General features: G+C 49.8%; 114 protein-coding genes and 1 pseudogene (1 of these 115 only partly in view). 55 read left to right on the top strand and 60 right to left on the bottom strand.

Annotation, left to right across the window (positions count from 1 at the left end):
- Positions 1–136 precede the first annotated feature (136 nt).
- Together SIB66_RS11190 and SIB66_RS11185 are read right to left on the bottom strand one after the other, a co-directional pair.
- A complete protein-coding gene (locus SIB66_RS11190) occupies positions 137–1,195 on the bottom strand; it encodes an ABC transporter ATP-binding protein (RefSeq protein ID WP_063406660.1) in 1,059 nt (352 codons plus the stop codon).
- Complete coding sequence (locus tag SIB66_RS11185; RefSeq protein ID WP_063421725.1) at positions 1,195–1,977, bottom strand: helix-turn-helix domain-containing protein; 783 nt, start codon at positions 1,975–1,977, stop codon at positions 1,195–1,197. The genes SIB66_RS11190 and SIB66_RS11185 overlap by 1 nt, the downstream gene beginning before the upstream one ends.
- A 979-nt stretch (positions 1,978–2,956) precedes the next feature.
- Between SIB66_RS11185 and SIB66_RS11180 the strand changes: the two genes are divergently transcribed.
- Both SIB66_RS11180 and nth read left to right on the top strand, forming a co-directional pair.
- On the top strand, positions 2,957–3,304 hold the full coding sequence (locus tag SIB66_RS11180) for a phenylpyruvate tautomerase MIF-related protein (RefSeq protein ID WP_063397751.1): 348 nt from the start codon (positions 2,957–2,959) through the stop codon (positions 3,302–3,304).
- 206 nt (positions 3,305–3,510) lie between these two features.
- Positions 3,511–4,164 carry an endonuclease III gene (gene nth / locus SIB66_RS11175; RefSeq protein ID WP_063403297.1) on the top strand — a complete coding sequence of 218 codons (654 nt, stop codon included), beginning with the start codon at positions 3,511–3,513 and terminating at the stop codon, positions 4,162–4,164.
- A gap of 96 nt (positions 4,165–4,260) precedes the next feature.
- Here nth and SIB66_RS11170 read toward each other — a convergent pair whose 3' ends face one another.
- Positions 4,261–4,818, bottom strand: a complete 558-nt coding sequence (locus SIB66_RS11170; protein WP_063406662.1) for a rhomboid family intramembrane serine protease — start codon at positions 4,816–4,818, stop codon at positions 4,261–4,263.
- Between the two features lie 330 nt (positions 4,819–5,148).
- Here SIB66_RS11170 and SIB66_RS11165 point away from each other — a divergent pair, with 330 nt between their 5' ends.
- Positions 5,149–5,832 (top strand): SDR family oxidoreductase, encoded by a 684-nt coding sequence (locus SIB66_RS11165; RefSeq protein ID WP_063406663.1) that lies wholly within the window; start codon positions 5,149–5,151, stop codon positions 5,830–5,832.
- A gap of 26 nt (positions 5,833–5,858) precedes the next feature.
- The gene (locus SIB66_RS11160; RefSeq protein WP_063406664.1) at positions 5,859–6,068 is read left to right on the top strand and encodes a hypothetical protein; all 210 of its coding nucleotides are present in this window, start codon (positions 5,859–5,861) and stop codon (positions 6,066–6,068) included.
- Positions 6,069–6,231: 163 nt separating this feature from the next.
- Here SIB66_RS11160 and pstS read toward each other — a convergent pair whose 3' ends face one another.
- The gene (gene pstS / locus SIB66_RS11155; protein WP_063421723.1) at positions 6,232–7,215 is read right to left on the bottom strand and encodes a phosphate ABC transporter substrate-binding protein PstS; all 984 of its coding nucleotides are present in this window, start codon (positions 7,213–7,215) and stop codon (positions 6,232–6,234) included.
- A 350-nt stretch (positions 7,216–7,565) separates the two neighbouring features.
- Between pstS and SIB66_RS11150 the strand changes: the two genes are divergently transcribed.
- Positions 7,566–7,904, top strand: coding sequence for a c-type cytochrome (locus SIB66_RS11150; protein WP_011129888.1), 339 nt, complete (start codon positions 7,566–7,568; stop codon positions 7,902–7,904).
- A 73-nt stretch (positions 7,905–7,977) separates the two neighbouring features.
- Here SIB66_RS11150 and SIB66_RS11145 read toward each other — a convergent pair whose 3' ends face one another.
- From SIB66_RS11145 to SIB66_RS11135, 3 genes are all read right to left on the bottom strand, one after another.
- Complete coding sequence (locus SIB66_RS11145; protein ID WP_063407020.1) at positions 7,978–8,862, bottom strand: GNAT family N-acetyltransferase; 885 nt, start codon at positions 8,860–8,862, stop codon at positions 7,978–7,980.
- A gap of 102 nt (positions 8,863–8,964) precedes the next feature.
- The gene (locus SIB66_RS11140; RefSeq protein ID WP_063415244.1) at positions 8,965–9,210 is read right to left on the bottom strand and encodes a DUF6737 family protein; all 246 of its coding nucleotides are present in this window, start codon (positions 9,208–9,210) and stop codon (positions 8,965–8,967) included.
- Positions 9,207–9,812, bottom strand: coding sequence for a PCC domain-containing protein (locus SIB66_RS11135; protein WP_063406667.1), 606 nt, complete (start codon positions 9,810–9,812; stop codon positions 9,207–9,209). The genes SIB66_RS11140 and SIB66_RS11135 overlap by 4 nt, the downstream gene beginning before the upstream one ends.
- Positions 9,813–9,988: 176 nt before the next feature.
- Here SIB66_RS11135 and SIB66_RS11130 point away from each other — a divergent pair, with 176 nt between their 5' ends.
- On the top strand, positions 9,989–10,207 hold the full coding sequence (locus SIB66_RS11130; protein ID WP_011129892.1) for a ribbon-helix-helix domain-containing protein: 219 nt from the start codon (positions 9,989–9,991) through the stop codon (positions 10,205–10,207).
- Positions 10,208–10,600: 393 nt separating this feature from the next.
- On the top strand, positions 10,601–11,134 hold the full coding sequence (locus SIB66_RS11125; RefSeq protein WP_063406669.1) for a hypothetical protein: 534 nt from the start codon (positions 10,601–10,603) through the stop codon (positions 11,132–11,134).
- A gap of 27 nt (positions 11,135–11,161) precedes the next feature.
- Here SIB66_RS11125 and SIB66_RS11120 read toward each other — a convergent pair whose 3' ends face one another.
- Positions 11,162–12,190, bottom strand: a complete 1,029-nt coding sequence (locus SIB66_RS11120; RefSeq protein ID WP_413410163.1) for a transporter substrate-binding domain-containing protein — start codon at positions 12,188–12,190, stop codon at positions 11,162–11,164.
- Positions 12,191–12,985: 795 nt separating this feature from the next.
- On the opposite strand from SIB66_RS11120, the gene SIB66_RS11115 reads away from it, so the two are divergent.
- Positions 12,986–14,515 (top strand): hypothetical protein, encoded by a 1,530-nt coding sequence (locus tag SIB66_RS11115; RefSeq protein WP_063406670.1) that lies wholly within the window; start codon positions 12,986–12,988, stop codon positions 14,513–14,515.
- 119 nt (positions 14,516–14,634) lie between these two features.
- On the opposite strand, the gene SIB66_RS11110 is transcribed toward SIB66_RS11115, so the two are convergent.
- Complete coding sequence (locus tag SIB66_RS11110) at positions 14,635–15,105, bottom strand: CBS domain-containing protein (protein WP_041384304.1); 471 nt, start codon at positions 15,103–15,105, stop codon at positions 14,635–14,637.
- A 32-nt stretch (positions 15,106–15,137) separates the two neighbouring features.
- On the opposite strand from SIB66_RS11110, the gene SIB66_RS11105 reads away from it, so the two are divergent.
- The gene (locus SIB66_RS11105; RefSeq protein WP_011129897.1) at positions 15,138–15,707 is read left to right on the top strand and encodes a CDP-alcohol phosphatidyltransferase family protein; all 570 of its coding nucleotides are present in this window, start codon (positions 15,138–15,140) and stop codon (positions 15,705–15,707) included.
- Here the strand turns inward: SIB66_RS11105 and SIB66_RS11100 are convergent.
- Positions 15,676–16,581 (bottom strand): NAD-dependent epimerase/dehydratase family protein, encoded by a 906-nt coding sequence (locus tag SIB66_RS11100; protein WP_236070299.1) that lies wholly within the window; start codon positions 16,579–16,581, stop codon positions 15,676–15,678. The genes SIB66_RS11105 and SIB66_RS11100 overlap by 32 nt on opposite strands.
- Positions 16,582–16,699: 118 nt before the next feature.
- On the opposite strand from SIB66_RS11100, the gene hisA reads away from it, so the two are divergent.
- The 19 genes from hisA to fba all read left to right on the top strand — a co-directional run bounded on the left by hisA (position 16,700) and on the right by fba (position 33,530).
- Positions 16,700–17,467 (top strand): 1-(5-phosphoribosyl)-5-[(5-phosphoribosylamino)methylideneamino]imidazole-4-carboxamide isomerase, encoded by a 768-nt coding sequence (gene hisA / locus SIB66_RS11095; RefSeq protein WP_063406672.1) that lies wholly within the window; start codon positions 16,700–16,702, stop codon positions 17,465–17,467.
- 65 nt (positions 17,468–17,532) lie between these two features.
- Positions 17,533–17,997 (top strand): Fur family transcriptional regulator, encoded by a 465-nt coding sequence (locus SIB66_RS11090; RefSeq protein WP_063406673.1) that lies wholly within the window; start codon positions 17,533–17,535, stop codon positions 17,995–17,997.
- Between the two features lie 71 nt (positions 17,998–18,068).
- On the top strand, positions 18,069–19,745 hold the full coding sequence (locus SIB66_RS11085; RefSeq protein ID WP_063406674.1) for a DUF3685 domain-containing protein: 1,677 nt from the start codon (positions 18,069–18,071) through the stop codon (positions 19,743–19,745).
- 32 nt (positions 19,746–19,777) lie between these two features.
- A complete protein-coding gene (locus tag SIB66_RS11080) occupies positions 19,778–20,347 on the top strand; it encodes a thylakoid membrane photosystem I accumulation factor (RefSeq protein WP_063406675.1) in 570 nt (189 codons plus the stop codon).
- Between the two features lie 81 nt (positions 20,348–20,428).
- Positions 20,429–21,595 (top strand): hypothetical protein, encoded by a 1,167-nt coding sequence (locus SIB66_RS11075; RefSeq protein WP_063406676.1) that lies wholly within the window; start codon positions 20,429–20,431, stop codon positions 21,593–21,595.
- 58 nt (positions 21,596–21,653) lie between these two features.
- Positions 21,654–22,688, top strand: a complete 1,035-nt coding sequence (locus SIB66_RS11070; RefSeq protein ID WP_236070300.1) for a hypothetical protein — start codon at positions 21,654–21,656, stop codon at positions 22,686–22,688.
- Positions 22,688–23,173, top strand: coding sequence for a Holliday junction resolvase RuvX (gene ruvX / locus SIB66_RS11065; RefSeq protein WP_063406677.1), 486 nt, complete (start codon positions 22,688–22,690; stop codon positions 23,171–23,173). Before SIB66_RS11070 ends, ruvX begins: the two co-directional genes overlap by 1 nt.
- Positions 23,174–23,193: 20 nt before the next feature.
- The gene (locus SIB66_RS11060) at positions 23,194–23,730 is read left to right on the top strand and encodes a DUF3727 domain-containing protein (RefSeq protein ID WP_063406678.1); all 537 of its coding nucleotides are present in this window, start codon (positions 23,194–23,196) and stop codon (positions 23,728–23,730) included.
- A gap of 5 nt (positions 23,731–23,735) precedes the next feature.
- On the top strand, positions 23,736–24,245 hold the full coding sequence (locus SIB66_RS11055) for a YqeG family HAD IIIA-type phosphatase (protein WP_063406679.1): 510 nt from the start codon (positions 23,736–23,738) through the stop codon (positions 24,243–24,245).
- Complete coding sequence (gene proB / locus SIB66_RS11050; RefSeq protein ID WP_063406680.1) at positions 24,242–25,327, top strand: glutamate 5-kinase; 1,086 nt, start codon at positions 24,242–24,244, stop codon at positions 25,325–25,327. The genes SIB66_RS11055 and proB overlap by 4 nt, the downstream gene beginning before the upstream one ends.
- Before the next feature lie 56 nt (positions 25,328–25,383).
- Positions 25,384–26,427, top strand: a complete 1,044-nt coding sequence (gene lpxD, locus SIB66_RS11045; protein ID WP_063406681.1) for a UDP-3-O-(3-hydroxymyristoyl)glucosamine N-acyltransferase — start codon at positions 25,384–25,386, stop codon at positions 26,425–26,427.
- A gap of 37 nt (positions 26,428–26,464) precedes the next feature.
- Entirely contained in the window at positions 26,465–27,538 is a 1,074-nt protein-coding gene (gene leuB, locus SIB66_RS11040) for a 3-isopropylmalate dehydrogenase (RefSeq protein WP_063421721.1), read from the top strand.
- A gap of 97 nt (positions 27,539–27,635) precedes the next feature.
- The gene (locus SIB66_RS11035; RefSeq protein ID WP_011129911.1) at positions 27,636–28,538 is read left to right on the top strand and encodes a phosphoribulokinase; all 903 of its coding nucleotides are present in this window, start codon (positions 27,636–27,638) and stop codon (positions 28,536–28,538) included.
- A 212-nt stretch (positions 28,539–28,750) separates the two neighbouring features.
- The gene (locus SIB66_RS11030) at positions 28,751–28,924 is read left to right on the top strand and encodes a hypothetical protein (RefSeq protein WP_236070301.1); all 174 of its coding nucleotides are present in this window, start codon (positions 28,751–28,753) and stop codon (positions 28,922–28,924) included.
- A 35-nt stretch (positions 28,925–28,959) separates the two neighbouring features.
- On the top strand, positions 28,960–29,736 hold the full coding sequence (locus tag SIB66_RS11025) for an A24 family peptidase (RefSeq protein WP_236073785.1): 777 nt from the start codon (positions 28,960–28,962) through the stop codon (positions 29,734–29,736).
- Positions 29,737–29,922: 186 nt separating this feature from the next.
- Positions 29,923–30,804, top strand: coding sequence for an acetyl-CoA carboxylase, carboxyltransferase subunit beta (gene accD / locus SIB66_RS11020; protein WP_063406685.1), 882 nt, complete (start codon positions 29,923–29,925; stop codon positions 30,802–30,804).
- Entirely contained in the window at positions 30,801–31,217 is a 417-nt protein-coding gene (locus SIB66_RS11015; protein ID WP_328585320.1) for a hypothetical protein, read from the top strand. Before accD ends, SIB66_RS11015 begins: the two co-directional genes overlap by 4 nt.
- A 9-nt stretch (positions 31,218–31,226) precedes the next feature.
- Positions 31,227–32,336 (top strand): Gfo/Idh/MocA family protein, encoded by a 1,110-nt coding sequence (locus tag SIB66_RS11010; RefSeq protein WP_063406686.1) that lies wholly within the window; start codon positions 31,227–31,229, stop codon positions 32,334–32,336.
- Between the two features lie 120 nt (positions 32,337–32,456).
- A complete protein-coding gene (gene fba / locus SIB66_RS11005; RefSeq protein ID WP_063403851.1) occupies positions 32,457–33,530 on the top strand; it encodes a class II fructose-bisphosphate aldolase in 1,074 nt (357 codons plus the stop codon).
- Between the two features lie 59 nt (positions 33,531–33,589).
- Here fba and SIB66_RS11000 read toward each other — a convergent pair whose 3' ends face one another.
- The 4 genes from SIB66_RS11000 to SIB66_RS10985 form a co-directional block, all read right to left on the bottom strand.
- Complete coding sequence (locus SIB66_RS11000; protein WP_063406687.1) at positions 33,590–34,567, bottom strand: S66 peptidase family protein; 978 nt, start codon at positions 34,565–34,567, stop codon at positions 33,590–33,592.
- A gap of 6 nt (positions 34,568–34,573) precedes the next feature.
- A complete protein-coding gene (gene purQ / locus SIB66_RS10995) occupies positions 34,574–35,227 on the bottom strand; it encodes a phosphoribosylformylglycinamidine synthase subunit PurQ (protein WP_063406688.1) in 654 nt (217 codons plus the stop codon).
- A 7-nt stretch (positions 35,228–35,234) separates the two neighbouring features.
- Positions 35,235–35,504, bottom strand: coding sequence for a phosphoribosylformylglycinamidine synthase subunit PurS (purS, locus tag SIB66_RS10990; RefSeq protein WP_011826356.1), 270 nt, complete (start codon positions 35,502–35,504; stop codon positions 35,235–35,237).
- 416 nt (positions 35,505–35,920) lie between these two features.
- The gene (locus tag SIB66_RS10985) at positions 35,921–40,657 is read right to left on the bottom strand and encodes a 2-oxoacid:acceptor oxidoreductase family protein (RefSeq protein ID WP_063406689.1); all 4,737 of its coding nucleotides are present in this window, start codon (positions 40,655–40,657) and stop codon (positions 35,921–35,923) included.
- Between the two features lie 596 nt (positions 40,658–41,253).
- Here SIB66_RS10985 and SIB66_RS10980 point away from each other — a divergent pair.
- Positions 41,254–42,555, top strand: a complete 1,302-nt coding sequence (locus SIB66_RS10980; protein ID WP_236070303.1) for a cation:proton antiporter — start codon at positions 41,254–41,256, stop codon at positions 42,553–42,555.
- 297 nt (positions 42,556–42,852) lie between these two features.
- On the opposite strand, the gene SIB66_RS10975 is transcribed toward SIB66_RS10980, so the two are convergent.
- Positions 42,853–44,076 (bottom strand): glycosyltransferase, encoded by a 1,224-nt coding sequence (locus tag SIB66_RS10975; RefSeq protein ID WP_063406690.1) that lies wholly within the window; start codon positions 44,074–44,076, stop codon positions 42,853–42,855.
- Positions 44,077–44,286: 210 nt separating this feature from the next.
- Between SIB66_RS10975 and SIB66_RS10970 the strand changes: the two genes are divergently transcribed.
- Both SIB66_RS10970 and SIB66_RS10965 read left to right on the top strand, forming a co-directional pair.
- The gene (locus SIB66_RS10970; protein ID WP_063406691.1) at positions 44,287–44,469 is read left to right on the top strand and encodes a hypothetical protein; all 183 of its coding nucleotides are present in this window, start codon (positions 44,287–44,289) and stop codon (positions 44,467–44,469) included.
- Between the two features lie 332 nt (positions 44,470–44,801).
- Positions 44,802–45,089, top strand: coding sequence for a hypothetical protein (locus tag SIB66_RS10965; protein ID WP_413681297.1), 288 nt, complete (start codon positions 44,802–44,804; stop codon positions 45,087–45,089).
- A 767-nt stretch (positions 45,090–45,856) separates the two neighbouring features.
- Here the strand turns inward: SIB66_RS10965 and SIB66_RS10960 are convergent.
- Positions 45,857–46,312 carry a hypothetical protein gene (locus SIB66_RS10960; protein ID WP_063407029.1) on the bottom strand — a complete coding sequence of 152 codons (456 nt, stop codon included), beginning with the start codon at positions 46,310–46,312 and terminating at the stop codon, positions 45,857–45,859.
- 211 nt (positions 46,313–46,523) lie between these two features.
- Positions 46,524–46,691 carry a DUF4278 domain-containing protein gene (locus SIB66_RS10955; protein ID WP_071818067.1) on the bottom strand — a complete coding sequence of 56 codons (168 nt, stop codon included), beginning with the start codon at positions 46,689–46,691 and terminating at the stop codon, positions 46,524–46,526.
- A 15-nt stretch (positions 46,692–46,706) separates the two neighbouring features.
- Between SIB66_RS10955 and SIB66_RS10950 the strand changes: the two genes are divergently transcribed.
- From SIB66_RS10950 to SIB66_RS10940, 3 genes and pseudogenes are all read left to right on the top strand, one after another.
- On the top strand, positions 46,707–46,853 hold the full coding sequence (locus SIB66_RS10950; protein WP_236070305.1) for a hypothetical protein: 147 nt from the start codon (positions 46,707–46,709) through the stop codon (positions 46,851–46,853).
- Between the two features lie 919 nt (positions 46,854–47,772).
- Positions 47,773–48,551, top strand: a pseudogene (locus SIB66_RS10945) (SIMPL domain-containing protein).
- A gap of 538 nt (positions 48,552–49,089) precedes the next feature.
- Positions 49,090–49,602, top strand: a complete 513-nt coding sequence (locus SIB66_RS10940; RefSeq protein ID WP_063407031.1) for a hypothetical protein — start codon at positions 49,090–49,092, stop codon at positions 49,600–49,602.
- Between the two features lie 408 nt (positions 49,603–50,010).
- On the opposite strand, the gene SIB66_RS10935 is transcribed toward SIB66_RS10940, so the two are convergent.
- The 6 genes from SIB66_RS10935 to SIB66_RS10910 form a co-directional block, all read right to left on the bottom strand.
- Complete coding sequence (locus SIB66_RS10935; protein ID WP_063406692.1) at positions 50,011–50,721, bottom strand: SDR family NAD(P)-dependent oxidoreductase; 711 nt, start codon at positions 50,719–50,721, stop codon at positions 50,011–50,013.
- Between the two features lie 52 nt (positions 50,722–50,773).
- Complete coding sequence (locus tag SIB66_RS10930) at positions 50,774–50,965, bottom strand: hypothetical protein (RefSeq protein WP_063406693.1); 192 nt, start codon at positions 50,963–50,965, stop codon at positions 50,774–50,776.
- Between the two features lie 355 nt (positions 50,966–51,320).
- Entirely contained in the window at positions 51,321–51,830 is a 510-nt protein-coding gene (locus tag SIB66_RS10925) for an MAPEG family protein (protein WP_413681295.1), read from the bottom strand.
- 537 nt (positions 51,831–52,367) lie between these two features.
- The gene (locus tag SIB66_RS10920; RefSeq protein WP_236070339.1) at positions 52,368–52,802 is read right to left on the bottom strand and encodes a hypothetical protein; all 435 of its coding nucleotides are present in this window, start codon (positions 52,800–52,802) and stop codon (positions 52,368–52,370) included.
- 423 nt (positions 52,803–53,225) lie between these two features.
- Complete coding sequence (locus SIB66_RS10915) at positions 53,226–54,053, bottom strand: methyltransferase domain-containing protein (RefSeq protein ID WP_063406696.1); 828 nt, start codon at positions 54,051–54,053, stop codon at positions 53,226–53,228.
- Between the two features lie 44 nt (positions 54,054–54,097).
- On the bottom strand, positions 54,098–54,940 hold the full coding sequence (locus SIB66_RS10910) for a class I SAM-dependent methyltransferase (protein ID WP_063406697.1): 843 nt from the start codon (positions 54,938–54,940) through the stop codon (positions 54,098–54,100).
- Positions 54,941–55,272: 332 nt separating this feature from the next.
- On the opposite strand from SIB66_RS10910, the gene SIB66_RS10905 reads away from it, so the two are divergent.
- From SIB66_RS10905 to SIB66_RS10895, 3 genes are read left to right on the top strand one after another with little or no spacing between them, the layout of a single operon-like run.
- Entirely contained in the window at positions 55,273–56,415 is a 1,143-nt protein-coding gene (locus SIB66_RS10905; protein WP_063421715.1) for a quaternary amine ABC transporter ATP-binding protein, read from the top strand.
- Entirely contained in the window at positions 56,412–57,326 is a 915-nt protein-coding gene (locus SIB66_RS10900; protein WP_063406699.1) for an ABC transporter permease, read from the top strand. Before SIB66_RS10905 ends, SIB66_RS10900 begins: the two co-directional genes overlap by 4 nt.
- Complete coding sequence (locus SIB66_RS10895) at positions 57,323–58,231, top strand: glycine betaine ABC transporter substrate-binding protein (RefSeq protein ID WP_063406700.1); 909 nt, start codon at positions 57,323–57,325, stop codon at positions 58,229–58,231. Before SIB66_RS10900 ends, SIB66_RS10895 begins: the two co-directional genes overlap by 4 nt.
- Positions 58,232–58,273: 42 nt before the next feature.
- On the opposite strand, the gene SIB66_RS10890 is transcribed toward SIB66_RS10895, so the two are convergent.
- A complete protein-coding gene (locus SIB66_RS10890) occupies positions 58,274–59,389 on the bottom strand; it encodes a GTP-binding protein (protein ID WP_063407033.1) in 1,116 nt (371 codons plus the stop codon).
- 26 nt (positions 59,390–59,415) lie between these two features.
- Positions 59,416–60,012: a pentapeptide repeat-containing protein gene (locus SIB66_RS10885; protein ID WP_011129936.1), complete on the bottom strand. Its 597-nt coding sequence runs from the start codon at positions 60,010–60,012 to the stop codon at positions 59,416–59,418.
- On the opposite strand from SIB66_RS10885, the gene SIB66_RS10880 reads away from it, so the two are divergent.
- The 3 genes from SIB66_RS10880 to ilvD are packed head-to-tail and all read left to right on the top strand — an operon-like array spanning position 60,011 to position 62,657.
- Positions 60,011–60,628 carry a uracil phosphoribosyltransferase gene (locus SIB66_RS10880; RefSeq protein ID WP_063406701.1) on the top strand — a complete coding sequence of 206 codons (618 nt, stop codon included), beginning with the start codon at positions 60,011–60,013 and terminating at the stop codon, positions 60,626–60,628. The genes SIB66_RS10885 and SIB66_RS10880 overlap by 2 nt on opposite strands.
- Before the next feature lie 24 nt (positions 60,629–60,652).
- Positions 60,653–60,946: a hypothetical protein gene (locus SIB66_RS10875; protein WP_063406702.1), complete on the top strand. Its 294-nt coding sequence runs from the start codon at positions 60,653–60,655 to the stop codon at positions 60,944–60,946.
- A gap of 40 nt (positions 60,947–60,986) precedes the next feature.
- A complete protein-coding gene (gene ilvD / locus SIB66_RS10870) occupies positions 60,987–62,657 on the top strand; it encodes a dihydroxy-acid dehydratase (protein ID WP_063406703.1) in 1,671 nt (556 codons plus the stop codon).
- A gap of 11 nt (positions 62,658–62,668) precedes the next feature.
- Here the strand turns inward: ilvD and SIB66_RS10865 are convergent, their stop codons facing one another.
- The 8 genes from SIB66_RS10865 to glpX all read right to left on the bottom strand — a co-directional run bounded on the left by SIB66_RS10865 (position 62,669) and on the right by glpX (position 70,881).
- On the bottom strand, positions 62,669–63,064 hold the full coding sequence (locus tag SIB66_RS10865; protein WP_413681293.1) for a hypothetical protein: 396 nt from the start codon (positions 63,062–63,064) through the stop codon (positions 62,669–62,671).
- A gap of 260 nt (positions 63,065–63,324) precedes the next feature.
- Positions 63,325–63,894, bottom strand: a complete 570-nt coding sequence (locus SIB66_RS10860; RefSeq protein ID WP_063406704.1) for a CIA30 family protein — start codon at positions 63,892–63,894, stop codon at positions 63,325–63,327.
- Between the two features lie 197 nt (positions 63,895–64,091).
- On the bottom strand, positions 64,092–64,328 hold the full coding sequence (locus SIB66_RS10855; RefSeq protein ID WP_236070309.1) for a hypothetical protein: 237 nt from the start codon (positions 64,326–64,328) through the stop codon (positions 64,092–64,094).
- Between the two features lie 454 nt (positions 64,329–64,782).
- Positions 64,783–65,493, bottom strand: coding sequence for a 6-phosphogluconolactonase (gene pgl, locus SIB66_RS10850; RefSeq protein WP_063406706.1), 711 nt, complete (start codon positions 65,491–65,493; stop codon positions 64,783–64,785).
- A 10-nt stretch (positions 65,494–65,503) separates the two neighbouring features.
- Positions 65,504–66,922 carry an NADP-dependent phosphogluconate dehydrogenase gene (gene gndA / locus SIB66_RS10845; RefSeq protein WP_063406707.1) on the bottom strand — a complete coding sequence of 473 codons (1,419 nt, stop codon included), beginning with the start codon at positions 66,920–66,922 and terminating at the stop codon, positions 65,504–65,506.
- Positions 66,923–67,099: 177 nt separating this feature from the next.
- Positions 67,100–68,395: a glucose-1-phosphate adenylyltransferase gene (locus SIB66_RS10840; RefSeq protein WP_011129945.1), complete on the bottom strand. Its 1,296-nt coding sequence runs from the start codon at positions 68,393–68,395 to the stop codon at positions 67,100–67,102.
- Between the two features lie 139 nt (positions 68,396–68,534).
- Positions 68,535–69,845, bottom strand: a complete 1,311-nt coding sequence (locus tag SIB66_RS10835) for a glutamyl-tRNA reductase (RefSeq protein WP_063406708.1) — start codon at positions 69,843–69,845, stop codon at positions 68,535–68,537.
- 31 nt (positions 69,846–69,876) lie between these two features.
- Complete coding sequence (glpX, locus tag SIB66_RS10830) at positions 69,877–70,881, bottom strand: class II fructose-bisphosphatase (RefSeq protein ID WP_063406709.1); 1,005 nt, start codon at positions 70,879–70,881, stop codon at positions 69,877–69,879.
- A gap of 212 nt (positions 70,882–71,093) precedes the next feature.
- Between glpX and rpe the strand changes: the two genes are divergently transcribed.
- Positions 71,094–71,777 (top strand): ribulose-phosphate 3-epimerase, encoded by a 684-nt coding sequence (rpe, locus tag SIB66_RS10825; RefSeq protein WP_063406710.1) that lies wholly within the window; start codon positions 71,094–71,096, stop codon positions 71,775–71,777.
- 85 nt (positions 71,778–71,862) lie between these two features.
- On the opposite strand, the gene ccsB is transcribed toward rpe, so the two are convergent.
- The 7 genes from ccsB to SIB66_RS10790 form a co-directional block, all read right to left on the bottom strand.
- Positions 71,863–72,819 (bottom strand): c-type cytochrome biogenesis protein CcsB, encoded by a 957-nt coding sequence (ccsB, locus tag SIB66_RS10820; RefSeq protein WP_063406711.1) that lies wholly within the window; start codon positions 72,817–72,819, stop codon positions 71,863–71,865.
- A 39-nt stretch (positions 72,820–72,858) separates the two neighbouring features.
- Positions 72,859–74,070 carry an LptF/LptG family permease gene (locus tag SIB66_RS10815; protein WP_063406712.1) on the bottom strand — a complete coding sequence of 404 codons (1,212 nt, stop codon included), beginning with the start codon at positions 74,068–74,070 and terminating at the stop codon, positions 72,859–72,861.
- Positions 74,067–74,795: an LPS export ABC transporter ATP-binding protein gene (gene lptB, locus SIB66_RS10810; protein WP_063406713.1), complete on the bottom strand. Its 729-nt coding sequence runs from the start codon at positions 74,793–74,795 to the stop codon at positions 74,067–74,069. The genes SIB66_RS10815 and lptB overlap by 4 nt, the downstream gene beginning before the upstream one ends.
- Positions 74,792–75,229 (bottom strand): LptA/OstA family protein, encoded by a 438-nt coding sequence (locus SIB66_RS10805; protein ID WP_063407037.1) that lies wholly within the window; start codon positions 75,227–75,229, stop codon positions 74,792–74,794. The genes lptB and SIB66_RS10805 overlap by 4 nt, the downstream gene beginning before the upstream one ends.
- A 51-nt stretch (positions 75,230–75,280) precedes the next feature.
- Positions 75,281–75,670, bottom strand: a complete 390-nt coding sequence (locus SIB66_RS10800) for a DUF309 domain-containing protein (protein ID WP_063406714.1) — start codon at positions 75,668–75,670, stop codon at positions 75,281–75,283.
- Between the two features lie 8 nt (positions 75,671–75,678).
- A complete protein-coding gene (gene typA, locus SIB66_RS10795) occupies positions 75,679–77,481 on the bottom strand; it encodes a translational GTPase TypA (protein ID WP_011129954.1) in 1,803 nt (600 codons plus the stop codon).
- A 145-nt stretch (positions 77,482–77,626) separates the two neighbouring features.
- The gene (locus SIB66_RS10790) at positions 77,627–78,358 is read right to left on the bottom strand and encodes a M15 family metallopeptidase (RefSeq protein WP_063406715.1); all 732 of its coding nucleotides are present in this window, start codon (positions 78,356–78,358) and stop codon (positions 77,627–77,629) included.
- 109 nt (positions 78,359–78,467) lie between these two features.
- On the opposite strand from SIB66_RS10790, the gene chlP reads away from it, so the two are divergent.
- Positions 78,468–79,874, top strand: a complete 1,407-nt coding sequence (gene chlP / locus SIB66_RS10785; RefSeq protein ID WP_063406716.1) for a geranylgeranyl reductase — start codon at positions 78,468–78,470, stop codon at positions 79,872–79,874.
- A 17-nt stretch (positions 79,875–79,891) separates the two neighbouring features.
- Here chlP and glyS read toward each other — a convergent pair whose 3' ends face one another.
- Positions 79,892–82,057 (bottom strand): glycine--tRNA ligase subunit beta, encoded by a 2,166-nt coding sequence (glyS, locus tag SIB66_RS10780; RefSeq protein WP_063407039.1) that lies wholly within the window; start codon positions 82,055–82,057, stop codon positions 79,892–79,894.
- Between the two features lie 96 nt (positions 82,058–82,153).
- On the opposite strand from glyS, the gene SIB66_RS10775 reads away from it, so the two are divergent.
- Positions 82,154–83,950: an NADPH-dependent assimilatory sulfite reductase hemoprotein subunit gene (locus SIB66_RS10775; RefSeq protein WP_063406717.1), complete on the top strand. Its 1,797-nt coding sequence runs from the start codon at positions 82,154–82,156 to the stop codon at positions 83,948–83,950.
- On the opposite strand, the gene SIB66_RS10770 is transcribed toward SIB66_RS10775, so the two are convergent.
- The 12 genes from SIB66_RS10770 to SIB66_RS10715 all read right to left on the bottom strand — a co-directional run bounded on the left by SIB66_RS10770 (position 83,905) and on the right by SIB66_RS10715 (position 95,136).
- Entirely contained in the window at positions 83,905–84,618 is a 714-nt protein-coding gene (locus SIB66_RS10770; RefSeq protein ID WP_413681290.1) for a M15 family metallopeptidase, read from the bottom strand. The genes SIB66_RS10775 and SIB66_RS10770 overlap by 46 nt on opposite strands.
- Positions 84,619–84,857: 239 nt before the next feature.
- Entirely contained in the window at positions 84,858–84,989 is a 132-nt protein-coding gene (locus tag SIB66_RS10765; protein WP_268873688.1) for a hypothetical protein, read from the bottom strand.
- Positions 84,986–87,526: an ATP-dependent DNA helicase RecG gene (recG, locus tag SIB66_RS10760; protein ID WP_063406718.1), complete on the bottom strand. Its 2,541-nt coding sequence runs from the start codon at positions 87,524–87,526 to the stop codon at positions 84,986–84,988. The genes SIB66_RS10765 and recG overlap by 4 nt, the downstream gene beginning before the upstream one ends.
- The gene (locus SIB66_RS10755) at positions 87,475–88,686 is read right to left on the bottom strand and encodes a hypothetical protein (RefSeq protein ID WP_063406719.1); all 1,212 of its coding nucleotides are present in this window, start codon (positions 88,684–88,686) and stop codon (positions 87,475–87,477) included. Before SIB66_RS10755 ends, recG begins: the two co-directional genes overlap by 52 nt.
- Before the next feature lie 23 nt (positions 88,687–88,709).
- Positions 88,710–89,366 carry a translation elongation factor Ts gene (gene tsf, locus SIB66_RS10750; protein WP_063406720.1) on the bottom strand — a complete coding sequence of 219 codons (657 nt, stop codon included), beginning with the start codon at positions 89,364–89,366 and terminating at the stop codon, positions 88,710–88,712.
- Between the two features lie 82 nt (positions 89,367–89,448).
- Positions 89,449–90,168, bottom strand: a complete 720-nt coding sequence (gene rpsB / locus SIB66_RS10745; protein ID WP_011129963.1) for a 30S ribosomal protein S2 — start codon at positions 90,166–90,168, stop codon at positions 89,449–89,451.
- A 140-nt stretch (positions 90,169–90,308) separates the two neighbouring features.
- Positions 90,309–91,241, bottom strand: a complete 933-nt coding sequence (locus SIB66_RS10740; RefSeq protein WP_236070311.1) for a glycosyltransferase family 2 protein — start codon at positions 91,239–91,241, stop codon at positions 90,309–90,311.
- Between the two features lie 101 nt (positions 91,242–91,342).
- Positions 91,343–91,498 carry a hypothetical protein gene (locus SIB66_RS10735; protein ID WP_011129965.1) on the bottom strand — a complete coding sequence of 52 codons (156 nt, stop codon included), beginning with the start codon at positions 91,496–91,498 and terminating at the stop codon, positions 91,343–91,345.
- 37 nt (positions 91,499–91,535) lie between these two features.
- Positions 91,536–92,225, bottom strand: a complete 690-nt coding sequence (locus tag SIB66_RS10730) for a DevA family ABC transporter ATP-binding protein (protein ID WP_011129966.1) — start codon at positions 92,223–92,225, stop codon at positions 91,536–91,538.
- 42 nt (positions 92,226–92,267) lie between these two features.
- Complete coding sequence (gene devC / locus SIB66_RS10725) at positions 92,268–93,437, bottom strand: ABC transporter permease DevC (protein WP_063406722.1); 1,170 nt, start codon at positions 93,435–93,437, stop codon at positions 92,268–92,270.
- Positions 93,437–94,321: an HlyD family efflux transporter periplasmic adaptor subunit gene (locus SIB66_RS10720; protein ID WP_063421713.1), complete on the bottom strand. Its 885-nt coding sequence runs from the start codon at positions 94,319–94,321 to the stop codon at positions 93,437–93,439. The genes devC and SIB66_RS10720 overlap by 1 nt, the downstream gene beginning before the upstream one ends.
- Positions 94,322–94,341: 20 nt before the next feature.
- Entirely contained in the window at positions 94,342–95,136 is a 795-nt protein-coding gene (locus SIB66_RS10715; protein ID WP_063406724.1) for a phycocyanobilin:ferredoxin oxidoreductase, read from the bottom strand.
- A 61-nt stretch (positions 95,137–95,197) separates the two neighbouring features.
- On the opposite strand from SIB66_RS10715, the gene SIB66_RS10710 reads away from it, so the two are divergent.
- Positions 95,198–96,394, top strand: coding sequence for a M16 family metallopeptidase (locus SIB66_RS10710; RefSeq protein WP_063407043.1), 1,197 nt, complete (start codon positions 95,198–95,200; stop codon positions 96,392–96,394).
- Positions 96,298–97,665, top strand: coding sequence for a M16 family metallopeptidase (locus tag SIB66_RS10705; RefSeq protein WP_063406725.1), 1,368 nt, complete (start codon positions 96,298–96,300; stop codon positions 97,663–97,665). The genes SIB66_RS10710 and SIB66_RS10705 overlap by 97 nt, the downstream gene beginning before the upstream one ends.
- On the opposite strand, the gene SIB66_RS10700 is transcribed toward SIB66_RS10705, so the two are convergent.
- Positions 97,662–97,901 (bottom strand): DUF3148 domain-containing protein, encoded by a 240-nt coding sequence (locus tag SIB66_RS10700; RefSeq protein WP_041384313.1) that lies wholly within the window; start codon positions 97,899–97,901, stop codon positions 97,662–97,664. The genes SIB66_RS10705 and SIB66_RS10700 overlap by 4 nt on opposite strands.
- A 56-nt stretch (positions 97,902–97,957) precedes the next feature.
- Between SIB66_RS10700 and SIB66_RS10695 the strand changes: the two genes are divergently transcribed.
- The 4 genes from SIB66_RS10695 (at position 97,958) to SIB66_RS10680 (ending at position 101,185) form a co-directional block, all read left to right on the top strand.
- Positions 97,958–98,530, top strand: a complete 573-nt coding sequence (locus SIB66_RS10695) for a biotin transporter BioY (RefSeq protein WP_063406726.1) — start codon at positions 97,958–97,960, stop codon at positions 98,528–98,530.
- Positions 98,527–99,024 carry a signal peptidase II gene (gene lspA / locus SIB66_RS10690; RefSeq protein WP_063406727.1) on the top strand — a complete coding sequence of 166 codons (498 nt, stop codon included), beginning with the start codon at positions 98,527–98,529 and terminating at the stop codon, positions 99,022–99,024. The genes SIB66_RS10695 and lspA overlap by 4 nt, the downstream gene beginning before the upstream one ends.
- Before the next feature lie 176 nt (positions 99,025–99,200).
- Positions 99,201–99,590 carry a carbamoyl-phosphate synthase subunit L gene (locus SIB66_RS10685; protein ID WP_236073783.1) on the top strand — a complete coding sequence of 130 codons (390 nt, stop codon included), beginning with the start codon at positions 99,201–99,203 and terminating at the stop codon, positions 99,588–99,590.
- Positions 99,587–101,185, top strand: a complete 1,599-nt coding sequence (locus tag SIB66_RS10680; protein ID WP_063406728.1) for a YcjF family protein — start codon at positions 99,587–99,589, stop codon at positions 101,183–101,185. The genes SIB66_RS10685 and SIB66_RS10680 overlap by 4 nt, the downstream gene beginning before the upstream one ends.
- Positions 101,186–101,278: 93 nt before the next feature.
- Here SIB66_RS10680 and SIB66_RS10675 read toward each other — a convergent pair whose 3' ends face one another.
- A complete protein-coding gene (locus SIB66_RS10675) occupies positions 101,279–102,685 on the bottom strand; it encodes a pyridoxal phosphate-dependent decarboxylase family protein (RefSeq protein ID WP_063406729.1) in 1,407 nt (468 codons plus the stop codon).
- Between the two features lie 120 nt (positions 102,686–102,805).
- Here SIB66_RS10675 and SIB66_RS10670 point away from each other — a divergent pair, with 120 nt between their 5' ends.
- A complete protein-coding gene (locus tag SIB66_RS10670) occupies positions 102,806–103,279 on the top strand; it encodes a nucleoside deaminase (RefSeq protein WP_063406730.1) in 474 nt (157 codons plus the stop codon).
- Here SIB66_RS10670 and SIB66_RS10665 read toward each other — a convergent pair.
- Positions 103,221–104,405 (bottom strand): pyridoxal-phosphate-dependent aminotransferase family protein, encoded by a 1,185-nt coding sequence (locus SIB66_RS10665; protein ID WP_063406731.1) that lies wholly within the window; start codon positions 104,403–104,405, stop codon positions 103,221–103,223. The two genes, SIB66_RS10670 and SIB66_RS10665, sit on opposite strands and share 59 nt — an antisense overlap.
- 546 nt (positions 104,406–104,951) lie before the next feature.
- Here SIB66_RS10665 and glnA point away from each other — a divergent pair.
- The 4 genes from glnA to SIB66_RS10645 all read left to right on the top strand — a co-directional run bounded on the left by glnA (position 104,952) and on the right by SIB66_RS10645 (position 108,405).
- The gene (gene glnA / locus SIB66_RS10660; protein WP_063406732.1) at positions 104,952–106,373 is read left to right on the top strand and encodes a type I glutamate--ammonia ligase; all 1,422 of its coding nucleotides are present in this window, start codon (positions 104,952–104,954) and stop codon (positions 106,371–106,373) included.
- A gap of 783 nt (positions 106,374–107,156) precedes the next feature.
- Positions 107,157–107,528 carry a hypothetical protein gene (locus SIB66_RS10655; protein ID WP_236073781.1) on the top strand — a complete coding sequence of 124 codons (372 nt, stop codon included), beginning with the start codon at positions 107,157–107,159 and terminating at the stop codon, positions 107,526–107,528.
- 134 nt (positions 107,529–107,662) lie between these two features.
- Positions 107,663–107,905, top strand: a complete 243-nt coding sequence (locus SIB66_RS10650) for a hypothetical protein (RefSeq protein ID WP_236070314.1) — start codon at positions 107,663–107,665, stop codon at positions 107,903–107,905.
- A 2-nt stretch (positions 107,906–107,907) separates the two neighbouring features.
- Positions 107,908–108,405: a hypothetical protein gene (locus SIB66_RS10645; protein WP_236070315.1), complete on the top strand. Its 498-nt coding sequence runs from the start codon at positions 107,908–107,910 to the stop codon at positions 108,403–108,405.
- A gap of 305 nt (positions 108,406–108,710) precedes the next feature.
- Here the strand turns inward: SIB66_RS10645 and SIB66_RS10640 are convergent, their stop codons facing one another.
- The 4 genes from SIB66_RS10640 to mnmH are packed head-to-tail and all read right to left on the bottom strand — an operon-like array spanning position 108,711 to position 112,289.
- Entirely contained in the window at positions 108,711–109,712 is a 1,002-nt protein-coding gene (locus tag SIB66_RS10640; RefSeq protein WP_063406736.1) for an AI-2E family transporter, read from the bottom strand.
- Positions 109,709–110,791, bottom strand: a complete 1,083-nt coding sequence (locus tag SIB66_RS10635; protein WP_063406737.1) for an AI-2E family transporter — start codon at positions 110,789–110,791, stop codon at positions 109,709–109,711. The genes SIB66_RS10640 and SIB66_RS10635 overlap by 4 nt, the downstream gene beginning before the upstream one ends.
- Before the next feature lie 33 nt (positions 110,792–110,824).
- Positions 110,825–111,178, bottom strand: coding sequence for a photosystem II reaction center protein Psb28 (gene psb28 / locus SIB66_RS10630; protein WP_063406738.1), 354 nt, complete (start codon positions 111,176–111,178; stop codon positions 110,825–110,827).
- 25 nt (positions 111,179–111,203) lie between these two features.
- Entirely contained in the window at positions 111,204–112,289 is a 1,086-nt protein-coding gene (gene mnmH / locus SIB66_RS10625; protein ID WP_063406739.1) for a tRNA 2-selenouridine(34) synthase MnmH, read from the bottom strand.
- A gap of 1,761 nt (positions 112,290–114,050) precedes the next feature.
- On the opposite strand from mnmH, the gene SIB66_RS10620 reads away from it, so the two are divergent.
- A protein-coding gene (locus SIB66_RS10620; RefSeq protein ID WP_236070340.1) for a tetratricopeptide repeat protein crosses the window boundary here: on the top strand, positions 114,051–115,343 show its 5' portion. Its footprint extends 777 nt past the window's final position; 1,293 of the gene's 2,070 nt are visible here — the first part of the coding sequence; its start codon is at positions 114,051–114,053; the stop codon falls past the right edge of the window.

Here is a 115,343-nt window from a genome sequence, read left to right as displayed (position 1 = left end):
GGCTGAATTACCCATACCTTTGCGAAAAGGGGTTATTGAGGGCTAATACAACTTGATCAGGATAAATTTGTAGCCTTAATAGTTGTTAAGTGATTGAGAGCACCACTGGTTAGGCCTTGGTGGTCAAGCATTGCCCTCAACAAAGTGGGCATGGAATCGCTCCGGGGAAAAGAAGGCCTTTTTGTCCCGCGCGGAAGGCGACGAAGCAGCGCTCGCCTGTCTTGACAGGACGTTCAAGTGGTTGACGTACACGCAACGTGTGATTTCCAAGCTCCACACGCAACAACCAGTGACTACCAAGAAACTCGCGACCTTGAATCAGAGCCTCGCCTCTTGGATCCTGCTGAATCTGAAGAGCCTGATCATCGACCATTAACTCAGTTGCCTTAGCAGCGTCCGGTTCCGTGGGTTTTGAGAGAGGACCAATCGGCGTCAGCCAATGTTCGCCACCCATGTTGAGAGGAAGCAGGTTCCCTTGGAGCACAAAACGACCAACAAAAGGTGTGGCTGGTTTTTGCACCAGATCAGAGGGTGATGCGCACTGATGAAGCTCACCATTGCGCAGGACCGCAACCCGATCGCAGATTGCCAGGGCTTCTTGAGGATCATGTGTCACAAGCAGACCACTGGCACCACATGTTTGAAGAACACCTGCAAGCTCGCTGCGCAAACGCAGACGTACCTCAACATCAAGGTTGGAAAAGGGTTCATCAAGAAGTACGAGTGATGGCCCTGGGGCCAATGCCCTTGCCAGTGCCAAGCGTTGGCGTTGGCCTCCAGAAAGCTGATGCGGATAACGGTTGCGAAGATCTGCTAGGCCAAGCATCTCAAGCAGCCATTCTGCTCGGCTGGTGTCTTGGCCGCGGCGTAAACCAAAACAGGTATTGCGCCAGGCATCGAGATGGGGGAAAAGAGCATAATCCTGAAACACCATGCCTATGCTGCGGCGCTCGGGTGGCAGCATTCCCCGTGAGCTTGCGACCTCGTGATCATCGATGCAGATCGTCCCTCGCACAGGCTGTTCAAATCCAGCAATCAATCGCAGCAAGGTTGTTTTGCCACAACCGGAAGGTCCCAACAAACCAACGAGCTCACCTCTCTGGAGGTTCATATTGATGGATTGCAGTGTCCAACCTTCTGCTGATCCATCACCGTAGTGATACCAGAGGCCCTTGATTTGCAAGTGGTTAGTCATCAAAATCGTATATCCATAGCTGGGGTGGATTCGATAAGTCGTGCCGAGAGCAGAAAAGTACCGCCAGGTTCAATCAGCTGAAGATCATTCTTGTTCCGAAACAAGGTGATCTGACGAGTAACAGTGGAGCGCGTGGCCCCAATCAGTTCGGCCATGCGTGCATGGCCAAGGGGAAAGGGCAATTCATAACCTTCACTTCTACGGATGCCAAAGCGACCAATCAGAAGCTTTAAAAGAGCAACTAACCTTGCTTCGGCTCCTACTGGATGCCTGACAAGATGAAAATCAAATAGCCAATCCCATAGGAGATCTTGATCTTTCGGGCAGTTGTCTGCGTAATGAAGGCCAATTGAACTATTCGTGAGTGCCTCAAGTAAAAAGTTACTGCCGTCGGGTAATCGAAGCCAACTAGATTCAGAATCACCACAAAAGGCCAAAGTGATATCAGGAAAATGATCTCCGAAAGAGCCTGAGATCCTGGCAATGCCCTGCTGAAAAAACAGCCGCACGTAGCGAGATTGATCCGTCTGAGAGGACAGCAGAATGTTCTGCCCTACTGTGAGTTGAAGTGATTCCAGCGATTCCAGTTGACTACTGACTGTTATCGGACAAGACGCATTGTGTAATGGTTTACGGAGGGAAGGGAACTCTTCCTCGCCATAACGACTGGTGGCAGAACCAAGGGTGATGTTTGTGGCAGTTTTCCAAGATCCATTGCTGTCAGATAGATCCCAGCATCTACTAGAGATTTTTGAGTCAACAGCGACCCCAATAGATGACAATTGTCACAAGCAGATGAATCATTCTCACCCATCAAGCACAGATCAATGCTTGCTTGGGATGTGACATTTATTACATCTAGAGGTAGCTATTGATTCGGGCGCTTGATTGGGGGGGAGTAGCAAAAAAGCAGAAAAATGAGCGTGTTGGTTTTTTGGTCAAGAGTCAGGCTTTGGATCAAACCAAAGGCCAGCCATGCTGTTCATGGGGCTGCTTGGATTCAAGTTAAGCCGTATGGTTTCAAATGTTATTCATGAAAAATAATTTACAGCGAGTAGAATTCATGACCTGCACAAGGATTTTGTCTTCATAGAAGCAATTAAAGATGGCTAGAATGGCAGGCGTCTATATCAATGAATTATCTGTATATAATGATCGACTTGGCTAAGCCTATTGTAAAGCTAGCTAGATAACTGTCGGTGCCAGAAGAAGTCAATAACTGCTATGAATATGCTATTCGCAGTCAGATTCCTGGAGGATGAATTGCCTGTTGTTAGCACTTTAAATATGGATTGAAGTATGCATTCATGCAGGCAGAGCATCGTGTCTTCTAGGTTTATGATGATGAATACAATGAATAACAGTATTCGCTTTCATATCTATCAAGTATACAGCGTTGGCTTGATAGAGTTGTGTTAAATAGATCTGCAAATTTAGTTTCTAAAAAATGATGAAATACTTGTTCCTGTAGGTATAATCAGCCCTAGGGGAATGCGTTAATGTAAGAGTTTTGCTATTCTAAATGTAATCATCGTTGACAATTGATGTAATGATTGTTGATGAGAAAATAGAAGATTTAGGCATCCCGTTTAACGACCCATTCTTTTTCTTATTTCTTAGTTGGCGTTAATCTTGAAGTTGAAATGTCTCGCTCGGTTTACTGTAGTCCAACAATTAGTGAATGCCGTAGCTGATTGAGCAGCTAAGCATCGAGATAAATGGCATAGTTTCCTAAAGACTTCTTAAAAGGCAATTGCGTCCATGCCCTTGATCAACATCCAAGCATCAGTTCCAGCTGTAGCTGATGCCAACTCATTGCTGCAAGAGCTCTCTAGCAAGCTTGCCGAGCTACTTGGGAAACCAGAGAAATATGTGATGACATCTCTTCAATGCGGTGTGCCAATGACATTTTCGGGAAATACTGAACCGACTTGCTATGTGGAGGTGAAAAGCATTGGAGCTCTCGATGGTAGCCGTACGCAAGAAGTGAGTGAACTCGTGTGTAGCCACATCGAGCAAAATCTTGGTATTCCAGCTGATCGAACCTATATCGGCTTTGAGGATGTCCCTGCTCGACTCTGGGGGTGGAATGGAAGTACCTTTGGTTGAAGTGATCGTGATATGCCGCCAAAGGATTGGCCAAATAACCTTAGGCTAAATGAAGTAATTGTTGGCGTCCATGTAACTTATAAAGTAGACTTAATATTGTGATTCATAGGCAGATAAGCAAAAGTAGATGTTCAAAAAGAAATTTTTTGACCAATGAATGATAAAAATGAAACAAACACCGCAATTCGCAATTCAATGAAAGACACTTGAGAAAACATCAACGAGCAGAAACGATCATGCGACGACTAAACGAGCACTATCCTGATCCTGCCATTCCGCTCAACCATCACGACGATTTCACCCTATTGATTGCAGTTGTTTTAAGTGCGCAGTGCACTGACAAGAAAGTCAATGAGGTGACTGTATCTCTGTTTGAACATGCACAGACCCCAGAGGAGATGTATCAGTTAGGTGAAGTGAGAATACTAAATATGATCAGACAGCTAGGGCTGTCAAAGCAAAAAGCCAAAAACATACATAGACTTTCGGAAATCATTGTTCAACGCTTCCATTCTTCCGTACCACAGAATTTCAATGATCTAGAATCACTCCCTGGAGTGGGGCATAAAACAGCAAGTGTTGTCATGGCTCAAGCATTTGGGGTGCCTACATTTCCAGTTGATACGCATATCCACCGTTTAGCTCAAAGATGGGGACTATCTAATGGCAGCAGTGTAGTTCAGACAGAAAAAGATCTCAAAAAGCTGTTCCCGAAATCAGCATGGAATAAGCTTCATCTCCAGATCATCTACTATGGTCGTGAAAACTGTACCGCAAGGGGATGTGATGGAACAACCTGTGATTTATGTAGAGAGCTATATCCAAAACGACGCAATCCAGTAAAGTGGATCAAAGCCTAGCCTGGTAAATAATAAGATATTGTCTGATAACTATGCATTCGCAAATGACGTCATGAGTTAAATGAACGTATATATACCTATAAAAATATTTTGTTATTAATCCTTAGCCTTATTCAATCGCTTTGGCTCCCGTGAAAGAGCAAGTGCAGCAAAAATCCCTCCAAGAAATCCACTAGCATGACCGATCCAGCTCACCCCAGCCGGAGACACGCCTGGGATCAAAGCCGGAAGTGCATTTCCAAAAAGAACCAAACCCACGACTGACAATAAAATGGTCATGAAACGGCGTTCAAGAAACCCAATTAACAAAAGGTAGCCGAGTAGTCCATACAAAACACCTGACATGCCATGGCTTCCTCTAGGCCAAAATAACCAAACCGGTATTTCCATCACAACAACAGCAACTAAAACACCAATGTAATCACGAATGCCCTTGCTAAGTACTAACCAGCTTAGCGGTAAAAACATAATCGTGTTAGAGCTCAGATGACCAAAGCCTGCATGGCTAAATGGAGCGGTAAGTAGACCCCACCAAGGCAGGCCAGGCCCTATAGGCAGATTCCAATTACCTGAAAAAAATATCTGATCAATACTCTCCTGCAGCCAAGCAATCCCGACAAAGAACACAGGGAGTAATAACCGAAAGCTCAGCATCTGCTTACGTTTGGATTGGTTCACTCAAGATGCTTTGAAATGAAAATCGCATGATTCACCATTCTATTGTGCGGCAACTCCCCTACAACTCCATTAAGACATCGCAGTAATCAGCAGCGGTGCAGATCAATAACCTGCGATCAAAGCTGATCTTCTTTGACATTTCGAACCTAAGGAAGGTTCTCCAGCAGGCTTGAAAGACGGCGCTCGCAGTGATGAATCGACATTGCCAAGGCGAAAACCCAAGCGTTTTGAAGCTTGAGCATTGATCAAACAACAGCGTTCTATATATATTTTCGCTAGACCTTGTGCAATCTTCAGCAAAACGACATGGGCATCAAGCTGGCCATCAGTGGAGCCTCTGGCAAAACCGGCTATCGAGTTGCCGAGGAAGCCCTAAAGGAAGGGAATCAGGTGCGCCTGTTGCTTCGTCCAAACTCCCTGTTGCCCGACAATTTGAGCCAATGTGATCTACGGCGCTTGTCATTGTCAGATGAAAAAGCCCTCGATGAAGCCCTTGAAGGCTGTGACGCGCTTGTTCTCGCAACAGGTGCCAGACCCTCTGCAGATCTAACCGGCCCTGCGCGGGTGGATGCCTTAGGGGTAAGACAGCAAATCGCCAGTTGCAAAAGGGTTGGCGTCAAAAGGGTTGTTCTGGTTAGTTCGCTTTGTGCCGGACGATGGTTGCATCCACTCAATCTTTTTGGCCTGATCTTGGTTTGGAAACGCCTAGGAGAACAGGCTCTAGAGCAAAGCGGTCTCGATTGGACTGTGATCAGACCGGGTGGCCTGAATGATCGAGAAGAGAACCTAGAGAAAGAAGGGATCCTTTTTACAGGGGCCGATTGTCAGGAAGACGCTAGAATCCCGCGTCGATTAGTAGCGCGATGCTGCATTGAAGCCCTCAAGACTCCATCGTCAATTGGCCGCATCATCGAGGTCACGAGCGACCCTGACCTGAAGAGAATCACAATGCAACAAGCACTCAAAACCATCAATGCTCTGGCGTCATAGTGTCGTCAGATGAGTAGTATCTGGTCATGAACACCAATGCCAGAATTGATGCCTTACAGCTGATGCTTACCGACCTGCGTACTCGTAATGAACCCATTCGTCACAAGGCTGCATTTAGAGGCTGTCAACCTGAGTTTCAAGCACTCGTTACTAAGCTGATTGAACAGCTCGAAAGCGAACTTTTTGAGGAGAAACAACATCAGCGAAACCATAGCAACCATTCGTCTGGTTATTGATACTTGCCAGGGTTAAGCTCAGTTGAAGAGCAATTGATCACAACGTTTTGCTTCCTAAAATACAATCTATATAGGGTACACAAGAGGGAGACATTTAAAGGAAGTTATTAGCTTCACTTTTAATGATTCTAATAAGTCGACTTAAACGGGTCTCGTGATTTGATCACTTGCCGACCAAGCCAACGGCACTACGAGCTTTGTCGAGAATTTTGCCTTGAAGGGGAACGAAGCCCAACCCATCAGCTTGCGCCTGAGCCTCATCACTCAACATGTAGTCAAAGGTTGTTTTGAGTGCGTCAAGGTTGCTGCCATTACCAGTTTTGTATGCCAACAACCAGGTGAGGGTGGCAATCGGATAAGCACCTTTGGCTGTGGGATTTGGATTGGTACCGGCAAGATTGGCGTCTAACTGGATGCCATTGAGGGCAGCAGCTCCTGTATTCACACTTGGCTTGAGGAACTCGCCAGAGAGATTTTCAAGTGCAGCAGCTTTGACATTTCCTTTGATGAATGACTGATTCACATAGCCGATCGCGCCAGGTGTATTTGTAATCACACCAGCAACACCTGAATTCCCTTTAGCGCCCACCCCTGTTGGCCATTCCACTGATTTCCCGGTTCCCAGGGTCCATTGTTTAGAAAAGGCCTGCATGGAATTTGTAAATGCCTTGGTGGTGCCAGAGCCATCAGAGCGATGCACCCAAGTGATCTTGCCTGCAGGGCAATTGAGTTGATTCCAATCATTGATGCTGCCAAGAGCAACTTGAACCGCTTGCTGTTGGGTCAACTTCAGATCGCAGTCTCGGTTGTAGCCAAAGGCGATTGTGCCTCCCACCATGGGGATTTGCACCAAGCCACGCTGAACCTTGTCAATATCTTCTTGCCTCATCGGATCATCCGATGCCGCGAAGCTCACAGTCTGATCAATGAAGGCTTTACGACCAGATCCAGAGCCAACAGCTTGATAGTTGACCTGTGGCCCCCCAGCCTTGGCGAGATCACTAAACCAACGGGTATAGATCTTTGCAGGGAAAGTGGCACCAGCTCCGCTGAGACGGCCGGATGACCCTGAGGTGCTGCAAGCCGTGATGCCAACACCGAGAACAACCACAGAAAGGAGCAAAAGGGCCTTCTTTGAGAACGACATGGGGCCCCTGAAGGATTTCATCAACCCATAACTAGATAAGAAATGCCCTTTGATGGGAAAAAGTCAGCAATTGACTAGGAGATCTTGATGAATCGGTTAGTGTTTAAGGGAGATAAGAACATTCTACCGAGTAGAACCCTTTTCTTTTCTCAAGGCAAAAACCCAGCAACTGAACTATCAAAGGGAGATTCCTGCCCCATTGCTTAGCCAAGCAAGGCTTCGCCTTGATCTACAAAGATCAACAAGGAGTTGGTCTTTCGGTGAATATTTGAATTAATAACAGCTTCTATCCAAAAGAGCTCAATGCCCATTTGATCACCAACAATGGTTGGCGTTGATACCTGCTTCTGATGCGTAGGCTACTTTCAGCTCTCCTTGCTATCACCGTATGCTTTGCAGCTCCTTCTTGGGTGATGGCTGCTGACTCGGCCCATGGCGGACAAGTCTTCTCGTCTACTTGTGCCGCATGCCACGCCGGCGGCGGCAACATCGTTGATCCTGCAAAGACCCTTCAAAAAGCGGCCCTAGAAGCAACCTTAAGCAACTACGGCTCAGGGCATGAAGAAGCAATTGTTGCCCAGGTCACCAACGGTAAAGGCGGCATGCCTTCTTTTGCAGACGTCCTCAGTGCAGCAGATATAGCTGATGTAGCAGCCTATGTTGAAGCCCAAGCCAGCAGTGGTTGGTAGTTAAAAGTCAATCAATCGTTTCAAATCCTTCAGTCAAGTCTGGTTTATTAAACAGCTTGATTGAAGGATTTTTTTAACCCAACTCCAAGCAGGCCAAACCATAAACCTCGTCTAAAGGAATAGATGGTTGTTCTCCGCGATACATGCGCAAAGTTTGAGAAACAGCACTGAAGCCAAGGCTTTTCAGCAGGGGCTCTGCCGAAGAGTTTCCTCCAGGTGCGTCCAAGATCACCACACCTGGATGGCGTTGGATCAAACGCTTCAACAACAGCTCCGCGAGTTGCGGATTATCAGCCAATAGCGGCCCAATCCGCCAGCCTTCGCCATCACGTAATAAACAAGGCCGGATCCTGCCAAATCCATGGCAACAATCGTTGCCATCTACCAGGGCCAGCACATTACCGGCAGGATGCTGAAGCCAATCGGAAAGGAAGTGAGGGCGGGGGCTGGGTTCACGTATGGCGTCATAAGACTGCACAGCCATCGCGGGAATCGAATCACCCTCAAGCAGTTGCAACCCTTCGCCATTGGAATAGTCATCGTCGTCAATCAGGTTGCCATCACAAATCCTCTGCCAGCGAGTTGTCGGCGATGAAATTGCAAAACCCCATCCGGCATAGTCGTCAATTCGATCGTACGCAGCCTCTAAACCAACGCAAGGAAGATCAACGAGATGCTCGAGAGCATGTTCCCATAGCTCAACTCCATACCCATGACCTCGATGCTCCGGAATGACAAGGAACAATCCGATGAAGCCATAGGCGGCGTTGTAGCGAACTCCAGCAATGCAACCGACAGGCTGATTGCCAAGCCAACCCACCCATAATCCCTGACGGTCGGTATGACGATAAATACTTACATCACCAACACCAGGAGCAAAACCCTCTGCCCTGGCCCATTGCGTAACCATGGCGATGTCATTGCGTTGCAGCGGCCGGATCTTTAGCAGCGAGGCCATAACGGAGCAATTAACGAGATGTTTTTCAGGACCAAGTTGGTTTGGAGATTGATCCAATGATGGGGCGTGATATTTAAAGATTGAGATCCATCAGGATGAGATTTAATCCTGTTCCGAAAGTTGCTGCTGAATCTGCTGGCGATAGATCGCTGGGGCTAGCACGAGAAACAAGCCCCACCATCCGATCACGCCTATGGCGATCAGAACAGTAAACCAAAGCAGACTGGGCCACCACCAGCTGACAGCGACACAAGCAACACCTGTGAGCAGAATGCTCCAGGGTTGACACCACCAGGGTTTTTCATCCCAAAAGCTTGCTGTAGTTGCTTTGCCTTGATCACTACTCATCGCAGTGTCTCTAGTTGGCCAGAAGCATGCATTTTCGATAGTTCATCGTAACCGCCAATCAACTCACCATCGATGAATACCTGAGGGAAAGTATTGAGCTCACTACGCTGATTGAACGCCTTGAAAGAGGCATCATTGTCGATGCTCTTAACGGTGTGCGGAATGGAAAGAGAACCAAGCATCCGCAGAGCTCTGGTCGACCAAGGGCAACCAGGCAGAACAGCAATTTCCACCCTTGGTGTCTGAGAAGGATCAGAAGTCTCTTGTGGGAGAGACTGATCCAATAAACCCACCAACAGATCAGCACCCTTGAGCACAAGGGTTCCTGCTTCAAGATGGCCACCCCATACCTGACAGGCACTATCAGAGAGGCTTAGATGCAGATGCACACTATTGGGAGAAACTGTGCCATTCAGAGTGATGATCTCCAGGTTTCCCTCGAGGACAGTAGGCCCTGACTGACCAGGACACTGAAATGCTGCACGCGAAAGATTGCCAACCACACCAAGAACAAAACCTGAGCTGTTCTGTTCCTTAGCTATTTTCTGAAGGCTTATCAGCAGGTCGCTGCCTGGAGCAAGCTTCAATGGCAGCGATCGCATGGAGTTCTCCTTCGAGAAAGCAGAGATTAAGAAGTCAACAGTAAATACCGGTCCTCAGAGCTGATCGATAGACGACTCGAAGATTGCCATAGAGAGCTTGTGGGCATGAATGGCAAGTTATTGCTGAACTATTGATGCCAAGCTAAGACGTCAAAGTGTCGTTACTGCAGAACCAAATGGCCGAGCTGCAAGAGCGCCAACGATTCTCTCAAGAGGCTCCAAGTGCAGCAATGGTGGCCGATTCTGCTCAATCGGAACGCCTCAATGTGACCCTGCCGGTGGGTTTGATGAATCGGCTCAAGCAGCATGCCCTTGCAGAAAGCCGCAGCTGTAGCAGCCTTGCCTCGTTCTTGATTGAAGATGGACTGCGTCGTCATCGTCAGTTAGACGGGTGACGATCAGTTCTACTAAATAGCGAGGATCTTCACTGTTTAGATGCTGACGTAAGTGCAGTATTAGAAGGCTGACTAAATAGTGTTATTGGTTCGTCTTTGCTGAATTGATAGTTGGAGGGGTGGTTTACTGGATGTTTATAGTCTCAATCTCTATGAAAATAATATTGAGACAAAAGTATCTTTGTAGCTTCTGTGGTAATGATTTGTTTCGAATCTTTTAAGTCGATCGTTGATCGTCTTAGTTGTCCAGTGTAGAATAGTTCTAATTAAATACAGTATCTATGGAGAGTCAATGTAGGCAGCGCTTATTAATTTTATAAGTTGATCTGAATACACCTGCTCTTAAACTCTGTCAACCTGGTGATCTGCCAAGTTGTTATTTTGTCCTCCGTAATGCATCTGACAAGTCAGAAAGGATGTCGTCTAGCCATCGGTGCTTATCCAGCCTTTAGCTATGACGCTAGAGGTGGAGGTGGAGACGGCCTTCTCGGGCCTATGAATCAAGATGGGCTGAGAAGTCTTCGCTTTGATCCAAAAAAACTGATCATTCCTGCTCTCAGCTGGCGCACAACACAGATACTTGGCTTGCCAATGCCTCCTGGTTTGAACATCAGCATTACAACCCAAAAGCTTGAAGGGTCTTTCGCACCCGATAGTGGTGAACTATCACTTCAGTTTGAAGCGCAATTCTGTTTCACAGTTGGCAGTTGGCTCACTGCTCCTGATCTGACTGTGAATACATGCCTCAGCAGTGGAAAGGTTGAGAGTCAGCGCCATGATGTACAAGGACAGGCACTTGATGCGGATGGCAATGCCGTACTTGTGGGCGTCGCCATCGTGCCACTCAGTGGAGCCGCATGGCTTGATCAATTTTTGGGACTACCCGATGAAGCGCTAGCAGTGCTGAGGTGTCAGCTGCAAAACTAAATGTTTGTGAGTATTAGATCAGAGGAATTATTTCAAAAGCCTGTCGCTTATCGCTTTAACTTGATGACTGCGTTCAAGACGAAGGAGTTCAATATTAATCAAACGTTCCAATGGACTATCACTAGGCACGACAAATCCATAGGTCTGAAGGGAAAGTCTAAAAGGTGCTAATGTTAGAGATTTGTCTGGATTATTTTTCATATAATAACTCAAGATAGGTGTGTCTGAGATCACTCCTGAGACTTTATTTCTCTTGATTAGATGAATGGCTTCCTTAAGGGTTGGTACTGGAAACGGCCGTGCACCATATGATCTGGCTAAAGATACACCTGTGGTGCCAGTAACTACACCAATTAATTCACCATCCAAATCCGATGGTTTCATGACCCCAGACAATTGCGTCTGAGATAGCGAGACGGTAAATGCCGAAGCCAATCCTGCAGTAATTGTCGACACTGATACTAGCGAAATTACCATCCAGACCCCTGCTATAGACCTTCCTGCTTTCGTTAAAGGTGCACGGTCTCCGTAACCTACGGTTGTGAGTGTAACCAAGGCAAACCAAATCCCATTCCCTAGACCCTTTATATATTGAGGCGGAAAATGTTCAGGGTTGCGTTTTCGCTCTGCAAGCCAAATCAGATTGCCTACACAGAAAAGTGTAAAGAGCAAGAAAGTGATAGAAGATAAAGCAGCGACACCAAAGAGAGGCTTGATCCTTACCCACAGTCCGGGTGGCTGTGATGGTACTAAAACACCCTCCTCTGCATAGAAATAAGGTTGCGTGAATTCAATCCCATTTCTTGCTACTCGATCTGGCGTAATGCTGATAGGTCCGATGGCTAAATCAATCTTTCCATCAGCCACCGCCTTGATGTTCGAATCTATGTTGGGATATGGAATGAGAAAGTATTCAAGCTTCTCTGCATGAGCAATTTGACGCCAAACTTCAACACTAATTCCCTCGTATACACCAGCTTTCTTGTCCACAAATGGTGGCGAACCACTTACTCCCACCCTCAAAGCCATTGCCTGAAGGGGAGACGGAGTCGCCATGACAATCAAGGCAGCAACGGAGAGCCGTCTCTTTAAATTCATGCCGCCCATCAATCGCCTATACACGAACTGAAAAGCCCATCTCACCTAAGGCTGCCATAGGACTGCGTACGATTCTTATCCACACCACCACGACAAGAAAGGTTGTAAGACCAGTCTGAGCAAGAACTTCAGAGGAGAGACAAGCAACAGCTTATTTCTGTTCAAGGCGACGAACGATCAAAATCATTGCCAGAACGGATCCAACCAGGGCACTAATCAGAAAAAGAGTCATCTAGAAGCTACGAATGCAAAGGTCATCTTAGATTGCGATCAACTGCCCTGAAGAGCATTTTGCTATTTCCTTTTGTAAGCCTTAAGTGCTTGCAAGTTTTGCAGATGGTTTCCTCACGCAAGCACAACCTTTGAATAAGACAGCATCAGATGGCGTAACTAGGTCAAACAGATTGATCGCGTTTCGATGGCATGACAAAGCCAGCCAAGCCAAATTCTTCCCTAAGCAATACTGATGTGGCTAGGAATAGAAAACGGATGCAGCATAAATACGGCTAACAAGCATTGACTATGAAAAGGCTTGAAAGGGATCAAAATTCAGTACAGAAAGCCCTTTTGGAATCATGAGAAGGTAATAAATTCTGGTTGAGAAGGTTTGAAGCTCGAACGTTTTTGCCTATTTCATTTTTGAGTAAGAAGCCATTCACTAACGACTTCTTTCATCTAGGGAGTTGACGGGAAGCCATTGATGCAGTGAGCTTTAGCTGAATTTGCTGATGGTGAAGGTAGCCATTTTTTTACTTGCCCCGAACGAAAACAGCTACAACCAAAGCAAAGGCAGCCCCACTTAGACGTGCTGGTCGCACAGCCTCCCCGCCAAGGCGGCGACGGCGGCCTCAGCGTAGGAGATCTCAGCTATCCAAACGCTTACTTTTGATTGGGTTGCCGCTCACTGTTTTTGCTGGTCTTGTGGCTCTGGCTCCGAAAGCACCCGAACGCTTCAACCCAAGTCAAGTCGTCGCAGAGAGCATTAAGAGACAAGTGAAAGCTCCCTTTCGCTATCGACCAAACGATGATGTGTACGCACTCGATTTTGATCCACGTAAAGTGAAGTTCGGCCTTCTTGAAGGCTGGGATAGAGAACAGGACGCTTTCCAGGACTCCTCTTCACTGGCATTTGTCTCTGGTCCGATGTATGAGCGGCATGTCGACATTGGTGGCCAAGAGATCACAGTTCCCCTTGGAGATCTCAAGTTGGGTCAACGCGTCTGGAGAAGTCGTAATCGCGCTGCCTCCATCCAACGCGCCTACATAGGCATTCGCTACAACGGCAGAGTTGACTTCGGTTACGGAGAACTAACAGCCAATCGTGCCTCCACCTACGACACCTTTATCGGTGGACTACACAGCATTTACAACGATTTGGAAGTGCCTCCTCCTAGCTACAAGGGCGCATACAGCATCAGCATGGGCCAGCGGATCCGCTACTACCTTCCTCGCATCAGGATGATCATGGGCCTGCGACAAGACGGGCGTATAGAGGTATTAATGAGCAGAGATGGGTTAACCCTTGAACAGAGCAAGGATTTAGCCCGCAGCCGTGGCCTTGTGGCGGCTTACATGCCAGACCATGCCTCCAAGAGTCGTTTGATCATTCCAGGCGTCAAGGGCTTCACGGAGGATGACGCCAATTGGATCAGCGGTGGTGTCACAAGCTTTGTGCATGTTCCCTATCTCCTGAGGCTCAGTGAACGGCGCTTCCAACTTCAGGGCACCTTGGCAGCCTCTCTCAGCCCCAGGATTGATGGGGCGCAAGACTGCAATGGAGTTAATTGCCAACAATGGCCGGGCGGAAGACTGTTCGACCGGGCCCTAGCTGGACTGAATCGATTGATCGAGCAAGGTGTGGAGCCCATCGCCAGGATGATCTGGGCGCCCAAGCCCGGCACTACCATTCCCAGCGATAGCCAAAGCACTTTTCTGGCTCGTAATAGTGATCGAGCTCCTTTACGGGAACCGCCGATTACGGCAGATCCACTGGTATTGCTCGAAACGCCCGAAAAGTTCGATTCACCCTCGAATCTTCAAGATAACGATCCCTTGAGAACGGATCTGGAATGGGGCAACCCCCTGCTTCCACCGGATCTGCCACCACCTTTGTTGCTTCGGGAAGGCGAGGCCCTGCCTCCAGCCCAGGAGATCCATCAACGAAGAGACCCGATCCATGACAATCCAGCCGAAATCGAGACACCCCCACTGATCGGAGTTCCACCACTACCGCTATTACCTCCACCACCGCTGTCTGCATCAGAGGTAGGACTGATCAATTAACAGTTCAATCAATCGTTTTCATAGCAGGCTCCTAACGATAAGGACTTGCCAATTTGAATCGTGTTCAATTCCCTATGCCTCAAGATTGGCTATTACATATTCGCGAACTTCGATAGGCACTAGTCACCCTGCATTGATAAAGCTCGAACAACATCACCCCGGGTAATCACCCCAACAAGTTTGCGCTGATCGTTGATGACAAATAAGCGCTGCGTACTGCGGTCATGAAGCATGGCGGCGGCCCTTGGTAATGGCAGTGCTTCATTGCAGGTATGGGTGTCGCTGCGCATCAAGTCGTTGACGCTAGTACCAAGCACTTGGTGAACTTGCTTATCCCAGTTAAGGGGGTTGCGCAAGTAGATAACACTGTCGAGCAGTAACACATACGGACCAGCATCAACGCCGCTCTCGCGCACCATCAGATCTTGCTCAGTGAGTTCCCCCACAAGCGTGCCATCGTCGTTGACAACTGGCAGGCCACTGATGTGGTGATCACTCAGTAGTTGAACAGCCTCCTGCAGAGATGTGGCTGGCACGACACTGAGAACCGGCGTTGACATGACATCCTTCACCGTCTGCTGGAGCACCATGAATCACATGCAAGTTCATTCATTCTGAGCCTGTGAGTGCACCATCCCGCCTCGGTTCACCATCAACACTGAGAAGGTCGGCAAATGCTCTAACCGTGGGGAGGTCTGTCGCAGGTCTCCCCCTGGTGTTGTTGCTTCAATTGGGTCAGCCTGCTCTGGCATGGGTGTTGTTGTTGCTGGCAGGGCTTAGCGACGCCGCCGATGGCTGGCTGGCCCGCAGAGCTGGTGGTGGTAGCAGCTGGGGCGCTCGCCTGGACCCGCTTGCTGACAAGCTTCTTCTAGCAGCACCAATGATTTGGCTGGCCAGCAACGAAGCCTTGCCTGTTTGGTCGATCTGGTTACTGCTGGCCAGGGAACTACTGATTTCCGGTTGGCGTGCTCAAGCCTCATCTGGTGCTCCTGCTTCTTGGGGAGGTAAAGCAAAGACGATCCTTCAATTCCTAAGCATGCTGCTGTTGTTGTGGCCGCCTAGTTGGGGAAGCCACAACTTTTGCCTAAATATGCAGCACCTGGGCTGGTGGTTGTTCTGGCCATCTCTGATCCTGGCGTTTAGCTCTGCGGTGGCATACATCAAACCCCGATCAAGGATTGATCGGCACTGAAATCTGGTTCAGCCGTTGGCTTCAAGGAGTAGTCGTTGCAGTAGCTATCTTCGAGGCCAGTCTCAAGGTCAAAGCGTGGCTGCCAGGCCAATTCCCGCTCCACCCTGGTGATATCGGTAAGGAAATGACTCAGCCTCAGCGGGAAGGCCTTACGAGCTTTGGGATTCAGGCCTGAAGGATCAAAAGAACGAAGCTCAACGGCATTTGGATCTTTGCCACAAGCCCTTGCTGCCGCTGCAATCAAGCCCCTGAAGGTGATACCACGCTTGCTGGAACAGTTGTAAATGCGATTCGTTGCTGTCTCCACCTCAAGGGAACGAACCATGGCATTAGCCAGATCAACAACATGCCCCAATTGGGTGATGGTGGTGCCATCTCGTGGCAAAGGAACCGGTCGATTATGGACGATACGATCGAAAAACCAACGTTCAATTGGGTTGTAATTACCAGGACCATAGATATAAGTAGGTCGGAAACTGGTAAAGGGAATTCCTTGCTGAAGCAGCCATGATTCGGTCTGAGCCTTGCCGGCATGACGACTGTTCGGGTCGGTTGCACTCTCCTCATTCAGTGGCCACTCTTCGGAATCTGCATAGACGCCAGCGGAACTGACATAGAGGAAACGATGCTTTGGCTCTCCTGTACAGGCCACCACCCTTTGACTGTCTTCAAGCTTGCGCCCTGAGCTGTCGACGATGACATCGAAGCTTCGGCCTTGAAGACGACTCAGCCCCTCAGGAGTGGTTCGATCACCACTGAGATGTTCCACACCATCTGGTAAAGAATGGCGGCCTCGTGTGAACAACGTGAGCGCATGGCCTTGGGCCTGAAGTCGAGTAACCAGAGGCTTGCCGACAAATCGGGTTCCCCCCATGATCAGAATCTTCAAAACAGCTGAATCATCAAACGCGCATATTGAAGCGCGTTCGATCAGCAACTGAAGGCCCTTCGCCCTGCAGGATGGAGGTCTAAGGCAACGTTCTTTGCCAATCATGGAGATCATCCCAGCCATCGACCTACTGGACAGCGTGTGCGTGCGACTTCACCAGGGGGACTACGAGAAGGTGACTCGCTTCAGCGAGGACCCCGTTGATCAAGCCCTTAGCTGGCAGAAGCAGGGGGCAACTCGCCTACACCTGGTGGATCTCGATGGCGCCAAATCTGGTGAGCCGGTCAACGATTCCTGTGTGCGAGCTATTACCTCTGCCCTCAATATTCCTGTCCAGCTCGGGGGTGGTGTGCGCACTCTCGAACGAGCCGAAGAACTCCTCGCCTACGGCCTTGAACAAGTCATCCTTGGCACCGTGGCAATAGAGCAACCCCAGCTAGTGAAACAGCTTGCCCAAAGGAATCCCGGTCGGATTATCGTCGGCATCGATGCCAAAAACGGCAAGGTGGCAACGCGAGGATGGATTAGCCAAAGCGAAGTGAATGCAACAGACTTAGCCGCCGATTTCAATGCTGCCGGTATCGCCGCAATCATCAGCACAGACATTGCAACTGATGGAACCCTTGAAGGGCCGAACCTAGAGTCACTACGTGCAATGGCAAAAGCCAGCAGCGTTCCAGTAATCGCCTCCGGAGGCGTGGGTTGCATGGCCGATCTACTTAGTCTGCTGGCTCTTGAACCCTATGGAGTGAGTGGGGTGATTGTGGGAAGAGCTCTCTACGACGGCAAGGTGGATCTAAAAGAAGCAATCCGAGCCATTGGCGATGGCCGACTGCAGGACCCACCAACTAGCAAACCACTGATGGCATGAGGACCTTGGACTATGAATTGACCTTGCTGGAGCCGTAAATTGAATTCATTATCACTTCAGTTGTGATGCACACCGCTCCCAAGATCAGCGGCTCAAGTGCTGAGCGGGATGAAGATGGAGTGCAGGGAGCCTTCGAACGCTGCCGGCGGCTTGGGATGCGACTAAGCCGTCAGCGGCGCATGGTGCTGGATCTCCTCTGGAGCGAAGCCACTCATCTCAGTGCTCGCGATATCTTTCAAAAGCTCAACACCTGTGGACGGTCCATTGGTCACACATCCGTCTATCAGAACCTGGAGGCACTTCAATCAGCAGGACTGATCGAATGTCTCGATCGAGCCAATGGTCGCCTATACAGCTACCGAAGCGATCCTCATAGCCACCTCACTTGCATAGAGACCGGCAACATCACAGACCTTGATATAGAACTCCCTGAGGATTTGCTCGATCAAATCGAGGCCAAAACTGGTTACTGCATTCACTCCTACACCCTTCAACTCAGCGGTCGGCCAGCATGTAATAACAACGACTAAAAACATCAAGATCTCAACGGACTGGAGGATTTGCCTAACGCTCGTTACCTTGATGGCATAAGCCTTGTGCCGTGGTGAATTTGGCGGACAGCACATCCACTCAGATCCTGTTGCTGGCTCCCGATCTGCTCGGTGAATCCTTAGCGTTGCAGCTCAGCAGTGCAAACCCAAGCCTGGATGTCATTCTGCGGACGGACCAGCTGAGCCGTCATCCAGTCCTAGTGATCTTGTCGGTTGAGAGTCTCGAAACTCTCAGCACATTGCAACTGGAACTCAAAAGACTTCAGGAGCATTGGCAACCTGCGCCAGTAATGCTGATCCTTCCGGCCCAGCTTCGTTTCAATGCAAACGAGTTGTTGAGCCTCGATTGTCCAGGCCTACTTCAAGACCCCGATCTGGCCACATTGCAGGCTGCCATCACCACTCTTTGTGGCGGTGGCAGAGTTGTGAGACTCAATGCTGCCCCCGTCTCCCAAGACAGCATTCCCCAAGCAACGATGGGGCTTGGTCAGTGGCTGTTGGTGAGTGGTCTCCAGCAGATCGACAACGATCTGAGGTTGATCGAAGCATTCCTCAACCCACCGCCCAAAAATGAACTGTTTCGTCTTTTGATGGAAGGGCGCCAGCGGGAACTCCGTAGTGCAAGAGATTTTTTGTTATGGATTTGGGGCCCGCTGCAAGTGGGTCTACGCAACCCTTTCCCCCCAAATCGGCCATCCCAAAAGGCACGCATCAATTTCGATTTCGATGCTTCAAGACAGATCTCAGCAGAAGCTGCCGGAACGGTTATCTGCCTCAGTGAACGGAACGCAGTGGCGGTATGGGGAGCGATCCGTCAGCGGCTTAGCGATTCCGTAGAAAAAGGACTCAGAAATTCAACAGGCAGCCTGCTAGCGATTGAAAGCCTCAATCCTGAGCGACGTCGTGACCTACTCCTTGCCCTTTTGAACCAATTGGATCATGTGCTGAAAAAGCTGCGTCAACCCAACAGTACCGAGACCCCACTCAATGACTCCTGGCTGACGCTCGAATCTGAACTACGTGAACAAGCCCTGCGATCTATGGCAGGTAATTACGTCAGACTTCCTCGAGCTGGCGAACTCAAACCAGTGGCAGATCAATTGCTTGCCACTGCCGATCTCAAGGGAATTGATCAAGAACTTCCAGACCCCCAGAGAATGCTGGCTCCATTGCTGCTCGACAGACCCGTGCTTGTTGAGGGGCAGCTGCTGCCGGCAGATTCCCCTCGTGCCTTACTGCAACTCGAAATGTTGGTGGGTAACTGGCTCGTACGAACCGCTGAAATAATCAGTGCCGAAGTTCTCGGAACCTGTGGTGAGTGGCCCGAACTACGCCGCTTCCTACTGAACCAGCACTTGATCTCCACACGAGAACTCGAGCGATTGCGTAATCAACTCAATAGTCAGGCCCGTTGGCAAAACTGGATTCAAAGACCAATTCAGCTCTACGAAAGTAAACGACTCCTCTACAGGTTGCGAGACGGCATTGTCGAGCCATTACTGCTCACCGAACCTCGTGATGAAGAACTCAGCCAGCTTGGTTGGTGGCAGCAGCAAGTTGCTCTATTGCTCGAAGCCCGCGATGCTCTGGCACCCTCAATGCAATCCCTGATCAAACGCATCGGTGATCTCATGGTGGTCGTGCTTACGCAGGTATTAGGCCGTGCTATTGGTCTGGTTGGACGAGGAATCGCGCAGGGAATGGGACGCAGCCTGAGAGGTGGCTAATTCCCACACTTTCGAGGCAATCAAGCGCCAAAATGAGCATTAAACATCTCCGTGTACTGCCCATGACCCATCTGCTCAAAGCACTCCTGAGCTTGGGTCTGGCCATTCTTCTGATGGTGCCCCCAGTCCAAGCCATCCGAGATGACGATGCCTACGACGGCAACATCTTTCCGATCTATGCGGGTGATGGTTCATTGGGTTACGGGCAAGGAACAAATCTTCCCGAAGCCCTTAGAGAGAAGCGCACAAGTGTGATCGTGTTTTATCTCGATGACAGCGCCGTCAGCAAGGCTTTCTCTCCTGTGGTTTCAACAATTAACTTGATATGGAGAGATTCCATTGATCTGATCCCGTTGACCACAGACGAGTTTCAAGGACGAACAAGTAACGATCCCCAAGAAGAGTCTTATTACTGGCATGGACGCATCCCTCAAGTGGTGGTGATCGATGGTCAAGGTGAGGTGCTACTCGATCAAGAAGGCCAAGTTTCACTCGATGAAATCAATGATGCAATCAGTACTGCTACAGGTCTAAGTAAACCAATTGATTCACTTAAAATCGACAGCTTCAATGAGTACAACAGCTTCATGGTGAAAGAATAAGGCGCTAAAGTACTGCTATCAGCATCAACCACCCTTTACGCTGCGCGCCAGGTCCCCCGGTCTAGTAAGCCGCCTGCTCCAATGACTTGCCTGCTTGAGCTGCTCCTACTGCTGGGTCTTGGTGTGTTTTGGCTCGAACTGAGGCATCGTCTGAGGCCCGCCTCCCCTCTGAGCCTCAAGGCGCTCGACTTCAACGTCAAGCAAAGCAACTCTGATCTTGATGTAGAAATCTGGCTGGAGATCAGCAACCCCCATCCGCGCATGGAAGTGATGGTGCCTGAGTTGCAAATTAACCCTGTTCTGCTTGGCAAAGCCGATCTAAGTGAAGTCAAGTTGAGCACAAAGATCACCCCACATCATCCAGATGAAAAGGCTCGCGATGATGGTTACTGGGCTGCCTACATTGTCAAAGGCCACAAAAGCACGAGGGTGCAGGTGAACCTGCGCCTGCAGAACAGCAAAAGCAGTGATTTGAAAACCAGTGCTGACAGCATTTGGGTAGATGTCAACTGGGTGAACTACGGCCCCTTTGGTCGGCTGAAGCGTCGTCAAGGTGTCCTGGTGCCACTCCATCAGCCAGAACCTCTCCAACCCTCTGAAGTCAGCTTCCAAGCTGGCGATTGCTGTGAGGTCTTGCCTCTGAAAACCCATTTGCTTGGCACCCTCGATAACACTGTTGAGATCTTGCGTGACTACGCCAAGCCACATCTACGCCCCGGAGATGTCCTCACGATCGGGGAAACCCCGGTGGCGATTATGCAAGGGCGCTATCACCACCCCAGCACAGTCAACCCTGGATGGCTCGCCCGGTTCCTTTGCCGAGCCTTTCATCCCACAAGCAGTCTTGCTACTGCTTGTGGACTACAGAGCTTAATTAATCTGGTAGGGCCAACCAGAGTGCTAATGGCATGGATCGTTGGCCTAATTCTGAAAACGCTAGGTATCAAAGGATGCTTCTATCGACTTGCTGGCGAACAGGCACGTCTAATTGATGACATCACAGGAACCACTCCTCCATACGATCAAACGATCGTGCTTGGGCCCCTCGCGCCAACAAAGCTTTGCAGACAAGCAGCCGCTGAGTTGGGAGTTGGCGTTGCCATCGTTGATGTCAATGATCTCGGCCGGGTCAAGGTTCTGGCCTCTAGTGATGGTTGCGATGAAACCCTTCTCAAGAAAGCTCTGCGTCCGAACCCAGCCGGTAATGCCAATGAACGCACGCCTCTGGTCTTGGTCCGACCCAATTGACCACAATGGAAGACATGGTCAAGCTGGATAAGATTCAAATGAAGGCATTGGTCGAGGCGTGATCGAGGCATCCAGCAGCCCCCTTCAGGTGATGTTCCTCAGAGCGAGCCACTTCCCCATGCTGAATGCCAGCGAACACGCTGGTCGGATGCACTGGCTAGAGACCATGCTTTGGCGCGGTTGGCTGGCAAGAGCTGAACAACAACTTCCAAGCTTGTTGCCAACTAGGCAGCCAAGTTGCCTAGTTGCTCTTGAGCAGAAAAATCTGGTCGGCTTTGTTGTGATTAGGCCCTACAACCGACGTGGTACGTGCTGGTCAGTGACCTCACCGGAGCTAATAACGTCGCCGCGGCACTGCAGCAACCAAAGCGTGAGCCGTGACCTTTTAAAAAATGCCATCCAGCAAGGCAGTAAGCGGGCACAGAGCTGGATCTTGCGCTGCCCCGCCAATGACACCGATCAGCTGGCACTAGCCAGAGTGCTCGGCTTTCAACCTCTCAAGCTCTTCCAGTGTTGGACACCACCCTCACTGATGGCCCAGTCGATACCAACTTGGCCTGCTGAGCTCAACTGGCAACAGCTGAGCCGTCGAACAGCCTCCTTGCTTTGGCCACTGGAAAAATCCGGAGGATCTGGCCATCTCCGCCAGATCGTTGATCGACAATGGATCGACCTGCTTGACCAAAACCAAACGGGCAGTGGCGTGCTGCTTACCCAGGGCGGCGCAACTATTACGGCCATTGCAGGTCTGGTCAGCCATCCTGGAACAAACTCAGAGACAGTGCTTGAACTGATGCGCGATGTCGGCTGGGACCCTCGACTGTCACAAGCTCTGCCAAAAGTTTTAGCTGAGCTTACGAGCATGTCCAAAACATTCCGACTGATCACCACCAGCGAAGACGAGCCGCTCAATACTCTTCTCGAACAACTGAGATGGAAGCGAGCGGGAGAAGAGTTGCTGCTTGGTCGCAGTCTTTGGCGTCGCCAGGTAAGTAACAAGTTGCTTCTTGGAGCTCGACCACTGCAATCGATGCTGGGGCGACTGCAACCCCAGCAACCACCCCTCCCTATTCCAATCCTGGGCCGACGTTAATGACGGCAACAAAACCCAGACCCAAATCCATTCTTAGTCTGGATTTGGGGAAAAGACGCATCGGTTTAGCAGGCTGCGATCCACTAGGCATCACGGTGAGTCCTCTACCTCCTCTGCAGAGAAAAAGCTTCGAACGAGACCTAAAAGCATTGCAGTGGCACTGCAATAGTCGCAAAGTGGAAGGTTTGGTCGTGGGTTTGCCGCTCGATGCCAAAGGTCTGCCCACAGATCAAGCACGACACTATGAGCGTTATGGACAACGCTTGGCGAGAGCTCTCAAGTTGCCTCTCGCTTTGGTAAATGAACACAGCAGTAGTTGGGCTGCTGCTGAACGCTACAACTTGCAAGGCGATCGAAGTGGCCAGCTTGATAGCGCTGCGGCAGCACTTTTGCTCGAGCAGTGGTTGCGAGAAGGTCCCGAACTGAAACCGGTCCACGTGGCGGTCCATCCAGTGAGTCAGGTGAACAGCGATAGTGGATCCTGAGCAAATCAACCTCAGCTCCAATGACTGCCCCGGGTCCAAATATCAATGGCGAGGTGCCAACGGTCTTAGTAAGAGATGATGAAGGGCGGGATCTGCTCTGTTTTCTCGAGCAACTCATTCCTCTTGATGACAAGGATTACGCCCTACTCACACCGGTCGACACCCCCGTCTCCCTCTTCCGCCTCATCGAAGGCAACGATCCTGAACTGATCGAAACGATTGCCAGCAGTGAACCAATCCTTTCAGTGGCCGATGTCGTGCTGCAAGAACACGACCTCACTCTTGTTCGCTCAGCCGTAACACTCACTGTGAACGGTGAACTAGATGAACCCGATCCAGAGGAATTGGAAGATGAGGAAACCGATGACGACTCCGAGACATATGAATTGCTCGTTAGTTTTATGGTTCAAGAGCAGGAGTATGGCCTTTATATCCCTCTGGATCCCTTCTTCGTTGTGGCTCGCATGACCGACGGTCAAGCAAAGCTTGTAGAAGGAGAGGAATTCGATCAAGTCCAGCCACGTATTGAAGTCGAGCTCGAAGATAGGGAGCTGTAGATCTGATGAGCCAACACTGGCTTCAGCCAAACTGGGAACCCGGCCTGACCCTCCCCCATCTGCCGATCCAGCACCTTCTGGATCAGGGCCTGCAGGCCCTGATCCTTGATGTTGATCGCACCTTGCTGCCCGGGCGTGAGATTGAGTTACCGCTATCCGTTACAAGCTGGGTTAAGGAAGCCCAACGCCATCTATTACTTCACCTCTTCAGCAATAATCCCTCTCGAAAACGTATCGGTTCGGTAGCTGAGCAATTAAATCTCACCTTCACCTGCAGTGCAGCGAAACCTCGCAGAGCCCGACTGCGAAAGGTACTCAATCAGATCCAGTGCAAACCTACAGAGATTGCCATTGTGGGAGATCGAATCTTCACTGACGTGCTAGCCGGAAACCGTCTTGATCTCTATACCGTTCTAGTTCGACCACTACGCGCCGATGGCTATCCCTGCAAAAACAACAGAGTTCAGCGTTTTGAACAAAAACTTGCCGCATGGCTAGGGGCCCCACAGACATGAGTCTGTGGGTGGTGAAGGTGGGAACCAGCTTGCTGAGAGGCAATGAGAAGCAATCCACCGCCGAAGTGATTGAGAGCTACAGCGCCTGCCTTTCAGCAAGCCTCAAGCGGGGGGATCATGTTGTTCTCGTAACAAGTGGCGCCGTAGGTCTGGGTTGCAATCGTCTAGGGCTAAGCCAACGGCCGGTCGATGTGGTGGCTCTCCAAGCGACGGCGGCTATCGGTCAAGGACAACTCATGGCTCTCTATGAGGCTGCCATGAGCCGAAGGGGTCACACCGTGGCTCAGGTATTGCTCACCCGCTCAGATCTTGGCTCGAGGCAGCGATACCGCAATGCTTCAAGCACCTTGAAGCAATTGCTCGACTGGGGCGTTCTGCCGGTGGTGAATGAGAACGACGCCCTCTCTCCGGAAGAATTGCGATACGGCGACAACGACACCCTTTCGGCTCTCGTTGCAACCGCAGTGGAGGCTGATCAGCTCATCATGCTCACTGACGTGGATCGCCTTTATTCCTCAGACCCCCGCATTAATGCCTCTGCCGAACCGATCTCAGATGTTTACCATCCCCATGAACTGACTGCCCTGGAAGTCGCGGCAGGGGAGGGAGGTCCCTGGGGCACTGGGGGCATGACTACAAAACTTGCGGCAGCTCGCATCGCTACCGCAAGTGGCATCACCGTTCTTCTTGCTGATGGCCGCGATCCTCAAGTGCTTGATGGGTTGCTTCAAGGAAGACGGAGTGGCACGTTGTTTCATCCTCACCCTCAACCTCTCGGCAATCGCAAGAGCTGGCTGGCTCATGCCCTGAAGCCCTTAGGGACCCTTCAGCTGGATGAAGGCGCCTGCGATGCCCTTCAACATCGTGGCGCCTCCCTACTCATGGTGGGGGTTAAAGAGGTGGAAGGAAACTTTGAAGCCAACCAGCCGGTAAGACTAATTAATCCCGAAGGTAACGAGCTCGCTCGAGGCTTGTGTTCCTTGAGTAGCAAAGAACTGCGAGAGGCCATTGAGACCCAAATGAGCACGAATCGTTCACCGGTCGTGGTGCATAGGGACGTGTTGGTTCTCCGCAACGCGTGACTTGAGTGAACATCACCAACACATCACGCCTACGATCCGCCGAAAAGTGATTTGACATGCGCTTCAGCCAGTTGATCGCCTCCCTCCAACAAGGAAGCGCTGGGCTGCAGGACCACCAGCTAGCTGAAGATCCTGAACTGCTTAGCGGCGCATCTCTCGATCAAGCAAAGGCCAATCAGCTCAGTTTTCTGGAACAGGGCAATGCACTAACCACTCAGCTAAGCCACAGCAAGGTTGGGGCCGTATTGATTCCACCTCAGGATGATCTACGTGTCATTGCTGAACAAAGAGGGCTGGCTTTTGCGGTGTTGCGAGACCCTCGCCTGGCATTCGCTGAAGCCTTGGAACAATTGCATCCACGCTCGCGGCCCAAGGCAGGTGTTCACCCCACAGCCGTGATCGGAGATCAAGTGCATCTTGGCCAAGGGATCTCAATCGGTGCGCACGTCGTCATCGGTGATGGCAGCCGTATCGGTGCCTATAGCGTGGTCCATCCAGGCGTAGTGATTTACGAAGATGTGGTGGTGGGGGAAGCTAATGAACTTCATGCCAATGCTGTTCTTCAGCCTGGTTCCAGGCTAGGTCTGAACTGCGTTGTGCACTCCAATGCCGTTGTGGGATCAGAGGGTTTCGGCTTCGTACCTACCGCCAATGGATGGAAAAAGATGCCTCAGACCGGTTTGGTGGTTCTTGAAGACGGTGTAGAAGTGGGCTGCGGGTCGACCATCGACCGTCCATCGGTGGGTGAGACTCGCATCGGCGCTGGTACCAAAATTGACAACCTCGTGCAAATCGGCCACGGGGTGGTTACAGGCCAAGGATGTGCCCTTGCCTCACAGGTGGGGATTGCCGGCGGTGCTCGGCTGGGTGACGGTGTAATCCTCGCCGGTCAGGTTGGAGTTGCTAATCGCGCTGTAATCGGCGATCGTGCCATCGCTAGCTCGAAGAGCGGTATTCATGGCGAAGTTGAAGCGGGGGAAGTTGTCAGCGGCTATCCCGCGATTTCAAATCGCCTCTGGTTGCGCTGTTCCGCCACCTTCAGCAAATTACCGGAGATGGCCAAAATGTTGAGGAAGCTGACAAGAGATACACCTCAGTAACCTCACAGGAGGCACAAGCCATTTTGGAGTTCTCCACATGCGCCAGCACCGCATCGTTCTGCTGCCTGGTGATGGAATCGGTCCTGAAATCACTGCTGTGGCAAAGCTGTTACTTGATGCAGTAGGCCAACAACACGGTTTCAAGCTGAATTTCGAGCAACACCCCATCGGTGGGGTTGCCATAGACGCAAGCGGATCGCCCTTGCCCGCCAGCACCCTTGAGGCATGTCAAGCCAGTGATGCGGTGCTGCTTGCAGCAATTGGTAGCCCTCGCTTTGATTCCCTGCCCAGGGAGCAACGGCCGGAAACAGGCCTGCTATCCCTTCGGGCAGGACTGAAACTATTTGCGAACCTCAGGCCGGTGACGATCCTGCCGGCCCTGATCGATGCCAGCAGCCTGAAAGCAAAGGTGATCAAAGGCGTTGATCTAATGGTGGTGCGGGAGCTCACAGGCGGGATTTATTTCGGCCAACCGAAAGGGCGGATTGAAGCCGATGGGGATGAGCGCGCTTTCAACACAATGACCTACTCCAGAACTGAGGTGGACCGAATCGCCAAGGTCGCTTTCGAGCTCGCCCGCGATCGCAGCGGAAAGCTTTGTTCAGTAGATAAGGCAAACGTGCTTGATGTCAGTCAACTGTGGCGTGATCGTGTCGATGCTTTGGCTGCCAACTATGGAGATGTAGAGCTCAGCCACATGTATGTGGACAATGCCGCGATGCAATTGGTGCGCAATCCCAGGCAATTTGACGTGCTGCTTACCGGCAACCTATTCGGAGACATCCTTAGTGACGAAGCAGCCATGCTTACCGGCTCGATTGGCATGCTGCCCTCAGCTTCGCTCGGCAGCGAAGGACCAGGACTGTTCGAACCGGTGCATGGCTCCGCACCCGATATAACAGGACAAGACCTGGCCAATCCAATGGCAATGGTGCTTTGCGCAGCAATGATGCTGAGAATTGGCTTAAAGGAAAACGATGCCGCCACGGCTCTTGAAGGATCAGTAGAGCGTGTTCTCGCGGCAGGTTTCCGTACAGGTGACCTCATGAGTGAGGGTTGTACCCAACTGGGCTGCGCAGAGATGGGTGAGCAATTGCTGCAAGCGCTTTAAAGGATCGAGAACTCTGATAAGCAAATGCTGATGTTGCCAAATTGAGCTGTTTGCTCCATGACCTGCCAAAATCTCTGGGCCTGTCCTGCCTGCGTCGATGTCGAAGCGTCACCCGGTTGTCGCCGTTACAGGGTCCTCTGGAGCCGGAACCAGCACCGTAAAGCGGGCCTTCGAGCACATTTTTTCCCGAGAGAAAATCACACCCGCCGTTGTGGAGGGCGATAGCTACCACCGCTTCGAGCGGATGGCCATGAAGGAAGCCATGGCTGATGCCTTGGCCAAGGGTGAAAACTTCTCCCACTTCGGCCCAGAAGCGAACTTATTCGACAAGCTCGAAGAGCTCTTCCGCACCTACGGTCAAACAGGGGGTGGCAAGAAGCGTTACTACTTGCATAGCACTGAAGAGGCAGCAGAACATAACAGCCGCCTAGGCACGAAACTTGACCCAGGTCAGTTCACCCCTTGGGAGGAAATTCCAACCAACACTGATGTTCTCTTCTATGAAGGACTGCATGGTGGTGTCGTTGGTGATGGCTACGACGTAGCAGCCTGCGCCGACCTACTGGTTGGGGTGGTACCAATCACCAACCTTGAGTGGATACAAAAAATCCACCGCGACAATGCCGAGCGAGGCTATTCCGCAGAAGCAATTGTGGATACGATTCTGCGCCGCATGCCTGATTACATCAACCACATCTGTCCACAATTCAGCCGCACAGACATCAATTTCCAGAGAGTGCCCACTGTGGACACCTCCAACCCATTCATTTGTAGGAACATCCCTACGCCGGATGAAAGCTTTGTGATCATTCACTTCCGCAAAGGTGCTCGCGAAAAATGGGGCATCGACTTTGGAGATCTGCTCAACATGATTAATGACTCGTTTATGTCGAGTCCGACAAGCATCGTGGTGAATGGAGGCAAGATGGGTTTTGCAATGGAATTAATTTTGACCCCGATCATTCATCGCCTGATTGAAGACAAACACAAACTCTCCTAAACAAAATAATTTAGTTACCTCAAGAAACAACTATGATGGGATTATCTGAGTAATCAGTTAATCCTATTTCTATTTCCAACCTCTCATTTGTAATTGCAACAGCCGCTTCCCTATCAACCGAGGCAGCACGCTGCGATCGGATCAATAGCGGCCAACTGATTGAGAAAGCACGACAAATTTATTTCAACTATCTCTCCAACACCATCACTGGCATGGAACCCATTGGTGTTTTTCTGAATGAAAACAATGGGAAAGGACGCGTTGTCTTTGATCTTCCGGTTCTGCTTCCAAAAGAAAAGTATCTCAAGCTAGAGCTCCTGCGCACCATCCCGATGCGCTCCCGTCAAACCCGTGAAAGAAACATCGCCATCTCTAGGCGCAGCTAATGCTCTGGATCTATCTAGCGATCATCGGAGCTTGTATGGGCAGCTTCATCAATGTAATGGCCTGGCGACTTCCCCGAAAGGAATCATTGATTTGGCCTGGTAGTCATTGCCCACGTTGCGGATGTGGTGTGCGTTGGCACGACAACATCCCAGTACTCGCATGGATTCAACTGGGCGGTCGCTGTCGTGATTGCAGAACCCCCATTCCAGTGCGTTATCCAGCGGTGGAGAGTCTCAGCGCCGGGCTTTGGGTATCGGCTGCCTTGGCAGCTCCAACCAGCATGGGCGAGTTGTCTTCCTTGTTCAATCTCTTTGCTGGAGTAGTGCTTGTCAGTGTGCTGTTGCCACTGATCCTCATCGACCTCGATCACATGTGGTTGCCAGAACCACTCTGTCGGGCTGGCCTTTTGTTAGGCCTAGCGTTCACCGCGACAGCTGCAGTTTCACTCGGCTGGGGTAAGGGATCAGCCCTGCTGCTCGACCATTTACTAGCAGCAGCAGCAGCCTTAATTGCGATGGAAGGGCTTAGCTTCCTTGCCAAAAAGCTGATTGGTCAGCCAGCCCTTGGGCTTGGTGATGCCAAATTGGCGGCCATGGCTGGAGCATGGTTAGGACTGAATGGGGTGGCTATTACCATGACCCTGGCCATCATCAGCGGCGCAGCGGTTGGTCTCATCGGTCGGCTTGCTGGTCAGCTACAACCTCGCCAGCCTTTTCCCTTCGGGCCTTTCATTGCCTTTGGGGTCTGGGGTGTATGGCTTTGTGGATCAGATTGGTGGTGGCAACATTGGATCAACCTAATGGGTCTTTAATAGACCAAAGGCTGCTGGAAAAAATGCCAACTGTCAGTGAGTGAAGCTCGCTTTAGATTTGGATGATTCACCACTTCTTAATTTGCGGTATTGGACATGAGCATGGACACTTGATCCATCCTTATGTCTGTCCGAGAAGCCTTGTGCCAGTTGAGAAGTTACCCGTACTCACACTGATTTAAAAGGATGAGTTTATTCGACTGGTTTGCTGATCGTCGCAAGGGTCAGTTCGTTGGCAAGGTGAGCCAGGAAACTGAAGAAAGCGATGGTCTTTGGGTCAAATGCCCCGAATGCGGTCAGGTTGTTTATCGCAAGGATCTTCATGCCAATGCAAGTGTTTGTTCCAACTGCGGCTATCACCACCGCATCGATAGCGACGAAAGGATCGTCCTGATCGCTGATCCAGGAAGTTTTAAATCACTGGATCGCAACCTCAGCCCTACAGATCCACTCGGATTTAAAGATCGCCGTGCCTATGCCGATCGCTTGAGAGAAAGCCAGGCCTCAACAGGCATGAAGGACGGGGTCGTCACAGGTCTTTGCCAAGTCGAAGGAATGCCGATGGCCATGGCAGTGATGGATTTCCGCTTCATGGGCGGTTCTATGGGATCAGTTGTTGGTGAAAAGATCACCCGACTGGTGGAGCGGGCCACAGCCCAAGGTCTACCCCTCTTGATTGTCTGCGCTTCAGGCGGAGCTCGAATGCAAGAAGGCATGCTCAGCCTGATGCAAATGGCCAAGATTTCCGGTGCTCTTGAGCGACATCGAGAGGCTGAACTGCTCTACATGCCACTGCTCACTCATCCAACTACCGGTGGTGTGACTGCCAGTTTTGCCATGCTCGGTGATCTAATTCTGGCGGAACCGAAGGCTCTGATTGGCTTTGCTGGACGCCGGGTCATTGAGCAGACCTTGCGGGAAAAACTACCCGACAATTTTCAGACTGCCGAATATCTGCAAGAGCACGGCTTCGTAGACACGATCGTGCCTCGCACGCAACTTCGTAAAACGCTGGCCTCACTCTTGCTGCTTCATGGCTGCAAAGCGAAAAAGGCTGCGGGTAAATGAGCAAATCTCTATTCCGATTCTGCCTCTGGTTAGGTCAGGGTCTCATGCTCCTGCTGCTAACCCTTTTTATTCCTTACGCCTTTCTCGAAGTAGAAATCGCAAGCGCTGGCCCAGTGGAATGGAAGGAAGTCCCCGCCACTGAAGCTGGACAGCAATGGTGGGATATTGGCAGCCTTCACTACGATAAGGATGGCAATCTCAGCGTGCTTAGTCGCTTTACTCCAGCGCTCAGAGAAGGCGAGAAGCAGCAAAATGGCAGCCTTTATTTGATGCATGTGGATTGCGATCAAAAGCTCTTCAGGGATACCTCGGTGAATGGTTTCCATCGTTTCCGCGCAGAATGGAAACCCTCTGATGGCGATGAGCTTATCGATGCAGTCATCGATGAGGTTTGCACTGCAGAGGTGACGTAAATATCAATCATGAACCCAATCCGCCCTCCAATTGGTGTTGCTATTGCCGGCCTTGGCTTCGGTGAAAGCGTTCATCTTCCGGCACTAAAAGCCAATCCAGACCTACAGCCTGTTGCCCTATGGCATCCACGCAGAGAGCGACTAGAAAAAGCTGCGAACCAGCATGAACTTATCGGCTATAGCGATTGGTCAGCCCTATTGACTGATCCAAAGATCGAGGCCGTGATTCTGGCAACACCACCAGGTCCGCGTTTTGAATTGGCGCTCGAAGCATTGAAAGCTGGAAAACATTTGCTTCTGGAGAAACCCGTGGCGTTGCATGCCGATCAAGTCGCTGAACTGCAACGACTGGCCATCAAGCAAAGATTGAGCGTGGCCGTGGACTTTGAATACCGTGCTGTGCCGTTGTTTATGCAAGCCAAGCGTTTGCTTGATCAAGGGATAGTGGGAACGCCATGGCTGGTGAAACTTGACTGGTTAATGAGTAGTCGCGCCAATGCTTCAAGACCATGGAACTGGTATTCCCAATCCGAGGCAGGTGGCGGCGTGATTGGGGCGCTAGGCACTCATGCCATGGACATGCTGCATTGGTTGTGTGGGCCAACTCGCCAGGTGAGTGCTCTGCTATCCACCTCGATTCAAACAAGGCCTGATCCAATTAGTGGCGAACTTCGTGATGTGAGCAGTGAAGACGTCACCCTGGCTCAGTTAAAGCTGGGTGGAAATGAGAGGCCTGAAATACCTGCACAGGTGAGCCTCACGGCAATTGCCCTCCAGGGAAGAGGGTGCTGGCTGGAGATCTACGGCAGCAACGGCAGCCTCTTGCTTGGCAGTGACAACCAGAAAGACTATGTGCATGGCTTTGGCCTCTGGGCAGCAGCTGCCGGTGAGCCACTTCGCAGCATTAGCGCTGATTTGGATCTAGCGTTCCCCACCACATGGACTGATGGTCGCATCGCCCCTGTAGCGAGGCTTCAAGGCTGGTGGGCCGAGAGCATGCGCAGTGGCCAGCCAATGCTGCCAGGCCTTGCGGAAGGATGGGCCAGCCAACAGGTATGCGACAAAATAAGGGATTCAGCTAGATCAGGACAGCGACTTGAAATCCAATCGACACTCTGAAAATAAATAAGCCTGATAGGGATAGGTGACAGTTCTGACCATCGTCTTATAAAGTCCGGGGCCGCAGGTCCAGGACTCTTTGCTTGAGAACTGGCCCCTACTGACACTACGGAGATCTCTATGGCCCTCGTTCCGCTAAGGCTTCTGCTTGACCATGCCGCAGAAAACGGCTATGGCATACCTGCTTTCAACGTGAACAACCTCGAGCAGGTGCAGTCCATCATGGAAGCGGCTTACGAGACTGATAGCCCCGTGATCCTGCAGGCCTCCCGCGGTGCTCGAAGCTACGCAGGTGAAATCTTTTTAAGACATCTGATCATCGCCGCCGTTGAGACTTATCCAGACATCCCGGTTGTGATGCATCAAGACCACGGGAATAGCCCCTCAACATGCTTTGGTGCTGCAGCCAACGGGTTCACCTCTGTGATGATGGATGGTTCTCTTGAGGCAGACGCCAAGACACCTGCCAGCTACGAGTACAACGTTGCTGTCACAAAAGAAGTCGTAGGCGTGGCCCATGCCATTGGCGTAAGCGTGGAGGGTGAACTGGGCTGCCTGGGCTCCTTGGAAACAGGTATGGGTGAAGCCGAAGACGGCCACGGATTTGAAGGCAAGCTCGACCACAGCCAACTGCTCACCGACCCAGCTGAGGCCTCCGACTTCGTAGCTAAAACCAAAGTTGACGCTTTAGCAATCGCGATTGGAACCAGCCACGGCGCCTACAAATTCACGCGCAAACCCACTGGTGAAGTATTAGCGATCAGTCGAATTGCAGAAATCCATAAGGCCATCCCTAACACTCATTTAGTGATGCACGGTTCCTCTTCCGTTCCCCAGGAATGGCTGCAAATGATCAATAAATACGGAGGTGCAATCCCTGAGACCTATGGCGTTCCTGTCGAAGAGATCCAAGAAGGGATTCGCAATGGCGTGCGTAAGGTCAATATCGACACCGACAATCGCCTGGCTTTCACCGCTGCTGTGCGTGAAGCCTCTGTCGCTGATCCTGCCAACTTCGATCCACGCCACTTCAACAAACCTGCGCGTAAATATATGAAGCAGGTCTGTCTTGATCGCTATCAGCAGTTTTGGTGTGCCGGCAATGCCAGTAAAATTAAGCAACGTGATATCAACTATTACTCAGCCCTTTATGAGAAAGGGCAGCTTGATCCAAAAACCGCTGTTGCTGCATGATTAAGGCCAAATGAATCGCTGAGGGGGGCTGTGAGGCCTCCCTTTTTAATGAATATGGCTTAGGACAACAACATTAGGGATCCATTGCGTCCGTCGAGGCGCGCTATTGCTCCAAGAGGCAAGGCAAGATTCGGTTGGCCATGACCAACAGGAAGATCACTGACAATTGGCACGCCAAGAGAAGAAAGACGCTCCTCAAGGATGCCGACCATTGAGAAGTCTCCCGGGACAATCTCCCCTTTCCAGCTGAAACGGCCTGTAGCTACGGCCGCAACATCTCGTAGCAGCCCTGCGCTGCGCCATTGTGTGAGCATGCGATCAACCCTATAGGGTGCTTCACCTACATCCTCGAGCACTAATACGGCACCACGCAAATCAGGGAACCAGGGTGTTCCGATTAGATGTGTGGCCACGGTGAGATTGGTTACCACTAAAGGGCCTACAGCAATGCCTGGAATGACCCCAATGCCTGATATCGGGGCTACAGATTGACAAGACAACAGACCAACCGTTCGTTGCCATTGTTCGTCAGACCCAGTCATCGACCCATGGATGGCGCCGCGAGATCCCACACCCCACTGGGCCAATAACAGAGAACTGGAGTCTGAGAAGCCGAGGCTCCAAAGGGAGCGTCGTGGGAAATGGAACCCGTCCTCCAAAACCCTTGCGCTACCCCAACCAGAGCCGATGTAGACAATTCCATCAACATGAGGATCCCTCCACGCGGCCTCTAGTTCAGCGCGGCGCTGGGCATCTGTGCCAGAAAACCAATGCCATTGGCGATGCAACGATGGAGGCAATTCAAGGAGCCACCCCTGCGCCTTGCAACGCTCAACTAAAAAAGAAAAGTCTGTTTGAGGATCGATCCACGTACCAGTATTGACCGCCCGAATTCGTGAACCATCACGAAGTGGTGTTGGCGCCGCCAAAGGTGTCGATGCATGAAAGGCTGGGGTCAATGTTCGCCCCAGCTTTGGCCAAGCCAAGGTTGCTGCTATGGCAGCCGGAAGCCCCATCAGCAGCGAGCGCCGTCGCATGGTGAATCAGCCAAGCAGTGATTGCAATAATCCTCTGCCATCCACACCACCAATCACAGGATCACAAGCCCTTTCAGGATGGGGCATTAAGCCAAGCACATTGCCAGTCTTGTTTGTAATTCCAGCGATATCAGCCACTGAACCATTGGGATTATTGACATAGCGCAAGGCGATAGCGTCATCGTCTTGTAGCTGGCAAAGGGTTTCGTCACTGCACTGATATCGACCCTCACCATGGGCAATGGGCAGGGTGAGAGAATCTTTTCGTTTATGACCCATTAGCCAAGGCGTGCGGTTGCTTTCCACAGTGAGCAAAGCATCCTCACAGATGAAATGAAGGCTTCGATTGCGGGTTAGAGCTCCAGGGAGCAGACCTAGTTCAGTCAGAACCTGAAAGCCATTGCAGATGCCGAGCACCCTGCCGCCACGTGCAACAAATTCCACCAGCGACTCAAGCACCGGCGCAAAACGGGCAATTGCACCACAACGGAGGTAGTCGCCATAACTAAACCCGCCTGGAAGCACAACAGCATCAAGACCATTTAAATCACGGGTCTCATGCCAGAGAAAGCGCGTTGGGATGTTCAAGCATCCTTGCGCTGCCCAGCGCACATCGCGATCACAATTTGAGCCAGGGAAGACAACAACACCAATACTCATGGCTGCATTAAGCGGTGGTTGTAGGAACCGGCTGAAGCTCAAGACTCCAATCTTCAATCACGGGATTGGCAAACAGGCGATCACTGAGCAGTTCCAGCTGCTTGCGTGCTTCCGCTTCATTATCAGCCTCGAGCTCAAGATCAACAACCTTTCCGATCCGCAGTTTGCTGATGCCTTCCACCCCAAGGCGATTGGCAGCAGATCGAGCAGCCTCCCCAGCCGGGTCAAGCACTGAAGGACGCAGACTGACAAGAACGCGGGCATGAAATCGCGGCACGGTCTGTAGGAAGTGGATTGTTAAATCTTCGCAGCTCAAGGCACCCTCTTTAAAGGATGAAAGCGCGTTTAAAACCTAGGCCACTAGGCCCGCACTGCTTGCGTGGTGAATGGTGATGATTGATTCAACGATCAAAACAATGCTGGTGTAGCAGAAATACAACGCAAAAATTATAGTTATCTGAGTATGACTATGCAGCCAAAGTCAAGATGAGCTGAATGGACTGTACTGACCCTGGTTGTTAGTTGCCTGGCTGATGGCAAGTAAGACTCTCTGATGAAATCTTAACTTACAAGAGGATATAGATTATGTTTCTAAGTATGAGAGAACTCCTTGACAAAATAATGTTGTAGAAATACTCTCTGGGGCTCTATTGCGTTAATAATATAGATAAGAATTGGCTGTCGGGAGTTTGGCTAGTGGATGGCTTGTTGAATTTGTTCATTCATCAACTCTCTGCCTCGATTAATTAAGTCATCTCGAGTGAAATCACCAGAATCCAGCCTCTGCAATATGATCTTCTGTGCTGCATAGTCTTCGTTGTGCAGCCCAGCACGGCTTTGCATCATCCGCCATGATTTACGGCGCTCTATATGGAAGAGAACCATCTGACGACTGACCGCATAATACTTAAACTTGCCATTGATTTCAGCCTTGAAATACACACCCCAATCAGGCACATAAGCATGATGATTCTCATTGAATACATTTCTATAAATAACATCTTGCTGCCTAATTAGAGTAAGCATATTGTCGATATGTATAAACTCGTCGACTTGTGCTTCAGGAATCTCTTTGAGGTGTCTGCGAAAACGTGCTTCGGTAAGAGCCCAGTGAGCAACAGTGAGATTATATGGCTTTCCATCTGATTGATATTTAGCTGCCCTCCAGTCTCGATTGATTGAAGGGTTACCCTTGAGCTCAAAAGTTTCCTGGATGGTCTCGCCAGCGCGAGGATTATAGATAAACTCAGGCATTCCACGACTATCTCGAATCATACGAGCTTGATAGGCACTCATGTCGTCACCAATACCATGCTCTGGCTGACAAGATGTATAGCATTGGAAAAAGGCTGTACCACGATATTCAAGTCCATCAAGCATGGCCTTATACATTTTTCCTGAATTTGCCATAGAAACCTGGGCAATAAATGGCGAACCATGGCCAGTTGTAAATGCTTCTGCAACACTTTTCTTCTCTACGAGCTTACCTTGCGAAGCAACACCAAATTGGTTCATGTCATATCCACCCAACATGTTAGAGCTGTCGGAGTTTTGACCACCGGTGTTGGAATAGACCTGCGTATCAAGCATCAGTAATTTCACATTGGGTCGGTTTTGCAAGACGACCTTTGAAACGTTTTGGAAGCCTATATCGCCCATAGCTCCATCTCCACCAATCGCCCAAACTTTAGGTAACTCACGTATTTCCTGATCAGTCATGAGTGAGTCATCAAGATGAGTTAGCTCGAAGTATTCACGCTCACTACAAACATTGATGTCACGATCAAGAAGTGCTGTAGCAAGTCGTTCCGGAGTTACAGATCGACGTGCATGATTGAGAACAGCAGATTCTCCTATCAGCCAACTAATGGTTGCGCCATCCTGAAATAAGGAATTCATCCAGGGGTATGGATGAGGATTGGAGGGAGGAGTAGAGCCGTAAACCGTATTGCAGCCAGTGTGAGCACCCATATACATCGTGCACATTCCATTTGCCATACGTCCATCAACTGCCTGTAGATCACAGTGATTAAAGGCATCCTGATTGAGGACTGTTACCAGTGCTGTGATGACTTCTTGGTCAGTGATCTCACCAAATCTATTGAGTCGAAGAGTTGTATCATGTTCGTTTTCACCACCAAGACCCATCACTGCATGGGCTACAGAACGCTTAAACCAACTATATTCATCATCATCTTGAGTCTTTAGAGTTGCCAACCTTGTGACACCACATTTTTCTAATAGTTTTGCTTTTTTGCGTAAACGCTCTGCTTTTTGGTGATAAATGGGTCGCATGTATGCCTCTGTGATAGAAGCAGCAGCCCTCAGCACACTTTTTTCACCACAACCTGCACAAGCACCGTCTCCAGAGACAAGAGACTCGTAATTACTCCGTACCATCAAGTGCTTCCGCAGGGCTGATTCAAGTGAAGACTCTGGTGATTCAGACTGATATTGACCAAGAAACTTTTGACTGGTATCTGGTAATAAGCGGCTAAAAACTTGGGCAGTTGTAAGATCGGCATTAAGTTCAGGCGTATCCTGTTTCATTCGCAAGGCATCATGTTCTCCACAAACCTGAACACACTCCCCACATCCTTTGCAGAGGTCGCTAACAAAAATAGAAAAGATACCCCCACTACCAGGATTCTTCTTCTCAAGACTTTTGTAAATACTAGGTGTGTTGTTATATGCAAGTGGTAACTTGTCAACAATAGCAATTAGCTGCCTACGTGAGGCTTCATCGATTGATGTAAGCTCATCTAACTCATTACTTAGAATAGTTTTAAAAGGCTGTTTGGTTTTGGATGCAACATTGTCATTCATTTTTTCGTGGCAACGTTGATCTAATCCAGGCACCTCCTTCAAAAGTTGCTTCGATGCATTCTCGTCAGTGACATAATTGCGTATGGCAGTGACAAGAATTGTACTTACATCCTGTGCTGTATTAGGTAAGGCAGTATCAGGACAGGCAGCGATACATTCCATGCATTGAGTACAATTCTCTGCGATGTAAATTGGGGTTTCGCGCCTGGCTACATATTTACTTTGTGTCGCGCCACTGGCAGGTCCCATAACAGATAAGCTTGCGAAAGCACCTGATGGTTGGTGATAGCCCAAGTCGTTTCGGAATTCTGAATCAAATTTCTGCAGTGTTTGGAATGGTGACCTATTGGCTTGTCCATCAGGCATCGAACAAGACGAACAACCACTAGCAGCACAACCTGCAGTTGCTGGAATCTCAATGAGAGCAGCATCCTTTGGTGCAAGCATGGGGTTGCGCATGCTTGAAGTGTCTACATCCTTATTTTTTCCATAAGCAATTTCCTCAACCCGTTCAAAGCCACCAGCCATAACCTTCATGTTTGAATCAACTACCGCGTCACCAAAGCGCCCGAACTTCTTTTGATATTGGTTGCGAACAACCTCTTTATACGCGGCCTCACTAATCTCGTGATCCTGCAAAAAGGTTGAAACTTTGAAGAATGCACCAAGGAAGGAGTTTCCTTGCATCCTTAATTGCAGATCAGTTCGAGTTGTTGCTTCTCGAGCGATATCGAATCCAGGCAGAATAAATACACGAATACCGTTATCCTTGATGAATTTGCGATACTTTGAGGGAATTCGCTCCCAGGCTTCAGCCGCGGGCTCACTTGATTCCCAAACAAGGCAACCGCCTTTATTTAAACCCGCAAGCGGATTAGTATGTGTGAATGCTTTGGGGTCACAGCAGAGCACAACATCAACATGATTGAGCTCACAATTCACTTGTATCTTTTCAGCCGCAACTGTTAGGAAATAATTAGTAGGGGCTCCTTTCTTTTCGGAGCCATACTTGGGGTTGGCCATAATGAAGAGCTTCTCTTCTAATTGGCCATGTTGATCATAGGTTGGATCACGTTCGGAAATCATTTGCCCAAACTTACCGATAATTTCACCAAGGTTTTTACCCGTGGTGATCATTCCCCAGCCTCCAATCGAATGGAATCGAACAGCAATCGCTCCATTCGGTAATAGTGATGGTGTGTCTTTAGAAACCACGCTATAGGGGTGATCAATACCTAGTGTGAAATAAGCTTCGCCATCAGCTGCACTTTTGCCGTCTTTCCGGGCAATCCCCCCAGTGGCATATTCAAAAGCTCCGATGATATGTTCTGGTCGAAAGTCTCTAGAGCCAAGCCCATAACTTCCGCGAAAAATTCTTGGTGTTTGCTCAAGTGTTATTGCAGGCATCATGCCTCCATACTGTGCAGACTCCTGTCCTTTACTTAGAGCAGTGCGGATGTCTCGACCTAATGGATTATCACCAGCCAAGCCTTCATCTGTTCGTTCTAAAATGATGACATTCTTTTTGCCACGCAAAGCATTAATTACTGCCGCTTCAGGGAAGGGACGTAAAACATTTATATGAATAGAACCAACCTTGGCATTGCGGTGCTCACTTAGGTAATCGCATGCCGCTTCAATATTTTCAGCTGCACAACCAAGAGAAATAAAGACTGTATTCGCTCCCTCGGTTTTATATTCTTGAATAAGCCCGTAGTTGCGGCCTGTTAACTGAGCAAACTCTAGATAGCATTGCTCAAGGAATTTAAGAATTGGTTCATTGAAATTATTACGACGTGCTATGACACCATTCATATGGTGCTCTTGATTTTGAACAGGACCTAAAAGCACCGGATTCTTTAAATCCAACATTTCGGGGACTCGGCGACGCCGAACTCCGAACAGTTCTCTTTGGGCTTGTGAAGGGCAATCTATCTGGTCATCTGGTGCACCCAGATATTCACGTAGTAGATCCGCTTCTGGGGCTCGATAAGTACGCTCAGAATGGGTGGTCAACATCCCATCTTGAATATTCATTCCTGGATTTAAGGCTAATTCATTGCATTTACGAAGAATAATTGCCTGATCTGCAGCTTGCTGGGCATCTCTAGCAATTAACATCGTCCATCCAGTATCTAGAGCTGCATTGAAATCATCATGGCCACAGTGAACATTAAGTGCATGCTTGGTCAGGGCTCGAGCTCCAACCTCCAAAACCATCGTCGAGAGCTTTCCTGGTGCGTGGTAATATTGCTCCATTGCATATACAATTCCCTGTCCAGATGTGAAGTTAACTGTGCGCTTGCCAGTCATCGCTACCGCAGTAGCACCGCCTTGCGCTGCATGTTCACCTTCTGCCTCAACAGATAACTTTTGGTTTCCCCATACATCAAGAGCCCCTTCTGCAAAAGACTGTTGATATATTTCACCCCCCTCTGTTGAGGGTGTAATTGGGTAATAGACACCTCCTTCTGTAATGCGCGTTTCTACCCACTTGGTGACAAGATGATTGCCATTACACGTCACCGGAATTCCTGGATACTTGGGGTTATCACCCCCCAGTACTGCTGGAATCATCTCCTGTTCTACGGTTTGATCTGCCATACGTAGAAATCAACGAAGGAACATCTGCTGTGTGCGTAAAATCTACTGAAATCTGTGAACAGATTGCAGCACTTGATCAAAGAGAGGGAAAGAACACCGAAGCCCAGGCCCCAACGAGTCGATTCTAAAAAAGCTTAAGCCTCGCCCGTTTTGCCAATGTCAGTCTTGAGGCTTGCCTTGATTTTTTCAAGAGCTGGGGTCTCTGCTATCAACCCCTAAAGATAGTGAACTGTTCTTCCTGGCTGCATAACCTGGGAAAACAGGGGATGTTGCCTCATTCTGTTTTTAGAGGCTCTCAGGTACTGACTCTGTTGTTTTCAAGTACACCACACCATGAGACCACCTGGTATGACTAGGGAATAGTCCTATATTGCATGTAAAAGCATAAAGTCCTGTGCTTGCTTGCAGCTCAACAAAACCGATAGCTATCAACATTTCTGTCGTTCCTTGCCTTCGCAATAGCGCCCTCATCAAGGCCTATTGAATGATTGGTTGAAACAGACCACCTCTTTTGAAGGTCAGTAGCAAAGCATCGAGGCAAATCGCTCAAGGGGCCTGAATCGGTTTCACAGAAATTCCATCAACAAGATCTGAACATGGATGGTGGATTTCGAGATCTACACCCGAATTATGGGCAGCATCAAGGGGACTCAAACTCACCACTAGCCGTGCTCCACAGCGACCTTGACCTGGCAGTGATCAGTTTAGTGATCTTCGCCTATTGCCTGCTTTCAAGACGATTGTCCAGGACAGCAGTCTCTGGACCACTGGTCTTTGTTGCGCTGGGCTTAGTTCTTGGCCCTGCCAACCTGGGCTGGCTCAACATCTCATTGGATTCAGCACTGCTAAGGCGTCTGGCAGAGATCACATTGGGTCTCGTGTTGTTTACCGATGCAGCAGCATTGGACTGGACAGTGTTACGCAACAGTGCCCGCCTGCCAATGCGTCTGCTGCTGCTCGGACTGCCACTCAGCATTCTGATGGGTTTCGTGGTGGCCCGATTGATATTGCCTGAACTAAGCCTGATTGAAGCAGCCCTACTTGCTGTGGTGCTCGCTCCAACAGATGCGGCACTTGGCGAAGCGGTGACCACCAACCTCGAAGTACCAGAAGCTATCCGCGAAGACCTCAATGTTGAAAGTGGCCTCAATGACGGAATTTGTGTTCCTATGTTGTTGTGCTTTCTTGGTATATCAACTGGTCATCTTGACCAGATCAATGGACCGAAGGATGCATTGCAGAGCTTTGCCCAGCTGCTTGTCAGTGAAATAGGTCTCGGCCTCGTGATAGGAGCCTTTGTTGGATTATTGGGTAGTTGGTTAAGGGATCAGGCAGAACAACGCAAATGGATTGCTGAGGATTGGAGGCCTTTGATCACAGTGGCCCTGGCCCTGAGTGCCTACACCCTCGCCCAAACCCTTCATGGGAGCGGATTCATTTCCTGTTTCATCGCTGGTCTTTTTTATGGGATCTGCAGTCGCAAAGAACTCAAGGACGGTGAGATGGTGGCTTCCCTGGCAATGGGGGACATGTTGGCCCTACTGACCTGGGTTTTATTTGGCAGTGCCATGGTGCCGGATGCCTGGAGCCACATCACAGTCGCAAGTGTGGTCTATGGGGCTTTAAGCCTGACACTAGTGCGCATTCTTCCCGTTGCCTTAGTAACCAGCGGCCTTGGACTTGATCACTGGACGAAACTCTTCGTTGGTTGGTTTGGGCCAAGAGGTTTAGCCAGCATTGTGTTTGTTGTGATGGTGGTAGACGCGGCGCTTCCAAGCGCACAAGCGATTCTTACCACCACAACGGTCACCATTGTTTTGAGTGTGATTGCCCATGGCATTACAGCTAACCGGTTTTCGATGTTCTACGGCCGTTGGGAAAGAAGCCATGCAGGCTGAAGTAAAGAAGATTGAGTTTATAAAGACTAAACAAAAAAGACGAAAGCCCAAAAGGACAAGCTAGTCAAATGAACGATATATTGAAATGAAAGTATCTACAGTAATGATGCTCAGGATTAGGGCTGGAGATGGTTGAATGACATGCCTGTCAATATCATTAGTGCTTGGAATTGTCAAAGATAATGAATGATAGAAATATGAGCCTATTGAGTGTTCTGCTGGAAGATGAATGAATTTAATTCTAGTAATAATTAATAGTTGATGCGACTTGCCTAACTAATGGCTAGCTAACACTTCTTAAGCCAAGGAACGGCCTTTCCAGGTCCAATCGCGTCCAGTCAGTGTTCTCCAAACTGAAGTTGGTCCAAGCAAGCCAATAAGGATGCCACCTGCACTCATCAACCACCAATTCGTTAATGGCACCTCGAATTTTTGACGTGTCCAAAGACGTAGAATGAACTGAAGTAATACACCAATTACTGAAAAAGTAAAGGCAATTAATAGTGCCCCATAAAAAGGGATCCAGAGCAGGCAAACTATGATCAGCAACAAGACTAGCCAGGGGCCTGTGAACATCCAGAACACTAGTGCTGATGCTCCGATTGCTTTGACGACACTGCTATCTAGGCCAAGAAACCAATTCTTGCTCCAGCCTTCCCAAAGCGCAGGAAAATTGTCGTACATCCGCAATTGCAATGCATCTAACCCAAGCAGATAACGCAGTCGAAAGCCCCCGCTTTTCACTCTACGAGCTAGAGCCAGATCCTCTATCACCACCTCAGCCAGTGCACGATGACCACCAATCTCCTCATATGTTGATCGGCGAAATAACATAAATGGTCCAGCGGCAAATGCTGTTGATTCAGCTGGATCATTGGCGGCTTTAATCGGAAAACCTACAGCCAAAAGACAGGCCATGATCGGTTGCACCATCCATTCAGCAGAGCAGCTGCAGTTAATACGTGGTACCAGGCTCAGCAGATCTGCTTCTTCCTCAATTGCCTGATTCAGTGCACGCTTGAGGGTTTCTGGGTGAAGCTCCACATCTGCATCTACAAACAGCACCCAGGTGCTACTTACAAGCTCCATTGCACGTGAGCAGGCCCAGTTCTTGCCTACCCAACGCTGCGCCAAGGGTCTTGGTCCGGCGTTCAAAATTGTAAAGCGACCTTCCTCGAGCTTTAAGACTGAGGCAACAGCGCTTGCAACTTGAACGGTTTCATCAGTACTCCCGTCATCAACCAACAACACTCTCCAGTTATTGCAGGGTGGATCACTGGCCAAAATTCTGCTCAGGCACACCTTGATGTTGGTGGCCTCGTTATAAGCAGGAACAACCACTGTGAGCTCCGTTCTCTTGAGGGTTTCCCCCTTGCTAGTAGGTGGCTGCCCAGGCTGAAACTGCTTGGAATTTAAGGTTGGAGCATTTTGGAACACACGTACAAGACTGAACAGCAGCAGTAATAAGCCGAGTGCTGCTCCTGCAGCAAAGACAATCAAGATCCAAGTAAGGATCAACAAAATTGTTTCCCTAGAAAGTCCTTCTATCAAATCATCTCAAGGAGTAATCGCGGAAATCAGTTCCATAGGCATTTGCGGTGAAAGCTGGAATGACCAGTTAACCCTGTAATCAAAATCACAGGTCGCCATGAGCACAGTCACAAACTAACTGATAAAAGTCATAGATAATCATTGTATCAATGTAGTAATGACAATCATTTGGTCAAACCCATGACAACAAATAAATTCAAATTAGAGATCGAAAAGATCATCACACTCAGCATTGCGATTGGCTTTGTAACAACTTTTGTTACATCAGCTTTTACAGAAGTCAATGCGCAGTTGAATACCAACTCAAATACTGCAGGTCTTCCCTTTGAAAGCCTGCATAACGAAGTTAAGGCGAAGAACTGAGATTGCCTTAATAAGACTTACTAATCCATGTTTGCTGATTGCTTTTATTTGCAAAAGCAAAATATAACTTTCTAATATTAGGTGTATTTGCTCGTAAATTCTTTGTTGGTAATAATCAAAGCCGATTTTTTACGAGTTTGCCTATATGCCGATGTTTCTATGCATGCAAGTACAAGTAGGTGCCACAATGGCTGAGGTTCCTTTGCGCAGGGTGTCCCGCATTGTCAGTCGAGAAGCCCATTGAACCAAGCACTGTGATGCAGTTTCAGAACGAGAAATTGCGTAGAACAATCCAGGAGTGTCAGGATCTTGACACCCTACGTGGCATCGCAATGCAATTGTTGCAACTTCACGAGAAAAAAAGCGCAATTGCAGAGTGGGCAACAAAAAAGGGAGTTGATGCTGAATGTCGAGCACTTGTGGCCGAGATGGGTAACAACAACAAGCTGGCCAACACTTTTCAAATAATACGAAGTGACGGCCAATCAGATGAGATCGCTGGTAGGTATTTTTCCAGCTATGACGAGGCACATACTGTCTTGGAAAGATATTATGCTGATCTCAGCTGTTGCGATGAGGATGAAAGAGAATACTATGACATTGTTGAGTTAAATAGCTAAGGCATGATGCCTAAGCCACCCCTTATCATTATTTCAAATGGAAGTATTTGCCTAAAACAAGAAAGGAAATTCAGCATCGAATCTTCCTTGTTGATCTTATCAAAACTGAGAAGTAACTAAGGGGAAATGCTTGATGAAAAGCGGAAACAGCACTTTGGTTTAAGCGACAAACTAATTACTTCATTCTTGTTTATTCAGTCGATGTGAATGAAAAAAGATTCTGGAAATTAATTCACTATGCAGAAAGTTGCCACGCAAATCTAAATGCATACAGCTCAGTACTATCTTGTTGAATCAACAGATCTGAAAAGCCTTGGTAGGCATATCTATGGTCTTTCACCAGGGCAAATCCCAGCCCATTCGACCAAATAGCCAAATTCCTAAGGTGACCTTGGCTCCAGTTGTTAAAAGCCACCAGCCCAAGAGCTGCTTTTTAGTAAAGCCAAACAGCATTTTGACAAGACCTTAGTCATTACCATTCATAGCCCACCAAGCGGTCTGTTAGCTACCAGCTGTAGTGGTTAGTCAAAAAAGAGCCCCCAGCTGTCGGTCTGGAGGCATGCATACCTTGCTCAATTCAAATCAAAACGCGCTCAATAGCCTTGCGCTCTCGTAAGTAATACTCATTGCTGTATCTCGAATCAGCTGGTTTGCAGGAGGAGATACCAACCTCACTTACTGGGATATGTGAGGGCGGCCAGCTCTGGGCATGGTCCCACTGATAATTGGGGAGGCCTGCCAACATACAAGATAAAAAAGAAGCTCAATCAATCGGCATCTGGTTCCGCTTTGATTCTGTAATAGCGATCAACGCCGAGCCATTTCCAAGTTGCTCTAGCTGACTTTGGCCCCATAAAGGCAGCCAAAAGAAGGATTGGTAAAGACACCCAGACAACTCCTGTTTGAAACGTTAGCCAAATAAGCCATCCAACAAATACAAGTTGAAGCAGACCAAGGATGGTAAAAACTGTTCCTCTGGGGTAGCGGAAGCCTTTGTAGAGAAGAACTGTGCACATGCCAAGGGTGAATGCTGGGGGCATCGCCAAAGCGATGTTCTTCACCCAGAACTCAAGCAGAGACGTATCTCCATAGATGGGGATACCGCTCAATGAGGGGTTAGTGGCCAGTAGTGCTAGCAGGAATATGACGGTTAGACCTGCGGCGAGTTGACGACTCATGGCTTCGTTGGAACACCCCCTGGAGATAGCAGGTTCTGATGACACTCGCAGTGACTTGGTGGAAAACCAAGTCAAGCAATCCTGGCATCCACAAGTCCCGTACTGAGAAGTAGAAACAAGATGACTTGATGATCGCGAAAAAGCTTTGCAATAAAGCTGCAAACAGTTGAGAGGCGCTAGACAAGCTCAGACCACAAAAAAACCCCGACTAGCGGGGCGAGGTCAAAGGGTTTTTCAGAAGTGATTGCCAAATGAATTACTTCTGGTACTCCTGTCCGCGATAGGTGAGCACAGGATGGGTCTGGGCTGCTTTCAGCTTGTTGTTTGCGTAGACAGTGCGGCGGTATGTCAGTTCTACGAGTTGCTTAGGTGCAACTTCTTTGTGCTGGGCATACTGCTGGCCGCGATAAAGAAGCGTGGTCATGATTCAGAGTCCGAAATGACGTCCAAGTCCCCGTTCCATGGCTTGGCTCGAACTGCGCCCTGCAATGATCAGGGTGAACGTTTTGGTAGCTATCGCTACAAATCAATTATGCACTCTGCGCGGCAGGGTTGGTTGTTCATGCGGATACAAAATCCTGCATAGATGGCGCCTCTTCGCTTTGGATTACTACTGTGAAGCTGTTCTGGAAATCTAGATTCGGTCTGAATTCTCTCTAAAGCTGTCGTTACCGAAGGGACCATTCATGACTTTTATCGGGCTGTGGTCTCAACAAATCTTTACGGGCATGGATGAATGGGGGTAAGTGTCCTTGCAGAACTTACAGCAAGTTTCGCTATTGATTTCTTGATCGAATGAGTGTTGGTCCTTAAAAGGGAGCTAATCAGAGTGAATGAGAACTGGGCATATTTCAACCAAAGAATCAGGGACAAGATTCAACAGTAGAAATACTTGAAATCGTCAGTAAGGCAGCAGGTTCTGCTGGCCTCCCTTAGCGGGCCGGCATTCAGCTCAGTCCTAATGAGCACCTCTCCCTAAATGAGACGAGAAAAACTGAGAATCACAATAAAAAATCCCCTTGGTTTCCGGACCCAGGGGATTGGACGCCGTCCATGGCTAACTTCGCATCTGCTTGGGGAACAAGCTGTAATCAAGGCACCAAGCGAACGTGCCGAATGTATCGATCATCCTGATCAGTATTCACTATTCCCCTGAGTTACGTATTTATTTTCAAGTTTTGGGATTGCCAAAAGTCTAAATATCAAGATTCATAAGCATAGTAACGTATAAATAAATTGAACAAACCAATAAAAAATGATTACTGAACTGTGCACACATAAAATGGAATGAAAGATCTAACGGTCGCTTTTCATGCATCAAATTTCAAAAGAAAGAATAGGGGCGTTGGAGTGGATGGGATTACAGAAAGAAAAATATCAACAAGCGAATCAGATTATTGAGACTATCCACATTCTCGTGCAAGTCTAACAAGGTTAATTTAACAGAAAATTGACTAGCCATTGGCACGAAAATCACTAGGATTCCTCAATAGAGTCATCCAGTCATGACCTCACCGCAAAGTCGAAGCTTGCTAAGCAAGTGTACTGATAATACTTGGCAGCTGCTGCGACGCACTCCACCACTGGTGTTTGCAACGGCTGTTTTCGTGTGCGGCATGGTCGCGGCATCTTCAATCTTAGTGAAGGGAATTCGCAGTAGTAATGACACAATTACTGTCACCGGAGCCAGTACGGAGCGGATTACGAGCGACTATGTCGATTGGTCTGTAAATGTTAAACAAACTGGTTACAACCAGCAGACTTCCTATCAGCTGCTAAAACCATCGTTAGAAAAAATGATTGTCTTTCTAAAAGCTAATGGGGGCAAGCCTGATGAGATAGAATTAGGAACTGTTAGGTCTAATAAAGATCAAGTTCGCAATCCAAAAACGGGAGAACTCCTATCAACAACTTGGACGACAACTCAAGCTGTACTGATCGGAAGTTGGGATGTTAAAAAATCCACATGATTTCAGGAAAGATCAGTGCCCTAATTTGTGAAGGGGTACCTCTTTCAATTAATCGACCCTCCTACACTTTTACAAAGCTTGCAGCCAAGCGAGTTGACATGCTCGCAAAAGCTACTCGTGATGCAAGGAGACGTGCAAAGGCTATTGCCCTGGAAGCAGGCTCGAGTATTGGCGCAATTACCAACGCCGATACCGGCACATTCCATATCACAGTGCCTAACTCTACACAAATGAGTAGTTATGGATCATACGACACCAGCACAATCAAAAAAGACATCACCGCGGTTATGGGGGTAACATTTCGGGTTGAATGAAGACTGAATAAGTCTATAGAGTTGAGGCTTTATCTTATTAATATACGATTGATGATTATACTATAATGAGTAATAGCATGGACTATGCTAATACATTGCTAGTGATTTGTTATTCTTTTTCATTGATAGCCTGATCCGAAATGAAGAGTCTTGTTAAAGTTCTATAATGCCTGAGCCGAAACAGTACATTGCATGATCAGGATAGGGTTTGTCAAGAATTTGATTGCATGCTTGCCAAATGATCCAGTACTAGCTAGTAAATATGAGCATCATTCGCAATGTTTCTTTCTAATGATCTAGAATTAAAAAGAGAATCTATTCAATGCAGGGCAACCATTGCCAGCCAATCGCCAATAGTCTTGAACGATCGTCCTCAGCCTTCACCCCAGCCAGTTTCAGGGAATTTTATTGAATTCAATGATAAAGATAATGCAATTACACAACAATATTGAGCAGGGTGAATCAATCCCAATGATGATTGAGTGCATCATCAGTTACCTACACTGATGATGAGCATAACTACCTTATTGCTACGGCCATGACCCGCGAACGAGATCCCTTCCGCATCCCACGAGCAGGACTAGAGATCGCGGCGATTGCAGGCCTTACATCGATTGATATCAACCTCAATGGAGGAGCCATCAATGGTGGCGAAATCGTGGCCGAGTCAACGCTCGGCGGGATGGCCGTCTATGCCATCTACCAAACTCTTCTGAGCGGATTAAGAACCGAAGCATTGCGCAAGCGGGGTGCGATCAGCCGCACCGTACAAATCCAAATGATAAGCACAACTGTCTGGGAATCCGTTAAACAGGGTGCTGCAGTCAGTGTCTTGTTGGGTGTATTGCTACTGGTGTTCCCTTGGTTGAGCCTGCCACTCTCAATCATGGGGATGGTCGGCATGGGTGTTGCCTCTATTGAATTGTTCAACGCGTTCTGGGATGGTCTTGATGCAATGCAGCGAGCTGAGCTTCATGCTGCATCAATGGAAGCCGGAGTGAATCTTCGTCGCTTTCTGAATGGTGATCAGTCTGATGTTCAATTTTTTTAAATCAAAACGAGCACTTCTACGCAAGCTTTCATTGGTCTGGGCTTCTGCAAAAGCCTCACCCTCATGAACCTCCTGTCTAGACATCTCCAATGAAGGAAAGTTTGTTAGTCGCATTGATCTTTCGCTCACCGCCATTTCTAGACCGCGACAGCCTGAACTTATTCAGTATGAGTGATTTTTAAATAGAAGCAGACTAGTATCAATAATAAAAAGTCAAACTGAGTAAAGATTGTCTTGTTTGCCCACTTTGTTATCTTTAATTGTTGCCAATTAGTGAGAGTATATTCCTGTTCTTATCCTTATGTCTACGATTCTTATCGCAAAGAACCCATATTATTTAAGAGGTTTGGAAAGTTTTGCTCGTCATTTCTTTGCCAATAACAAAGTCTCATCAACTCTACTAAGGGTTTAGATCTCACGTGTGCAGTTCATGCTCAGTTCAAACGGTACACAACTGTTAGGTAGCTGTAGCAAATTTGAGCTCAAAGAGGCGATGTCATCAGGCTGAGTCATCGCCTCTTTGGGCAAAGACTTAACCCTGGCAGCCATATCGGTATTGACCCAACCTGGACAAATCGCTGTCACGCGGATGCCTTGCTCCCATCCTTCGTTACGCATGGTCTGACAAAGGCCCATCAGAGCAAACTTACTAACGGTGTAGCCAGCCAAGCGGCCCTTGGAGCGCTTGCCACTCATTGACACCAACACAATGATGCGCGCCTCAGCATGACATTCAAGCTGAGGCCAAGCAGCGCGGCTGAGCATCCATGGGCCCATGACATTCACCTGCCAGAGCTGATCAATCTCATGCTGCTGGTTATCATTAAACCGTATGGGCGTGCGATGAAATATGCCTGCACAGTGAATCAAACTATCGAAGCCATTGAAATGAGCCAAGCTTGCTGATACCCAGCTTTCGGCAGCATTAACGTCCTGGGCTTCATAGGGATGTAGGAACACTTGTTCAGAACCAGCGATTGCCGGGTCAAGTGCGCTACCAATTAGGGATTTAGGGTCCCGTAGGCCAAGGCTAAGACGATGGCCATCAGCCAACATTCGTTCGGCAATTGCTCGGCCGATACCTCGACTGGCACCACTGATCAAGATGGTGCGCATCATTCCTGAATGGTCGTAAATCCAAAAACATTATTGCTGGGAGTTCTCGTGATGCTCATAACTCTGCAGAATCTGAAAACCTTTTGATGAAATCCCGCTCCACCCAGGCAATCAAAGCCCATGCAACGGAGCAAGCGGTCGCGGGGAACCATTGTTGTTTAATCAGGTCGATAAGCGCAAGCGTGCTTGCGGTGATGGCTAATGCCCGAAGTCCAAAACGTGAGAATCGCAGAAGTTGGTTGTTCATTAGTTTCTCTTCTCCTTTAATAATACTGAGTAAAAAGCCAACTCAACTAGGGAGTGATCAGCTGATCTGATTTTGAAAGGTTTTGACGCTGCCGGGAGTCGGCTAGATCAATCAATTCTAATGACTAAGAGTTTTAACTTTGAACCCAGAGTTAAGGGTTGAGTCAAAAGCTTCACTTTCCTCTAATGACGAGATGGCGAAATTCAACTTAAGAAGATCCTTACATGTAGTAACTCAATGCAGAATCAGAAATGATAAAAGTGCTACGTATGTTTATCGGCTAAAGAATAAAGAGTATCATATCGTAATCACACTAGTTCATTTTACCGATGTTGAAAGTAGTGACAGTTTCACCTTAGCAACCACCAGTAACTGCAGAGAGGGGCAAAAAACAGACAGTGCAGATCAACATCAAAACCGACGGATAGAAAGCCATCGTGAAACCAAGCGCTCGTCCTACCGCACCACGCCGATAGCCTGCAAAGAAGAGAACTCTCCCCATTGCAAAAGACAATGCTGCTAGCGGTACGACAGACAACCATGCTGAGGGCATAACGAATGTCCAAGTGCCATAAACGAATGCCGCTAGGACCGACTGCTCAAGGGTATTTTGAAGAAGAGACTGGAGGAGGATGGCTCGATCAGAATCTGTTCTAAGACCTCTTCCATCAAGCTCCTCTGGGCTAAAGAAGCGATGCTTTGCAAGACGGCCAATCGAAAAAGTAAGGCAGAGAGCAAGAATGATCAGTGATTTAAACAGAACAGAACTTTTTTCTAAGAGTGTAAGATTGCAATGGAAATTAAACGGATTTAGCAAAATTCCGAAAATAATGATCCCTATCGAAACCGCTGTGCCAGTGAGCATTCCATGAAGGACACCACTCTGTTTAATTGAAAGTACCATTGTTGGCTTCTAGTTCGTATTCATATTGGTATCAACTCAATATATCTAGGATTCATGGCCCTGACCTGAAGAAATCATATAAAGCTAATTCTTCAGGAGTAATTTAGAATCATCAGAATACGCACTCAATCTTGGCCCGAAGGTCCAAGTTGGATAGGGTCTGAAACGATGAATGAGGAAGAGGAAAGGTGCTTAATTTTGCAATAAGAAGGTGCTAACTTTTGGAATAAGATTTAATCAATTTTAGAATACTCATGTCCTAGATGTTTTACCACAGAGCAGCAGGATGCTGGCTCGATTAAGGTCCAGGTCAGGTTTTTGCGACAGCCCTGGTCTTGATCTTTTAAAAGTTTTAACCTTTTAAGTGTTTGAAGTCTGGAGTTTCGTTCCTTGCTAGAGCTGAAGCTGTCTTTGGAGACTTTCTTCTCTTAGTTAAGGCTTATATTTCTCTATTCGCCCTTGCGTAGAGGAGATTCCATACTTGACGGCTGGTGATAATTAACTTCTGATAATCATTACCGTGTGTTCTCTTCTCTTGATTTCTAGGTTTAAGAAGAAGGGTTTTCTTTCTGGCTGAAAAGAATTTGATGTGAATTCATTTTCATCAGGATAGTTAGCCCGATTGATCTCGTGTTGAGATGCATCTTCTGTCTTTAACTCTGATGGATGAATGCCAAGCACCATTGATTGTGAATTATCTGTCTGCTTGGCTGTCGAATCAACGCTTTGACCATTACTGCTATCGACTGTGAATGAAAATCCAAGCAGCCATTCGGACAGGGCTATAACCAGAGCCATCGAATACACCAGTAGTAGGTGCAGAATCAAGAGCAGAGGTTGTAAGCCTAACCAAGCTGGACGAAGGATGATTAGCAAGGGCTTGATAACCCTCGAGAAGCGTTGTATGGGCACTATCAGACCATTGACAAGCACAATGGCCAACTCGATAGGGTGTGGAGAGGATGGCATTACTCGTCGTCCCATTCAGGAAAATCTAGTTCTTCCAATGCATCGCTAGACCTAGAGAAGGATCCATAGACGATCAACAACCATTTAACATCACTCTCCGAGCTCGACAATCGAGATTGGTACTCAAAAAGAGGTTGCTACTTAAAAAGATCTGCTTGCTTCATCGCCTGGAACGCTTCGACCTTTCCCATAATGATCTGATCCGACTGGAAAATTGAATCCACATATTTTTAACTATCTGGACAATTTAAAGGGATACTTCTGACGAATTAGTGATGGAATTAATGCCACATGTGGAGGATTAATTGGCCTGTCGATTAATCACCAAGATGGATTCTTGATATGATTCACTATAAAATAAAGGAAGAATTGGTGTTAAGTCCTAAGTTAGTGCTTTGTAAAACGCATTAGGCCCCAGCAAAGTCTTCCCTGACTCCCACCTTCAATCCAATGACCAAGGCCTGCATCCATGCGACTCAAATAATCCGTACTAATTACACTCGCAAGCTCTTGATGACGTCGACGTAGTTCCTCTCGAACCCGCGTGTAATGCCTCACAAGCATTTCTGTGCGTTCTTGCCATACATCTCTAGTCATCCCTGAAGCCTCTGCCCAGATTCGGTAACGATCAGGAGATGCCAAATCTGATAGGTGGATACGATCAAGAATCGGTTGAAGGGCGTTGGCTTCGATGCCGTCGCATGCCATTGGATCTGTTAAGACAAATACACCCCCCGGCTTAAGAAGCCTTGACACTTCATTCATTACCTGGAGGCGATTGCCGGCATGAAGTATGGCGTCTTGACTCCAAACCACATCTGCTATGCCATCGGGCAATGGCACTTCTTCGAATGATGCATCATGTACTTTGATGAGCTTGGCCAATCCAGCAGCATTGTTGAGATCTCGATGGCGCATATTCTCAACGGCAGAGATATTGACAGCATGCACATTGACCTGCCATTGCTTGGCGATACGTCGTGCCGCTCCGCCATAACCAGAGCCAAGGTCAACGACGCAAGCTTTGGCTGGAGGTTGAGTTGCAAGCTCCATAAGTGCTTGCACGGTTCTCTCGCTCGCGGAAGCGATGGCTTGATCGGCAGTCTCGTATAGGCCGATATGGATGTCTTCACCTCCCCAAATCTCGGCATAAAATCGATCTGCATCGCTGCTGTCGTAATAAGTGGCAGCAACAGTTGATGATGATGAATTCATGATTGATTAGGATTGTATTTTGCTGAAGTATTTAATATCACGTATCAGTTTTGTTTAATGTCTGCTATGTATTCCTTCTCAGCGACATGTACATAAAAGTCTGGGTCTTGATGGCCAGGTAAATAATCTCCAAAAGATGTAATCTTCTGGAATCCAACTTCGGTCATAAGTCGGTTTACGTAGCTTTGCCTTAGGGGGAACATATTCAAGTGATAAGTGCTGCCATCACTGAAGGCATATTGAAAACGCGCTAACCCTTCATCAACATGCTCAGGCCTGACATTGACATCCTTCCCGCAATAAACATTTCCCTTCCCAGAACGTATCGCTACACCTTGATCGAGAAGTCGGTCATAGTTTCGGTGGTCAAGAATAAGGATTCCATTATGCTTAAGTACTGCGTAATATTCAGCTAGAGCCTTGCGTCGATCATGCTCTCGAAATAGGTGTGTAAAGGAATTGCCCAGACAGATCACAGCATCAAATTCGCCATGAATATCTCTATTTAGAAAGCGCCAATCAGCCTGAGCAGTGCGTAATAACTGACCATGATCACGAGCATTCTGAAAGGCCTTCGCCAACATATTAGGGCTTCCGTCTGCACTGATGACGTCAAACCCTTCCTTCAACAAACTAACCGAATGAAATCCCGTTCCGGTAGCCACGTCGAGCACGGAACGTGCGCCATGTTCACGAAGGATTCGAATATAAAAATCGCCTTCAGCTTCGGACCTCGCCTTCCAATCAATCAGTCGATCCCATCTGTCTGTGAAATCCTCAACATATTCCTGCTGATAATGGTCTGTATCACGTACTTGTTCGGGTTTTTCACCAAAGTTTTGCAGATCGTCTTGGCAGGGTTTTTGCGAATGTTGAGTCAAAGTCATGCAGATTCAAGCTTCCCGAAGATTTTTTTGATGCGCCATATCTTTGAGGTCGGGAAAGGCCCGAATCAGCTAGAAAGGCATTGGTCTGAGCAAGGCTGCGTTACAGCTTATGCAATTCCCATTCAAAATCATAGCGAATGATTCTATGGATGTCTGTTAATCAAAATCTAATGACATCACATCAGTTCCCTTAACGCCTAAAAATTCATCAAATCCCTTTGGCAATAAGTGCTTTCAGCCGATGATTCAAGATAGACAATTCATTTGACTTCATAGGTGCCTTGGTACGGCCTGTAAGCAGTCATAGTCTATAAATACAGTCGATGTAAGACATGACGCCCCGGATCAGCATCGACCGAGTCTGGAAGGTGTTTGGTGAGCATCCTGAACGTGCGCTTGACGATCACTGTCAAAGTATGGATGCGGAGCAACTCCATAATCAAACCGGTCTTAAGCCTGCCGTACGCGATGTAACGCTGTCTATCTCTAGTGGCGAGATTTTTGTGGTGATGGGCCTTTCGGGTTCAGGAAAGTCCACGCTGCTACGCATGATCAATGGCCTAATCCTCCCAACTGGCGGTGAGGTTTCCGTTGACGGCAAGCCGATCACTCAGTTGGCAGCTGCTGAACTGCAAAAGCTTCGCAGCAACAAAATGGCCATGGTTTTCCAATCTTTTGCGCTCTTCCCCCAGCGAACCGCACTTGAGAATGCGGCCTTCGGCCTTGAGGTTGCGGGAGTTCCGCGACAAAAAAGGCTTGAAAAGGCCAGGGAATCACTTGAGCGTGTTGGTCTTGGTAAGGATCTCGACAGGCTGCCTCAACAGCTCTCTGGAGGCATGCAACAGAGAGTTGGCCTAGCCAGAGCCCTGGCACTTGATCCTCCAATCCTGCTCATGGATGAGGCCTTCTCTGCTCTTGATCCTCTGATTCGGCGCGAGATGCAAGAACAACTGCTGGAACTTCAGGCAGAGAGACCTCGCACGATCGTCTTTATCTCCCATGATCTAGACGAAGCTGTAAGGCTTGGTGATCGCATCGCTCTAATGAAAGAAGGCAAAGTTCTGCAATGTGGAACGCCACGTGAGCTGCTCTGCCAACCCGCCAGTGAGCAAGTTCGTCATTTCTTCCAAGATGTTGATGCTGCCTCTGTGATCACCGTTGATACCGTTGCCGAATTACCCGCTCGCCTAATCAATCAATCAGATTTGCGGCAGCTGCAGATAGAAGGAGATGCAGCAATAGAAGCACCGACGTGCATCGTGGACGATCGAAATATCTTCAAAGGTGTGCTTCAAAAGAACGGCAAAATCATTCCAGCTGAAACTGGTCCAGCTCTCATCGCAGAGACCACCATTCGCGATGCCATGAAATCTGTTGCTAACGCCCCGTATCCAGTTCCAGTGATTGGATCAGATCAGCGCCTCATTGGCGTGATTAGTCCACGTCGACTTTTGCGCTCGATGACCCTGAGATGATGGATGTGATTGACCAAGTTTTTGCAACCGTCAGTACCGGCCCTGTCGGCGAGGGCATGAGCAGATTCGTGGAATGGTTGCTCAATCATGCGCAACCAATTTTCCTAGTGATTGATTCTGCAATTAATGGTCTAGCCGGAGCAATCGAACAGATACTCTCCGTACCAGCGCCCTGGCTGCTAGCTCCTCTGATCGCCATACTCGCAGCTTGGCGAGTGAGTTTGAGCTTCGCCATTCTCAGCCTTCTTGGTCTGAACCTGGTTTTGTTCATGGGGCTTTGGCCGCCAATGATCTCAACCCTGGCCCTAGTTATTGCAGCCTCATTACTGGCACTAATCATTGGCATCCCGATCGGCATTTTTTCTGCCCGTCGCCAACACATCTGGGCGATTACCCGCCCAGTATTGGATCTGATGCAAACCATGCCGGCATTCGTTTATCTCATTCCGGCAGTGATGTTTTTTGGCACAGGGCTTGTCCCATCCACTATCGCAACGCTGATCTTCTCGATGCCACCCGTAGTACGCCTGACGTACCTGGGCATACGACAAGTCCCTGTTGATCTAATCGAAGCCGGGCGCGCCTTCGGTTGCTCAGAACGACAATTGCTCTGGAAAGTGCAACTTCCAAACGCCTTACCAACCTTGATGGCTGGTGTTAATCAAACCATCATGCTCGCTCTATCGATGGTTGTGATCGCATCAATGATTGGTGGTGGCGGCTTAGGTGATGTGGTGCTCAGAGGCATCCAACAACTTGACGTAGGCCTTGGCTTCGAGGGGGGGCTCGCCGTGGTAATTCTGGCTGTAATCCTGGATCGACTCACACAAAGCCTGGCCGCCTCAAACTTTTCGAGAAAGTCATTGCCGCAGCGCTTTAAAGCCTTTACTAACTTCTGGACTTCCTCATGAAAATGTCTAACAAATTGCGAAATCTAAGCCTTGTTATCGCTGGAGTGCTGATGACTGGGGTGTCGGGATGTTCGAACGCCAAACCAGATCAATTGCGCATCGGCTGGACTGCCTGGGCTGATGCTGACGTAGTAAGCCTGATGGCTGAAAAACTAATCGAAAGCCACTATGAGCAGCCTGTCGAACGAGTTATGGCAGATATCGGTATTCAGTACGACTCTGTTGCTCGCGGGAACCTCGATCTGATGTTAATGGCATGGCTGCCAAAAACACACGAAAAATACTGGCAAAAAGTAAGCGATCGAGTTGTAGATCTTGGCACGATGTACTCAGGTCGCATTGGCTGGGTAGTCCCTGACTATGTGCCAAAACAACGTATTGGCTCCATTAGCGATCTGAGCGACCCGAAAATTGCTAACGACTTCAACAACACAGTTCAAGGGATAGACCCGGGATCAGGGCTGATGCAGGCATCTGAGAAAGCGCTAACTGCCTATGACCTATCGGACCTGAAACTGATTTCAGCCAGTGGTGCCGCAATGACAGCCGTTCTCGATCGGGCTATCAATGACGATCGATGGGTCGTGGTAACTGGTTGGACCCCTCACTGGATGTTTGCCCGCTATAAACTCCGCTTTTTGAAGGATCCCAAGAGTGTCTTTGGTGGCCAAGAAGGTATCCATGCCATTGCACGCCTAGGGCTGGACAAAGACCATCCCAAAGTGGTTTCTTTTTTCACTCGCTTCAAGCTGTCCGATGGTCAGTTGGATGCCATGCTATTGGATGCTCAGAACACCTCAACAGAGGAAGCCGTTAATAATTACATAGCCAACAACCGGAATCAAATCGACTACTGGATGAACGGCACGATGCAAGAGCCGAAAGATAGAGAAGCCAAACCATAACCACCCGCTTACCTCTTGAGCTGCTTAATCAGTTGACTTCCGTTAGACAATATCTGACATCAAAGAGCTTTCAAGACCAAAGCGAATTGCTTCAGCTGCTTGCTCTTCAAAACTAAGCACCACCAGATCAACGCCCGCCCCCTCAGGATGCCAGGCGTTCTCTGGAGCAGCCTCAAACCAACTGCTAAGCCTTGGGCCAACCATCTGCAGCTGAAGGGGTAAAGCTTTGCCCGGCAGCCATAAGCGACCTTTTAGGCGTACAACCTGATGAAGTGTGGCCAACTCAGGCAGAAGTGCTTCAATCGTAGCCCGATCAACAGAACCTTCAAAGCGCACCGTACCACTCAACATCTCCACATGGTTGTGGTCATGATGATGATCATCTTCACGATGATCGACATCAATGGAAGTATCGTCGATTAGGTCGTCGCCAAATTGTTTAGGCAAGCTCTTTTGTTGGTCGCTACTCTCTGTCGTACTCAGGCCTAGCACCACAGCTGGATCAACTTGGCCATGACTGATCGGCATCATTGACGTGCCAAGGCGTACCTTTTCAGCAAGTTCGCTTCTGAGCTTGCGGAGGTCGACATTGGAGACAACATCCGCTCGACTGATCAACACCAAATCAGCAGCTTCCAACTGATCAGTGAACAAGTCTTCAACAGCACTGAGATGATCAAGGCTTGGATCCTCCTGTCGCTGCCGTTCCAACCCGGCAGGATCACCAACGGGGCTACCCGCTGCGAGGGCTTCACCATCCACCATTGTGACCACTCCATTCACATAAACTCGAGTGCGTACGGCAGGCCAGTCGAGCGCTTTCAAGAGGGGGCGAGGAAGAGCAAGGCCACTGGTTTCAACGATAATTCCATCCAACTTATCCGCCTGTTTCAGCAAGGTCTCCATGGTGGGTAAAAAGTCTTCCTGCACTGTGCAGCAGAGACAACCGTTATTGAGTTCAACGACTCGACCATCCAATTCCTCCTCCGGACAAAAGCCACAGCTACGGATTAAATCGCCATCAAGACCAATCGTGCCAAATTCATTGACCATGACCGCTAAACGCTGCCCCCCATGAGTGAGCAGATGACGTAGCAAAGTGGTCTTTCCAGCTCCAAGGAAACCAGTCAAAACAGTGACTGGTAGACGCTTTGAAATCAAGGCAGGTTTATGCAGGTTGGTAATTAAGAACGACAGCCAAGGCTGTCAAGAGTTTGAGAGCCGCTAGCGGCATTGGTGCCGTCTGCTCTGGCGCAAAGCTCATTCTGCTGGCGACGATCAAGCACAGCATTGCTGAAATCAGCTCCTTCAATCAGGGCATCTTTAAATTGACTCTGCATCAGCATGGCGTTGGTGAAGTTGGCTCCCCTGAGATCGGCTCCATCGAAACGACTAGCAAAAGCCACCACATTTTCCAAATCAGCTCCTTGCAGATCAGCTTCTTGCAGCTGGCTGCTGTTAAACACCGCACCACGCAGATCGGCCTCACTGAGATCAACGCCGCGCAGGTCAGCCTTGAGAAAGTTTTGCTCCTTGAGGTCACGTCCGTGCATGTCTTTGGAGATCTCTTCAATGGCCTGGCCTCCTCTGAATTCAGGAGGGATGATTGCCATTACAGGTGACTCTGTTAAACCCAACACAAGAATCACAAGGCCACTAAGCAACACTGCTCGACAACGGTTCCACCAACAGGGAGAGAGATTCATGAAACTAGAAAATTGCAATGAGCCAGTAGTTTGAGCAGTCACGTTATGGCAATTGCCGGCCAATTCACGCGTCATGCCAATGACCCTAAGGGTAGTGGTCCCCCCCCATCCACTGATCGCCCACTGGCTCACATTGCTGCGCAACACCACAACACCGCCAGTCCTCTATGCCACAGGCTTGGAGGAACTTGGTCGCTGGCTTACCTATGAAGCCCTGCGGGATTGGTTGCCCCACCGCCGTGAAATGGTAACCACATCCCAAGCAGAAACAGAAGGCACGGTGGTCGAGTCCAATGTGCCATTGCTGAGCATTCCCTTGTTGCCCGGGGGCCTTGATCTTTGGCAAGGAGCACGACGAGTATTGCCCAGTTCACAGCTATGTCTTGGCGGGGTGCCCGATAACATTGAAACCAATGCTGGGGTGATTGTTTTTGTGGATCAGATTGCTAGTGGTGAGCGTTTACTAGGCATCCTGAAGCTTCTGCAGACACAAGAAATCGAGGCTCGCCGGCTAAGGGTGATTACTGTTCTGGCATCAAGTCCAGGCCTCAAACAACTTGGCGAAATGATGCCCAATCTCACGATTCACACCGCTTGCATTGACCCCGACCTCACAGAAGATGGTGAGATCAGTCCAGGCATTGGTAATCCGGTTTTGCGACTAAACACCAGAACTGCAGGTACGACCTAGACTTTCAAATCTGATCCAGCATCTATGGGCCTGCATCGTGAGCCGGCAACCGGCAGCCTCACCTCCTTGATCAGCGGAGCCGTACTCGGCGCTGCAGGACTTGCTTGGTGGCTTTTTTCTGAGGCAGAGCGTCGGCAACGCAGTCGCCACCAACGCGCCATGCTTCACGCTCCTCGCATGCAGGACGGATCAGAGGCCCTGGAGGCCATCTCGCATCCCCAGAACAACAGTCAACAGCTGGAACATCGAGTCGAACAACTCAATGCCGCTATTGCAGATGTGCGCAGACAGCTTGAAGATCTAGGGGCGCGGACCTAAGAGCTCGGTAAGTTGGCGACTGAGTGCCCCAGTCGCCACCATGCTCAGATCCGCCGCCATCACAAAGGGAACTCAACGCTCTCCCAACCGAGCCATGCTTCGCGCAGTGGGCTTTGGCGACGAAGACTTCAATAAACCAATCATCGGTATAGCCAACGGCTACAGCACGATCACTCCTTGCAACATCGGTCTTAATGACCTGGCGCGACGTTCAGAAGAAGCAGCCCGCCAGGCCGGTGCAATGCCCCAGATGTTCGGCACCATCACCGTCAGTGATGGCATCTCTATGGGCACCGAAGGGATGAAATATTCCCTGGTAAGTCGCGAGGTGATTGCTGATTCGATCGAGACAGCCTGCAACGCCCAAAGCATGGACGGCGTACTAGCAATCGGTGGCTGTGATAAAAACATGCCTGGAGCGATGATCGCCCTGGCCCGAATGAACATCCCAGGTGTCTTTGTCTATGGCGGAACGATCAAACCAGGAAAATTGGCTGACCGCGACCTCACTGTAGTCAGCGCCTTTGAAGCTGTTGGTCAGCATGCCAGTGGCAAGATAAATGAGGAGCAACTCACCGCTATCGAGAAGAACGCTTGCCCAGGAGCAGGAAGTTGCGGTGGCATGTTTACAGCCAACACGATGTCAGCCGCGATTGAAACATTGGGATTGAGTTTGCCTTACAGCTCAACGATGGCTGCAGAGGATGAGGAAAAAGCAAATAGCGCAGCCCGTAGTGCTGAAGTGCTTGTGGATGCCATTAAGGCAAATATCTGTCCCCGCGATCTACTCACCAAGAACGCATTTGAAAACGCGATTAGCGTTGTCATGGCAGTGGGCGGCTCCACCAATGCAGTTCTGCATCTGCTTGCGATTGCCCGTAGCGCAGGCGTAGACCTTTGCATCGATGACTTCGAGCGCATCCGCCAGCGTGTACCGGTGATTTGTGATCTAAAACCTAGCGGCCGTTACGTGACTGTTGATTTGCATAACGCTGGCGGCATTCCCCAAGTGATGAAACAGTTGCTTGATGCAGGCTTACTTCATGGAGACTGCCGCAATGTGGAAGGTAAAACCTTGAGAGAACTGCTCAAGGATGTGCCATCCGAGCCTTCAGCAGAGCAAGACGTCATTCATCCCCTCTCGAAACCGGTCTATGCCAAGGGGCACCTGGCGATCCTTAAAGGCAATCTGGCCAGCGAAGGATGCGTGGCCAAGATAAGCGGGATTAAAACCCCTGTACTTACTGGACCTGCAAGGGTTTTTGAAAGCGAGGAGGCCTGCCTTGCTGCCATTCTCAACAACAAAGTGAAGGCGGGAGATGTCGTCGTCATACGTAACGAAGGCCCGGTTGGCGGGCCTGGAATGCGAGAGATGCTTGCTCCTACATCTGCCATCGTCGGTGAAGACCTTGGCGACAAGGTGGCCCTGATCACAGATGGACGCTTCAGCGGAGGTACCTATGGTTTGGTGGTGGGCCATGTGGCACCGGAAGCAGCCGTAGGCGGCATGATTGGCCTTGTGCAGGAAGGCGACAGCATCACCATCGATGCCAATCAACTGCTGATCCAACTCAATGTCGAGAAGGATGAATTGGAGCGTCGCTCCAGCGCATGGAAAAGACCACAGCCGCGTTATCAAACAGGAGTTCTCGGTAAATACGCCCGAATGGTGAGTAGCGCCAGCAATGGTGCTGTCACCGACCAGCCCTGAACTCTGATCAACTAGCTCTGCTCAGGCAAAACCAGCAGTGCTCTCAACCTACGAGCGAAAGCTTCTAATGGTGCTCCATCCTCAGGCGGCTGACAGCGTTGGCCACTGTTGCCATCCATCCACACGGGATGCTGCCCTTGCCAAAGCATTGGACGGTCAGGCAGTTCACACCAAGTCAACATCAGATTTAGATCGTTGCCGCTGCGATAGATCTCAAGTGCAAGGTCATGCTCTGGAAGGCGGTCACCTTCTCGGTTTCGGCATTCAATACGAACAATGAGATCAACAGATTGAGCCGATATTAGATCGGGCGTAGATCCAGGCTTCTGATCATCGACATCAGCAACATCTGTGAGCACAACAGCATGAAGCCAGGGCTTTAAACAGACATCAGCCGCTGAGGCCACGAGGACCGACCAATTTTGCGCAGTCTGTTGGATTTCATTGCCTGCCAAGGCTCTCAGCTGAATCTAGGAGGTAAAAATCTTAGGCTATTTCTAAGCAAGATTTGACTATTGAAAGGAAGTCAATAACTATGCTGAATTGATGATCTATCCCGAATGGATTCAATAATAAATTTGATTAGGGCCTGAATTTGATTAGTATAAAAATACCAAGCCCTCTGAATGTATATGGCCATTTTGAATACTAAAAAATTTGTAATGAATCAGTGAATTGCTTTGATCGAGCGCAGTAAAACTCGAATTGGGCCAGGGCGGAATTCTGGGTTTAGTTCTCCTGGTTGACCAAACTTAGAATGCAATAATTGCACTTGGTTGATACTTGATGCATCAAAGCGAATCAAGCGCAGAGGCATAGCCAAAGGCTGCGCAAGCACCGTAGGTTTCAGTGTGCTAAATGGGATTTCAATGGATGTATTACCAGAAGCCTTAGTCGGCAACTGAGCGACCCATCGCAAACCACCATAAAAACGCTCAGTGAGGCCAAAAAGCCCATTGCGAGAGCCGAGTGCAAGCTTTAGGGTTCGACCGTCTCCATTCACCTCCACCTGTAAGGCTCGATAGCTGGAAAGATCAAGAGGAGGGTTCAAAAGGGGTGAACGGCAACTGACAAAGCCACCATCCTGTTCAACAAGTTCTCCTTCTAGGATCAGGCCCTCGGAGGTCACTCGACAGGCAGCTTGGCTGGATCCGCCCATAATTGTGTCGTTCAAGCTAGACCAGGAGTTGAAGTCGTTCAGTTGAACCTGAACAGAGGCTTCGGGCATTAGATCCATGATTTGCCAACAATCTATTTACCTTATAGTTTCTCTCTTGGCTCATCATTCATTTCTTTAAGTTTAGACATTGATTCTTGAGAGAATTGTATTATTGAGATATCGATGAAATGCCTGAGCATTAAATACTTCTTAAAAAAAAACTGCTCTAAGGTGGGCTTTGGCTGATTAACGGAGATTTCTTAATAGCAAGGACCTTATAATGTACAGCCAGGCTGTGTATCGAATTCGTGATTACCCTCTCCGGTTTCATTGTCTGGGCCGAGAGGGCAATCTGGGCCTGAGAACATCCCATCAGAACACTGGCGATCGTGCTTACGCACAGCACGGCGTTCTTTATGGGCTTCACGCCGTGCTGTGCGGTCTGCCTTTGCGCCTCCAGAAATTTGGGAAAACTGATCAAGAGTTCGTAATTTGTTGGTTATTGGTTTCAAGTTTTAGCGAGGGTGTTGATCCCTTCAAGAAACACACTATCTCTAAAATGTTGGTCCATATGATGTCCAAATTCATTGTCTCTTCTGAGGTTAATCACAATGTCTAAGATAACTCTAAAGAATGAAATTAATACTTTAAGTGGTTGTTTTAGTTGAATGTTCAGTTGAACTCCTTGCGCAACGCCCTAGAATGGACTGACTGTGTAGATGAGGCATTTCACCTGCTCACGCATCAATTGCGCCAGTCAAAGGCTGGCTAACGTAGCTACAACTGTAAGAAATAATTCTTGCAACCAAGCCATAATAAAGCTTTAAGAATGCTGGCTTTGATGTCTTTAATATTCTTAGATGCAAGTAAAGTAATTGATCTGCAATTTATGCTGAATTTACATTTGTAGATATTGGAAGATAATACAAGCAATAATGAACAAAAATACTTCTCAAGAGTGCATCATTAGCCCAGTAAGGCGGCCTCATCTGCCAAGACCAAAATCGGTGAACGAGGTTGAACCAAGCGGGCAGGCGTGCGTTCAGCTGATTCAGCAGAATCTAATAAGCGCTTCAGGGCAACCTGCTTCCCTACACCGCTCACAAGAAAGATCACTTCGCGTGCAGAGCTGAGCACAGGTGCGGTGAGAGTGATTCTCTCTAGACCCTTCCCTTTACCGACAGTAGCCCAGCGATCAACAACGGCGGGGGCATCTGTTCCTGGAAAAAGAGAGGCTGTATGGCCATCTTCACCAAGTCCTAAAACCATTAGATCAAACATCGGCGGATCACCTGCACAGGTTTCCTGCACGAGCTTCGCGTAGGCCTTGGCACTGGCCTCAGGGTTTGGCAGCTCCACCGTTGGCACGGGATGAAACGCAGCCTGCGATCCTGGGCCTTCAGCAAGAAGTGTCGTACGAAGCATGCGGGCGTTACTGGCGTCATCCCTGGCATCAACCCAGCGCTCATCCCCCAGAAAAACATCAACACGATCCCAGGGCAGTCGCTCCTGACCAAGCAACCTATAAGCAATAGCGGGTGTGCTCCCTCCCGAGAGAGCGATCTGAACGCGATCACGCTGATCAAGTACCAGATCAATATGAGATGCGAGCCTCTGGGCGGCGCGACGTGCCAGATCCTCAGGGTCTCTCGCTCGCTCAACTTTGTAGGTCGTCATCACGATCTCCTTAGTCCAGCCACTCAGTATGGAAGCTTCCTTCTTTGTCAACCCGCTGGTAGGTATGTGAACCGAAGCAATCGCGCATGGCCTGCACCAAATTCTGTGGTAATCGTGCCGTGCGATAGCTATTGATGTAATCGAGCGTGCTGCTGAAGCAAGGCACTGGGATACCGGTTTCAGCTGCGCCGGCTACCACCTTTGCTAGGCCCGGCAGGCGACGGTTCACTTGCTCAGCGAACCAAGGATCGATCAACAAGTTGGAAAGCTGAGGGTCAGCATTAAAGGCATCCTGGATGCGCTTCAGCAGACGGGACCTGATGATGCAGCCACCCTTCCAAATCTGCGCGATGGAGGGCAAATGCAAGTTGTAGTTGTATTCAGCAGAAGCTATACGCAGTAGCTCCATGCCTTGCGCGTAACTAGCCATGCAAGACAACACGACGGCGTCCATGAGCGGTGCCATGCCATCTGCGGAACTACCAAGATCAAATGGTTTGATCGCTGACCCATGCAAAATCTGCTCAGCGGCAATTCTTTGAGGCTTCATTGAGCTCATCACACGGCCATTCAGAGAGGCGTAAATGGTTGGCACTGAAGCTCCTAACTCCAAGGCACTTACAACGGTCCATAGACCAGTTCCCTTCTGGCCTGCCTGATCCATAATTTTCTCAACAAGGTCACTTCCATCGTCAGGATCCTTGGTGCGCAAACACACTTCGGTGATCTCAACCAGATAAGAAGAGAGCTCTTCTGTGGCATTCCATTGCGCCAAGACATCAGCCATCTGGGTACCGGTCATGCCACCAACACGCTTCATCAGGTCATAGGCCTCGGCAAGAATCTGCTCAATGCCGTACTCGATCCCGTTGTGGACTGTTTTAACGAAATGCCCAGAACCTCCAGGACCGATGTAGGTCACACAGGGACCATCCTCCACTTGGGCAGCCATCTTGCAAACAAGGCTCTCAATCGCCTCATAGGAGGTTTTTGTTCCGCCTGGCATCATGCTCGGCCCTTCCAGTGCACCCTTAGCCCCACCGGAGACACCCATCCCGATATATCCAAAGCTTTTGCTCTCTAACTCGGCGACACGTCGCTCGGTATCACGAAATTCGGAATTCCCACCATCGATGAGTAGATCACCTTCCTGCAGATAAGGGGAGATCTGCTCAATAACGGCATCAATAGCAGAACCTGCCTTGATCATCATCAGAATTCGACGGGGTCGTTCGAGCTTGTCGACGAAATCTTGAAGGTCCTTGGCACCCTGAATGGCTTTGTCTGCTCCACGCCCTTTAAGGAACTCCTCTGTTTTGGCGTAGGTGCGGTTGTAAACGACACTAGAAAAACCATTGCGCTCTGCATTGAGCACAAGGTTTTCGCCCATCACGCCAAGACCGATCAAACCGAAATGTGCCTTGGACATCGCCAGTGAAACGATCAACTGGCGTCAGTGTGACCACAGCAACTCCAATCTGCTGTGATCTGTACGGCTATGTCAGGGTTGAACCATCCTCGCTGTAGATAAGAAACCGTAGAGATCAACACCAAAATTTCCAAAAAAAACTACTTGGATCTTGTGTTGATTCAGCCTCGGGCAGCATCAAATCACGGTGCCATCAGAAATGGTGGCATTCTTGACCACTACCACGATCCCATTGCGGATGTAGAAGCCCTCATCAGCACGATCGGCTTCCTCAACGTGATCCTTGTTGACGATCGTGACGTTGTTGCCGATGCGTGTGTTCTTGTCGAGGATCGCACCCTTCACGGTGGTGCCTTGGCCAACGCCGAGCGGGATGCCTCCTCCTTGCCTTAGAAGAGTGCGTTCCTCGGATGATTCATAGAAATCAGAGCCCATCACCAGGGAATCTTGCAGGACCACATCGCTCTCAACTCGGCTTCGCACACCAAGGACGCAATGATGAATACTGCAGGATTTGAGGATGGATCCCTCTCCAATAATTGATTCCGTGATTTGCGCATCGACCAGTTTGGTTGGCGGTAGATAACGGGGTCTTGTATAGATCGGGAATTTCTCGTCATAGAAACTGAAAGGTGGATTGGGCTGCTGGGTGAGAGCCAAATTTGCTTCATAAAAAGCTCCTATCGTGCCGATGTCTTCCCAGTACTCATCGAACACATAGCTTTGCAGCCGGTCACCTCGAGCTAGGGCCTCAGGAATCACCTCTTTGCCGAAATCCTTGTGAGAAGGGTTCTTATGCAGCAAATCGAAGAGAGTGGCGCGACTGAACACATAGATCCCCATTGAGGCGAGATAGGGCTTGTTCCTTGCTGACTCAGCTGACAAGCCAAATCGAGAGGTATCGACGGCCATGGCCTTGAGGGATTCACCCTTGGGCTTTTCACGGAACTCTTGGATGTTGCCATCGCTATCCGTTCGCATGAGACCAAATCCCTCAGCCTGTTCTGCATCAACGGGAAGAGCCGCCACTGTGAGATCAGCACCTGAGCGACGATGGTGCTCCACAAAAAGGCTGTAATCCATACGGTAGAGCTGATCACCAGAGAGGATCAGATATTCATCAACATCCCATTCCTGAAACAACCACTGATATTTACGAACTGCATCCGCAGTCCCCTCAAACCATGAAGGACTTTCTGGGGTCTGCTGTGCGGCAAGAACTTCTACAAAACCTTGACCAAAGGCAGCACTGAGGTTGTAGCTCTGTCCAAGGTGCCGATTCAGAGAAGCGCTGTTGAACTGCGTCAACACATACATCTTGTTGATGCTGGAGTTAATGCAGTTGCTGATTGGGATGTCAATCAGACGATATTTGCCTGCAAGAGGTACGGCCGGCTTGGCCCGCATCTTGGTGAGGGGGTAGAGGCGCGTTCCAGCTCCTCCCCCGAGAATGATGGCCAAAACACGCTTCATGCCGCCCCCTCAAATCGGCGTTGCGCAGCAAACTTACCGGACGGTTGGCCATCTAAAGCTGTCTGCTGCGAAGATCCAACAAGACTTCTGCAAATCAAGACGCAACCAGAATTTGGCATAGCCAGAATTTGGCATAGAACTACCCATCCTCTAGTGGTGGATCTAACTCAAACAAACTCGCCACCACACGCAGAGCCTGTTGCCGCTCTTGACGAGCCTGAGGAGCCCGTAGCTGAGTGACTGGGGTATGGAGAATTTTGTTAATGATTCCTTTGCTTAAAGCCTCAACGACTTTGCGCTCTCGAGCAGAGAAATCAGGCCCCATACGACTGAGCGCTTTTTGTAATTCCTCTGCACGAATAGCCTCAAGGGTCGCCCTCAAGCGATTAATGGTTGGCACAGCTTCAAGACTGTCCCACCACTCTAAAAACAGACGCGTCTCTTCTTGGAGCACAACCTCTGCTTCTTTGGCCATCTGTTGGCGGGCCTCCTGATTACGAGACACCACCTCATGCAAATCATCCACATCATGGGACTCAACACCGGGTACATCGACCACATCTGAGGCGATGTTGCGCGGCACGCCGATGTCAATCAGACGAAGAAAACTGCGGCGCTTGAGCTGCTTGAGCAGAGATGCATCAACAATCGGATCGTCAGCAGCCGTACTGGTAAATACCAATGAACAGGTACTTAGACAATGGTTCAAATCATCAAGGGGGCGACACTCAACGGGGAGCTCAGGGAAATCAGCCGATAGATCCTCAGCTCGTTTCTGCGTGCGGTTCAGCAACATCACCCCAGAACAACCTTTCGCCTGAAGATGTTGAAGTAGTAGTCGGCTCATCCGGCCCGCACCCACCACTGCGACCAACTCAGATTCCAGAGTCATCAACTGATCTTCCCCTTGCGCCTGGCCAAGTTTCAGTTGGGCTAACTCCACAGCCGCAGAACTAATTGAGACAGCCCCCGTACCCAGATTGGTTTCACTGCGAACTCGTTTGCCAGTACTCACTGCCTGAGTGAGCAGACGGTTAAGAATTGGGCCCATGGATTTGTGCTCCTGCCCCAATCGCACCATCTTCTTCACCTGGGAAAGGATCTGCCCTTCTCCTAAAACCAGACTGTCCAGACCCGCAGCCACCCTCATCAAGTGGGCTACTGCTTCATCGTGATGAAAGTTGAACAGATGGGGGGAAAGATCTTCCGTTGCCAAACCAGAATGTTGGCCTAGAAAATCACTGATGGCGGAGATACCTCGTTCAGGGTGACGAACCAAGGTGTAAATCTCAAGCCGATTGCAGGTGCTAAGGATCGAAACCTCAAGGACTTGATCGTTGCCGCGAAGGGTTTGCAGGGAGGTCTCCATGGTTTGCTCAGGGATGCTGAGCTTTTCACGGATTTCTACCGGCGCCGTGCGATGACTTAAGCCGACGACGGCAATGTGCATGGAGACGTCCCTTAGATCTTGTCTTGGATGGTTAGCTCAGAGCGATGCTCTGAGCTCCATCCTTGATATGCACGGTATTGGTAAACCGAGCTGTGTTGTCAAGAGTGCTGATCACCAAGCTGCTAGTGCGTGTGCAGTCAGGCTCGAACTTAACTCCATGGAACAACAGTCCATCAGTGATCCCACTACCCGCAAAAACAACATTTTTGCCGGAAGCCAGTTCTTCGGCTTCATAGATCTTGTCAACATCAGTAATGCCCATCTCATTGAGGCGGGCAATGTTGCCTTCCTTGGTGTAATCGGCCCACTCACTGGTTTGAGCAATGGCGGGGTCATACACCAGCTGGCCCTGAAAGTGACCACCGAGAGCACGCATTGCGGCAGCTGAAATCACACCCTCAGGAGCAGCACCGATGCCCATTAGACAGTGGGTGCCGGTGCCGGCAAACCCACAGGCAATGGCAGCTTGAACATCTCCATCTGAGATGGGTTGAACACGTGCACCAGTGGCACGTATCTCAGAAATCAGGCCTTTGTGACGAGCTCGATCCATCACGACAATGGTGAGTTCACTCACGGCAAGCCCAAGACACTGGCTCAGGATGTTGATGTTCTCGGTGGCAGATTTGCGAATGTCCACCTTGCCTTTCGCTGACGGGGGGGCCGCTAACTTTTTCATGTAAAAGTCAGGAGCATTGAAAAGGCCACCGCGATCAGAGGCGGCCAGTACAGCCATCGAACCTCGCTGGTTGTTGGCGCAAAGATTGGTGCCTTCGCAGGGATCGACGGCAAAGTCAACGCCTGGGCCGCTGCCGCTGCCAACCTCTTCGCCGATATAAAGCATCGGGGCTTCGTCGCGCTCCCCCTCACCGATGACGATGCGACCCTGCATTTGGATTTGTCCCATCCGCTTGCGCATGGCTTCCACAGCTGCTGCATCGGCTTCGTCTTTCTTGCCGAGACCAGTCAGATGTGCCGACGCAATGGCAGCTTGCTCAACGACCTCGAGAATTTCCTGAATAAGAGTGCGATCCACTGGTATGCGGCGGTGGGGATGGGTGTGATGACCAAAGAAACGAGCAGGGCTGGACTGAATTCACGGGTCAGCGTTATACGCTGATCATGTGAAAGGACCCGATGCCGCAGGGGTTCTCGGCTCTAAAGCGCTGCTCACTGTATCAGTGCCGGCAACAACGAGAATGCCCATACAGCCGATTCCTAGAATCGCCCACTCCCCAACCCCGATCGATGAGCACGAAGCCCCTGGTAATTGCCCCTTCGATCCTCTCTGCAGATTTCTCCCGCCTAGGAGAAGACGTGCAGGCTGTAGATCAAGCCGGCGCAGACTGGATTCATGTGGATGTCATGGACGGCCGATTCGTGCCAAATATCACGATTGGTCCTCTGATCGTTGAAGCACTAAGGCCTGTGACCAGTAAGCCCCTAGATGTCCACTTGATGATCGTGGAACCAGAAAGGTATGTAGGAGATTTCGCAAAAGCAGGTGCAGATCACATCTATGTGCAGGTTGAAGCCTGTCCACACCTTCACCGCAACCTTGCGCAAATCAAGGATCTCGGTAAGAAAGCAGGAGCAGTACTCAACCCAAGCACACCTCTGGACACCCTTGAGTACTGCCTGGAGCTATGTGATCTAGTACTGATCATGAGCGTCAACCCAGGCTTCGGTGGGCAAAGCTTCATCGACAATCAAGTGCAAAAGATCCGCGAGCTGCGTCGTATTTGCGACGAACAGGGTCTCGATCCCTGGATCGAAGTCGATGGAGGGATCAAGGCCGACAATGCCTGGAAAGTGATCGAAGCTGGCGCCAATGCGATTGTGAGTGGGTCTGGCGTGTTCAATCAGCCCGACTACGCCGAAGCTATCCGAGGCATCCGTAATAGCAAACGTCCTGAAGGTGTTGTGGACTGAAGCAATAGATGCAGCAATAACTGCATCTATTGGCTATTAGTCTTGTGGGGATTGTTGCTAATAAGAACAGATCAATATCACAAGATTAGGCTTCAAAGAACCAGCCGTAGCTGTGCAAACCAATCCCTAACAGATTCACACCGATATAACAAACAACGATCACAACAATGCCTGCCACGGCAACTAAAGCTGGACGTCGCCCGCTCCAGCCACGACTGAAACGTGTATGCAGATAGGCCGCATAAACCATCCAACAAATTAGAGCCCAGGTTTCCTTTGGATCCCAACTCCACCAGCTCCCCCAGGCTTCATTGGCCCAAACGGCACCACTGATCAAGCCAAGCGTGAGCAACAAAAAGCCAACCGTAATCGTGCGATAACTAAGGCTGTCCAACTGTTCAGTGCGGCTCAAGTTGATTGAACTCAGGCGCAGGCCATCATTCTGATCCATAGCAGATGTGGCTAGCTTGGCCTGACGAAAGCCACCTGTTCCAATTGAACTGCTGCGTAGCTCCAAAATTTGCTGGCGATCAGTAAATAGAACCGCCATTGATAAGAAAGAACCAACAAGCAGGGCAGCGTAACTGCACATAATCACGCTCACGTGCATCACAAGCCAACTTGAGCGAAGAGCAGGTACTAGAGGAGATGCCTCCTGAAGAGTTTCTGGTAATGCAAAGCTGGCAAAAGCCACACAAAGCAAAGCCATTGGTGTAGCAGCAGCTGAAACAATCGGGGAAGACAAGGAACGCTCTACCAATAGCTGCGCAAGTGTGCAAGCCCAGGCCAGAAAACAGAGGGATTCATAAAGGTTGCTGATCGGGAAGTGACCCGACTGCCACCACCGCAAAACCAATTGAGCGGTAAGAACCAAATTGGCAAGAGCCACCAGAAGTGTCACAACAGCAGAATTGCTACTTCCTGAAACCATCCAAAAAGAGATTGGTATGGCCAATAGAAGTAGGGCAAATGCAGCCAAACCAAGAGCCAAAACAGGATCTCCTAGCGAGGCGGAAAGCTCAGCCAAAGTCACTCCAAACACCAGGTCCCTGCGACAACTCTCTTATTCTGCCGCTGCAGTTCAACGACTGGCCTGACGCAGCAACAGTCCGCCACCTGCTAAAGAGATAAAAACAGGGATCCACGCGGCCAACATGGGTGTCAAAGTGCCCGTAACGCCTAGAGAACTGAAGCTGAAGCTAAGAGTGTAATAAGCAAGAATTAATAAGAGGCTGATGCCAAATCCCTGGGTCCGGCTGGTCCGAGAATTAGGTTTTGCACCAAGGCTGCTGCCAATCAGGCCAAACACCAGGCAGGACATCGGGAAAGTGAATTTTTCTTGGATACGCACCTTCAAACGCCTTGCCTCTTTACGGTTGCCAGCATCGGTATAAATACTTGCAGCCTCCACTGCCTGTGCAACAGTCATGTTGTTGGCATCTTTAGGGAGTTTGGCCACACGAATTGGACCTGATGTTAGGGGGTAGAGATAGCGATCAAATTCAACTGAAGTGGTACTGCTACTTGGTGTGAGAGTAAGGATATTGCCGTTAAAAAATTCCCACATCGCCTCTTGCTCATTCCAAATAGCTCGCTCGGCCTTCAACATCTGAGTAAAACCAAGACGAGACAAATCAAGCACTGTGACATCCTCCATTTCTCCTTTAAGGAATTCCCTTGCATAAAACAACTGAGAAAGCCCTTGATTCCTTTCTTCAGCTTCTGCACCAGTAATCGTTCCGAATCGGGAATAAACAACATGTTTACCTTTCTCTGTAGCAATTGCTTTACCAAGAGCACGCTTTATTGTCACCTCAGCACTACTATTTGTTCTTGGAACAATTACATCATTGAAGATAAAAGTTAGCCCTGTCATCAACAATGCCAATGCCAATGCTGGAGCAACGATTCGTTTGGTGCTTACACCGAGGCTGCGCAAAGCCGTGAATTCGCTGTTAGAAGAAAGACGGCTATAAGCCAACAATGTGGCCAACAATGTGGCCATCGGAAAAGAAATCACCAGAAAGAAAGGTAACTTCAAGCTAAAAACCTGCAATGCAAAATGCAGAGGCAATCCAAACTCAACAATCTTGCGCACCAAATCAAACATCACCCCCACTGAGACGGAAACCACCGTGAAGGCCGCTATGGCAAACAGCAATACGGGTATCAACTCACCTAAAAGCCATCGATCCAGCAGCGGGATCAGCCTCCACTTGGACGAAGCCCAGCGCCACCACTTCCAAGGCCAAGAATCAACGTCTTTCAACTTTCCAAGGCGCCATTTGCTCAAAGCTGAAAACCCTCCCCGAGATAGTGACGCCGCACCAAGGGGTTGTTTGCCACTTCTTCAGAACGGCCTGAAGCAAGAATGCTGCCTTCCGTAAGAATGTAAGAGCGGTCAGTGATGGCAAGGGTTTCACGGACATTGTGATCAGTGATCAGGATGCCCATGCCACGCTCACGGAGGGTATGAATCAAAACCTGGAGGTCCGCCACTGCCATGGGGTCAACACCTGCGAAGGGTTCATCAAGCAAGAGGTAGGTGGGACCTTCTAGGCCTACCGCCAAGGCACGTGCTACCTCGCAGCGACGTCGTTCGCCACCGGAAAGCTGATAGCCACGACGGTCCAAGAACAAGTTGAGATGAAAGTCTTTAACCAACTGCTCGAGACGCTCCCGACGCTGATGAGTTGTTAAATGACTTTGAGAGAGCGCAAGCTCAAGATTTTGTCGCACGCTGAGCTGTCGGAACACACTTGGTTCCTGAGGGAGATAACCGATACCTAGACGAACTCGATTGGGCATCGGTAAATCCGCCACTGGCTGCCCATCAAGTTGCACCTGCCCGTAATCAGGACGCAACAAACCGATTACAAGATTGAACGTTGTTGTCTTGCCGGCACCATTGGGACCGAGTAAGCCAACAACCTCGCCTGGATCAAGGCGCAAGGAGACATCTTTTACCAGGTGACGCCCTGCCACGGTGAGCGCCACCTGCTCTAAACAAAGACTCATTGGGCCAAAGGTGCCTCTGCCTGATTGTTGGAATTAAGTTGCACAGAAGTGAACACTTGAGCACCAGTACTTGGGTCTGCTACCGCTTGCTCCTCTTCGAGTAGATAAACAACTCGCTCAGCCTGCATGGAATTTTCCCCGTCCCGAATCACATCAACATCTCCGATAAGGACCACACGATCTTCTTTGCTGAAGTACTGAGCCTGTCTAGAAGTAGCAACGATGCCTCGGGCTGGATAAACGATGCGAACGTTGCCGATGGCGGTGAAAACCCCTGTGACGCTGTCTGCGTTTTGGATATCTGATTCGATCGTGATCAAACCGCCATCTTCTACCGGAGTAGAAGGGCTGCCCTCCTGGCTTAAAACCGCAGGGGTAGATATTCCAACCAACGCTGTCGCTATGGCGAGATGAACTTGCCAACTCCTTGTCATTACTTGAGCAAGAGCAGCCAAAGCGGAACAATCCAAATCTTGATGGTTAATTTACTCAGGAACTGAGCTGTCATAGATCAGGCCTGGGACAGTGCACTCGTCGGGATCCTGTCCCTGCTGAAGCCGTTGCAAGCGATTCTCTACACAGATGCAGAGTTGATCAAGGTCAAGACCCAGGTTTGGAGTTCCTAGAGCTTTTAGACGCCTGAGGCTTTCACCATAAAGAAGGGTTGCCCCGCGACGATTTCCGCGCTGCAAGTGAAGTTGGGCAACAGCAACCTGAAGTACCCCTTGGATGGTCTGGCGTGCTTGACCGGATGTCTCATGCCAAAGCTCCTCAAAGGCGTCATGAGCGGGGTACCAATCGGCCTGATTAAAAAGCTCCACGGCTAGTTCAAAACGTGGATCATTGATCAGATCAATAGGCTGGAATCTCTCCATCAAGAGCTTTAGCGTTTGGCCATCTTCTTGGCAGGCAACTTGCGCAAACGAATGGACTCAGGGGTGACCTCAAGCATCTCGTCTGGACCGATGTACTCAAGAGCACGTTCAAGGGTCATCTGAACAGGTGTCTGCAAGGTGTCGAGTTCTTCTGCACCAGCAGAGCGCATATTTGTGAGTTGTTTGGCCTTGCAAACGTTTAACTCCAGATCCTGAGGTCGATTGTTTTCGCCAACGATCATCCCCTTATAAACCTTGACACCTGGAGAGATGAAGAACTGACCTCGACCCTCAGCATTCTTGAGTGCGTAGAAGGTCGCAGTGCCCTGCTCAAAAGCAATCAGAACACCATTCCGACGAGCATCAAACTCACCCAACATTGGGCGATATTCAAAAAAAGAGTGGCTCATAATTCCTTCCCCCCTGGTAGCACGTACAAACTCACCACGAAAACCGATCAACCCTCGAGAAGGAACAACAAATTCAAGCTGGGTGCGACCGTCGTTACCGGTTTCCATGTTCTGCATTTCACCCCGACGCACACCCAACTTCTCAATGCAGGAGCCAACTGCTGCCTCTGGTACATCCATGACCAAGGTCTCAACGGGCTCACAAGGAGTGCCGTCAATCGTTCGGAAGATCACCTGAGGCTGGGTTACCTGAAACTCAAAACCCTCGCGGCGCATGGTCTCAATCAGGATGCCCAGGTGTAGCTCACCACGTCCGCTAACCGCAAAACGATCAGGGGAATCAGTGTCCTCAACCCGTAGGGCAACATTGGTGAGTAATTCCTTGCGTAAACGATCTCGCAGCTGCCGGCTAGTGACGAATTTGCCTTCTTTGCCAGCAAAGGGTGAATCATTGACTACAAATGTCATCTGCAAAGTGGGTTCATCCACCTTGATTAGAGGTAAAGCCTTTGGTTCATCTGGACAGGCAATGGTCTCGCCAATATTGACTTGATCGAAACCGGCTAAAGCAACGAGATCTCCCGCTCCGGCTTCTTGTATCTCAATCCGTTGCAATCCTTCGAAACCGAGTAGTTTGCTAATTCGGCCACGTTTAATGCTGCCATCATCCTTAATCAACGAAGCACTCTGACCATTACGGATAACCCCGTTATGGACCCGACCAATCACAATCCTGCCCAGGAAGTCTGAATAATCGAGAGTAGTGATCTGTAGCTGAAGAGGCTTGTTCTCATCTCCAACAGGTGGTGGAACATGACGCAGGATGGCATCAAATAGTGGCTTCATTGTTTGACTTTCAGTTGCCATATCCGGCTTGGCAAAACCACCCATTCCACTGCCGAACAAGTACGGGAAATCACATTGGTCATCATCTGCACCGAGTTCAACAAACAGATCGAGCACCTTGTTGACAGCGGTTTCAGGATCCACCCGCGCACGATCAATCTTGTTAACGAACACAATCGGCCGCAATCCCTGCTCAAGCGCCTTCTTGAGCACGAAACGCGTCTGTGGCATAGGCCCCTCGTTGGCGTCAACGATCAGCAAACAGCCATCAACCATGCCAAGCACCCGCTCAACTTCACCGCCAAAATCGGCATGCCCAGGGGTATCAACAATGTTGATCCGCGTATCGTCGTAGGTAACGGCCGTGTTCTTTGAAAGGATCGTAATGCCCCGTTCCCTTTCCAAATCATTGGAGTCCATGACACATGTGGGTACAGCCTCGTTGTCTCGGAAGATCCCGGACTGAGAGAGCAGGGCATCCACCAAGGTTGTTTTGCCGTGATCCACGTGAGCGATAATTGCAATGTTGCGGATCGCCTTGGCCTGGGCACTCATGGGTCAGAGACTTTCAAACGGAAAAGGAAACGCACACAGGCGTAGTGGCGGAAGGATATCTCAATTTGAGATTCGACTTAACTTCTAGGCCCCTTCCGCTAGCTAATCAAAACTTCTAAGACCGAAAAAAACTTCTTCAGTTCATTCATTCCAGTTGATGAGCCGATTCAAAGAGTCTCAGAGCAGAAGCTGAACCCTCAAATCGCCAATGCCAAGGCTCATACGTCACCCCCTGTGGGTTATCAAGGGGAAAGGAAAGGACAAAGTGATAACTAGCAGCATGATCCTGTAGCCAGCGGAACGCCCTCGTGGCTTCGAAGCTTTCAGACAGATTCGCTTCAGGAATTGTCCCGTCACCAAGATCAATGGCATAGCCAGTGCTGTGTTCGGAATACCCTGGAGGTGCAGAGACCTTGGCCCGTTCGGCTGCTGTCTGGTTCCGGTCTGATTTGATATCAAAAAAGATCCGCTCTTGTAGGTCGTGAGAGCGGTAGCCACTCAACAGCCTCAAATCAACACCATCTGCTGAAGCCGCAGCACGCATGGAACTCAATGCATCAGCGGCTTCCTGATGAAGCTCAATCCCAGGCTGCATGAGAATTCGATCCTGTACTGAGGCTTCTGGATAAGGGAAATGTCCGAGCAGACGTCCGTCAGCAGTAGGACGATCCTGAATGCCCTCAACAGGAGCTGGACGCATAAGTCCAGCAAATAGCCACGGGCCGAACAACACAGCTGTGATGGAACCTCCAACCACCATCAAACAAGCCACCAATAATCCCAATGAACCATCCCTTGCCCGTCTCTGAGGACGCGACCGACGAGCAACGGGAATGTCATCTCGGCTGATGCGTCGAGCGTTGATTGCTCGAGCCACGAAGTTGATCCAGAGTTATATAGATCGTAAGGGGGGGCGCCAGGGGGCCCCAAAATCTCTTTCAGGGAAGTAAGTTTTACTTAAGTGATTCCGCGGAGCGGATCTGAACATGCTGCGTGTTGCCGTTGTCGGTGGTGGTCCAAGTGGATCCTGCGCCGCAGAAGTTCTTGCCAAAGCAGGTATACAGACCTGGCTATTCGAACGCAAACTCGATAACGCCAAGCCTTGTGGTGGAGCGATTCCTCTTTGCATGGTGGATGAATTCGACCTGCCCGAGTCGATCATCGACCGCAAGGTTCGCAACATGAGAATGATCTCTCCATCAAACCGTGAGGTGGATATCACTCTGGACAAGGTTTACAGCCCAGACGACAAGAGTGAATACATCGGTATGTGCCGCAGAGAGGTCATGGATGCCTTTATGCGAGATCGCGCCGCCAGCCTCGGAACTAACTTGATTAATGGACTCGTTACCAAAATCGACACTGGCTCTAATCGTCAAGGTCCATACACAATCACCTATTCCGACTATTCAACTGGTAAATCCACTGGTGAAGCCAAAAGCCTCGAGGTTGACCTCATTATTGGCGCTGATGGAGCCAACAGCCGTGTAGCAACAGCCATGGATGCCGGTGACTACAACGTCGCCATTGCATTCCAAGAGCGCATCAAGCTGCCAAATGAAGAAATGGCTTACTACGAAGATCTTGCTGAAATGTATGTAGGCACTGATGTGTCACCAGATTTCTACGGCTGGGTGTTCCCCAAGTACGACCACGTTGCCGTTGGCACAGGCACCATGCAGAAAAATCAGACCTTAATAAAAAGCTTACAAAAAGGAGTACGCGAACGGGCTAAGAAACGACTTGTTCATGGAGAAGTGATCAAAGTTGAAGCCCACCCGATTCCTGAGCATCCTCGTCCACGCAGGGTTGTTGGCCGCATGGCCCTTGTTGGAGATGCAGCGGGCTACGTCACCAAAAGCTCTGGCGAAGGCATCTACTTTGCTGCCAAAAGTGGCCGCATGTGTGCTGAACAGATCGTGGAATCGAGTCGGTCTGGTGAATTAATCCCCTCCGAAGCTGATCTCAAGAAATATCTGAAAAAGTGGGATCGTAAATACGGTGCTACTTACATCGTTCTGTCAATACTCCAAGCCATCTTCTACTCGAATGACACTGCGAGAGAAGCCTTTGTTGCCATGTGCGATGACATGGATGTGCAACGCCTCACCTTCGATAGTTACCTCTACAAAAAAGTTGTTGCGATGAATCCATGGCAACAGATCAAACTCACACTGCTAACTGTGGATGCACTCGCACGGGGAATTTTCCGTAATCAAACAAGCTATAAACCTGTTCCCAGTGCTGTGCGTAGCGACGAAGAAGTGAATGCCATGCTGGAGATCAAAACCATCACCGGCGGTATCAAGGTAGACAACAACAAAGATGCCTCCACGCAAAATTTGACATCAGAACAAGGAGAACGTGACCCTGCTGTTTCAAACAAATCCTAAGCCAGAAATAACCACTTTTAGCCGCTGATTTGGCTGAAATCGGCCAGCACACCAGCTTGGTTGCGCAAAAGGCTAAGCATATTGAGACGGTTTGCGCGTACAGCGAGATCTTCACTCATGACCATCACACTCTGATCACCATCAAAAAAAGCTGCGAGAGCTTCCGAGCCAGCAATCAGGCCATCTGCTAAATGGCGGTAGCGTTCACTTGAGGAATCCTTGGTGATTGGTTCAAGAGCCTCGAGCACCTTCAACATCTCCAACTCACTAGGCTTTTCAAACAAACCAGGATCAACGACCTCAGCCGCACTCAGCACGGTTGCTGATAGGTCCCCTTTCTCTGCTAAGCGTGCCGCTCTGGTAACAACAGCCTGAACCGCCAGCAACTTACCCGTGCGGCGCATCCTCACGAGCAGATCCACTCGCAGTCGCGCATCTGCAGGGTCAGAAAGAAGACGATCGATCAAAACTGTTTCACCAGCAACCGCCTGAGCTAGATCAGTATCGGTTCCTGCCTCCTCCAGCAGGCTGAGCATCCGCTGGCGAAGAAACTCACCCAGCTCAGCCGCCAAGGTGGATGGTGTGACCTTGAGATGCGGTAGGAGCTTGCTCCAATGGTTCGTCGCTCGTTGCAATAAGGCGAGCAGATTCAGCCGCCAACCCTTCGACCAAAGGATTTGCAAAAGACCGTTGCCGGCCCTGCGCAAGGCATAGGGGTCCGAGGAGCCACTAGGACGGTCACCCTTGGCATAGATGCTGAGCAGCAATTCCAGGCGTTCGGCGAGGGCAAGCACTGCTCCCGCTCCTGACTCGGGCAAAGCATCCCCTGCGCCACGTGGCAGGTAATGCTCCAAAACGGCAAGGGCTACTTCTCGAGGCTCTCCTTCCGCTAACAAATATTTCGCTCCCATTACGCCTTGTAGCTCGGGGAATTCGCCCACCATCTGACTAACCAGATCGTGTTTACAGAGATGGACGGCTCGACGCACTTGTACAGAAATTTCAGCAGAAAGATCCAGCAACTCAACAAGCACATCAGTGAGCCATTCCATGCGCTCAACTCGATCGAGCAGAGAACCAAGGCCCTCGGCAAAGGTCACATGCGCTAGCTTTTTGCGCCGCTCGATGCTGGCCAAAGAGCGATCGGCCTCGACAAAGAATTCTGCATCAGCCAGCCTGGCTTTGAGCACCCGCTCATTGCCGCGTCTTACAGGATCGCTTGCCTTCGCGAGCCCATTGCTGATGCAAAGGAATCTGGGCAGAAGACTGCTCTTGGCATCGAGAGCAAGAGGGTCATTGACAGCATCAAGACGGTAAAGGGGCACATAGCGCTGATGCACTCTCATTACTGTGCTGAGCACTTCAGCGGGTAGATCTAGATATGACTTGGCGAAGGCTCCCTCTAAAAGCAGAGGTGCTTCCACTAGGTCGGTGAGCTCTTCGAAAAGATCATCAGGACAATCAGGGCATGCTTCAAGATCAGCAGCAGCCGTATCAATTGCATGACGGATCAAGGTGCCACGTTTTTGCCGATCGACCTCTACACCAACCTTGGCGAGGGTTTGTACGTAACTGTCTGCAGAAGGAATGATGACAGCTTGATCGTGAAGTCGATGGCCCCGACTCAGGTTCGCTGCACAAATCTCTGGGTCGCTGCCGTCAAGGCAAACAGGGATGATCTGCTCATCGAGCAGGGCCACAAGCCAACGAATCGGACGAGAAAAACGCCTTTCACCTTCGCCCCAGCGCATGAAACGTCGACCTTGAAGGCTACCTATCCACTCAGGGATCTGGTCTGTTAGTAGTTCCATTGCAGAACGCCCATGCTCAAGCACGGTTGCAAACACAAAAGGTCCCTTCGGGGTCTCCCGAATCTCGAGATCCTCTGGTTTCAGCCCACAGCGTTTGGCAAAGCCAGCGGCTGCCTGGGTTGGCACACCATTTTTGAAGGCTTGGCCAGCCGGTGGACCCTTGCGTACTTCCTCTAGATCAGCAGTAGCGCTGGCCAAGTTTTCAACCAGCACGACAAGTCGCCTTGGCGTACTCGTGCATTGGAGCATGCCGTAGCTAAGACGTAGACCTTGCAAATCACGACTTACCATCTGCTCCAGTTGGGGTAAGGCAAGCCGGGCAAAATCAGCTGGCAGCTCCTCAGTCCCAATCTCCACTAGAAGGGTCGACACGGAGGCGAGCAATCAAGACCGCCCAACTGTATTGAAGGGAGCAGCTCAACAGGTCGTGTGCATTTCGCTACGGTGTATTAGGAAAATTTTGACGCCGTGACCGAAGGGCAGACAACATCTGGCCAAGCGGCAGATCTCAAGTTCGCAGCTTGTCTCGCCAGTGGAGCAGAGCTGAGCAAATTTGAACAATTCAAGGCTGACAGCTGCTACTTACTAGACCCCCTGGCTGCTGAACTTGAGAACAGCAGTGATCACTTCAGCAACGACGCCGTTCAGCTGCTCAAATTCCACGGAAGCTATCAACAGGACAACCGAGATAACCGCCAGAAAGGTGCGGGTAAGGATTGGCAAATGATGCTGCGTCTGCGCAGCCCTGGCGGACGTATTCCACCAGCACTGTTTTTAGCCTTAGATGATCTGTCCAATCGCCTTGGCAATGGGAGCCTGCGGGCCACTACCCGCCAGGCGTTCCAGATTCATGGGGTCCGCAAGGAGGACCTGCGGGAAGTTATCAGCACAATCATCCGATCAATGGGATCAACCCTGGCGGCTTGTGGTGATATCACTCGCAACGTTATGGCACCAGCAGCTCCCTATGAGAAAGGTGGTTATCCAGCTGCCCGACAACTTGCCAATGAAATCGCCGATGTTCTCAGCCCAACGGCAGCGGAGGGGTCCTATCTGGACCTATGGGTGAATGGAAGTGCGACCTACCGCATCCGCCCCTCCAGGCAAGTGAAAAAAGTTCGTACCCGCCAGCATCAGGGCAACGTCTTCAGTGGAGATGCCAAGGAACCTCTCTATGGCACGACCTACTTGCCGCGCAAATTTAAGTGCGCCGTCACCGTGCCAGGCGATAACTCAGTTGATTTACTTACCAATGACATCGGTCTAGTTGTCTTTACTGCTGCAAACGGTGAAATCAAGGGTTGCAATGTCTATGTGGGTGGCGGCATGGGTCGAACCCACAACAATGAACAGACATTCGCCCGCACAGCTGATCCTCTTGGCTATGTGGCTGCAGAGCATGTATTGGATTTGGTGCAGTCGATTTTGGCCTTGCAACGCGACTACGGAGACCGAAAGACAAGGCGTCATGCCCGCATGAAATATCTTCTCAATGATCAGGGGATCAGCTGGTTTAAACAGGAACTCAAGAGCAAATACTTCCTTCATCCAATCAAAGCGTTAAGGCCTGAACCAAAGAGCAAACTTGAGGACTATCTGGGCTGGCATCAGCAAAGCGTTGGCCAATGGTTTGTTGGTTTGCCACTGCTCTCTGGTCGCTTGGAAGGAGATCTAAAGAAAGGACTCCGCCAACTGGTAGAGACCTTTCAACTTGAAATTCGCCTAACACCGAATCAGGATCTATTGCTCTGCAATATCGGGACGTCACAACGATCTAGTGTGCGCAAAGGTCTAGCCGCTCTAGGCATCCGCGCCCCAGAGGCTCCTGCGATGCTGGCACGGCATGCAATGGCTTGCCCTGCGTTGCCCTTATGTGGTCTGGCGGTAACCGAAGCAGAGAGAACGCTGCCTGCCTTGCTTGAGCGAATTGATGCTCAGCTGCGACGTCTTGAAATTACTAAATCAATCCTGATCCGCATGACAGGTTGTCCTAATGGATGCGCTCGGCCCTATATGGCTGAGCTTGCTCTAGTGGGAAGTGGTGTCGATCAATATCAACTCTGGCTGGGAGGCACCCCAAATCTGCAACGTCTTGCCAAACCCTATCTACAGCGTATGCCCCTCGATCAACTCGAGAGCACGCTTGAGCCCCTATTGCTGAGCTGGAAGCAAGCTGGTGGTCGACGCAGCCTCGGAGATCATGTCAACAAACTTGGCGATCAAGCCGTCCTTGGTTTGCTGTCTGGTAATGGACAGGCTCCATAGATTGCTTCAGCGACACCCGTTCTCCACGCCCAGAGTTGATCTCCATAGCTGAAATGCCACCATTCATTCGGGTGCTGAGAAAACCCAGCTTTACCCATGGCCTCTGCTAAAGATTGGCGCCTGTGGTGCCAGAGGTAAGCCTCTGATTGAGGTTGATCGAGCGCAGCTTCGCGGTAGTGATCCGGTTCTGAAATGCTGCCAATAGCATCGATCTCACCACCCATATTTAGAGCTGTTCCGTGGCAATCAGCAAGGGTGAGATCCACGGCAGCTCCAGTGCTATGAGGAGGTGGAGTACAAGGATCGAGGCTGGGCGGAGCCCAAAACCTGCCAACATCATCAATGACCCTTTGCAGCTCCTCGGCCTGACTAAGGTCGTCGCGCTTCAGTTTGCGTTTGCGGCACTCCTTAGCGATGGCATGCTCGACCATAAAAGCTTGAACAGGAATCGGTCGCCAGGCATCAAAAATGGCAAGGCAAAGTTCTGGATGCTCTTGCTGCAGCTCATCTTGAGCCCTCAGCAGCCGATCAATCACACCCTGACGCAGCCGAAAGGGATCAGCATCTACACCATAGGGGGCACCTAAGGATGCATAGGGATGTGGCTCCAATCGGGGCAACGAAAGAGGTATTTGATTGAGGCACTCCCCGCAATCACGAATGGGCATATCACTCCAAGGGCGCAGCCGGAAAAAAGTTCGCGCCGACAACATTTCCACAGCGACAACCTAGTTTTCCACAAAGCAAATCTCGTTGATGCTGCGAGATTTGAAATTGGTACAGCGAACCAACATCAAGCAAGTAAAACCTTGACAAACAGTTGAAAATCAAACAATCAAAAAATTACTGCCAGCTATTCAGTGAGATCGCTTGCCGCACAGTGCCTTTGCGGCACTAGCCCCAAAAATTAGGCACTAACGACAATGACTGCACCGGAAGCGACTTCGGCAACTGACGTAGCAGAAGGCACATCGGCTCGTAATTTCTGAGTATTAAGACTCAAACGAGTCTCAAGTGTGTGGAAAAACAATGGACTCAATTCAGATGGGCTGTTCCGCTCAGGTGCTTCCACTGTGCGTCCAGCAACTCCTTGAGCTGAGAGTGGTCAGTCAGGTTCGGATCTTCGCTGAGCAGTCTTTGAGCCTCATTACGAGCCTCTTCAAGCACGGACCCATCATCTGAAAGACTGGCCAGGGCCAAATCAGGCAATCCAGACTGTTTGGTGCCAAGCACCTGCCCTGGCCCTCGCAAGCGTAAGTCAATCTCAGCAATCTCAAAGCCATCACTGGAGCGCACAAGGACTTCAAGTCGCTGCCTTGCTAAAGGGTTTGTGCTGTCATTGATCAGTACGCAATGGGATGCTGCTGCGCCACGTCCCACACGACCTCGCAGTTGATGCAATTGGGCTAGACCAAAGCGATCCGCGTGGTCGATCACCATCACACTTGCTTGAGGTACATCCACGCCTACCTCCACCACAGTGGTAGAGACCAGCACCTGGCAATCACCCGCTGCGAAGGATTGAATCACGCCCTGCTTCTCTGAGCTACTCAAACGTCCATGCAGTAATCCAACCGTGAACTCCGCAAATACTTGCTCTGATAAATGGGTGTGAACCTTAACGGCTGAACGCAGATCAAGTTTCTCGGAGTCCTCGATCAGAGGTAACACCACATAAGCGCGCTGGCCACGAGACACTTGATCTCGGATGAGTTGATAGGCCTGATCGCGGTCGCAGCCCCTAATCATCTGAGTTTGAATGGGGGTACGACCGGGAGGTAATTCATCGATCTGACTCACATCCAAATCCCCATGCAACGAAAGTGCCAGTGTGCGAGGAATGGGTGTTGCTGTCATCGTCAAAAGATGAGGCTGAAGCCCCTTGTTCAACAATCTGTTGCGTTGCTTCACTCCAAAGCGATGCTGTTCGTCAACCACCACCAGCCCCAGTCTTGAAAAGGCAACAGGATCTTCGATTAAGGCATGTGTGCCTACAAGTATTTTCAAGGATCCATTGACGAGATCATCAAGGATCTGACGGCGACGTATACGAGTGGTTGCCCCCGTAAGCAACTCGACGCTGACATGCAACTGAGGCAACCAACAACACAATGTGCGGTAGTGCTGCTCGGCAAGGACCTCAGTGGGTGCCATGAAAGCGCCTTGCCAGCCGGCCTCTACTGCTGTGAGCAGGGCTGCTATGGCGACAACCGTCTTGCCACTACCAACATCTCCCTGAATGAGGCGCGCCATTGGTTCCGAGAGCACCAGGTCAGCTTCGATCTCCGCAAACACACGCTGTTGAGCTGCTGTGAGAGGGAATGGCAAAAGCTCCAGGAAGCGAGCCACAAGGCCATCTCTCCGCCCTGCCGTCTGCAATACAGGAGCAGAACAACTGCGCAGCTCTGCTCGCCGTTTCAACAACCCCAACTGCAATAGAAGAAATTCGTCAAAGACCAATCGACGTCGAGCAGACTGCAATGTCTGCTGATCGTCTGGATGATGAATTGCGACCAAGGCATCGCTTCTTCTGGGTAAACGCAATGCCTGAATACGTTGTTCAGGCAGGGATTCAGGCCAACTTGCTGCCAAAGGTAATATCTGCCGTACAAGATCACGAAAACGGTCAGCCGTAAGGCCTTCAGTGAGGGCATACACAGGCAATAATCGGCCAATGCTTTGCGATCGCAACGGCGAATGCGGACTCTCCATGACCTCAATCAAAGGATCTTGAAAACTCATGCCGTAAGGCCCCTCTTTGACCAATCCACTTACGGCCACTGTGACTCCAGGCGGGTAAAGGCGTGACTGGCTTTTGAGGTAAGCAGGGCTGCTGAAACGCCGACCAGCGAAAAATCTCCTCACTTTGAGCCGACCAGTTGGGTCTTGAAGCTGCAGCTCAAGAATGGACAAATTTGGGTTGCGTGGACTGGTGAAGCCATGACAACGCCTCACTGTGGCCACAATCGTGGCCGCCTCCCCTGCCTCTAGGGCTTGGATACGCCGCAGGGAGGAATAATCCACATAATCCCTGGGGTAGTACTGCAGCAAATCTTTGACGAGCAGTAATCCAAGCCCGGCCAAGCGTTCAGCAAGTTTTGGGCCGATTCCTTTCACCTCTGATAGTGGACTTTCCAATGTCAGAGAGCGGTTCCCACTAGGTAAAGGCATCTGCCGCTGCCTTTCAGCTCCCCCCTGATTGAGTCTGGGAGGGCCTATTGGCGCTGGTGGTTCTAATCCCTGGCGAATGCCATGTAGAAGCTGTCTTGAGTCCGTCACCAATCGACGTCGCGCTGATTCAGAGCTGTCTGGATAACTCGCAAAGGCTTCAGCTAGTTGGCTGAGACGAGCCCGACTTTTAGTAGGCAACAATCCAGAGGGTGGTTCTGCTAACTGACGCACCAAGAATGCATGAAAATTCTCCTGACGCCCCTCAAGATTCTTAAAACCGTTCTCAGCCTCCAGGGTTAACGCTTGCTGCAGAATGCGCATCCAGCTGAGTAGATGCTGCAACTTATCCGTACTCAGACCTTGGGTGGACTGGTTGGAGGATTGGCGGAAGGGCTCTGCCACCACTGTTGCTTTACCTCCTGAGCCATGGCGCGACGTTGCCAGTGCCGCTGTTGTCGAACCATTTTGAGCAAGGTACGGCGATGTCGCTTGAGTTGAGCCCGACAACGTCGCAAACGCGGGTCGTCAAACTCCAATTCGGATGGGCGCAGAAGAACGCAAATGATCTCCATGCCCTCTAAGACCATTGGATTGGTTGATACCGGTACGCGTAATCTCAGCAAATTGGATGCCACAGGTTCAGATTCCAACTGACCATTCAACACAGCATCAAGCAAGCTGATTGGTAAGAGGCTGTTGACAATTCCGGCTCTCAACATTTCCACGTTGAGAGCATGGGAAAGATTGCGCAATCTTCGAGCGAGGGCACGATCAAGAGATTCCAGCCAACGTGCTAGTTCAAGGGGGCTAACGGGCAAAAAAACCTGCTCCTCATTAAGACCACTTTGAAGCAGGGTGCTGTCACCAGGCTGCAAATCGCTGAATTCACTGGTCAAGACATTCTCTGTAGCCATGGTCTCTCCAGCCATGACAAAGAGAGAGCGAAGCACATCAAGATCACCCTTCTGCCCGCCAATCGGTTCTGAGTCCTCTGAGGCCAACTCCAACTCCTGAGAGTCAAGTTGAGCCTGATCATCTTTGCCTAAATCAGGCTCATCGACATCCTCATTACCAGCCAACCCTGCGCTTAAGCCTGCGTTTTGGGGATCATGATCAAAAGTCAACATGCTGCCGAGACGATCAGGATGCTCGAGTGGAGGATCAAGGCTTAGGTGAATGGACCCCTCAGCTTCTTGTATGGAGTCCTGTTCAGAACGAAAAGCCAACAACAGCTCACGCCTGTTTTGATCGCTCTTTCTCTGGCGTTCAAGTTCCATCTGGCGAACCAGATCCATCAACTGCTCGACTGTCAATAAGGAACAGCAATGACAGACCAATTGCTCAACCTGATCTTGAAAAGCTGCCCTTGTTTTGTCCGAAAGCCCACTCAGACGATTCTGATCCCGATCAGTTATCAACAGGAACAGAGCTTGACGGACAACATTGAGCAGTTCCCTGCGTAATAATTGCAGATAGAGAGCTAAATCGTGGTACAGAGTCAGCGACAAGCGCTGACTCTGCTTTTTTAGTGAGGCAATCTGCTGATCGGGCTCGAAGCGTTGCAATCTCTACTTCTCCGCAGCCAAAATTAAGCAGTCTTCATGGACGCTACTTCCGTAGCGAAATCAGTCTGGTCCACTTCAATCCCCTCCCCAAGGGTGTAGCGGGTGAAGCGGCGAACCTTGACATTCTCTCCAATTTTGCCAGCAACTTGCTTGACGAGTTCCGCAACCGTCATGGAGCTGTCACGGATAAAGGGTTGCTCAAGCAAGACCAGTTCCTTAAGGCGCTTGCCAATTCGTCCTTCAACGATCTTTGCCTTCATCTGTTCAGGTTTGCCAGAAAGATCATCGCGACCCATCTCAATAGATTTTTCCTTTTCAATGACATCAACAGGAATCTCTTCTGTGCTCACGTATTCGACATTCGGGCAGGCCGCCACTTGCATAGCGACATCCTTTAAAAGCCCTTGGAACAAATCACCACGAGCAACAAAATCAGTTTCGCAGTTCAACTCCAGAAGTACCCCGACTCTGGCTCCGGTGTGGATGTAAGTACCAATGGCACCTTCAGCAGCAATGCGAGAAGATTTCTTCTCTGCACTGGCAATACCCTTCTGACGCAGCCATTCGCTCGCCTTGACCATATCTCCGTCACTCTCTGCAAGGGCTTTCTTGCAGTCCATCATTCCCGCGCCGGTCTTGTCGCGCAGGTCCTTGACAAGTTTGGCTGATACGTCCGCCATGGGTAATCGGGGTGAGGAGTATTAGGGATGCAGCCGACCAGATGAGGAGAACGGCGGCGAGAACTTAGCGCTGTAAATGGACTTAATCGTCGCTGTCGTCAGCACCTCTTTGGTCATTAGTGCCATGACGCCCTTCGTTGATGGCATCAGCCAGTCTGCCCAGCACAAGCTGCACAGAACGAACGGCATCGTCATTACAAGGGATCGGGACCTCGCAAAGGTCAGGATCGCAATTGGTGTCAAGCATGGACACTAAGGGAATGTCCAACTTGCGGGCTTCAAGCACAGCGTTGGTTTCACGGCGTTGATCAACTAGCACCACGACATCAGGCAAACGTCTCATCCCTTTGAGACCACCTAGGTACTTCTGCAGTCGCTCAAGTTCGCGACGCAAAACGGAAGCTTCTTTCTTCGGTCGCATGGCAATAGCACCACTGGATTCCATCCGCTCCAGATCCTTCAATCGATCAATTCGAGCCTTCATCGTGGTCCAGTTGGTGAGCATGCCACCAAGCCAACGTTGATTCACATAGGAAGCTCCGCAGCGAGTGGCTTCCAACGCCACCACTTCAGAGGCCTGCTTTTTGGTACCAACAAAAAGAAATCGCTTTCCACTTCGGGCGGAAGAACGAGTCCATTTGTAGGCATTGTTCATGCAGATCGCGGTCTGCACTAGGTCAATGATATGGACTCCATTACGCGCACAATAGATGTAGCGCGACATCTTGGGATTCCAGCGACGGGTTTGATGCCCAAAGTGGGCGCCCGCCTCCATCATTTCTGAAAGCGTGACAACAGCCATAGGTTTTAGGTTTCGGGTTCGCCTCCACCTGCCAGGTATGTGAGAAGATTCAGCCAAAAGGCATGGGTCGACTCATTCATCACCCGAAACGGACAGGTGTGCGGAATGAAAGAACCATTGAAATTTATCAAAGCGACAGCTCAGCGCAGCCCTGTTAGTGCTGCTTCTTTGAAGAGAGCGCGTACCCCGATTCGGTTCAGGGGTAAACGCAAGAGCTCCATTGCCATACCTTGATGACCGTTGCGAATCAACCAGCCAAGTAAAGGCCTGAGGCTGCGCTCATTAAGTAATCCACCGAGCGTAAGCAACTCCCATAACAACCGATGAAGCCAGGTGAATTGGATGATGAAACGCACCCGTCGAGTCGGGTGCTTGCGATAAAAGATCAGGCCCATTTTGGCCCGCTCCCGCTCAACTCTGATCAGGTCAGGAACTTGCTCAAGACGCAGGGCCGGATGCCAGTGATAACCAACTGCTCCGGGACATTTCACCAACTCAACACCCATCTGTCGAAGTCGTTCCCCCAGCTCTAGATCCTCCCAGCCATACAGACGGAAATTGGTATCGAATAGTCCAGAACGTTCAAGTACCTCTCGATCAATGGCCACATTGCCTGTCGCGAAGTAAGCCCATGAGTTGTCCTGGAATTTGTGAGGTTCTGTAGTGGGCTGCTCGAAATTTGCCGTGTTGATCACCGCGCCATAGGTGAAAGAAAGTCGATCACCGCGTTGCTGCCAACTTTTTTGCAAAGCTCTCGCATGACAGGCGAGAAACGACTCGGTGACAACGAGATCACTATCGATAAAAACAATTAGATCACCTCGGGAATTATCTACCCCGCGATTACGCCCCTCTGCCGGGCCCCCATGCTCTTGCTCCACCACGCGCACATGTGGAAAGCGAGACGCCTCATCCCTCAGCCAGCTCGGTGTGCCATCCGTGGAGCCGTCATCCACAACGACCACCTCATAACCATCTAGCTCAGAGAAAAGGATCTGTTGCTCGAGAGCCAACAGACACTTCTCAAGGATCGATCGACGGTTGTAGGTGGGTATCACGACGCTTGCGAACATTCGCAACCACATCTGCTGCTGACAAGCAACAGCCTAGAGACATGAAAAAAGGGGGCCCATCAATGCCCCCATCTCTTGATTTAAAAAGTCTGTCGATGGGATTAGTCGGCAGCACCCCCGTTGTTGGCAGTTCCGGTTACACCATTACCAGCTCCCTCACCTCGGCCGTCATTGCGTAGCTTGCGCTTCTTGAATTTGCGGGCATAGGAGCGATTCCGCTCTTGCTTTTCTTTCTTGAGGTTTCTGCGCTTGGCCATGCTGTTAAAACTTCCAAACTAGAGATCTGTAACCAACCTAACCAAGAGAGGAGATCAGGCGACCATCTTCCATCTGCACCAATCGATCCGCGATATCAACAATGCGGGGATCATGGGTCACCATTAACACCGCACAAGACTGTTCTCGGGCCAATCGTTGAAGCAGCTCTACCACTTCCCTTCCTGTGACGCTATCGAGGGCTGCTGTGGGTTCATCGGCTAGCAATAGCTGAGGTTGAGCCGCCAGCGCACGTGCAATTGCGACTCGTTGTTTTTGGCCGCCAGAAAGATCATGGGGCAGTTTGCTGAGGTGATCGTCTAGCCCCACAGCCCGCAACCAATAGCGAGCCTGATCACGGCGAGCCCGATAAGACAGACCTGGCAACAAATCAGCTCCCATCTGCACGTTCTGTTCAGCTGTGAGACACCGCAAAAGATTGTGGCCCTGAATAATCATGCCGATATGACAGCGAAGCTGTTGGCGAAGGCGACGATCTGATCCACGTAACTGATGGCCGAACACGCATACATCTCCTTCTTGAACTGTGCGGAGCGCTCCGATCAAAGTGAGCAGGGTGGTTTTGCCACAGCCTGAAGGCCCGCTGAGCAACACCACCTCGCCAGGGGCTATTTGCAGAGAAATGGACTGCAACACCTGACGTCGCATTGCACCAATGCCAAACCAGTGGCTGAGACCCTGAACTTCAACCATGAGCTTTTCATTCATGGTGATGTCTTCTGATCGAATGATTGAAAGAGAACAGACCCATCAGAAAATCTCTGCAGGGTCGGCATCGACCAATCGGCGCATCGCCAGCACCGCTGAGCCCATGCACATCGCCAGGATCAGGCTGAAAACAAGCAAGGCACGCGGAAGATCCATTGCCACAGGCAGTTTTGTCGAACTGCGTACCAAGGCGTATAGGGCCTGGCCGGCGGCATAGGCCGGCACATATCCCATCACTGCCAGGAAGATCCCTTCGCGAGCCACCACGCCTAGAAGAGTCTTCAAGCGATAACCCATCGCCATCAGAGTGGCGTACTCCGGCAGATGATCGCTGACATCGGTGTAGAGGATTTGATAGACAATCACGCACCCCACAACAAAACCCATTGCTGCACCGAGGCTGAAAATGAAGCCAATGGAAGTACTGCTTCGCCAGTAATTCTTCTCAAACTCAATGAAAGCCTGCTTGGTAAAGACCTTCACATCGTTGGGCAAGCTCGCCGTGAGAGATCGAACCACAGCGTCTGGATCTGCCCCTGGTCGCAGCCTTAGCAAACCGATTTCAATGCTTCCAGGCGGATTGCTGGGTAACAGCTCAAGGAATGTTTCCCTGCTGGTGAGCAGATTGCCGTCAGCTCCAAACGATGGCCCCAGGCTGACTAATCCCGCTACCCGAACCCTTTTTCCGGCGAGCTCAGTCTCAACAGTTCGGCCCTCATCAAACCACTTGGCAATAGGTCCGAATTCATTTCGAGAACGCTGATCAAATAAAACTCGACCACGACTTGTGAGCGCTTTTGCCTTGGCCGCAAGCTCAGGATCTGTGAACAGCGAATCCCCCGGTTCAAAACCTAAGGCAAGAATCTGTCGGGTCGTGAGGGTTTGCGGATTTCTCCAAAGCAAAAAATTCCAGTTCACAGGCGTGATGCCCTGGACATCTGGATGTGCCATGGACTGCACCAAGCGACGCCTTGGGAATCCACTCATGCTGATCGAGCTCATCGAGCGAGGGCTCATCAACACCAGGTCAGCATCAAAGAGACGATGCACGGTGACACTGGCATCGAACAAACCATCTCGGAAACCCAATTGCATGAACATCAGGATTCCGGCGAAGCAGATTCCTGCCAGAGCAACCAAAAGCCGTAAAGGTTGACGACTCAGTAGCAACCAAGCCAGAGGGATCCTCCGCTGTTGCCAAAAGCCAGACATCACGAGGGCTGAAAGCGAGCGATCACCTTCATCCCCGCGAGACTTCTCACCCGAGTAGCTGAGTTCTGGTCAAGACTGACCCGAACTTCAACTACGCGGGCATCTGCATCACCAGTTGGATCAGTTGAGAGCACATTGCGCTGACGAACCTGGGGGCTAATGCGTTCCACACGACCCATCAAAGTTCCATCGAATCCACCGTTTTCACTGGTTAAGCGAACAACTTGTCCAACATTCACTCGATTCACATCCGACTCATAAACTTCGATCAAGGCTTCCATGGTCTGATTGGCGCCAACTTCCATCACGCCATCACTACCTGGACGCTCCCCGACGCGAGTGTGCACCCTTAAAACCACACCATCGAGGGGAGACTTCAATTGACTATCAGCGAGATCAGCCTCAAGTCCGCTGATTTCAGCCAAAGCCTCCCGACGTTGGCCATCGATTTTGACGAGTTCTTCCTGTTTTTCCTCCAAATCCACCAGAGATGAAGCTCCAACCAGGGCAGCTTTTTGATAACGAGTGACCTCCCGGCGCTGCATTCGCAACTGAACCTCGAGGGTCTCCAGTCGAGCTTGGACAGCTGCCAGATCAGCAAAAGTTTTAGGTCGGTTGTCGAACTCTGCTAGAACCTGGCCACGCTTAACCGCATCACCTTCACGAACACTGAGCTTGGCAACCCGTGGAGTGCCACCAAACCCGCTAGCAGGGGCGGCCAAGCGACGGACATCACCAGCGGGCTCAAGTTGCCCCAAGGCTGCAACAGCTTCAATTGGTCTGGCAGCTGGAACCAGCACAGCACTTTCTTGAGGTGTCTCAGGCCGACGCGTAAGGCTCCAGATACCAATAGCTACAACAAGGCAGATTCCTCCGGATATCAACCATCTCCAGGTTTTGTTGCTTAAAGGGGAGGTGGATCCTCGAACAAGATCTCCTCGATGTATCGATCCGCCCATTGAGGATTGAAGGCTTTCTCCAGCACTCCACGTGTCTTGTCGTTGCGTTTCTGTTGGATGCAATAGGAGAGTTGGCTCTTATGCCTTTGGATCGTAGATGCCGCATCAGAAGCATCGGGAGTCGCGTCAATGACGCTAGAGATAAGAGCTTTGAGATAGCCATCTGCCAAATCCACGAACCAGCTTTCCTCTTGGCTACTAGCTGGACGGATGAACTGGACAAACGGCGAGAAAATGGATCCCCATTCAGGCAATTCCCTCACCTGTTGAAACGCAGGAATGGGCAGTGACTCAAGGCCATGGAGTAGGGCCACTGGCATTGTTAGGCCTACAGGCGAAAGATCCACGATGGCCGCCGAAATACCGGCAGGACCAGCAACAATATCGGCTCCAAAAATTGGTAGATCAAAGCGAGGATCGGGAAAGAAGACGCAATGGAGTACTTGCAGTCCCCCTCCCAGCCTTGCTATCTCCAAATGCAACTTGCGCATCCCCCGACAACGATGCAATTCATTGCTAATCAGCAGCTCCTCTCCATCAAGCTGGCCGCTGATTGACTCCATCACTGAATCCAGTGCAAATGGACTGAGCTCCGGTAACTGCGCCCTGCGCTGCCTGATTCGTGCTGCCAACGACTCGATTAACGGATGAATTGCCGGGCCGCTTGTGGAGGGAAAAGGCAGCACGATGGCAAGAAGGATCAGAATGGGACTTTGACATGCACCTCTGACACGCTCCACCCCTAAACCCAGTCTTCAACACTGGGCTCTAAAGAACAAGACCCGCTGCGTGTTGGCATCCATGCCAGATGCACCACTGACTTGTTTAGACCTCTGGTGCAAAGCAGGTAGTTCAAGCGAACAAAAAGGAGAGGAAGGACTAGCCCACTTTCTTGAACACATGGTGTTCAAGGGAAGCTCACAGATGGAGGCGGGAGAATTCGATCGCAAAATCGAAGCGCTTGGAGGCAGCAGCAATGCCGCCACAGGTTTCGATGACGTCCACTTTCACGTTCTTGTACCACCAACGGCAGCTAGGGCAGCACTTGATCTACTGCTCAACCTCGTTCTGACTCCAGCTCTGCGTTCAGAGGCCTATGCCATGGAGCGAGACGTCGTATTGGAGGAAATTGCCCAATATCGAGATCAACCGGATGATCAAGTCCTCCAACAGCTTCTCGAAGCATGCTGCGAAGATCATCCCTACGGCCGAGCCATCCTTGGCTGTGAAGCAAGCCTAAAAACAAGTACTCCCGAGCAAATGAGGGAGTTCCACAGCCGCCGCTATCGAGGCCCGAACTGTTGCCTAGCAATTGCGGGTGCCATTCCGATAGGCCTGGAAGAAATCTTGAACAACAGCCGTCTGGCTGAGTTGAATCACCAAACGATGGAGGACATTGATCCTGCCATTTCTCCAACGCTCAGCTTTCAAAAAGGGCGACGAGAAATTCAAGTCCCCAGGCTGGAATCCACCCGGCTATTGATGACCTGGCCGATGCCCCCTGCCTCAAACCAAGAGATGGTGATGGGAGCTGACCTGGCGACCACCCTGCTTGCGGAAGGACGTCGCAGTCGACTGGTGCATCACCTCAGAGAGGAATTGCAAATCGTGGAATCGATCGATATGGATGTAACCGTGTTGGAACAAGGCAGCCTTGTATTGCTAGAAGCATGCTGCAACGAGACGCAGCTGGACAGGGTGGAAAAGGAAATCCACCATTTACTGCAGACGAGCCTCGAATCAACACCCAAGAATCAGGAGATCGAACGAGCTAGCCAACTGGTTTCAAATGGACTGTGTTTCAGCCTTGAAGCTCCCAGTCAAGTAGCCGGCCTGGCAGGGAATCAAGCTCTTTGGAATCGTCCTCAATCCTTGTTGGCACCACTTGATCACCTGTCTGCATGGACGCCGACTCGACTTCTCGAGCAAATGCTTCCATTACTGCAACCAGAGCGGAGCTTCACCCTTGTTGCCAGACCGATGGAAGCAGAAGAATGAATCCTCTCGATGTGGTTTTAGATCCAATCGCCGCACCGGGAGTTCTCGCCGCCAAGCTCTGGGTTAGAGGCGGCAGTGGTGCTGACCCAAAAGGGCAACGGGGAGTTCATCAACTGCTCGGAGCCCTCTTGACCAGGGGCTGTGGACCCTATGACCACCTTGCTCTGGCCGATCTCGTTGAAGGCTGTGGGGCAGGTTTGCGCTGCGATACCCACGAAGACGGATTGCTAATTAGCCTCAAATGTGCAGATCGTGATGCCGAACGACTCCTTGATTTACTTGGCTGGATGCTGATCGATCCGCATCTGGATTCAAGTCAAGTAACGCTGGAAAGGGATCTCAGTCTTCAGGCCTTGCAAAGACAAAGAGAAGACCCATTTCACGTGGCTTTTGACGGCTGGCGGCAGATGGCTTACGGCAGTGGCCCCTACGGCCACGATCCCCTTGGCCTTAGCGAGGACCTCAACCAACTTGGTCGTCAGCAATTAATTTCGCTAATCGACGGGCTAACAGCACAATCACCTGTGCTTGCCCTCTCTGGGACCCTTCCAGAGGATCTTGAACAGCGGCTGGAGGCAATGGAATCTTTTCAGCGCTGGCCCAATCAGCCACCTCAGCAAGCGAGAACGCCTGAATCGAGCAAGATCTCAACAGAGAACATTCAGCTCGAATCCAACATTTGTCTTCAGCCTGAACCTACAAGTCAGGTGGTCATGATGCTTGGACAGCCAACCCTTGCGCATGGCCATGAAGACGATCTAGCACTGCGTCTACTGAACTGCCACCTGGGATTAGGCATGTCGAGCTTGCTGTTCAGGCGTCTACGAGAGCAACACGGGGTGGCCTATGACGTAGGCACTCATCACCCGGTACGTAAGTGTGCCGCTCCATTTGTATTCCATGCCTCAACAAGCGAAGACAAGGCAAAACTCACCCTTCAATTGCTTCTAGATAGCTGGTGGGAACTCAGCCAGCAAGAGATATCAGAAGAAGACATTGAACTGGCACGCGCAAAATTCCATGGTCAACTCGCCCATGGAGCTCAAACCACTGGACAACGGGCAGAACGCCGAGCCCAATTGCGGGGACTAGGGCTGCCAGCCAACTATGACCAGCACAGCTTGGAGGCAATCAAAAATCTTGATGGAAGCGCTCTGCAAAAGGCAGCTCAACGACATCTAAGAATGCCCTTGCTAAGTCTCTGTGGCCCAGAAAACAGCCTTCAAATCCTTGCCAAGGATTGGCAACAGCAAGTGGTTCAAAGCTCTTAATCCCCCTTTGCGCCATCAACATCTGAAAGGTCAAAGATCAGGCGATCCAGTGGGATCAGAAAGCTGCCATGACGAAATCGCACAACAGCCATGTCCTTGGCTCGCAGGCCAACGATCTCGCCAAGCTCTTCTGGGGAGACCAAATCCGGTGGCCGTAGCATAGGCATGGGATCCGCGGTCTTTAGATAAGGCAAAGGCACCTTTAAACGGACCTGTTGACCAATAACCGGTTCCATCAGAAATGAGCAATGCCACTCTCCTACTGCAGGATGGAGCTAGCTGAAAACCCTTTTTGCGAGCCCTGGCCACCTGGAGCGGCGCCCTCGCCGGCCTGATGATGATCCTTGTAGGAGGGTTGATCCCTGCTGCGCTGCTCTTGCCTGGCCTTGACTTACAACCGCACGTGTTAACGCTTCCAAGTACTTGGCAGGTGCCAGCTCTATTGCTGTGTGCACTCGTATGCGGTCCGCGTGCTGGAGTCATCGCTGCAGTTGCCTATCTCACCATTGGCCTAGTTGACCTACCCGTATTTCATGGTGGTGGAGGCCTCAATTATGTGCTGACACCAGGTTTTGGCTACCTGGCTGGATTCGTTCCAGCTGCTTGGCTCAGTGGTCGTCTGGCCCAGCAACCAGGCATGAATGATGTACTGAGCCTGACGATTGCAGCAATCGCGGGGCTGATCATGCTGCAACTTTGCGGCGTACTCAATCTGCTTATCGGATCTGCCCTATACCATTGGCCTGATCGCATTCCAGAACTGCTATTTAGCTATACCTTTGGGCCCCTACCCGCTCAACTAGTCCTCTGTGCAGGCGTTGGCGTACTTGCCTTGCCATTGCGAAATCTGCTGTTTGTTGAATGAATCAACCTCAAATACTGAAGCAACGTCAACTATCACGCAGGGCAATGCTGCTAATCAGCATCCTGCTGATGCTGATTGATCAGATCAGCAAAAGCTGGGCCCGTCAACAACTCAGTTCAGGCTTGGTACTCCCTTTTGTTCCTGGGCTATTGCAGTTGCGTCTGATCAGCAATACAGGCGCAGCTTTTAATCTTTTCAATGGAGCAACATTCCTCTTAGGGCTGCTCAGCCTGGCTGTGACCATTGGTTTGATGGTCTGGATTTGGAGAGCAGGACAGATGCCGATATGGCAAGGCCTTGCAATGTCCTTTCTGCTCGGCGGAACTATCGGCAATGGCTTGGACCGATGGCGTCTAGGGCACGTCACCGACTTTCTGCAACTTGTACCGGTGGACTTTCCGATTTTCAATGGAGCCGATGTGGCGATCAATTTGGCCGTGATCTGCTTCGGAATCGACGCCCTGACAAGACGCCATGGACAACAACACACCTAAGCGTTGTGCCATGGCTGGAGTGATCATCAATTAGATCAGTCAACCCGATCGAAACGTTGTTCTTTAAAGCGATAGCTGCCGCTTTAGTGGAAACGTAAGGATGGAGCTTGCCCTTACTTGATCATCAAGACAAACATTTGGTCTCTAGATGATCTCAAACCCACCAATGCACGTTGGTGGGGGAGGAGAGGCCGAGAGCTGGAATGATGCGACGCCGATCAAATCAAGATTTCACGATCCTCAAAGATCGAATGACCTATCCACCTCATTCCTGCATACGGCCAGCGAAAGCATCAAACATGCTGGTCTGGGAAGATTCAGAGCATGCCTTAAATGGTGGTGATGAACTGGACAAGTGCAATAGGTGTCTTTGCGATATGGAAGATGGCAAGTCCGGCACAACCATTAATGCCAGAGATCTGCTATTGATCGGCCATGAGCCTTGCGGATACAAATTCTTTGTCTCTGGCTCAGCAATGATGCCAACAGTTCCAGATCCCAGACGCTGTCTCTCTGGTCAAAGATCATTCAATCTGGAGGCCAGCGGAATCATGACAAACAAATGACCTCCCGTCAGCGGCTGCTCCTATGGATCGCCTGCGCGCTGGTGGTCTTGCTTGTCATCGGAGCTCTAGTGCAAGTGGTGAGGAACCTGCTCTGGGATTTGAGTTACCTACTACCTCCCTGGTTGCTAGGCCCGGTGTTGTTACTAACAGCAGGCCTCATCATCTTGATGATCTATCAAGTTGGATGGCCCTGGTGGAAGGCTTTTAAGCGTCAGAACTTAGAAACTGCTCAAAACAATCAACGGCCCCTTTCTCCTCCAAGTAGCCGTCATCAAGCAGCCAAGCAAAGTCTTGAAAGCATTGATCGCCTGCTCGAACGCCTTCAAGACGATGTCACTCGAGAAGGGCTTAAGCAAGAGAGAGAAAGGGTGGCTGATGAGCTGGCCCGTGGTGATCTGATGGTGGTGGTGTTCGGTACTGGTTCCAGCGGCAAGACATCTCTGATCCGAGCACTCCTGAACGAAATGGTGGGTGAGGTTGGTGCACCCATGGGATCCACAACCAGTAGCCAGATTTATCGACTGCGTTTAAAGGGACTTGATCGTGGCCTTCAACTGGCTGACACCCCAGGAATTCTTGAAGCTGGCAGAGCCGGTTTAAGCCGAGAGAAGGAAGCAAGGCAACGAGCTAGTAGAGCTGACCTGATGGTGGTGGTTCTGGACTGTGATTTACGCGCTTCAGAGCTGGAGGTCATCAGTAGCCTCGCCAATCTGGGCAAACGATTGCTCCTGGTTCTGAATAAATGCGATCTACGCGGTGAAGAAGAGGAGCGACGGCTGTTGGCGCAGTTGCGAGGGCGATGCAAGGGCTTGCTTGAAGCTGAAGATGTGATCTCCTGTAGCGCTGCACCCCAGTCATTGCCGCGTCCTGGCAAACGACCTTTGCAGCCTCCGGCTGAGGTCGACAACCTGTTGCGGCGCCTTGCGTCAGTGCTACACGCCGATGGTGAAGAACTACTTGCAGACAACATTCTGCTGCAATGTCGCCATCTGGGAGATGCCGGTCGGCAGCTGTTGGATCGACAACGACACCATGAAGCGCGTCAGTGTGTTGATCGTTACAGCTGGATTAGTGGTGGTGTCGTCGCTGCAACCCCCCTCCCAGGAGTGGATCTATTGGGGACGGCAGCGGTGAATGCCCAAATGGTGATGGAGGTCGCCCGGGTCTATGGAGTTCAACTCACTCGCAACCGAGCACAAGAACTGGCGGTCTCAGTAGGTCGCACTTTGGCAGGACTTGGCATTGTTAAAGGTGGAGTGGCGATCATCGGCACAGCTCTTAGTGTCAACTTGCCCACCCTGTTGCTGGGCCGAGCGGTACAAGGGGTCGCTGCTGCTTGGCTCACACGCGTTGCGGGAGCCAGCTTCATTACCTACTTCCAGCAGGATCAAGACTGGGGGGATGGCGGTATGCAGGAAGTGGTGCAACGTCACTACGATCTCAACCGACGAGAATCTTCGCTGGAACGTTTTCTCACGACAGCCCTGCGGCGGGTGGTTGAGCCTCTTCAGCGGGAGAAACGGCGACAGCTCCCGCCACGCCCAGGGCCTCGGGGGGTGGCGGACGCATCGGACCTCGGGCATCCAGAACTGTGATCAAAGCCAGGTAGAACAATCCAATCGCTACTGATAAAACAGTCGTGATAATTGCCACCCAGCGACCTCGTGGGGGTGATGAAGCCATTAGCGCTAACCCAGCAAAGATTGATTCATCAGAGTTGCCAACCGATTGAGATGAATCGATTGCGTATGGGGGTTGCCCAAGACCACCTTGAGGAAATGACGACCATGATGCAAGGGTCTTGACACCATCAACTGCTGTTCCAGCAAGCTTTGCCGTGTTGCTAATGACCAGACTGAGGCTTGATCTGCATCGGCGTTCTTAGGTGTACAGGCAATCAGATGCAATGGTCCGCTGAGAAGAATCAACCTGGATGCATCGAGTTGACGCGCGAGCGACTGACGACGCTGAATTGCCCCCTCCAGCAAGCTCTGAATTCCCTGCTCCCCGAGTTGACGCAGACCCAACCAAAGCTTGAGCACCTCTGCTGGCCGAGTTCCTTGAAGGCCAATTTCACTTCCATGACCGTCTCCCCAGGCTGGTTCCATATAGGGCAAGCCAGTCGAGAAGGCTGAAGCAAGATGGGATTGGTTCGCGACTAGCAATAGGGATGATGTCTTAGTGATCCCAAGCAACTTTTGAGGGTTCACTGTGATCGAATCGGCTAGAGAGATTCCTTCAACCACAGAAGCAGTGGCTTCTTTTAGAGCAAAGACCCCTCCAATGGCTCCATCGATATGCAACCAGACCCGCTCGCGTCTGCATAGCTCTGCTACCGCTACCAAGGGATCTACAGCTCCCTGGACAGTCGTGCCTGCTGTCGCCACAACGGCTAAGCATGGTCTCCCTTCTGCGCGGAGAGCCTTCAGTTGATCCTCTAGGGCATCGAGATTCATGCAGCCCTCTTGATCGACAGGCACCGACTGCAAGGCATCGCTAGCCAACCCCATAACCCGAATGGCCTTAGCGAGTGACACATGGGCGTCGACACTTGCAAGCACAACTGCCCTGGGATCATCTTGAAGATCTCCCTGTTGGCGAGCTATCACCATCGCCATGAGATTGCTGAGGCTGCCACCACTGGCTGCCACACCACCAGCCGTCAACGGCAGCCCCAAGCGCTCAGCAAACCAGCGGCACATCTCTCGCTCTAAACGCGAAAGACTGGGTGACAACTCCTCGGCCAAAAGATTGTTGTTTAGTCCTGCGCAGATCAAATCGGCAGCGATGGATGCCGTTAGAGGAGGCGGATCGAGATGAGCCAAAGCACCTGGATGGGAAGGCTGATAAGCCCCTTCCATCACCAACTGCAAATCGTCCAGCAAGGCATCAACTGAAAGACCTTGAGGCGGCGGCGCCACATCAGGCAAAGCACTAAGTGCTGGTAAGGGGCCTCGATTGCTTGCTGTTGCGAACCACTGACAAAGTCGAGCACTGGCCTGCTCCAGAAAAGTCTGCAGTTCTGGATCGAAACGGTCAGGCTTGGCAAAGGGCGCCAAGGTCGCAGTCGGCCTTATCTGGGGAGTGCCAGCCAATAACGCTCGTCATACAAGTTCCATTCTCCCTCCTGATGGCATTGTTTGATCAGGAGCTGCCACTTAGCGGTGCCTTTAGCGAAACCTCTTGAACTAACCAACAGGCAATGCCGCTGTTGGATGTTGCGGCTACTGACTCGAGCAAAACAACTTGGCGGTCTTGGAGAAGTTCCTGTGAGTGCAATAGTGCTGGATGCCGATGGCCGCTGTATCGGCCATGGCAGCAACCAAAGGCATCGAGGACGTGATCCATTAGGCCATGCAGAACTGATTGCACTCCGACAGGCTGCCTGGCTCAGAAGTGATTGGCGATTTAATGACTGCACCCTGATTGTCACTCTGGAACCCTGTCCGATGTGCGCGGGAGCACTAATACAAGCGCGCATGGGCCAGGTGATCTTTGCTGCATACGACCCCAAGCGAGGCGGGCTTGGTAGCACAATCAATCTGGGGGAACACCCCAGTGCACATCATAAAATGCGTGTTCTTGGCGGTGTGATGGAAGTTGAAGCCAGGCAGCAGCTAGAAGCCTGGTTCAAGCAGCAACGGCAACGTTTTCACGAAAACGAGGTAACTCTGACTCGAACAGATTGAGCAACAGTTCAACGTTTTTAGGGGTGGAGTTGTATCCCATCAAGCCAATCCTCCAGATCTTGCCAGCCAGGCTTCCTAAGCCGCCGCCGATTTCAATGCCGTGCTCATTCAGCAAATGCAGACGGAAGGCATTGCCATCAACTCCATTAGGAATGCAAACAGTTGTGAGTGTGGGCAAACGCAAGGCTTCAGGTACATGCAACTCCAAACCAAGACTCTCGAGCCCTGCCCAGAGCACTTCGGCATTGCAGCGATGACGATCCCAAGCGTTTTCAAGGCCCTCATCCGCAAGTAATCGCAGCGCTTCACGCATCCCAAAGTTCATATTCACCGGCGCAGTGTGGTGATAAACCCTGTCGCTTCCCCAATACTGATTCAGCAGCGACACGTCTAGATACCAATTGGGCACCTTGCTACTACGGGCCGCAAGCTTCTCTTCGGCGCGGGGCCCCATGGTGAAAGGACCAAGACCAGGAGGGCAGCTGAGCCCCTTTTGGCTGCAGCTGTAAGACAGATCAACCTTCCATTGATCCAGAAAAACCGGCACAGCGCCTAAGGAGGTGACCGTATCAAGCAGTAAGAGGCAATCGTGCTTATGGCAAAGATCGCCGACACCATCCATTGGCTGACAAACGCCAGTGGATGTTTCTGCATGCACTAGAGCCAGAATTGCTGGGCGATGCTCGATCAAAGCTGCTTCTAGCTCTGCAAGGGAAAAGGCTTCTCCCCAGGGTTTTTCAATTAACTGAACATTGGCTCGATAGCGAGCAGCCATATCGGCAAGGCGATTGCCGAAATAACCGTTTACCGCAACTAATACCGTGTCACCAGATTCAACGGTATTGGCCAAGGTCGCCTCCATGGCAGCACTACCAGTACCGCTCATCGGCAGTGTGAAACGGTTGTCGGTCTGCCAGGTGTAGCGGAGCAACTCCTGCACCTCACCCATCAATTTCAGATAAAGGGGGTCAAGGTGGCCAATCGGAGAGCGCGCAAGTGCCTGAAGCACCTTGGGATCGGCATTTGAGGGTCCAGGCCCAAATAGCAAGCGGGTAGGCGTGGCAATCGGTTCGAGAACCGTCTTATGAGATTGGTCAACCTGGGGAAGGGTTTGCGTCGTCGCCAAGGCCCTTGGTTAGTTCAATTATCTAGAGCCTAAGCAGTCACCCTTCATCCCCGGGACTTTTTTGAGGGATTGCAACGGCAACCAAGCAGGTCAATCAATAGCGAGGGCAATAAAAAATACTGATTTTTTTTTGCGTCTCTTGGCAGCAGAAGGGAAGAAAGTAAAAAAACGCTAGCTCGTCTGGCAAAGTCCCTTTGAAGCCTGATTCCCATTGACTGAAAGCAGGCTTCAAAACCGTTCATGCAGATCGAGCGAAGGCTGAAAGAAAATGGTTGTAGCAACCAATCAACCCTTTGATGAGATCAGCCATTGAGGACGAATGGACGACTTGGACGAGTTGAGGGATATAGAAGCTAAACAATCAAAATCAGTGATCAAGCCATAAAGTTCTCCCAGACTTAGATCAGCCCAAGCTGACAGAAACGGTTACGGAATCCACCCAGAAAGGAAACAAGGCTTCATTAGAAGGTACCTGTTGCTACAAAAAGGAGGCCATGCGGCTGATTACGGTCGCTCACTTATCGCCGGCTCGGCCTCATCTTCGCCATGGGCAAATCACCCCAAGACGTCCTCCGCCAGATCAAGGACGAGGGCATTGAACTGATTGACCTCAAGTTCACTGATCTGCACGGCAAGTGGCAGCACCTCACCGTTTGTTCAGACTTGATTGACGAGGAAGCCTTCACTAATGGATTGGCTTTCGATGGATCTTCCATCCGTGGATGGAAGGCCATCAACGAATCAGATATGGATATGGTGCCCGACGCCAGTACGGCCTGGATCGACCCCTTTTATCGCCACAAGACTCTTAGCTTGATCTGTTCCATTCGGGAACCTCGTAGCGGCGAGCCCTATGCCAGATGCCCCAGGGCACTTGCCCAAAAAGCCCTCGGTTACTTAGCCGGCACCGGCCTAGCTGATACAGCCTTTTTCGGCCCTGAGCCAGAGTTTTTCATCTTTGACGACGTCCGCTATAACTCTGGCGAAGGTGGCTGCTTCTACAGCGTTGACACGATTGAGGCCCCTTGGAATAGCGGTCGCATTGAAGAAGGCGGCAACCTTGCCTACAAGATCCAACTGAAAGAAGGCTACTTTCCGGTTCCACCCAACGACACCGCCCAGGACATCCGTTCCGAAATGCTGCTGCTGATGGGGCAATTAGGAATCCCGATGGAGAAGCACCACCATGAAGTTGCTGGTGCTGGCCAACATGAATTGGGGATGAAGTTCGCTGAGCTGATTGAAGCTGCGGACAACGTGATGATTTACAAGTACATCGTCAGGAATGTTGCACGTAAATACGGCAAAACGGCAACGTTTATGCCCAAGCCGGTGTTCAACGACAACGGCACCGGGATGCATGTTCACCAGAGCCTCTTTAAAGGAGGCCAGCCCCTGTTCTTTGGAGAAGGCACCTACGCCAACTTGTCACAGACGGCTCGCTGGTATATCGGCGGCATCCTTAAGCATGCTCCCTCCTTCCTGGCTTTCACAAACCCCACAACCAATAGCTACAAGCGTTTGGTGCCAGGTTTTGAAGCTCCTGTAAACCTTGTTTATTCCCAGGGCAATAGGTCTGCAGCTGTTCGCATTCCGCTCACTGGCCCAAACCCGAAAGCCAAGCGTCTTGAATTCCGCCCAGGCGATGCCTTGGCCAATCCTTATCTAGCTTTCAGCGCAATGATGATGGCGGGCGTTGACGGCATTAAAAACCAAATTGACCCTGGCGATGGTTTCGATGAGGATCTATTTGAATTACCAGAAGAACGCCTTGCCAGCATTCCCACAGTGCCAGCTTCACTTAATGGTGCGCTCGAAGCGTTAAATGCAGACAAGAACTACCTCATGGAAGGGGGAGTCTTCACTGAAGACTTCATTAACAACTGGATTGACATCAAATACGAAGAGGTGCAGCAATTGCGTCAACGTCCTCATCCCCATGAGTTCACCATGTATTACGACGCATGAGACTGGGTGAAAAGATCACCATCTGTTTGAAAAAATAGGGAAAGTTATTCATTTAAACTAATTTTCAAGTCCCCGCAGCTAAGCGGGGACATTTTTCATGCCCTAGCATTCAGGAAAATATGGCTCTTTTTATAGAAAATGTCCTCCGAGGCACTTTGACTATGGAAAGAAATTAGAATTTAATGGCTGAGAATGTTTATGAGAGGGACATGTATTAACAACATATTGTGACGCTTAATTGCTAGCATTGGTGTGTAAATAGTAAGCCATCTACAATTAATATCAACTGCATCTTCAAGCAGAAGATTTGATGGAGTACTCATTCCTTTGGTTCAAGCTAAACAACTAAGCAGAATCCCATGGGCTCTTGTGATTTGCAGCCATTAAGTAATGGCCAAGCTTGAGAAGAAACGTCTTCGTGGTCAATGGCAGAAACTGCTAATAAATCATCCAATACTGCGTATACGGTTGTTTATATGAACAACTTTACGGGTTCAAGTAGATTTTGGCTTTGCTGACCTTTTAATTACTACATTCAAGCTTCAAATTTATCAAGCTGCCTAGTCTAGAAAGGTAGTTGTATATCTATTCTGTGTCTGCTTATGCCTATTTCCTTGATGCTATCCAACAAAAAGACTTTCTCAATTCAAGAGAGAAACGGTCCGTTATTATTGGTGAAGCTGACCCCGATGATAGGAGTAATTGGGTAATTGATGGTTTAGTGATTGGAATGTCCTGTGCCCTTAAACAGGGGGAAAAGGCCGAAGATTATGGATTTAACCTATGGCCAGCAATTGGTCCTGTTTTTGCAGGAGTAACATCAATAACCAAAAACGTAAATTTGCCAAAGATATTTTAAAAGCAGCACTAACTCTGCCCGGCGAAATGCCTGAATTATCTGAGGTAAATGAAACAAGTGAGGGAGGTTATGTTTTTTGGGCACAAGACATTGAATATGATCCAACCTGGGTAGAACAGACTGGAGGAAATGCTAATGAAGTCTATGCTGGGATCACAGCACTTCTATGGGCCGGAAGACAAGTTTTAGGAGATGATTTCATTATAGCTCCAGTACCTAGTAGTAGTATACTTAAGAATCCAGGAGACTTTGATACAGATGTTATCATTATGGAAATGAAGAGTCTGATTATCTGAGAATTCTACAACTTGATAATCTACCAAGTAGACAATCGTCTGGGAAAGAGTGGAGCTATTTATCAGTTTTATTTCAAAACAATATCATTGATGGTTTTCTTGGACAGCAGTATGCAATTGACAATATAGAAGCATTGTCGGGAACTGTCTCTGCTGATACGAGAAAATTCTCTCCCGATGAAGAATTAAACTATGCAATTCTTTCAGCGTGGAGTAATCCATCTCAACTAGAAGAAACCACTACGGATGGTCCTCCATGGAATTGTTACTACAATGGAGCTCTACACTTCAATGTAGCTGCCTATTTTGGCGGGGATGATGGAGAAAATATACCAACAAATGTAGATCCAAAAAAATATCTTATCCAACCAAGGTAAGCTTGCCAAGCTTGCAAATAGCACATGAGCAGGAAGGCTGTCCTATTCTTGATTTAATTGGCTTGGGTAGTTCTAAAATAGATGCAGTTATAAGCATTAAAAAAATACTTCTCAAGACATCTTATTGTGTTACTACTCAATTAATGATTATCAAGGGAGTGTTTTGGATTCGCTTGCTGGAGAGATTTTATGGATATCGCTCCGTGGCTTTGAATCAACTTAATCAGGCTTCAGGCCTAGCAAGACTAACTGGAAAGAATAGTGCATTCACATTTCATTCTCTAGAATGCATAAAAGAAGACTCTCTAATAGCACCATTCATACAATTAACTGAGAGCCTCATGGCCAAAACACTTTTCTCATTTGAAGATGCCAATCAAGGTGGATTCTCACACTTTAAGCCTATTGGAGTTAATAGCTATGGCGTAGATGTATCCTTTAAAAGTCAGTCTGCTGATTATGACGATCTAATTATTAGGATTACTTTCCCTGGTCTTTGATCTAAGTCTAGGTAATGGTTTATGTAACTTATGATTCAATTGAGCTAGGAATCTTTTTTTTATTTCGAAACCAATTTAAGCAAGGCGCTTTGAATCCTCTTCCTCAAGAGAAATCCGTTGTTGTTATTCACCTTCCTGACTCAGGGATGTGCAAGTGGTTAACTCTAAATGCAACACCAAATACATCTACAAATCCAAAAAGCCTATGGACATAAAATCGTCCAGCATGAAGTTGCAGCCGTGATTGACTTGTTGCCAATCATCAATAAATGACAGTCTCATGTCAAGCGAATATTGTTGGATGATTACGCCCAAAGATCCATGATCTGTTTAACAACCACCTGCTCCATTCCTACCTGCAAAACCACCACAAGTGGCAGAGCCAACAACACCCCTGGTAGACCCAATAAGGCGCCCAAGCTCAGTTGAGCCATTAGCGCCACGGTGGGAAGTAGGTTGACCGTACGCCGCAATAACAGCGGGGTGAGCAAAAACGCCTCAAGATTCTGCAAAATCAGCCGCAATACCAGAACTTGCAGCATCAGTAGGGGTGAAACAAGCAGGGCCATGGCCAATGGCAGCAGGGAGGCGGCTGTTGGCCCAATGGTGGGGACGAAGGTCAGCAAGCCACAGACCAATGCACTCAATAGGGCCAGAGGAACCTTGAGCAGTGCAAGCCCTGCCCAAGTGAGCACAAACACGCTGCTGGCTGAGATCGTCATTCCAGCTAGCCAGCCACCAAGAGCCAAACGGCATTGATCAAGCAATTCAGCCATCTCCTGTCGGGCAGGCCGAGGCGTTGCAGCAATCACCATTTGGCGATGGGATACAGGGTCTAGCGCTAGCAAGACAGCCAGCAGGCTCATCAACAACAATTGAATCAGGCTGTTGGCGGCCCCGCCTGCAACGCCAAGCAATTGTGAGCCCAAGGGTTGGATCCGATCCCAGCTGAACTGTTCGGCAAAAGACTCTTCCAGATTCATCAGTCGCGGGTTGCTGACCAGCATCGATTTCAGCTTGGTCACCAGGGTGGGTACGAGGTTGCCCAACTCTTGAACCTGGGTGATCAACTCAGGCACCAGCAGCTGGAAAACCAAGGCACCGCCAAGCAGCAGCACCACCAGCACCACTGCTAGCGAAAGGGGACGAGGCCAGGAGAGGCGGTCCTGAAGTTTCTCAATTAGTACATCAAGTGCTACTGCTAATACCACTGCTCCAAACAGCACTAACAACACCCAACGCAGCTGCCAGGTGAGCAAAGCCAGCACCACCAGAGTGAGTGCGACAAGAAGGGTGCGGGCATTCATGGCGCCAATCGCTTTTTCTTCCAGGGATCAAGCAAATCGTGGATGACCACCTCGCGAATCAACACTTGCAGCACGACAGCGAGTGGCAGCGCCAACAGCAGGCCAAGAGGACCAAACACCACTGTGAATACAAACTGGGCTGTGAGAGTCAGCCCAGGCAACAATTTCACCTGGTGATGCATCACTGATGGAGTGATCACATAACTTTCCAGGTTCTGAATCACCACATAGAGCCCAAGCACAGCGACTGCTTTCCATGGTGCATCAAGTAGCGCTACCGACATCGGAAAGATCGTGCTCAAGGTAGGCCCCACATTTGGGATCACGTTGAGCATCCCAGCAAGCAAGGCATTCGCCATCACCAGCTTGATCCCAAGTAGTGAAAGGCCGATTGCGGCAAGCAGGGCCACACAAAAGGAACTGATCAGTACACCCACCATCCAGCTGCTCAGCGCATCTCCGCATTGGCTCAGGATCGAGCGGGCTCGTCGCCTATAAAACGAAGGCAATAACGAGATGGCTACATCTCTGTATGCCGTCGGTTGCACCGCCACCATCAAGCTCATTGCCAACACAAACAGGAGTTGGACCAAGCCGCTGCCGAGGTTGCCTGCAAGGCCCAGAAGGCCTTGCAGGCCTTCCCTCACTCCTGAGGCCAAGCTTGCACCATCTGGTAAAGCGTTTAACCCATTTGCAAACAGCTGTTCTTCCCAGCCACCCTTGTTGTTGTCAACTCCGTAGACCATTGCTGAGGTTTGGTTGATGGCGCCGATGGCCAACTTCCAGAGTTCCTTCGCTGCTGAAGGAAGTTGTAAAAGCAATTGGTGGAATTGCTCTGTAAAGGGGGGCACCACAATGGCGGTCGCCATACTCACAACAAGCACAAGACCGACCAAGCAGATCAGGAGGGCCATGCTGCGAGGCATGGGTTTCCTTGAGCGCAGCTCACCCACCAGAGTGCAGAGAGCCATGGCAAGAACAACGCCTGCAAAGAGGTGGATCAGTACATCTCTAAGGCTCCAAAACAGCACACCCGCGGCCATCAGTGCAGCCAGAGCAAGCCATTGGGAAAATTTCACCCGTGTTCAGGCGGCAGCCTTTGCATTCTCGCCTTAGTTTTGGGTGTAACCAAGACCGTTGCAAGCTGCATAGCGTTTGGCAAAACGCATGAAGCGTTCAAAATCCTCTTCTGATTTCCAGACGTAGGTGACTTCAAGTGCGCTTGGTTTGCCATTCACAAAACGTGCATTCACCTCACGCGTCACCAGTTCGCCTTCTTCGTCGAGCATGAACATGCCGGTGATACCTGCCCACGTTTCCGGGGCCATGATCTCTGGCTGATCAAAGACAAAAAGAGCTCTGCCGGTACGGCCGTCACTACTGCGTGTGAGTTTGATGTCGGGAACGACAGGTTCATCAACACCACGTGTGAACTGAATTGCCGCAGTTTTGTTCGATTTAGCCATTGATCTCTACGACAAGATATGGATCTTACGTTGAGTTCATAACCATCTGTGGCTTAGGGCTTGATCTGACAAGCTCTCGTTCAATCAACATCTCAGCGGCTTTGGTTGTGTTCAGTCCGCAAAGATCCACGCTTTGTCTTTGAGGGGTCCTGCTTAGTTCGTAGTCATAGCAACGGTCGTAGTAATCCAACATGGCGCGACAGGCTTGGTCCCAGTTCTCAAGAGCGATTGCATCCAAGGCCTGTCGTGTGCGCTGTGGGCCCAAACGACGGCTGATGCGTTGGGTCGCTTCTTGCAAAGACTCACGGCCATGCTGGCCATACACATCAACCAGTTGAGCAACCCGTTCATCAAGTGAACGGTTGATCTCCAACACTGGTGCCATTTGCATCTGATGGAAAAGTGATCGGGGGATTCTGCAGCGACCCACCTGTGAACTTTCCGCTTCCAGCCAGATTTCATCAGCAGAACTGTTTTGACAGCGCTGTAAACCTTCGGCAAGGAGATTTTCGTAATGTTCAGTGCTTGGTTGTGGGGGTAAGCCCAACCCACCAAAGCTGCTGCCCCGATGGTTCGCCAAACCTTCAAGGTTGACTACAGCGACCCCCCGTTGTGCCATGGCAATGAGCAGATCAGTCTTGCCCGTGCCTGTTCGTCCACCGAGTAATCGCAAAGGCCAGGTTTGCTCAAATTGTTGCAGCACCCATCGCCGATAGCTCTTGTATCCACCCTCCAGAAGCACAGGCTTGAGATCCACAAGCCCCGCTAGCCAAGCAACACTCGTAGAGCGCATGCCTCCTCGCCAGCAGTAAATGCGTAGATCAGATGCAGAGGCGTCTTCTGATTCAGTGGCTGGATCTCTGCTGAGTTTCGCCAGGGCTTCAGCAAGACCTGACAGCTTTGGACCTGTGAACTCAAGACCCAGGTTGATCGCTTGCTGACGGCCTTTTTTTTTGTAAGTGATGCCGACCGCCGCCCGTTGCTCATCGCTGAAGAGAGCAAGGTTGATCGCACCTGGCCAATGTCCCTTACTGAATTCAGCTGGGCTGCGAACGTCCACAACAGGACCATTGGTATTACGGAATTTTCCGATCGGCACTGATGTTGCCATTATTTAAGGTTTAGACATTAGTAAATGTTGTTCTGAAATCAAAGCAACCAACGATTGAATTCCCAAAACAATGCCTTGCGCCATGATGGTCCTTTTGATGTGGAAGGATTGAGATTTCTTAGTCGTGAATTGCATCAATTCATGCCAGCTTATACTCGCACCTAAACACCTACCAGATACTGAACAGGCGTTTTAGACGTTAAACCTCACTACAACTTTCGGTTGTCTCTCCCTATTGCTTAGTGGTGTTGGTGTTTTTGACTTGACGAGCTCACCATTTTGCCACTCATTCGAGTTGCCATAGAGAACCCGATTGAAGTTTAAAAGATCAAAAGTTGTTTTAAGCACTTATGGATCTAATCAAGCAATCATTTGCTGCAATAGAGACTTTTCACAAGCTTACACTTCATCATATGTGAAGACAGCTCTAATGTTGAACTCAAAGCCAAACATCGCTCGAAAGGAAGAAAAGTAAATAAAATGCCTAGTGGAGTTTGTGGTTTTGTAAAGCACACTCACAAACGGGTTATAACGAATAAAAGCGTTGAAATATTAGAACGAAATTAAGGTTGTAAAGTTTGCTCTATTTTCCAGGCACTTGATTTACTTAGCTTATGCGGCCTTCTGAAGATAAATATTTTGAATTGCTAGTTAACTACGTAAAGCTGTATTGAAGTTAATAATTTGGAGGTTTTAACGTTATAGTTGATTTTTGTGTTCCAGTGAAGATATTGCAGTACAAATGAAAGCATCTCATTAATCTAGGAAGATAAACCAAGATTGAAAACATATCAATAAGTGGTCAAATATAGATAGAGGGAATAATACAGTATCTACTGCGGTGAAAAGAAGTTAGTGAACATTTCTGATCAGATGGTTGAATATAATTTTATAGAGGATTAGTTAAAGGATCAAGGGAATAAGAAGAAAAAGGTGGAATTTTTTATTAGTTTTTATAAATTTGAGAAAAAAAGAATTAATTTTGAATTTAAAAGCGATAACTATAGCGAGGATCTACATAATAGTTAGTCTAAAGAAACTAAGTAGACATGACTGGCTGTAAATCCATGTAAAATGGTTTTGAACCTATACATATGCTGCGCCATTGCGGCATGGGTTGTCTCTCTGGAAGATGTGCTTATTCGATTGCTGTGGCTGGGTAATCAAAAGATGCGAGGAAACAAGGTGGACAAATTATGGATAATTGGCCAGGATGAGGCATTCCTATGGCATGTTAAGTTTTAAGGTCAGAGCACTCTTCTATGGAATAAAAAAGACAGGCTCATCGACTAAAATTTTCTGATTAACAATACCAAGTATCGACCAAGGCTCACTAATTATAAAACTATTAGGACCCCATTAAAAATGTTCTGGATAATAAACATGACAGACTATTGATGACTGTATGTGATGTTTTCAAAAACCTCTGAGAATTTAATTCCGAAATCATGATATAGTAAATTTTCTATAATTATGGTTAACATAACAGCAAGCTCATAATCGAGGCAAAGAAATACTTCACATTCGCCAATACTACAATAATATCGGGAAACAATCTGTGTATAAGAGATATTTAGTAAAAGTAGCAAACTTCATTTAGATTAGTATAGATCAAAATATTATTGATTTATTCTCGAAATCGGGTCTGATGTGGCCAGAATCCGTGGAATTATTATATTCTGGTGATCCGGAGTGATGATGTGACTTACAGCTCTGAATTTTAGGCCTTGTAGTAAATTAATAGATATCTGTTTGGCAGAAGTGGACTACCTGGAGGAAGGAAAGGGATTTTTGTCTAGCGGACAAAATGATAGAGCAATAGATGCCTTTAACAAGGTCTTGTTAACAAGAGAATCATGGGAAGGTCTTAAAGGTTTAGGCTCTGCCTTATTTAATACTGGCAAATACGAAGACGCCATTAGAGCCTTAAGTAAATCATTACAACTAAATCAAGAATCAGAGACATTAAAGAGATATGCATGGTCACTATATAAAGCCAGGAGATTTGAACTAGCAATAGATGTTTTTGAAAAATATCTTTCTCATCAAAAAGATTACCTGTCACTATTTGCATTGGGGAATTCATTCGCATATATTAAGCAATACGAAAAGGCAATTGATGCTTTCAAAGAGTCAATTGCAATTCATCCAAACTGTGAATCCCTTAAAGCACTTGGGTCACTTCTATGTCTTACACGACAATATAACGAAGCAATTTATACATTTAAAAAATCATTGTCTATACATGAAGACTGGGAAACATATAAAGGTTTAGGCTGGGCACTTGCACGTACACATAAATACTCTGAAGCAATTGAGGCTTTCAAAAAATCTATTTCTATTTATGAGGACTGGGAATCTCTGAAAGCACTAGGATCGCTACTTTCACTTACACATCAATACGATGAAACAATTTATATATTGAGAAAATCACTGGGTATACATGAAGAATGGGAGTCATACAAATTCCTTGGATCCGCACTTTGCTTTAGGCATCAATACGATGAAGCAATCATTGCTTTCAAAAAATCCTTGGCTATGCATGAAGATTGGGAATCATACAAAGGACTAGGGTTAGTGCTCCATAATTTGCATGAATACGAAAAGGCAAGGAAAATCTTCAAACGAGCCATCTTCATTGAAGATTATAGCTTTTGGGCTCAGGGATCAAACTACTCCCCTTTATATGCTCTATACAAAGACCAGGGTGATAATGAAAAAGCTGTCCGCTGTATGAAAATATCGTACACTTATCATAGACCATCGAAACTTATAAATAAAATAGATACATTTTGTGGACAGAAAAATAGCTACTTTCATATTGGCCGTCCTAAATTGAACCAACTATATAGACTATGCAGTGTTCATGATTATATTTTTTCACCATCTTTTTTTACCGACAATGATGATGTTAATCTAGCTTCATGGAAAAACCTAATGTATCTTCATATCCCTAAGTGTGGAGGCACTTCAATTGAGACTCCCCTGAGCAGTATTGTGAAACGATTATCTCAGTTTATATTTGACAATCCAAATATAAAACCGAAAGCAACT

It is taken from the genome of Prochlorococcus sp. MIT 1318 (assembly GCF_047304505.1).
GTDB classification, from domain to species: domain Bacteria; phylum Cyanobacteriota; class Cyanobacteriia; order PCC-6307; family Cyanobiaceae; genus Prochlorococcus; species Prochlorococcus marinus_D.
The sequence above is the reverse complement of the archived record's forward strand: the minus strand, read 5'-3'. Positions and strand labels throughout refer to the sequence as shown.

Bases quoted from the DNA above. Each gene is read 5' to 3' on its own strand.
- SIB66_RS10875 (WP_063406702.1), top strand. From the start codon at position 60,653: ATGGGCCTGCATCGTGAGCCGGCAACCGGCAGCCTCACCTCCTTGATC.
- SIB66_RS10740 (WP_236070311.1), bottom strand. From the start codon at position 91,241: ATGTTCGCAAGCGTCGTGATACCCACCTACAACCGTCGATCGATCCTT.
- SIB66_RS10930 (WP_063406693.1), bottom strand. From the start codon at position 50,965: ATGAACAACCAACTTCTGCGATTCTCACGTTTTGGACTTCGGGCATTA.
- SIB66_RS10985 (WP_063406689.1), bottom strand. From the start codon at position 40,657: ATGGCAGATCAAACCGTAGAACAGGAGATGATTCCAGCAGTACTGGGG.
- SIB66_RS10680 (WP_063406728.1), top strand. From the start codon at position 99,587: ATGACCTCCCGTCAGCGGCTGCTCCTATGGATCGCCTGCGCGCTGGTG.
- SIB66_RS10935 (WP_063406692.1), bottom strand. From the start codon at position 50,721: ATGATGCGCACCATCTTGATCAGTGGTGCCAGTCGAGGTATCGGCCGA.
- SIB66_RS11090 (WP_063406673.1), top strand. From the start codon at position 17,533: ATGCACACCGCTCCCAAGATCAGCGGCTCAAGTGCTGAGCGGGATGAA.
- rpsB (WP_011129963.1), bottom strand. From the start codon at position 90,168: ATGGCTGTTGTCACGCTTTCAGAAATGATGGAGGCGGGCGCCCACTTT.
- SIB66_RS10980 (WP_236070303.1), top strand. From the start codon at position 41,254: ATGGATGGTGGATTTCGAGATCTACACCCGAATTATGGGCAGCATCAA.
- SIB66_RS11025 (WP_236073785.1), top strand. From the start codon at position 28,960: ATGGGCAGCTTCATCAATGTAATGGCCTGGCGACTTCCCCGAAAGGAA.
- proB (WP_063406680.1), top strand. From the start codon at position 24,242: ATGAGTCTGTGGGTGGTGAAGGTGGGAACCAGCTTGCTGAGAGGCAAT.
- rpe (WP_063406710.1), top strand. From the start codon at position 71,094: ATGAGCACGAAGCCCCTGGTAATTGCCCCTTCGATCCTCTCTGCAGAT.
- SIB66_RS10770 (WP_413681290.1), bottom strand. From the start codon at position 84,618: ATGCCCATTCGTGATTGCGGGGAGTGCCTCAATCAAATACCTCTTTCG.
- SIB66_RS10905 (WP_063421715.1), top strand. From the start codon at position 55,273: ATGACGCCCCGGATCAGCATCGACCGAGTCTGGAAGGTGTTTGGTGAG.
- ruvX (WP_063406677.1), top strand. From the start codon at position 22,688: ATGACGGCAACAAAACCCAGACCCAAATCCATTCTTAGTCTGGATTTG.
- SIB66_RS11055 (WP_063406679.1), top strand. From the start codon at position 23,736: ATGAGCCAACACTGGCTTCAGCCAAACTGGGAACCCGGCCTGACCCTC.
- SIB66_RS11160 (WP_063406664.1), top strand. From the start codon at position 5,859: ATGAACACCAATGCCAGAATTGATGCCTTACAGCTGATGCTTACCGAC.
- SIB66_RS10710 (WP_063407043.1), top strand. From the start codon at position 95,198: ATGCCAGATGCACCACTGACTTGTTTAGACCTCTGGTGCAAAGCAGGT.
- SIB66_RS10860 (WP_063406704.1), bottom strand. From the start codon at position 63,894: ATGGATCTAATGCCCGAAGCCTCTGTTCAGGTTCAACTGAACGACTTC.
- SIB66_RS10640 (WP_063406736.1), bottom strand. From the start codon at position 109,712: ATGAATGCCCGCACCCTTCTTGTCGCACTCACTCTGGTGGTGCTGGCT.
- SIB66_RS11125 (WP_063406669.1), top strand. From the start codon at position 10,601: ATGCATCTGACAAGTCAGAAAGGATGTCGTCTAGCCATCGGTGCTTAT.
- SIB66_RS11010 (WP_063406686.1), top strand. From the start codon at position 31,227: ATGAACCCAATCCGCCCTCCAATTGGTGTTGCTATTGCCGGCCTTGGC.
- lpxD (WP_063406681.1), top strand. From the start codon at position 25,384: ATGCGCTTCAGCCAGTTGATCGCCTCCCTCCAACAAGGAAGCGCTGGG.
- pstS (WP_063421723.1), bottom strand. From the start codon at position 7,215: ATGTCGTTCTCAAAGAAGGCCCTTTTGCTCCTTTCTGTGGTTGTTCTC.
- SIB66_RS11000 (WP_063406687.1), bottom strand. From the start codon at position 34,567: ATGCGACGGCGCTCGCTGCTGATGGGGCTTCCGGCTGCCATAGCAGCA.
- SIB66_RS10735 (WP_011129965.1), bottom strand. From the start codon at position 91,498: ATGGCCAAGCGCAGAAACCTCAAGAAAGAAAAGCAAGAGCGGAATCGC.
- SIB66_RS11100 (WP_236070299.1), bottom strand. From the start codon at position 16,581: ATGGGGGGAACCCGATTTGTCGGCAAGCCTCTGGTTACTCGACTTCAG.
- SIB66_RS10895 (WP_063406700.1), top strand. From the start codon at position 57,323: ATGAAAATGTCTAACAAATTGCGAAATCTAAGCCTTGTTATCGCTGGA.
- fba (WP_063403851.1), top strand. From the start codon at position 32,457: ATGGCCCTCGTTCCGCTAAGGCTTCTGCTTGACCATGCCGCAGAAAAC.
- ilvD (WP_063406703.1), top strand. From the start codon at position 60,987: ATGCTCAGATCCGCCGCCATCACAAAGGGAACTCAACGCTCTCCCAAC.
- SIB66_RS11015 (WP_328585320.1), top strand. From the start codon at position 30,801: ATGAGCAAATCTCTATTCCGATTCTGCCTCTGGTTAGGTCAGGGTCTC.
- SIB66_RS11165 (WP_063406663.1), top strand. From the start codon at position 5,149: ATGGGCATCAAGCTGGCCATCAGTGGAGCCTCTGGCAAAACCGGCTAT.
- lptB (WP_063406713.1), bottom strand. From the start codon at position 74,795: ATGAGTCTTTGTTTAGAGCAGGTGGCGCTCACCGTGGCAGGGCGTCAC.
- pgl (WP_063406706.1), bottom strand. From the start codon at position 65,493: ATGACGACCTACAAAGTTGAGCGAGCGAGAGACCCTGAGGATCTGGCA.
- mnmH (WP_063406739.1), bottom strand. From the start codon at position 112,289: ATGGCAACATCAGTGCCGATCGGAAAATTCCGTAATACCAATGGTCCT.
- SIB66_RS11080 (WP_063406675.1), top strand. From the start codon at position 19,778: ATGAGCATTAAACATCTCCGTGTACTGCCCATGACCCATCTGCTCAAA.
- glnA (WP_063406732.1), top strand. From the start codon at position 104,952: ATGGGCAAATCACCCCAAGACGTCCTCCGCCAGATCAAGGACGAGGGC.
- SIB66_RS10885 (WP_011129936.1), bottom strand. From the start codon at position 60,012: ATGACGCGTGAATTGGCCGGCAATTGCCATAACGTGACTGCTCAAACT.
- SIB66_RS10655 (WP_236073781.1), top strand. From the start codon at position 107,157: ATGGCCAGCAATTGGTCCTGTTTTTGCAGGAGTAACATCAATAACCAA.
- SIB66_RS11075 (WP_063406676.1), top strand. From the start codon at position 20,429: ATGACTTGCCTGCTTGAGCTGCTCCTACTGCTGGGTCTTGGTGTGTTT.
- SIB66_RS11140 (WP_063415244.1), bottom strand. From the start codon at position 9,210: ATGAGTAGTGATCAAGGCAAAGCAACTACAGCAAGCTTTTGGGATGAA.
- SIB66_RS10700 (WP_041384313.1), bottom strand. From the start codon at position 97,901: ATGGAACCGGTTATTGGTCAACAGGTCCGTTTAAAGGTGCCTTTGCCT.
- SIB66_RS11110 (WP_041384304.1), bottom strand. From the start codon at position 15,105: ATGGTGCTCCAGCAGACGGTGAAGGATGTCATGTCAACGCCGGTTCTC.
- purQ (WP_063406688.1), bottom strand. From the start codon at position 35,227: ATGAGTATTGGTGTTGTTGTCTTCCCTGGCTCAAATTGTGATCGCGAT.
- typA (WP_011129954.1), bottom strand. From the start codon at position 77,481: ATGAGTGCCCAGGCCAAGGCGATCCGCAACATTGCAATTATCGCTCAC.
- SIB66_RS11060 (WP_063406678.1), top strand. From the start codon at position 23,194: ATGACTGCCCCGGGTCCAAATATCAATGGCGAGGTGCCAACGGTCTTA.
- chlP (WP_063406716.1), top strand. From the start codon at position 78,468: ATGCTGCGTGTTGCCGTTGTCGGTGGTGGTCCAAGTGGATCCTGCGCC.
- SIB66_RS11145 (WP_063407020.1), bottom strand. From the start codon at position 8,862: ATGGCCTCGCTGCTAAAGATCCGGCCGCTGCAACGCAATGACATCGCC.
- SIB66_RS10940 (WP_063407031.1), top strand. From the start codon at position 49,090: ATGACCCGCGAACGAGATCCCTTCCGCATCCCACGAGCAGGACTAGAG.
- SIB66_RS11120 (WP_413410163.1), bottom strand. From the start codon at position 12,190: ATGGCGACTCCGTCTCCCCTTCAGGCAATGGCTTTGAGGGTGGGAGTA.
- SIB66_RS10670 (WP_063406730.1), top strand. From the start codon at position 102,806: ATGTTGCGGCTACTGACTCGAGCAAAACAACTTGGCGGTCTTGGAGAA.
- SIB66_RS10950 (WP_236070305.1), top strand. From the start codon at position 46,707: ATGACGTCCAAGTCCCCGTTCCATGGCTTGGCTCGAACTGCGCCCTGC.
- SIB66_RS11130 (WP_011129892.1), top strand. From the start codon at position 9,989: ATGGCCGAGCTGCAAGAGCGCCAACGATTCTCTCAAGAGGCTCCAAGT.
- SIB66_RS10840 (WP_011129945.1), bottom strand. From the start codon at position 68,395: ATGAAGCGTGTTTTGGCCATCATTCTCGGGGGAGGAGCTGGAACGCGC.
- SIB66_RS10900 (WP_063406699.1), top strand. From the start codon at position 56,412: ATGATGGATGTGATTGACCAAGTTTTTGCAACCGTCAGTACCGGCCCT.
- SIB66_RS10705 (WP_063406725.1), top strand. From the start codon at position 96,298: ATGGACGCCGACTCGACTTCTCGAGCAAATGCTTCCATTACTGCAACC.
- SIB66_RS11030 (WP_236070301.1), top strand. From the start codon at position 28,751: ATGGAACCCATTGGTGTTTTTCTGAATGAAAACAATGGGAAAGGACGC.
- gndA (WP_063406707.1), bottom strand. From the start codon at position 66,922: ATGTCCAAGGCACATTTCGGTTTGATCGGTCTTGGCGTGATGGGCGAA.
- SIB66_RS11190 (WP_063406660.1), bottom strand. From the start codon at position 1,195: ATGACTAACCACTTGCAAATCAAGGGCCTCTGGTATCACTACGGTGAT.
- SIB66_RS11170 (WP_063406662.1), bottom strand. From the start codon at position 4,818: ATGCTGAGCTTTCGGTTATTACTCCCTGTGTTCTTTGTCGGGATTGCT.
- SIB66_RS10730 (WP_011129966.1), bottom strand. From the start codon at position 92,225: ATGAATGAAAAGCTCATGGTTGAAGTTCAGGGTCTCAGCCACTGGTTT.
- SIB66_RS11180 (WP_063397751.1), top strand. From the start codon at position 2,957: ATGCCCTTGATCAACATCCAAGCATCAGTTCCAGCTGTAGCTGATGCC.
- SIB66_RS10925 (WP_413681295.1), bottom strand. From the start codon at position 51,830: ATGCTCACTGGCACAGCGGTTTCGATAGGGATCATTATTTTCGGAATT.
- SIB66_RS11135 (WP_063406667.1), bottom strand. From the start codon at position 9,812: ATGCGATCGCTGCCATTGAAGCTTGCTCCAGGCAGCGACCTGCTGATA.
- SIB66_RS11150 (WP_011129888.1), top strand. From the start codon at position 7,566: ATGCGTAGGCTACTTTCAGCTCTCCTTGCTATCACCGTATGCTTTGCA.
- SIB66_RS11035 (WP_011129911.1), top strand. From the start codon at position 27,636: ATGTCGAAGCGTCACCCGGTTGTCGCCGTTACAGGGTCCTCTGGAGCC.
- devC (WP_063406722.1), bottom strand. From the start codon at position 93,437: ATGTCTGGCTTTTGGCAACAGCGGAGGATCCCTCTGGCTTGGTTGCTA.
- SIB66_RS10800 (WP_063406714.1), bottom strand. From the start codon at position 75,670: ATGGAGAGATTCCAGCCTATTGATCTGATCAATGATCCACGTTTTGAA.
- SIB66_RS10805 (WP_063407037.1), bottom strand. From the start codon at position 75,229: ATGACAAGGAGTTGGCAAGTTCATCTCGCCATAGCGACAGCGTTGGTT.
- SIB66_RS10880 (WP_063406701.1), top strand. From the start codon at position 60,011: ATGCCAATGACCCTAAGGGTAGTGGTCCCCCCCCATCCACTGATCGCC.
- SIB66_RS10915 (WP_063406696.1), bottom strand. From the start codon at position 54,053: ATGAATTCATCATCATCAACTGTTGCTGCCACTTATTACGACAGCAGC.
- SIB66_RS10835 (WP_063406708.1), bottom strand. From the start codon at position 69,845: ATGCACATTGCCGTCGTCGGCTTAAGTCATCGCACGGCGCCGGTAGAA.
- tsf (WP_063406720.1), bottom strand. From the start codon at position 89,366: ATGGCGGACGTATCAGCCAAACTTGTCAAGGACCTGCGCGACAAGACC.
- leuB (WP_063421721.1), top strand. From the start codon at position 26,465: ATGCGCCAGCACCGCATCGTTCTGCTGCCTGGTGATGGAATCGGTCCT.
- SIB66_RS10955 (WP_071818067.1), bottom strand. From the start codon at position 46,691: ATGACCACGCTTCTTTATCGCGGCCAGCAGTATGCCCAGCACAAAGAA.
- SIB66_RS10970 (WP_063406691.1), top strand. From the start codon at position 44,287: ATGACAACAAATAAATTCAAATTAGAGATCGAAAAGATCATCACACTC.
- psb28 (WP_063406738.1), bottom strand. From the start codon at position 111,178: ATGGCTAAATCGAACAAAACTGCGGCAATTCAGTTCACACGTGGTGTT.
- SIB66_RS10965 (WP_413681297.1), top strand. From the start codon at position 44,802: ATGCAATTGTTGCAACTTCACGAGAAAAAAAGCGCAATTGCAGAGTGG.
- SIB66_RS10910 (WP_063406697.1), bottom strand. From the start codon at position 54,940: ATGACTTTGACTCAACATTCGCAAAAACCCTGCCAAGACGATCTGCAA.
- lspA (WP_063406727.1), top strand. From the start codon at position 98,527: ATGAATCAACCTCAAATACTGAAGCAACGTCAACTATCACGCAGGGCA.
- accD (WP_063406685.1), top strand. From the start codon at position 29,923: ATGAGTTTATTCGACTGGTTTGCTGATCGTCGCAAGGGTCAGTTCGTT.
- hisA (WP_063406672.1), top strand. From the start codon at position 16,700: ATGGAGATCATCCCAGCCATCGACCTACTGGACAGCGTGTGCGTGCGA.